The 101,692-nt window shown below is 64.0% G+C and carries 96 protein-coding genes and 3 tRNA genes (1 of these 99 only partly in view); 39 read left to right on the forward strand and 60 right to left on the reverse strand.

Annotation, left to right across the window (positions count from 1 at the left end; genetic code table 11):
- From VLT15_05235 to VLT15_05260, 6 genes are all read right to left on the reverse strand, one after another.
- On the reverse strand, positions 1–1,054 hold the 5' portion of the coding sequence (locus tag VLT15_05235) for an SMC family ATPase (GenBank protein ID HSR44622.1). Its footprint begins 1,331 nt before the window's first position; only the first 1,054 of its 2,385 coding nucleotides appear in the window; its start codon is at positions 1,052–1,054; the stop codon falls past the left edge of the window.
- Entirely contained in the window at positions 1,044–2,177 is a 1,134-nt protein-coding gene (locus VLT15_05240) for an exonuclease SbcCD subunit D (GenBank protein HSR44623.1), read from the reverse strand. Before VLT15_05240 ends, VLT15_05235 begins: the two co-directional genes overlap by 11 nt.
- A 103-nt stretch (positions 2,178–2,280) precedes the next feature.
- On the reverse strand, positions 2,281–2,967 hold the full coding sequence (locus VLT15_05245) for a fructosamine kinase family protein (GenBank protein ID HSR44624.1): 687 nt from the start codon (positions 2,965–2,967) through the stop codon (positions 2,281–2,283).
- A 41-nt stretch (positions 2,968–3,008) separates the two neighbouring features.
- Positions 3,009–3,473, reverse strand: coding sequence for a low molecular weight protein-tyrosine-phosphatase (locus VLT15_05250; protein ID HSR44625.1), 465 nt, complete (start codon positions 3,471–3,473; stop codon positions 3,009–3,011).
- Between the two features lie 87 nt (positions 3,474–3,560).
- Positions 3,561–4,730: a winged helix DNA-binding domain-containing protein gene (locus tag VLT15_05255; protein ID HSR44626.1), complete on the reverse strand. Its 1,170-nt coding sequence runs from the start codon at positions 4,728–4,730 to the stop codon at positions 3,561–3,563.
- 69 nt (positions 4,731–4,799) lie between these two features.
- Positions 4,800–6,479 (reverse strand): ATP-binding protein, encoded by a 1,680-nt coding sequence (locus tag VLT15_05260; GenBank protein ID HSR44627.1) that lies wholly within the window; start codon positions 6,477–6,479, stop codon positions 4,800–4,802.
- Between the two features lie 107 nt (positions 6,480–6,586).
- Here VLT15_05260 and VLT15_05265 point away from each other — a divergent pair, with 107 nt between their 5' ends.
- A complete protein-coding gene (locus tag VLT15_05265; protein ID HSR44628.1) occupies positions 6,587–7,411 on the forward strand; it encodes a CPBP family intramembrane glutamic endopeptidase in 825 nt (274 codons plus the stop codon).
- A complete protein-coding gene (locus VLT15_05270; GenBank protein HSR44629.1) occupies positions 7,411–8,109 on the forward strand; it encodes a hypothetical protein in 699 nt (232 codons plus the stop codon). Before VLT15_05265 ends, VLT15_05270 begins: the two co-directional genes overlap by 1 nt.
- Before the next feature lie 117 nt (positions 8,110–8,226).
- Here VLT15_05270 and VLT15_05275 read toward each other — a convergent pair whose 3' ends face one another.
- Entirely contained in the window at positions 8,227–10,140 is a 1,914-nt protein-coding gene (locus tag VLT15_05275) for a S9 family peptidase (protein HSR44630.1), read from the reverse strand.
- Between the two features lie 41 nt (positions 10,141–10,181).
- The gene (locus tag VLT15_05280) at positions 10,182–11,420 is read right to left on the reverse strand and encodes a PQQ-dependent sugar dehydrogenase (GenBank protein HSR44631.1); all 1,239 of its coding nucleotides are present in this window, start codon (positions 11,418–11,420) and stop codon (positions 10,182–10,184) included.
- Between the two features lie 115 nt (positions 11,421–11,535).
- On the opposite strand from VLT15_05280, the gene VLT15_05285 reads away from it, so the two are divergent.
- From VLT15_05285 to VLT15_05300, 4 genes are all read left to right on the forward strand, one after another.
- Complete coding sequence (locus VLT15_05285; protein ID HSR44632.1) at positions 11,536–12,810, forward strand: cystathionine gamma-synthase family protein; 1,275 nt, start codon at positions 11,536–11,538, stop codon at positions 12,808–12,810.
- Positions 12,811–12,889: 79 nt separating this feature from the next.
- Positions 12,890–15,064 carry an MFS transporter gene (locus tag VLT15_05290; GenBank protein ID HSR44633.1) on the forward strand — a complete coding sequence of 725 codons (2,175 nt, stop codon included), beginning with the start codon at positions 12,890–12,892 and terminating at the stop codon, positions 15,062–15,064.
- The gene (locus VLT15_05295; protein HSR44634.1) at positions 15,061–15,426 is read left to right on the forward strand and encodes a LapA family protein; all 366 of its coding nucleotides are present in this window, start codon (positions 15,061–15,063) and stop codon (positions 15,424–15,426) included. The genes VLT15_05290 and VLT15_05295 overlap by 4 nt, the downstream gene beginning before the upstream one ends.
- A gap of 10 nt (positions 15,427–15,436) precedes the next feature.
- A complete protein-coding gene (locus VLT15_05300; protein ID HSR44635.1) occupies positions 15,437–16,795 on the forward strand; it encodes an FAD-dependent oxidoreductase in 1,359 nt (452 codons plus the stop codon).
- Between the two features lie 54 nt (positions 16,796–16,849).
- Here the strand turns inward: VLT15_05300 and VLT15_05305 are convergent, their stop codons facing one another.
- The gene (locus VLT15_05305; protein ID HSR44636.1) at positions 16,850–17,626 is read right to left on the reverse strand and encodes an alpha/beta fold hydrolase; all 777 of its coding nucleotides are present in this window, start codon (positions 17,624–17,626) and stop codon (positions 16,850–16,852) included.
- 66 nt (positions 17,627–17,692) lie between these two features.
- Between VLT15_05305 and VLT15_05310 the strand changes: the two genes are divergently transcribed.
- Positions 17,693–18,520 (forward strand): lamin tail domain-containing protein, encoded by an 828-nt coding sequence (locus tag VLT15_05310; protein ID HSR44637.1) that lies wholly within the window; start codon positions 17,693–17,695, stop codon positions 18,518–18,520.
- Between the two features lie 83 nt (positions 18,521–18,603).
- On the forward strand, positions 18,604–18,906 hold the full coding sequence (locus tag VLT15_05315; protein ID HSR44638.1) for a YtxH domain-containing protein: 303 nt from the start codon (positions 18,604–18,606) through the stop codon (positions 18,904–18,906).
- 61 nt (positions 18,907–18,967) lie between these two features.
- Here VLT15_05315 and pruA read toward each other — a convergent pair whose 3' ends face one another.
- Positions 18,968–20,515: an L-glutamate gamma-semialdehyde dehydrogenase gene (pruA, locus tag VLT15_05320; GenBank protein ID HSR44639.1), complete on the reverse strand. Its 1,548-nt coding sequence runs from the start codon at positions 20,513–20,515 to the stop codon at positions 18,968–18,970.
- Positions 20,516–20,638: 123 nt separating this feature from the next.
- Here pruA and VLT15_05325 point away from each other — a divergent pair, with 123 nt between their 5' ends.
- On the forward strand, positions 20,639–21,301 hold the full coding sequence (locus VLT15_05325) for a hypothetical protein (protein HSR44640.1): 663 nt from the start codon (positions 20,639–20,641) through the stop codon (positions 21,299–21,301).
- Between the two features lie 34 nt (positions 21,302–21,335).
- On the opposite strand, the gene VLT15_05330 is transcribed toward VLT15_05325, so the two are convergent.
- Complete coding sequence (locus VLT15_05330; protein HSR44641.1) at positions 21,336–21,806, reverse strand: DUF4339 domain-containing protein; 471 nt, start codon at positions 21,804–21,806, stop codon at positions 21,336–21,338.
- A 5-nt stretch (positions 21,807–21,811) separates the two neighbouring features.
- Entirely contained in the window at positions 21,812–22,927 is a 1,116-nt protein-coding gene (gene serC / locus VLT15_05335) for a phosphoserine transaminase (GenBank protein HSR44642.1), read from the reverse strand.
- Between the two features lie 63 nt (positions 22,928–22,990).
- Between serC and VLT15_05340 the strand changes: the two genes are divergently transcribed.
- The 3 genes from VLT15_05340 (at position 22,991) to VLT15_05350 (ending at position 26,528) form a co-directional block, all read left to right on the forward strand.
- A complete protein-coding gene (locus tag VLT15_05340) occupies positions 22,991–24,184 on the forward strand; it encodes a pyridoxal phosphate-dependent aminotransferase (protein HSR44643.1) in 1,194 nt (397 codons plus the stop codon).
- A 20-nt stretch (positions 24,185–24,204) separates the two neighbouring features.
- On the forward strand, positions 24,205–25,287 hold the full coding sequence (locus VLT15_05345; protein HSR44644.1) for an alcohol dehydrogenase catalytic domain-containing protein: 1,083 nt from the start codon (positions 24,205–24,207) through the stop codon (positions 25,285–25,287).
- 98 nt (positions 25,288–25,385) lie between these two features.
- Positions 25,386–26,528: an MFS transporter gene (locus VLT15_05350; GenBank protein ID HSR44645.1), complete on the forward strand. Its 1,143-nt coding sequence runs from the start codon at positions 25,386–25,388 to the stop codon at positions 26,526–26,528.
- A gap of 54 nt (positions 26,529–26,582) precedes the next feature.
- Here VLT15_05350 and VLT15_05355 read toward each other — a convergent pair whose 3' ends face one another.
- The gene (locus VLT15_05355; protein ID HSR44646.1) at positions 26,583–27,521 is read right to left on the reverse strand and encodes an ADP-ribosylglycohydrolase family protein; all 939 of its coding nucleotides are present in this window, start codon (positions 27,519–27,521) and stop codon (positions 26,583–26,585) included.
- Positions 27,522–27,588: 67 nt separating this feature from the next.
- Here VLT15_05355 and VLT15_05360 point away from each other — a divergent pair, with 67 nt between their 5' ends.
- Positions 27,589–28,518, forward strand: a complete 930-nt coding sequence (locus VLT15_05360; protein HSR44647.1) for a diacylglycerol kinase family protein — start codon at positions 27,589–27,591, stop codon at positions 28,516–28,518.
- Positions 28,519–28,531: 13 nt separating this feature from the next.
- Here the strand turns inward: VLT15_05360 and VLT15_05365 are convergent, their stop codons facing one another.
- From VLT15_05365 to VLT15_05375, 3 genes are all read right to left on the reverse strand, one after another.
- Positions 28,532–29,392: a hypothetical protein gene (locus VLT15_05365; protein ID HSR44648.1), complete on the reverse strand. Its 861-nt coding sequence runs from the start codon at positions 29,390–29,392 to the stop codon at positions 28,532–28,534.
- Positions 29,393–29,471: 79 nt separating this feature from the next.
- Positions 29,472–31,058, reverse strand: coding sequence for a dynamin family protein (locus tag VLT15_05370; GenBank protein HSR44649.1), 1,587 nt, complete (start codon positions 31,056–31,058; stop codon positions 29,472–29,474).
- Positions 31,048–32,742, reverse strand: coding sequence for a hypothetical protein (locus VLT15_05375; protein ID HSR44650.1), 1,695 nt, complete (start codon positions 32,740–32,742; stop codon positions 31,048–31,050). The genes VLT15_05370 and VLT15_05375 overlap by 11 nt, the downstream gene beginning before the upstream one ends.
- Positions 32,743–32,803: 61 nt before the next feature.
- Between VLT15_05375 and VLT15_05380 the strand changes: the two genes are divergently transcribed.
- Positions 32,804–34,066, forward strand: coding sequence for a hypothetical protein (locus VLT15_05380; protein ID HSR44651.1), 1,263 nt, complete (start codon positions 32,804–32,806; stop codon positions 34,064–34,066).
- Position 34,067: 1 nt separating this feature from the next.
- Here the strand turns inward: VLT15_05380 and VLT15_05385 are convergent, their stop codons facing one another.
- Together VLT15_05385 and VLT15_05390 are read right to left on the reverse strand one after the other, a co-directional pair.
- Positions 34,068–35,345 carry a HAMP domain-containing sensor histidine kinase gene (locus tag VLT15_05385; protein HSR44652.1) on the reverse strand — a complete coding sequence of 426 codons (1,278 nt, stop codon included), beginning with the start codon at positions 35,343–35,345 and terminating at the stop codon, positions 34,068–34,070.
- Positions 35,345–36,025, reverse strand: coding sequence for a response regulator transcription factor (locus VLT15_05390; GenBank protein ID HSR44653.1), 681 nt, complete (start codon positions 36,023–36,025; stop codon positions 35,345–35,347). The genes VLT15_05385 and VLT15_05390 overlap by 1 nt, the downstream gene beginning before the upstream one ends.
- A 110-nt stretch (positions 36,026–36,135) precedes the next feature.
- Between VLT15_05390 and VLT15_05395 the strand changes: the two genes are divergently transcribed.
- Positions 36,136–36,735, forward strand: coding sequence for a hypothetical protein (locus VLT15_05395; protein HSR44654.1), 600 nt, complete (start codon positions 36,136–36,138; stop codon positions 36,733–36,735).
- Between the two features lie 40 nt (positions 36,736–36,775).
- On the opposite strand, the gene VLT15_05400 is transcribed toward VLT15_05395, so the two are convergent.
- Positions 36,776–37,546: a PD-(D/E)XK nuclease family protein gene (locus tag VLT15_05400; protein HSR44655.1), complete on the reverse strand. Its 771-nt coding sequence runs from the start codon at positions 37,544–37,546 to the stop codon at positions 36,776–36,778.
- 69 nt (positions 37,547–37,615) lie between these two features.
- On the opposite strand from VLT15_05400, the gene VLT15_05405 reads away from it, so the two are divergent.
- Positions 37,616–39,484: a VanW family protein gene (locus tag VLT15_05405; GenBank protein HSR44656.1), complete on the forward strand. Its 1,869-nt coding sequence runs from the start codon at positions 37,616–37,618 to the stop codon at positions 39,482–39,484.
- A gap of 18 nt (positions 39,485–39,502) precedes the next feature.
- Here VLT15_05405 and VLT15_05410 read toward each other — a convergent pair whose 3' ends face one another.
- The 3 genes from VLT15_05410 to VLT15_05420 form a co-directional block, all read right to left on the reverse strand.
- Positions 39,503–39,796 (reverse strand): hypothetical protein, encoded by a 294-nt coding sequence (locus tag VLT15_05410; GenBank protein HSR44657.1) that lies wholly within the window; start codon positions 39,794–39,796, stop codon positions 39,503–39,505.
- 35 nt (positions 39,797–39,831) lie between these two features.
- Positions 39,832–41,301, reverse strand: coding sequence for a pyruvate kinase (gene pyk / locus VLT15_05415; protein ID HSR44658.1), 1,470 nt, complete (start codon positions 41,299–41,301; stop codon positions 39,832–39,834).
- A gap of 85 nt (positions 41,302–41,386) precedes the next feature.
- The gene (locus VLT15_05420; protein ID HSR44659.1) at positions 41,387–41,665 is read right to left on the reverse strand and encodes a DUF427 domain-containing protein; all 279 of its coding nucleotides are present in this window, start codon (positions 41,663–41,665) and stop codon (positions 41,387–41,389) included.
- 105 nt (positions 41,666–41,770) lie between these two features.
- Here VLT15_05420 and cofC point away from each other — a divergent pair, with 105 nt between their 5' ends.
- Both cofC and VLT15_05430 read left to right on the forward strand, forming a co-directional pair.
- Positions 41,771–42,364 carry a 2-phospho-L-lactate guanylyltransferase gene (cofC, locus tag VLT15_05425; protein ID HSR44660.1) on the forward strand — a complete coding sequence of 198 codons (594 nt, stop codon included), beginning with the start codon at positions 41,771–41,773 and terminating at the stop codon, positions 42,362–42,364.
- 9 nt (positions 42,365–42,373) lie between these two features.
- The gene (locus VLT15_05430; protein HSR44661.1) at positions 42,374–43,132 is read left to right on the forward strand and encodes a PIG-L deacetylase family protein; all 759 of its coding nucleotides are present in this window, start codon (positions 42,374–42,376) and stop codon (positions 43,130–43,132) included.
- 3 nt (positions 43,133–43,135) lie between these two features.
- Here the strand turns inward: VLT15_05430 and ugpC are convergent, their stop codons facing one another.
- Entirely contained in the window at positions 43,136–44,344 is a 1,209-nt protein-coding gene (gene ugpC / locus VLT15_05435; protein HSR44662.1) for a sn-glycerol-3-phosphate ABC transporter ATP-binding protein UgpC, read from the reverse strand.
- A gap of 76 nt (positions 44,345–44,420) precedes the next feature.
- Between ugpC and VLT15_05440 the strand changes: the two genes are divergently transcribed.
- Positions 44,421–45,131 carry an SDR family NAD(P)-dependent oxidoreductase gene (locus VLT15_05440; GenBank protein HSR44663.1) on the forward strand — a complete coding sequence of 237 codons (711 nt, stop codon included), beginning with the start codon at positions 44,421–44,423 and terminating at the stop codon, positions 45,129–45,131.
- 182 nt (positions 45,132–45,313) lie between these two features.
- Here VLT15_05440 and VLT15_05445 read toward each other — a convergent pair.
- From VLT15_05445 to VLT15_05460, 4 genes are all read right to left on the reverse strand, one after another.
- Positions 45,314–45,386 (reverse strand) — tRNA-Glu (locus VLT15_05445).
- 23 nt (positions 45,387–45,409) lie between these two features.
- A tRNA-Gln gene (locus VLT15_05450) sits at positions 45,410–45,481 on the reverse strand.
- A 67-nt stretch (positions 45,482–45,548) separates the two neighbouring features.
- Complete coding sequence (locus VLT15_05455) at positions 45,549–45,845, reverse strand: hypothetical protein (protein ID HSR44664.1); 297 nt, start codon at positions 45,843–45,845, stop codon at positions 45,549–45,551.
- A 27-nt stretch (positions 45,846–45,872) separates the two neighbouring features.
- Positions 45,873–46,193, reverse strand: coding sequence for a hypothetical protein (locus tag VLT15_05460; GenBank protein ID HSR44665.1), 321 nt, complete (start codon positions 46,191–46,193; stop codon positions 45,873–45,875).
- A 32-nt stretch (positions 46,194–46,225) separates the two neighbouring features.
- Here VLT15_05460 and VLT15_05465 point away from each other — a divergent pair, with 32 nt between their 5' ends.
- Both VLT15_05465 and VLT15_05470 read left to right on the forward strand, forming a co-directional pair.
- Complete coding sequence (locus VLT15_05465; GenBank protein HSR44666.1) at positions 46,226–46,573, forward strand: hypothetical protein; 348 nt, start codon at positions 46,226–46,228, stop codon at positions 46,571–46,573.
- 27 nt (positions 46,574–46,600) lie between these two features.
- Complete coding sequence (locus tag VLT15_05470) at positions 46,601–46,894, forward strand: hypothetical protein (GenBank protein HSR44667.1); 294 nt, start codon at positions 46,601–46,603, stop codon at positions 46,892–46,894.
- A 27-nt stretch (positions 46,895–46,921) separates the two neighbouring features.
- Here the strand turns inward: VLT15_05470 and VLT15_05475 are convergent, their stop codons facing one another.
- Positions 46,922–47,509: a disulfide bond formation protein B gene (locus tag VLT15_05475; protein ID HSR44668.1), complete on the reverse strand. Its 588-nt coding sequence runs from the start codon at positions 47,507–47,509 to the stop codon at positions 46,922–46,924.
- Between the two features lie 71 nt (positions 47,510–47,580).
- On the opposite strand from VLT15_05475, the gene tdh reads away from it, so the two are divergent.
- Genes tdh through VLT15_05490 form a run of 3 tightly spaced genes read left to right on the forward strand, consistent with a single transcriptional unit; the run spans position 47,581 to position 52,194 of the window.
- The gene (gene tdh / locus VLT15_05480; GenBank protein ID HSR44669.1) at positions 47,581–48,639 is read left to right on the forward strand and encodes an L-threonine 3-dehydrogenase; all 1,059 of its coding nucleotides are present in this window, start codon (positions 47,581–47,583) and stop codon (positions 48,637–48,639) included.
- A gap of 2 nt (positions 48,640–48,641) precedes the next feature.
- The gene (locus tag VLT15_05485) at positions 48,642–49,829 is read left to right on the forward strand and encodes a glycine C-acetyltransferase (GenBank protein HSR44670.1); all 1,188 of its coding nucleotides are present in this window, start codon (positions 48,642–48,644) and stop codon (positions 49,827–49,829) included.
- 58 nt (positions 49,830–49,887) lie between these two features.
- Positions 49,888–52,194, forward strand: coding sequence for an NADP-dependent malic enzyme (locus tag VLT15_05490; GenBank protein ID HSR44671.1), 2,307 nt, complete (start codon positions 49,888–49,890; stop codon positions 52,192–52,194).
- Between the two features lie 91 nt (positions 52,195–52,285).
- Here VLT15_05490 and VLT15_05495 read toward each other — a convergent pair.
- The 7 genes from VLT15_05495 to VLT15_05525 all read right to left on the reverse strand — a co-directional run bounded on the left by VLT15_05495 (position 52,286) and on the right by VLT15_05525 (position 58,595).
- Positions 52,286–52,361 (reverse strand) — tRNA-Glu (locus tag VLT15_05495).
- 137 nt (positions 52,362–52,498) lie between these two features.
- Positions 52,499–53,935 (reverse strand): glutamate--tRNA ligase, encoded by a 1,437-nt coding sequence (gltX, locus tag VLT15_05500; GenBank protein ID HSR44672.1) that lies wholly within the window; start codon positions 53,933–53,935, stop codon positions 52,499–52,501.
- Entirely contained in the window at positions 53,932–54,693 is a 762-nt protein-coding gene (locus VLT15_05505) for a fumarylacetoacetate hydrolase family protein (protein ID HSR44673.1), read from the reverse strand. Before VLT15_05505 ends, gltX begins: the two co-directional genes overlap by 4 nt.
- The gene (locus VLT15_05510; GenBank protein ID HSR44674.1) at positions 54,690–55,235 is read right to left on the reverse strand and encodes a PaaI family thioesterase; all 546 of its coding nucleotides are present in this window, start codon (positions 55,233–55,235) and stop codon (positions 54,690–54,692) included. The genes VLT15_05505 and VLT15_05510 overlap by 4 nt, the downstream gene beginning before the upstream one ends.
- Positions 55,235–55,732 carry a hypothetical protein gene (locus VLT15_05515; protein HSR44675.1) on the reverse strand — a complete coding sequence of 166 codons (498 nt, stop codon included), beginning with the start codon at positions 55,730–55,732 and terminating at the stop codon, positions 55,235–55,237. Before VLT15_05515 ends, VLT15_05510 begins: the two co-directional genes overlap by 1 nt.
- 10 nt (positions 55,733–55,742) lie before the next feature.
- Entirely contained in the window at positions 55,743–56,657 is a 915-nt protein-coding gene (locus VLT15_05520) for a branched-chain amino acid transaminase (GenBank protein HSR44676.1), read from the reverse strand.
- Positions 56,658–56,675: 18 nt separating this feature from the next.
- On the reverse strand, positions 56,676–58,595 hold the full coding sequence (locus VLT15_05525; protein ID HSR44677.1) for a S9 family peptidase: 1,920 nt from the start codon (positions 58,593–58,595) through the stop codon (positions 56,676–56,678).
- 185 nt (positions 58,596–58,780) lie between these two features.
- Between VLT15_05525 and VLT15_05530 the strand changes: the two genes are divergently transcribed.
- Positions 58,781–59,227, forward strand: a complete 447-nt coding sequence (locus tag VLT15_05530; protein HSR44678.1) for a phosphatidylglycerophosphatase A — start codon at positions 58,781–58,783, stop codon at positions 59,225–59,227.
- A gap of 31 nt (positions 59,228–59,258) precedes the next feature.
- On the opposite strand, the gene serA is transcribed toward VLT15_05530, so the two are convergent.
- The gene (gene serA / locus VLT15_05535) at positions 59,259–60,845 is read right to left on the reverse strand and encodes a phosphoglycerate dehydrogenase (protein HSR44679.1); all 1,587 of its coding nucleotides are present in this window, start codon (positions 60,843–60,845) and stop codon (positions 59,259–59,261) included.
- A gap of 109 nt (positions 60,846–60,954) precedes the next feature.
- On the opposite strand from serA, the gene VLT15_05540 reads away from it, so the two are divergent.
- The 3 genes from VLT15_05540 to VLT15_05550 are packed head-to-tail and all read left to right on the forward strand — an operon-like array spanning position 60,955 to position 62,837.
- The gene (locus VLT15_05540) at positions 60,955–61,395 is read left to right on the forward strand and encodes a universal stress protein (protein HSR44680.1); all 441 of its coding nucleotides are present in this window, start codon (positions 60,955–60,957) and stop codon (positions 61,393–61,395) included.
- A complete protein-coding gene (locus VLT15_05545) occupies positions 61,396–62,193 on the forward strand; it encodes a thioesterase family protein (protein HSR44681.1) in 798 nt (265 codons plus the stop codon). It abuts the gene before it with no gap.
- Positions 62,194–62,228: 35 nt separating this feature from the next.
- On the forward strand, positions 62,229–62,837 hold the full coding sequence (locus tag VLT15_05550) for an NAD(P)H-dependent oxidoreductase (protein HSR44682.1): 609 nt from the start codon (positions 62,229–62,231) through the stop codon (positions 62,835–62,837).
- Between the two features lie 59 nt (positions 62,838–62,896).
- Here the strand turns inward: VLT15_05550 and VLT15_05555 are convergent, their stop codons facing one another.
- The 8 genes from VLT15_05555 to gatC form a co-directional block, all read right to left on the reverse strand.
- The gene (locus tag VLT15_05555; protein ID HSR44683.1) at positions 62,897–63,673 is read right to left on the reverse strand and encodes a substrate-binding domain-containing protein; all 777 of its coding nucleotides are present in this window, start codon (positions 63,671–63,673) and stop codon (positions 62,897–62,899) included.
- On the reverse strand, positions 63,670–64,659 hold the full coding sequence (locus tag VLT15_05560) for an ATP-binding cassette domain-containing protein (GenBank protein ID HSR44684.1): 990 nt from the start codon (positions 64,657–64,659) through the stop codon (positions 63,670–63,672). Before VLT15_05560 ends, VLT15_05555 begins: the two co-directional genes overlap by 4 nt.
- Positions 64,652–65,353, reverse strand: a complete 702-nt coding sequence (locus tag VLT15_05565; GenBank protein HSR44685.1) for an ABC transporter permease — start codon at positions 65,351–65,353, stop codon at positions 64,652–64,654. Before VLT15_05565 ends, VLT15_05560 begins: the two co-directional genes overlap by 8 nt.
- A gap of 9 nt (positions 65,354–65,362) precedes the next feature.
- Positions 65,363–65,500 (reverse strand): hypothetical protein, encoded by a 138-nt coding sequence (locus VLT15_05570; GenBank protein ID HSR44686.1) that lies wholly within the window; start codon positions 65,498–65,500, stop codon positions 65,363–65,365.
- Positions 65,501–65,660: 160 nt separating this feature from the next.
- Complete coding sequence (locus VLT15_05575; GenBank protein HSR44687.1) at positions 65,661–66,290, reverse strand: HAD family phosphatase; 630 nt, start codon at positions 66,288–66,290, stop codon at positions 65,661–65,663.
- Positions 66,287–67,735 (reverse strand): Asp-tRNA(Asn)/Glu-tRNA(Gln) amidotransferase subunit GatB, encoded by a 1,449-nt coding sequence (gatB, locus tag VLT15_05580; protein HSR44688.1) that lies wholly within the window; start codon positions 67,733–67,735, stop codon positions 66,287–66,289. The genes VLT15_05575 and gatB overlap by 4 nt, the downstream gene beginning before the upstream one ends.
- A complete protein-coding gene (gene gatA / locus VLT15_05585) occupies positions 67,732–69,195 on the reverse strand; it encodes an Asp-tRNA(Asn)/Glu-tRNA(Gln) amidotransferase subunit GatA (protein ID HSR44689.1) in 1,464 nt (487 codons plus the stop codon). Before gatA ends, gatB begins: the two co-directional genes overlap by 4 nt.
- Positions 69,192–69,482, reverse strand: coding sequence for an Asp-tRNA(Asn)/Glu-tRNA(Gln) amidotransferase subunit GatC (gene gatC, locus VLT15_05590; protein HSR44690.1), 291 nt, complete (start codon positions 69,480–69,482; stop codon positions 69,192–69,194). The genes gatA and gatC overlap by 4 nt, the downstream gene beginning before the upstream one ends.
- A gap of 83 nt (positions 69,483–69,565) precedes the next feature.
- Here gatC and VLT15_05595 point away from each other — a divergent pair, with 83 nt between their 5' ends.
- From VLT15_05595 to VLT15_05605, 3 genes are read left to right on the forward strand one after another with little or no spacing between them, the layout of a single operon-like run.
- Complete coding sequence (locus tag VLT15_05595) at positions 69,566–71,446, forward strand: alpha-amylase/4-alpha-glucanotransferase domain-containing protein (protein HSR44691.1); 1,881 nt, start codon at positions 69,566–69,568, stop codon at positions 71,444–71,446.
- A complete protein-coding gene (locus VLT15_05600) occupies positions 71,443–72,831 on the forward strand; it encodes a glycogen/starch synthase (GenBank protein ID HSR44692.1) in 1,389 nt (462 codons plus the stop codon). The genes VLT15_05595 and VLT15_05600 overlap by 4 nt, the downstream gene beginning before the upstream one ends.
- A gap of 13 nt (positions 72,832–72,844) precedes the next feature.
- A complete protein-coding gene (locus tag VLT15_05605; GenBank protein HSR44693.1) occupies positions 72,845–74,338 on the forward strand; it encodes a hypothetical protein in 1,494 nt (497 codons plus the stop codon).
- Positions 74,339–74,348: 10 nt separating this feature from the next.
- Here the strand turns inward: VLT15_05605 and dapE are convergent, their stop codons facing one another.
- Genes dapE through VLT15_05620 form a run of 3 tightly spaced genes read right to left on the reverse strand, consistent with a single transcriptional unit; the run spans position 74,349 to position 77,346 of the window.
- Positions 74,349–75,416 carry a succinyl-diaminopimelate desuccinylase gene (gene dapE / locus VLT15_05610; GenBank protein ID HSR44694.1) on the reverse strand — a complete coding sequence of 356 codons (1,068 nt, stop codon included), beginning with the start codon at positions 75,414–75,416 and terminating at the stop codon, positions 74,349–74,351.
- The gene (locus VLT15_05615) at positions 75,413–76,219 is read right to left on the reverse strand and encodes a 2,3,4,5-tetrahydropyridine-2,6-dicarboxylate N-succinyltransferase (GenBank protein ID HSR44695.1); all 807 of its coding nucleotides are present in this window, start codon (positions 76,217–76,219) and stop codon (positions 75,413–75,415) included. Before VLT15_05615 ends, dapE begins: the two co-directional genes overlap by 4 nt.
- Positions 76,201–77,346 (reverse strand): aminotransferase class I/II-fold pyridoxal phosphate-dependent enzyme, encoded by a 1,146-nt coding sequence (locus tag VLT15_05620; protein HSR44696.1) that lies wholly within the window; start codon positions 77,344–77,346, stop codon positions 76,201–76,203. Before VLT15_05620 ends, VLT15_05615 begins: the two co-directional genes overlap by 19 nt.
- A gap of 108 nt (positions 77,347–77,454) precedes the next feature.
- Between VLT15_05620 and VLT15_05625 the strand changes: the two genes are divergently transcribed.
- From VLT15_05625 to VLT15_05635, 3 genes are all read left to right on the forward strand, one after another.
- Positions 77,455–78,468 (forward strand): GTPase, encoded by a 1,014-nt coding sequence (locus tag VLT15_05625; GenBank protein ID HSR44697.1) that lies wholly within the window; start codon positions 77,455–77,457, stop codon positions 78,466–78,468.
- A 35-nt stretch (positions 78,469–78,503) separates the two neighbouring features.
- Positions 78,504–78,929, forward strand: coding sequence for a hypothetical protein (locus VLT15_05630; protein ID HSR44698.1), 426 nt, complete (start codon positions 78,504–78,506; stop codon positions 78,927–78,929).
- 132 nt (positions 78,930–79,061) lie between these two features.
- Positions 79,062–80,147: an alkaline phosphatase family protein gene (locus tag VLT15_05635; GenBank protein ID HSR44699.1), complete on the forward strand. Its 1,086-nt coding sequence runs from the start codon at positions 79,062–79,064 to the stop codon at positions 80,145–80,147.
- Here VLT15_05635 and VLT15_05640 read toward each other — a convergent pair.
- The 5 genes from VLT15_05640 to VLT15_05660 all read right to left on the reverse strand — a co-directional run bounded on the left by VLT15_05640 (position 80,138) and on the right by VLT15_05660 (position 86,093).
- The gene (locus VLT15_05640; protein HSR44700.1) at positions 80,138–80,833 is read right to left on the reverse strand and encodes a site-2 protease family protein; all 696 of its coding nucleotides are present in this window, start codon (positions 80,831–80,833) and stop codon (positions 80,138–80,140) included. The genes VLT15_05635 and VLT15_05640 overlap by 10 nt on opposite strands.
- Positions 80,834–80,853: 20 nt before the next feature.
- Positions 80,854–82,866, reverse strand: coding sequence for an NAD-dependent DNA ligase LigA (gene ligA, locus VLT15_05645; GenBank protein ID HSR44701.1), 2,013 nt, complete (start codon positions 82,864–82,866; stop codon positions 80,854–80,856).
- A complete protein-coding gene (locus tag VLT15_05650) occupies positions 82,863–83,792 on the reverse strand; it encodes a hypothetical protein (protein ID HSR44702.1) in 930 nt (309 codons plus the stop codon). The genes ligA and VLT15_05650 overlap by 4 nt, the downstream gene beginning before the upstream one ends.
- The gene (gene mnmA, locus VLT15_05655) at positions 83,789–84,847 is read right to left on the reverse strand and encodes a tRNA 2-thiouridine(34) synthase MnmA (GenBank protein HSR44703.1); all 1,059 of its coding nucleotides are present in this window, start codon (positions 84,845–84,847) and stop codon (positions 83,789–83,791) included. The genes VLT15_05650 and mnmA overlap by 4 nt, the downstream gene beginning before the upstream one ends.
- Positions 84,848–84,929: 82 nt before the next feature.
- Positions 84,930–86,093, reverse strand: coding sequence for a cysteine desulfurase family protein (locus VLT15_05660; GenBank protein ID HSR44704.1), 1,164 nt, complete (start codon positions 86,091–86,093; stop codon positions 84,930–84,932).
- Between the two features lie 69 nt (positions 86,094–86,162).
- Here VLT15_05660 and VLT15_05665 point away from each other — a divergent pair, with 69 nt between their 5' ends.
- A complete protein-coding gene (locus VLT15_05665; GenBank protein HSR44705.1) occupies positions 86,163–86,597 on the forward strand; it encodes an SRPBCC family protein in 435 nt (144 codons plus the stop codon).
- Here VLT15_05665 and VLT15_05670 read toward each other — a convergent pair.
- Positions 86,594–87,466 (reverse strand): neutral zinc metallopeptidase, encoded by an 873-nt coding sequence (locus VLT15_05670; protein ID HSR44706.1) that lies wholly within the window; start codon positions 87,464–87,466, stop codon positions 86,594–86,596. The genes VLT15_05665 and VLT15_05670 overlap by 4 nt on opposite strands.
- 123 nt (positions 87,467–87,589) lie before the next feature.
- On the opposite strand from VLT15_05670, the gene VLT15_05675 reads away from it, so the two are divergent.
- A complete protein-coding gene (locus VLT15_05675; protein ID HSR44707.1) occupies positions 87,590–89,248 on the forward strand; it encodes an MFS transporter in 1,659 nt (552 codons plus the stop codon).
- 5 nt (positions 89,249–89,253) lie between these two features.
- Here the strand turns inward: VLT15_05675 and VLT15_05680 are convergent, their stop codons facing one another.
- From VLT15_05680 to murA, 6 genes are all read right to left on the reverse strand, one after another.
- Positions 89,254–90,024, reverse strand: a complete 771-nt coding sequence (locus tag VLT15_05680) for an enoyl-CoA hydratase-related protein (GenBank protein ID HSR44708.1) — start codon at positions 90,022–90,024, stop codon at positions 89,254–89,256.
- 60 nt (positions 90,025–90,084) lie between these two features.
- On the reverse strand, positions 90,085–90,552 hold the full coding sequence (locus VLT15_05685) for a hypothetical protein (GenBank protein HSR44709.1): 468 nt from the start codon (positions 90,550–90,552) through the stop codon (positions 90,085–90,087).
- Positions 90,542–91,510 (reverse strand): methylmalonyl Co-A mutase-associated GTPase MeaB, encoded by a 969-nt coding sequence (gene meaB, locus VLT15_05690; protein ID HSR44710.1) that lies wholly within the window; start codon positions 91,508–91,510, stop codon positions 90,542–90,544. The genes VLT15_05685 and meaB overlap by 11 nt, the downstream gene beginning before the upstream one ends.
- A gap of 98 nt (positions 91,511–91,608) precedes the next feature.
- Entirely contained in the window at positions 91,609–91,887 is a 279-nt protein-coding gene (locus VLT15_05695; protein ID HSR44711.1) for a NifU family protein, read from the reverse strand.
- Between the two features lie 45 nt (positions 91,888–91,932).
- Positions 91,933–93,486, reverse strand: a complete 1,554-nt coding sequence (locus tag VLT15_05700) for a SpoIID/LytB domain-containing protein (protein HSR44712.1) — start codon at positions 93,484–93,486, stop codon at positions 91,933–91,935.
- Positions 93,479–94,735 (reverse strand): UDP-N-acetylglucosamine 1-carboxyvinyltransferase, encoded by a 1,257-nt coding sequence (gene murA, locus VLT15_05705; protein HSR44713.1) that lies wholly within the window; start codon positions 94,733–94,735, stop codon positions 93,479–93,481. Before murA ends, VLT15_05700 begins: the two co-directional genes overlap by 8 nt.
- Before the next feature lie 169 nt (positions 94,736–94,904).
- On the opposite strand from murA, the gene VLT15_05710 reads away from it, so the two are divergent.
- The 3 genes from VLT15_05710 (at position 94,905) to rpiB (ending at position 100,762) form a co-directional block, all read left to right on the forward strand.
- Positions 94,905–96,692: a glycoside hydrolase family 3 protein gene (locus VLT15_05710; protein HSR44714.1), complete on the forward strand. Its 1,788-nt coding sequence runs from the start codon at positions 94,905–94,907 to the stop codon at positions 96,690–96,692.
- Positions 96,592–100,212 (forward strand): hypothetical protein, encoded by a 3,621-nt coding sequence (locus VLT15_05715; GenBank protein ID HSR44715.1) that lies wholly within the window; start codon positions 96,592–96,594, stop codon positions 100,210–100,212. The genes VLT15_05710 and VLT15_05715 overlap by 101 nt, the downstream gene beginning before the upstream one ends.
- Positions 100,213–100,297: 85 nt before the next feature.
- Positions 100,298–100,762, forward strand: coding sequence for a ribose 5-phosphate isomerase B (gene rpiB, locus VLT15_05720; GenBank protein HSR44716.1), 465 nt, complete (start codon positions 100,298–100,300; stop codon positions 100,760–100,762).
- Between the two features lie 12 nt (positions 100,763–100,774).
- Here rpiB and VLT15_05725 read toward each other — a convergent pair.
- Positions 100,775–101,692, reverse strand: a 918-nt coding sequence (locus VLT15_05725; GenBank protein ID HSR44717.1) for a trypsin-like peptidase domain-containing protein, incomplete at its 5' end; no start/stop codon positions are given.

Genomic DNA, 101,692 nt, shown 5'->3' on the forward strand with positions numbered 1-101,692 from the left:
TGGCGAGCGCGGCATCGGAAGCGCCGGAAGCAGCTTTCGCCTGCTCGGCGGCGACACCGGCGGCCTTCTCCTGCTCGGAAGCGGCGGCCTCGGCCTCGATTTCTCCGGCGAGCCGGGCGTGCAGATCGAGGACTCGTGCGAGCACGGCGAGGTCCGGGATCTCCCCCGACTCCTTCTCCAACTCGATGCGCCGTCTTTCGGCGTCCACCGCGCCGGCTTGCGCGGCCTTCAACTGTGCGGCCGCTTGCTCCACGATTTTCGTGAGGTCGGCGAGGTCGGACGGCATTTCGATCGCCCGGAGCAGAGCCGCTTCACGCCGGAATCGCTCTGCATCCCGGGTCGCATCTGCAGCTGCGGTTCGTGCCTCCTCGAGGGTCGGCTCGGCGGCATCGATCTCCTCACGGACGGCAGCCAGGCCGTCCCGCCTCGATTCCGCCGTTCTCATTGCTTCCTCGGAGGCGAACCCGAGATCCTCCAACTGAACGGACAAGAGATCGATCGTGGTATCGGCCACCTTCTGACGATCGAGAGCGAGCTTCCTGACGATCTGGATACGGCCGAGATCGAGCAGCTCGCGCAGGAGTTCCTGTTTCTTCGCCGGGGTGTCTTGCAGAAATGCGGCGAACTCCCCCTGCGGGAGCACAACACATTTCGTGAAATGATCGAAGCCGAGTCCGACCAGCGCCTCGACCGCGTGCGTGACCTCGTCGGCGCCCATCACCGATTCAGGGCCGCCTTCCAGACGGGCTTCGGCGGTGGTCGCTCCGGTCTTCGTGCGCCTCACGACGCGCGCGGCCACATAATCGATTTCGCCGACGGAGAAATCGAAGCGCACCCTCGCCTCGGTCTTCCCGAGTGAGATGATGGGCTCCACCGCCGATTTCCCGAGCCGCGGCACCACCCCGTAGAGGGCGAACAGCAACGCGTCGACCAGGCTCGACTTCCCGCTGCCGGTCGGGCCGACAAATGCAAAGAGATCTGCACCGTCGAAATCGACGACGGTCTTGGTCCTGAAGGCGGTGAACCCCTCGACCTCGAGGCGTCTAGGCCTCATAGGTCTCCTCCAGCAGAGCGTCGAACAACGCCCCGAGCCTGCCGTCGTCGAGGTTCCTGTACTCGAGATACTCCCGGAAGAGTTCGGGAGCAGCCCTGCCCAGACGGGGCGCAACCCTGGGACGAGAACGACCCTCGGCCTGCGCCGCCAGAACCACGTCGACCGCGAACGGGAACAGGTCCCGTACTTCATCGGCCAGTCCCGCTCTGGCCGGTTCATCGAGTTCTATCTTCAGATACGCATCATCGGTAGTTCCGGCGAGAGACTCGATCTGCTCGAGGGTCCCGCGCAGCCGGATGAGCCGGCGCCCGGCCGCCAGCGGGACTTCCCGCACGGTGGCGGGTAGTCCCGGCTCGGCTTCCACGACCAGGACGCCTTTGGTGTCATCGACCTCGCCGAAGTCGAGCTGCATCGGTGATCCCGAATACCAGACAGGCGCTGCAGCAGGCACCTTCTGAAGCCTGTGAAGGTGCCCGAGAGCCACGTACGACAGCGAACCGGGAAACATCTGGGCGGCGATGGCGTAGGGGAAGACGTGGGCCGTCCGTTCGCCTCCGCCCATGACTCCGCCGTGCACGGTGAGGTGGGAACAGAAGATGTTGACCTGATCGGTGTGCATTTCATCTGTGAGCTTGGCGATGATTGCGCCGAGGCGCCCGGCGTACTTGCCGTCGTGCTGGTCGGGATCGAGCGCCATGAGGTCGTCGACATTGACGATGGCTCGCTGGCTGAGGAAAGGGAGAAGCGCCACCCGCGCGTCGAGATCCGGGAAACGGACGATCCCACCCTCGTCTGCCCGTTTCGGGAGCGCGACGACGGTCACCCTTCCCAGCTCGAGAAGAGGGGCGACGGCTTCGAGCCGTCTCGGATGGTCGTGGTTTCCGGCGACGACCACCACCGGAGCCACCTTGGCCAGATTCAGCAACGCCTCGTAGACGATCCGTTCCGATTCGGCGCTGGGAGCCGATACGTCGAACAGGTCCCCTGCCACCAGGACCAGGTCCACCGCCTCGTCTGCCGCCACTTCGGCGATGCCCGCCAGCACGGCCTTGTGCTCATCGGCACGGCTTCGCCCTCTTATCGTTCGACCGACATGCCAGTCGGAGGTGTGTAGGAACTTCACGCGGGCGATGGTACCGGGAGCCTGTGACTTTTCTTCCCGCAGCGCGCCGAGCGGCTGCCGGAGAGAACGGCCGGGCCGCAGGCGAGCAGGGAAGCCGGAAGCATCACCACCCCAGCCGATCGAGGCGGTCTTCGACCATCCGAACGTATCCCCCGCCGAAGAGCCGGACGTGCACCAGCAAGTGATGTAGTTGGAGAGCGGGCCGCCGCCGTTCCCATCCGTCTGTCAGGGGCCAGGCCTCCAGATATCCCTTCCACATAGCCTGCGGGATGCCGCCGAACACCGCCATGAACGCCAGCTCCACCTCCCTATCCGAGAACGACACGGCAGGATCGATGAGGAACGCCCCATCGACGATGTTCCCCGACCAGACATCGCCGTGCACGAGGCTCGGAGAGGGGGCATGCTCCTCCAAAAAAGCAGGCAGTGGACCATCGCACGCCGCTTCGAGCCGGATCCGCAGATGAGCAGGTATCGACGGATCGTCCAGATGAACCCGAACCCGGTTCGCAGCGAAGAACTCTCCCCAGGACGCCGTCCACGGATTCGGCTGCGGAAGCGACCCGATCACATTGTCGATCTCATATCCGAACGCCGGTGCCGACGTCCGGTGGACCCCGGCAAGGGTCGCGCCGAGTCCCTCCCAATCGGGCTGTCCCGTCACCCAGGCCATGACGAGCCCGGCCGAATCCGCTCTCAGAACCTCCGGAACAGGAGCCCCGGCCCTCGCCAGCCTCCGCAGACCGTCGGCTTCGACCCGGGCGTCGTAGTGCGTCTGTTTGACAGCCACCGGTCGGCCGTCCACGCTGGATCGGGTGACGGTCGCCCAGCTCAGCTGCTCAGCTCCTTGAGCCTCTCAACCAGACCGCGGGCCGCCGGGAGTATCACCTTGACCATTGCCCGGTAGTCCTCATCGGTTCCGTAATACGGGTCCGGAACCTCCCGGCCGCGCGAAGCCGGATCGAAATCGCGGAAGAGGTGGACCTTGGCGCGGGCACTCGACGAAGGTGCCAGTCGTCGCAGATCCTCGAAGTTGGCATGGTCCATCGCGACGATCAAGTCGAACTGTTCGAAGTCCTCGAGCCGAACCTGCCGCGCCGTCCCCCGGACGTCGAGACCCACCTCGGCCCCAGCCGCGATCGACCGGGGGTTCGGCCCATCGCCTATGTGATAATCGCCGGTGCCTGCCGAATCCACTTCGACCTGCAGACCCTCTTCAGCGGCGGCGGCCCGGATTGCGGCCTCCGCGGCGGGAGAGCGACAGATATTCCCGAGGCAGACGGTCAGGATTCGCATGGGACTGAGATTAGGGCGCGCCTGCAAAATGTTGCCGCGCAAGCGCACCGCCGGACGCGGATCCGAGAAAACCCGCCGGAGCTGCCGCTAGCCGAACAGCTCCTGCTCGAGTGGCGTTCGGAACCGTGGCTTGATCCGGTCGTCGCCGAGCCATTCGGACAGAGCAGCCGCCTCGGCCGCGAGCGCGGCGCGTGCCTCACTACCCACATCCCGGAGAAGCCGGAACGCGATCTCACCGCCGGGACGCTGCGCCCAGCCTCCCACGATCGACCCGTCGACCCACACCGTTGGTCCGGCGTTACCGTTGGAATCGAAGAGCAAAGCCGCCAGGTCGCCCAGGAACCACTCCCGCTCCTTCCAGCCCATCACCGACGGATCCAATCCGGGAAGCAGCACAACCGACGGGTCGTCCGACGACCCGGTCTCCAGATCGTCGGCAAGCACAACACCCGGGCCGTCGTCGAGCTCGACCTGCACGGTATCCAACCGGCTCAGCGCCGCACGCGTCTTGGACAGGGTCCACCCCGTCCACCAGCGCAGGTCGGTAATCGTTCCGGGACCATACGACATCAGCCATCTCCGCAGAAGCTCGGCCTCGGCCCACTCCGGGTCCAGCGCGGCGAGCCCGCCGTCGAGCCATACGTCGGTCTCCGCCCACCGGTACTGGCTCGACTTCCACGAACCGCGCGGGCGACCGCGCAGGATACGGCCCGTCGTCGCCAGCAGGAACAGGACCCTGGTGGAGACACCCACAATCCCACCCCAGGTCTTGCCCTCACCGAACATCAGCTTCTCACTCAACTCCGGCACGACGGCCGTCAACTCAACGGCCGTTGCCTCGCCGAACTCCCTCACGGCGGCGAGTGTGGCCTCCTCCACCCCTCTCAGCCACCGTTCACCGTCGGACGCCACACCCTGCTCTTCGAGCATTGCCACCAGACGACGCCGCTCGGCCGCCACCAGGTGACTCGTGCATGCGATCTGCATGGTCGAGGCCAGATCGACCGGCACTGCGAACAACGTCCGGCGCATGCCGAGCATGCGCACCAGCGAACGGCGCTCGTACAGCGCCTCTTCCATATCCGCGATGCGAAAATCGGCCAGGCGGGCGCGAGCCGAGAGAAACACCGTCACCGGGTCGCTGGAGTGCAACCCGACCAGATCCGCGGCGACCGTTTCGACGTCGGCGGCCGGGCCGGACAGATGATGGCGCTCCACCAGGCGCGCCCTGCGTTCGGGGGCGGAGAAACGTCTCATCGCTCCGGTGAGTCGCGTTTTCTCAGCAACGCAATGCCTCCTGAGTCACACACGGCATTGCCGAGAAACCTAGGACAGGCCTTCGAACGGATCGTCCGGCCGGTCTCCGGAAGGAGCCGGGCCCGCCTCACTGGCGCGAGTTGCCCACGACGGGAACGGGAACTCCAGCACGAGAGGAACCGGAATCTCCGGCTGGGTGACGAGCATCGTCCCCGGTTTGAGGATGGTGGCGCGCTGACGCTGGACTGAGGGCAGGAACCCGTACTCATCACGCGAGGCTTCTGCGGAATCAAGTCTTCCGACCACGCGGATCGAGGAGTTGGCGATGATTCGCCGCTCGACTTCAGACGCCGTTTGCTGGGCACCGATGAGAATCACCCCGAGCGAGCGCCCTCGCTCTGCGACGTCGAGCAGGATTTCTTTGATCGGACTCGACCCCTCGCGTGGTGCGTACTTGTTCAACTCATCGAGGACGATCAACAGCAGTTCCTCCGACTGCCCGGCTTTCTCCTTCTCGTCGAAGGCACCTCGCACCGTCACTCCGACGACGAATCGTTTCGCCCGGTCATGAAGATTGTGCAGATCGACGACCGTAACCTGGTTCTGCAGCGCAACGCGGTGCCGGCCGGGATTCGGGAGATCGGCCCGAATCAGATGCTCGATATGGCGAACCGCTCCCTGGAGGCGTCGAACGAAAGCGTTGATCGTTCCCGTGCCGATTGCAGGACCCGCCCACTGGTAGCGATCCTCCTCATCCTGCACGCGCAAGGTTATGAAGTCGACGAGATCCCGAAAAGACCGAAGAGTCGAGCCCTCGATGACGACTGCCCCGTCTTCGAGCCGGGAGGCGTGACGCAGCTGCGCCATGACGTTGTAGACGACCATGGTGTATTGCGAGCGGTCGTCTTCAGCGTCGGCAAAGAGGAAGGGAAGCAAATCGTCGTGACAAAACTCGGCGAGGCTCCAGTAGAAAGACGTGACTCCTTCGGTGCGAGCGTTGACGTCGGGAGCTCCGGTGGTGGAGCCGCGCCGCGGCGGGGCAAAGATGCCAACCGACCGGAAAGGCTGCGCCGGCAATCCCAGCGCCTGGTACCGATCGGCCTGCGTTTGATCAATCGCCAGATTGGGTCGATCGAGAAACAGGAGGTCCTCGCCCTTCACGTTGAATATGAGGGCTTTCGTGTTGACCGATCTCGACCCGAGGACGCCGGATTCGAAGAGTGAGTGCAGAAGGAACGTCGCATAGGTCGTCTTGGTGGCCACACCGGAGATCCCCGAGATATTGACGTGCGCCCCACGGCGACCGTCGACGAACTCGAGATTGGCATAGAGCGGTTCGTTGCTGCGCGACAAGCCGATGGGAAGCCGTTCACTCATCTTGTCGAAGAACAGCGCCTCATCGCGTTCGATGCCGCGCGCCCGGCGGACCTTCTGCCCGGGCCGAGGAGGGACGAAGATTTCCGGCTCGAAGCGGGTTGCCGTCACCTGAGCCGATTCAGATACCTCAGCCGGGAGAACGCCGTCTTCGATCAGAAAGACATCTGAATCGAAGCGCGCTCCCTCGTGACGGGCCCTCACCTGACCCACCATGCCGTATATCTTCACTTCCTCGTCGTCCGGCAGAGTGCGCTCCAGCGCGACCACATCGTCGAGTTGCATGTACTGACCGCTCGCGACGCTCACCCAGAACTCGAGGGGGGTGGCATCGTCGGTTCCAATGACTCGACCAACGAACTCGCTCTCGCTCACCACGATCCTTTCGGAAGAGTTGCAACGTACAACGTACAAGGTACAAGGTACGGAATCTCAATCGAGGGCTCAGCCGCAGGTCCACGTCTCACTACCCTTCCTCTTCCATGCAGATCACCACGACAACGATCGCACGTCGCCTCTGGGACACGTATATGACGGCCACCCGGAGGGAAACCGACGAAGCATCGAATGAATACCGTTCTGCGACTCCCCCGGAGTCGGCCGATCGCCGCGCCACCATTGTCTTGATCACCTCGGTGGTTGTGTTGCTCATCACCAACTTCGGGACCGACTGGAAATGGATCGCCGGAATCGGAGGATTCCTCGGTGCTGGCGGGGTGGAATCTCTCTTCACAACTGCCGATGCAGCACAGTTCAACCGGTTGGCCTGGTGGGCCGTCGTCCAGATCTCTGCGTACGTCGCACTCCCGCTGCTGGCCATTAGATACGGCCTGGGAGGGAAGCCGGTCGACTTCGGGGCAGGGGGCTCCCTCAAACACGCGGGGGTCTACATCGGCCTCCTGGCGGTCAGCATCCCCCTGATAGTCGCCGTCTCGTTCACCGACGGGTTCCAGGCCAAGTACCCGTTCTACGACCTGACCCCCGGACAACCTTTCTGGCCGTACCTCTGGATCTGGTGGGTGCTCTACGGTCTCCAGTTCGTTGCCCTCGAGTTCTTCTTTCGAGGTTTCATGGTCCACGGGTTGAAGCACCGTTTCGGGTACATGGCGGTGGTCATCATGGTGGTGCCGTACACGATGATCCATTTCCGCAAACCGCTCTTGGAGGCCATCGGCGCGATCTTCGGCGGAACGATCCTGGGAACGATGAGCCTGAAGACCAGATCGGTCTGGTGGGGCGCCGCACTGCACGTGACAATCGCCGGAACCATGGACGTTCTCTCCCTCGCTCACAAAGGGCTGATCTGATGAGGAGCACGGAAGCTGCCCTGGCGGGGGCCGGCGCGGCGATTCTCGGATGGATCGTCGGGTTACCTCTCGGGTTGGCGATACCGGCCGCGCTGGTCGCGGGAGCTAACGGATTGATTTCGGGATTGCGAGGCATCTACGCCTGGCGCACACCGAGCGGGTGGATCGGGTTCGTCCTCGACTCGACATGGGGGCTCGTCGGGACTGCGGCTTCCACCCTCATCCACGCACTGCAGGCCGCCATGCCATCGGGAAGGTATCGCGCCGATCTAAGTCTGAGGCGGGGCCGCCACGTGTACGAAGGCGGGTACCGGATCAGGTCCGGATTCGCATCGGCGATCGGGAACGTGATCACCAATGCAGACGGTGTCTCGGGACTGGACGGTACTGGCGGCCCGCGGAGACGCCTGCTCGTAGATCGTCACGAGATGCTGCATGTGTGGCAACAACGGTGGTTCGGCCCGCTGTTTCCGATCCTCTATGCGGCCTGGGCGGTCGTCGCCGGCCTGCTCGGACTGATGATCGGCCTCTCTACCCGGCGGTCGGTTTTCAAATCGGTCTTCACGCTGGCCTATTACGACAACCCATTCGAGTACTGGGCATACCGCCGGGATCGCTACTGGCCGCCCGCCGGAGCCGACCCGGTGCTCGCCTGGAGAGGTGGAGTGAAGGAGTCCCCCACCGACGACATTGTCTGACATTTCTCGGCAATGCCGGTGATCTCAGGCAACAACAGTATTGCCGAGAACTTACGATCCACTTTCTCAGCAATACTGTGCATCACCAGCAGTACTCACATTGCCGAGAAATCCGCGTCATCCGAAGTTTTCGATCCTCACCGGTGCGATCTCGCCCGCAGGTTCGAATCCGAAGAGTTGCCCGTAGAAAGACAACTCGGCTTCGCGTGTGGCGATGATCGTCTCGGCCTTGCCCAGAAAGTGATCCTCCCCCTCGATCAGGAGATACGAGTGAGGGAGGTTGTTCGAACGCATGGCATCGACAAAGACCTCCGCCTGGTCGGGCGTCACGATCGGGTCCTGAGCCCCCTGAATGATCAACACCGGGCAAGAAACCCGGTCTGCGAAATGGATCGGAGAACGATCGTGGGCAAGCCGGCGGGCCTCGGGCATCGGGCCGATCAGCGACTCGTCGTAGCGAGACTCGAACTTGTGCGTCGTCTCCATGAGCGCGGATATGTCGGCGACGCCGCAATAGGACGCTCCGGCGGTGAACACGTCGTGGAATGTGAGTGCGCAGAGGGTCACATAGCCCCCGGCGCTACCACCGCGAATAGCCAGACGGGCAGGATCCACCATGCCTTCGGCCGCCAGGAACCTGGCGGCATTGACGCAGTCGACAACGTCGGCATCACCCCAGCGGCCCTGGAGAGCGTTTCGATACTCCCTTCCGTATCCCGTTGAACCGCGGTAGTTCACGTCCATCACGGCAAACCCGCGGGTCGTCCAGAACTGCACGTGGAGGTTGAAGACCGCCCGGGTCTGTGACGTCGGCCCACCGTGCGACGACACGATCAAAGGGGGGAGCTCCCCATCGGGTGCCTCGTAGTCGGGGTTCGTCGGCGGGTAATAGAACCCATGAGCGACCGTGTCGTCGCTGGTCGGAAAGACGATCGGGCGGGGCCGGCTGATGTATCCCTCGTCCACGCCGGTGAGAGAAGCCCGCTTCACTACTTCGAACGATCCAGCCGGATCCACCGACAGAAGGGCCATGGGCTCGACGGCACCTCCCATCGTCGTCCAGATCCTTCCGCCGGCCACAGCCAGGAACGGACTCGATGCTTTTCTGTCATCGAGGTCGATCGGCCGGGCCTCGCCGTTCTCGATGATGACCAGCGACCACAGTCCGTCATCTGCCGCCTTGGCAACGACACGGCCGTCGGGAAGGAAGCCGTAGGTCCGGAATCCGAAGAGCCATGCCGGCTCGCCGAACTCGCGGTCGGCCCGATGGAGGGCCTCGAGCGAGTCACCTTCGACCCGGTAGAGATTCCACCAGCCCGACCGGTCGGACACGATGTGCAGAACCCCGTCCGGCGACCACTCGGGCTGGAAGAACGACTCGCCGGCTGATGGCAGGCGCCGCGCGTTCGAGAGCTCGTCGCCGTGCAGGTCGGCGGTCCACAGCTGAGTCTGATCCCAAGGCATGTTCGGGTGATCCCACGCCAGCCAGGCCAGTCGCGACCCGTCCGGGCTGACCCGCGGTGACGCATAGAAGTCGTGGCCCGTGACCAGCACGACCGGTTGCCCGGCCCCTTCCGAGTCCACGAGCACCAGTTCGTTGCGGGCCTCCCCCTCCGCTGTGTGATCTTCGCGCACCGTGATCAGACGGTCGCCGGAGAAGACCGTGTCCGCATACCGCCATGCGCGAGGTCCCGGAGGTTCCGGCGTGATCGGACGCGGCTCTCGACCGTCGAGCCTGTATATGCGCTGATCCTCGAATGAGGATGCGACGATTCTGCCGCGGTCGACCGCCAGGGAACTCCCGCCGTATTCATGGACGAGGGTCCTGGCATTGAATCCGGGGGCGATCTCGTCGATGCGGCCGTCCCGGCACCGCATCAGCGCAACGCGGCCGGACTCCGAAGCTCGAAACTCTCCCCAATAGACATCAACACCGTCGGAAGTCAGCTCCCAGAACGAAATCTGGCCGCCGGCCAGCATCGCGGGAGTGATCGGGGAGTTCCAGGCGCCGTAGGGAGCTGTAGCAGGCATGGGACAACCCTACCGGTCGGAAGACGGAAGGGGATCGACAGTCACCGGACCGGCACAACGAGGTAGACGGAATCGCCCGCCGTCACATAGAGCTCGCCGAATCCGTCGGTGCCGAAGGAAGTCACTCCGCCGATGGAACCGACGTCTGCCGTCCAGTCGGTCGGCTCGGTCACCTCGGAGCCATTCCAGGCAAAGCTGCGGAGCCATCCGCCGCAATAGTCCGAGTAGAAGTAGTGACCGTTCAACTCGGGGATCGCATCACCCCGGTAGACGTATCCGCCTGTGATCGAGCAGGCTCCTCCGTCGCCGTGGGCAACCTCCACGACCGGGAGCGTGATGCCGGTCGTGTCACACCCGGTCGGCGGTGAAAAGCAGTGGAGACCTTCGACGATCGGCCACCCGTAGTTCAATCCCGGTGCCGCGGCAGGAGCCACGTTGATCTCTTCGAAGGAGTTCTGGCCGACGTCGGCGACGTAGATCAGTTCACCGTCGAACGAGAACCGCCACGGATTGCGAAGACCGTACGACCACACCTCATCGAATGGATTCCCGGGTGCCGGCCCGAATGGATCGGTGGCGAACCTGAGGATCGCTCCGAACACGGTGTCGCTGCGCTGCCCGTGGCCGAAGGCATCGTTGCCCCGCCCACCGTCGCCGAGGGCCAGGTAGAGGTGTCCGTCCGGACCGAAGGAGAGCATGCCGCCGTTGTGGTTGGAAGCCGGTTGATCGGCCGTGAACAGTATCCGACCTGAGGATGGGTCGGCGCGGTTCGGGTCGGCGGAGAAGAGGTACGAGGCGAGCACGGTGTCTCCGCGGATGTCCGAGTAGTGAACGAAGAAGCGGTCTTCCACCGCCGGATCGAACGCGAGGCCCAGCAAACCTTGTTCACCTTCGTTGCGAACGAGATCGGCGATGTCGAGAAACGGCTCGTCGAGCACCGGCCCTCCCTCCGAAACCCAGATACGGCCCTCTTTCGAAACGACGAACAGTCGAGAGTCGCCGGTGGGCGCATCGACGAACACGGGGAAATCGAGATCACCGGCAATCTTCCGGTAGGCCAGACCAAGGAGCGGATCGAGCGTGACGGTCGTCGTCGTGGTCGTGCTGGTGACGGTGGTGGTGGTGGTCGTGGTGGTGGTGGTGGTGGACTGATCGGTCGCGACCGGGTTGGTCGACGGGGAGGTGGAGCTCGTGCCGGACGTGCTCGGAACGGAAACGGCCTCCTGGACGTTCCCGGAACAAGCGGCGAGCAGGATGATCCAGGCTATCCATCGACGCATTCTGTAAGGGTAACGACGCTTCGGAGCAAGGGACATTTCAGACGCACACTGGAGGCAAAACGGTGGGTTGAGCCGGTAGGCTGGTGGCCGAGCCATCGATCAGGAGCGTCGGTCTATGTGTGCGAAATGGGACGATTCGATCGAGGGGAGGCGGCTCCATCCAGAGAGCCTCATGATGAGCTACGGATACAATCCGGCGTGGTCTGAGGGGTCGCTCAAGAGCCCTATCTTCCAGACCTCCACCTTCGTATTCCAGACTGCCGAGGAGGGCAAAGCGTTCTTCGAGGTCGCCTACGGGTTGCGCGAGGCCAACGAGGGCGAGGGTATCGGGCTCATCTACAGTCGGCTCAACAACCCTGATCTGGAGATCCTCGAAGACAGGCTGTCGCTGTGGGATGGAGCCGAGTCTGCCGCGGCGTTCAAATCGGGTATGGCGGCGATAAGCACAACGCTCTGGGCCTACCTCCGTCCCGGTGACGTTCTCCTCTACAGCCGACCCATCTACGGCGGTACGGATCACCTTGCCAACTATGTACTCCCCGAGTTCGACATCACCCCGGTCGCCTTTGACTGTCGAGACACTGTCGAGTCGATCGAGGCGCGACTATCGAACGAGGCCCCGGGGAAGCGCCTCGGCCTGATCCTCATCGAGACCCCGGCCAACCCGACCAACGACCTGATCGACATAGCAATGGGAGCCGAACTCGCCTCCCGGCATTCGTCGGACGATCATCGTGTGCCGGTTGCGGTGGACAACACCTTCCTCGGACCGGTGTTTCAGCGGCCGCTCGATCATGGAGCCGACATCGTTCTCTACTCGGCGACCAAGTTCATCGGCGGGCACTCGGATCTGATTGCCGGCGCGGCTCTCGGGTCGGAGAAGATGATGGCGCCGGTCCGGGCAATGCGCACTTTCCTCGGAACGATGGTCGGCCCCTGGACCGGGTGGCTACTCCTCCGCAGTCTCGAGACCCTCCATCTGCGCATGAACCGCCAGGCCGAAAACGCCATACGGGTAGCTGCCTTCCTTCGAGAGCACCCGAAGGTCATCAATCTCCGCTACCTCGGCCACCTCGACGCAGGTCATCCGCAGTTCGACCTCTACAAGCGCCAGTGCCTCGGATCCGGTTCGATGATCTCCTTCGAAGTTCCCGGCGGCGAAGCCGGAGCGTTCCGCTTTCTCAATGCTCTCAAGATGGTCCATCTCGCCGTGTCGCTCGGCGGCACAGAGTCACTGGCGGAACACCCGGCCAGCATGACCCATGCAGACGTCGGGCGCGCGGAGAAGGACCGCTTGGGAGTCACCGAAGGTCTGGTACGGGTCTCGATCGGGGTGGAACACCCTGATGATCTGATCCTGGATCTCGGTCAAGCGTTGAATGCCGTATGAAGCAAGGGGTTGGCTCCAGGTTCCGGGAGGACCGGCGCCGGCGAAACCCAGCAACTCAGAACCGAAATGTTGAGGAACGATGAGCGCACGACCGATCGATGAGACGACCTACAGAAAGCGCATCCGTGCGTGGACGATGTACGACTGGGCGAACTCCGCGTTCGCCACGACGATCCTCGCAGCCGTGCTTCCCGCCTACTACAGCGAGGTTGCGGGGGCCAGTCTCCCGAGCGCGGCCGTCGCCACCGCCTACTGGACCACCACACTCAGCATCTCATTGATCATTGTCGCCCTCATCTCACCGATCCTCGGCACGATCGCAGATGTGATGCGCGGGAAGAAGAAACTCCTATCGATCTTCGTGGGAGTCGGTGTTCTCGGCACGGGACTGCTCGTGCTGGTCGGGACCGGCGACTGGCTCCTCGCCTCTGCGTTCTTCATCGTCGGCCGGGTCGGATTCGCGGCCGGCAACGTTTTCTACGACTCGCTGCTCCCGCACGTCGCGCGCGATCAAGACCAGGACGCGGTCTCGGCGCGCGGTTATGCCATCGGGTACCTGGGCGGCGGCCTCTTGCTCGCCGCCAACGTGGTCATGATCTTCGTACTCGGATCCGAGACGGGTGCTCGCCTGTCTTTCCTGTCTGTGGCGATCTGGTGGGCGGTCTTCTCCATTCCGATACTTCGCCGCGTACCGGAGCCACCCTCGGCCGGCGGCGACCTGCGCCCCGGCAGCACGATCATTCGTGCCAGCTTCTCGAGACTGGGCGACACCCTCCAGAACATCAGGCAATACAAGGAACTCTTCAAGTACCTGATTGCCTTTCTCATCTACAACGACGGCATCGGAACGATCATCGGGGTGGCGGTCATCTACGGCGCCGAACTCGGTTTCGGCACCACCGAATTGATCCTCGCCATTCTCCTGGTCCAGTTCGTCGGGATTCCGTTCAGTCTCATCTTCGGTCGGATACCGAAGGGCGACGATGCGAATCGCGCCACCTTCCTCGCCTTCATCGTCTTCAACATCGTCGCCTTGCCGCTGGTGGGTATCGTCGGTGCTCGAGCGTTGCCCTCAGACTCGGTCGGAGCGGCACCCGACGCCTACACCGCCTCCGGCTCATCGGTCGGTGAGGGCACGTACGGCATCACCGACGGGGCAGTCGAGTTGTCCGGCCGGTGGGACGTGGTCGGCACGGAAGCAGTCGCCGAGCAGACGACAGGTCTCAGCGATGCCGCAGGGGCGGTCACTCCGTACTTCCTGGTGACGGCCGTCGTGGGACTGGCGCTGGCCTGGGCGGTGGCGCGCCGCCGGCGGGCCGCCGGAGCGACGACACCCCCTTGGTCGGTGATCGGCGTCGCCACCGTTGGCCTCGTTGCCCTGCTGATCGCTGCCCTGGGACAGTTGATCGTGCTCACCGCCTCCGACCCTATTCCCTATGCCGCCACGGCCGACGAGGCGGCCGAAGCCTCCTTCGATTTCAACGGCCGGCAGGTCAAACTCACGCACCGTACCGGACCCGACCACGGCATCTGGTCTGTCGAGATCGATGGGCAGCCGCTCTTCGAAGATGACGAGTTGGTCGAGATCGATGCCGTCAACGAGACCCTTCGGTACGGTGTTCGCAGCACCATCGATGCCGGCTCCTCGGGCCTCCACACTCTGACCATACGGTCGACCGGGGGTACGGTCGCCATCGGGGAGTTCGAGGTCCTACCCCCCGTCAGGTCCAGCAATCTAGGGTTCATTCTCGGCAGCCTGCTGGTCGTCGAACTGGCAGGACTGGCGCTTGCCGTCCTCTTCGGCAAGCGACTATTCGGCGGCGTTGCAGACGCAATGACCACCAAGCGGGCGATCATCCTGGCGCTAATCGCCTACGCATTCATCGCCATCTGGGGATTCTTCCTCGATGCTGTGATCGAGTTCTGGTATCTCGCCTGGATGGTGGCGGTGGTTCAGGGAGGAAGTCAGGCGCTCAGCCGCAGCCTCTATTCATCGATGTCTCCAACCTCGGTGAGCGGCGAGTTCTTCGGGTTCTTTTCGGTGATGTCGAAGTTCTCGTCGATCCTCGGACCGGTGATCTTCGCCGGCGCGGTAGCCCTATTCGGCAACAGCCGGCCGGCAGTCCTGAGCCTCATCGTCTTCTTCATAGTGGGTATTGCCCTGCTTCAGCGAGTCGACGTCGATGAGGGGCGCAGGGTTGCAATGGAAGCCGACAGGCGCCTTTTGGGCGAAGACCGGGAGGACGGGCAGTGAGCAAGAACTCCGATGATTGGGACGACTTCGCAGTTGCCGGCGTGGGTCCGGTCTCCGAACCGGCCTCGGAGCCACCGCGCCAGGTTCACGACGACGGGACCGGAGTCCGCTGGAGCCTGATCGCGAGTCTCGTGCTCGTTGCCGCGCTCGCCGTGCTGGCCGCGCAGAACACTCAACGGGTTACCCTCAACTTTCTGGGCTGGGACGGCAGAGCCCCTTTGATTGCCATCATCCTCGGCACCGCAGTTGTGGCGGTACTCTTCGATGAGGCAGTCGGTTTCATTTGGCGGCGCCGGCGCCGCAAGACCCTGGCCGAACGGAGGGAACTCGAGCGCCTCCGCGCCGAGCGCCTCTCAGATTGAGTAGAGCAACATGCCTGAACGACTGGTAGTCGTCGGGGGAGATGCAGCGGGGATGTCCGCAGCCAGCCAGGCTCGACGTCGCCGCAGACCCGATGAACTCGAGATCATCGTGCTGGAGAAAGGCGGCTACGTCAGCTATTCGGCCTGCGGTGAGCCGTACTACGTGTCGGGTGATGTCGAGGACTTCGAGGACCTCAAGGTTCGGACTCCCGAACAGTTCTGGAAGGTCTCGATCGACGCCCGCCTTCATCACGAGGCCACCGCCATCGACACGGACGCAGGAAAGGTGACCTTCCGGGGGCCTGCCGGTGAGGAGACGATCGGATACGACCACCTCCTGTACGCCACGGGATCCGAGTCGTTGCGCCCCCCGATCGAGGGCGTCGACCTCGAAGGTGTGTACGAGTTGCGAACCCTCGATGACGCAAAGACGCTGCGGGCGGTGGCAACCGGCGGTGCTCGCAAGGCAGTAGTCGTCGGCGGCGGATACATAGGACTCGAGGTAGCCGAAGCCCTCAACACTCTCGGGTTGGAGACCACGATCGTCACGATGATGCCGACCGTGTTGGAGCGAACCTTCGACCCGGACATGGGGGCCAGGGTCGGTGACCGCCTGCAGGAGATGGGCATCGAGTTGATCACCGGGCACAAGGTCGAGTGCCTCGAAGGTCGCGACGGAAAGGTCGTCGGGGCGGGCTGTTTCGACCGGAGCATTCAGGCAGACCTGGTTGTTCTGGCTCTCGGAAGCCGGCCTGCCACCAGAATCGCCGCCGAGGCGGGCATTCCCCTCGGGGCATCGGGGGGCGTCACCGTGGACGACCATCAACGCACATCAGTGGACGGCGTGTGGTCCGCCGGAGACTGTGCTGATGCGTTCCACCGTATCAGCGGATCACCGGTCAACGTTCATCTGGGTACGGTCGCCAACAAGGCCGGCCGAGTGGCAGGGATCAACCTCGGTGGGGGCGACGCCACCTTCCCGGGGATCCTCGGGACTGCGATAACCAAGGTGCACGATTTCGAGATCGCCCGTACCGGCCTGACCGAATTCGAAGCCGGGTCGGCCGGGTTCGACTGCGTTGCGGCGGAGGTCGGTAGCAGCACCGCCGCCCACTACTGGCCCGGTTCTTCTCCGATGCGAATCAAGATGGTTGCTGAGAGAGGGACCACCAGGCTCCTCGGAGCCCAGATCATCGGCGGGCCGGGTGCGGGGAAACGCATCGACACGGTTGCGAGCGCGTTGTGGAGTGGAATGACGGCGTCGGATCTGGCAATGGTCGATCTGGCCTACTCACCGCCCTTCTCGGGCGTGTGGGACCCGGTGAATATAGCGGCGCGGAAGGTGGCCGCGACAGCCGCAAAGGGTTAGCGGCAATCGGCCCCGAGGATCTGATTTCGCGCCTCGGAACCCAGAACCCAAAACCTAGAGCCCAGAACTTCCCCCCGCCTTCCAGAACTCTCGCAGCGCCTCCACCACCGCAGACGGACGCTCCAGGGGCGGAACGTGTCCGGCGCCGGGAACCTCGACGAAGCTGGCCCCGGGCACAGCACCGGCCATCCTGCGAGCCCCCTCCGGCGGAGTCAACTCGTCTTCGCTGCCCACCAGTACCAGGACCGGAACGGCGATCGACCCGAGGAGGGCCGTTCGGTCGGGTCGGTACGCCATCGCGTGCAGGGCGGCCGCGACACCGGAGCGCGGGGAATCCTCCGCCATGGTGCGTATGCGTCTCTTCACCCAGGGGGCTGCGGCGGCGGATGGCAATCCTTCGGCCAGCCTGTCCGCCAACCCCCCGACTCCGGAGGCCTCGACCTCCTGGATGAGCGCCATCCTCCCGGCACGCCCCTCCTCTGTGTCGGCCTCAGAGCGCGTATCCATCAGAGCAAGTGATCGAACCGTCTGCGGATGGCGTTCGTAGAGAGCCAACTGCACGTAGCCGCCCATCGACAATCCGACTACGTCTGCTGCTTCTCCGAGTTCCGCGATGAGCGAAGCCACCCGATCTGCAATTTCGTCAATCGAAGAGGCACCGTCCATCGAAGATGCGCCACAACCGGGCAGGTCGACCGCAACACACCGTCTCAAGCCGCCCAGGTGGGCAACTACCTGATCCCAGAGCCGATGGTCCATCGGGAAGCCGTGCAGAAACACGGCGAGCGGCCCGTTGCCGGTCGAGCGATACGAAAGTGAATCTGTTGACATGAGCCGAGCGTAGCCTCGAAGAACCAAACGGGCGACGCCGGCCGGCGCCACCAATACAATGACCCGGTGTTCCGCAGTCTCCTCGTGGCCCTGATTCTGCTCGGTGCCGCGTGCTCGGAATCCGTCGACGCGGAAGCAGGTAGCGCAGCGTCGGCCGGGCCTCCGGACGGAATACCGGCGCTGGTCGTAGAAGTCGTCGACGGGGACAGCCTGGTCGCCCGGATCGACGGTGCCCGGCACAGAATCCGTTTGATCGGTATCAACGCACCGGAAACCGACGAGTGCTTCGGGCCGGAGGCCCGGGAACAACTCGAGTTTCTGACTCTGAATCAGACGGTAACACTCGTGGAGGACGCCGAACCGCTGGATCAGTACGGGAGGTTGCTGCGGTACCTGTACAGGGGGGACACGCTGGTCAACCTGGAACTCGTGGCGGACGGGTTTGCGATGTCACGCCCCTACGAGCCGAACACGTCACTCCTTTCCGACCTCGACCGGGCCCAGGATCTTGCCATTGCGACCGGAAAGGGAATGTGGGCAGTTGCGGCGTGCACGGTGACGAGCGAACTCAGAATCGATTCGATCCGTGCAGATGCATCCGGACGCGACGACGAGAACCTCAACGACGAATGGATCGAGATCGCGAATACCGGCCGGAGGCCGGTCTCGCTCACCGGGTGGTCGATCCGCGACGCTGGGTCCACGCACCGGTACTCATTCCCGTCCGACTTCACGATCGGCGGCTCAACCACCGTCCGGATCTCCACCGGCTGCGGAACCGACGGAAGGGACCACCTCTACTGGTGCGCCTCGGGGCCCGTTTGGAACAACTCCGGCGATGTGGGTTTCCTCGTCGACCCGGAAGGCAGAATCGCCGGCCGCCTCGAATACTGACCGGGCGCCACAGCGCCGTACCCGGTGTGGTTCAATAGGGCTGTTCAATCACTCAAAGAGGAAGGCCCCAGAAAATGAGCTTCATGGAAACTCTCAAAGGCTGGTTCGGCAAGGCCAAGGAAACTGCCGGCGAGGCGATGGACAAGGTCGAGGATCTCGGCGAGAAGGCCGCGCCCGTGGTCGGCAAGGCCAAGGAAGCAGCGGGCGAAGCCTTCGAGAAGGCCAAGGATCTCGCCGGTGAGATCAAAGACAAGGTCGAGGACAAGATCGATGACATGCGCGGCGAGGGCGACGAACCCGCCGGTGCCGTGGAAGAGGCTGCCGAAGGCGCCGCCGACTCAGCAGAGGCCAAGGTCGACGAGGTCAAGGACCAACTCGACGGCTGACCTGCCTCCGGCATTCGACGCAGTTCGAGGGTGCACCTCCGGGTGCACCCTCGATGCAATTTCACCAGCGCTCGGCGACGGTCTTCATCTCCATGAACAGTCGTAGATAGTCGGGGCCGCCTGCCTTGGCATTGGAACCGGACATGTTGAAACCGCCGAACGGCTGAACCGCCACCAAAGCTCCCGTGATCTTCCGGTTTATGTAGAGGTTGCCGACGTGGAAGTTGCGGCGGGCGTACTCGATACGATCGCGTCGCCTGGTGAACACGCCGCCGGTCAGGCCGTATTCAGTTCCGTTGGCGATTTCGACGGCATGTTCGAAGTCGCGTGACCGGATCACGGACAGGACCGGCCCGAAGATCTCGAACTGGGCGAGCCGATGTTCCGGATCGACATCGGCGAAGATCGTCGGTTCGATGTAGTAGCCACCGTCCAACTCGACCGCCGACCCTCCCAGAACGAGCCTGGCTTCTTGCCTTCCCTTCTCGATCTCCTCGAGAACCGTCCGATGCTGGCCTCCGCTGATGACGGCGGTTACCTGATTGTTCTCCGTTGCAGGACCGATAGAGAGTTCGGAGGCGTATCGCACAACCTTGTCGAGAACCTCGTCGTGCACCTCGTCGACGACTATCAGCCGGGAACAGGCAGAGCACTTCTGACCCTGGAACCCGAAGGCGCCTGCTACCGCGGCGCGGGCCGCCGCCTCGAGGTCTGCCGTCTCGTCGACGACCTGCGCATCTTTTCCACCCATCTCCATATAGGCACGTTTGAGCCAAATCTGGCCGGGATTCACCTTCGAGGACCGCTCGGCGATGCGCAGGCCCACTTCCTTGGATCCGGTGAAGTTGATGAAGCGGGTGCGCGGGTGGTCGACCAGCGTGTCCCCGACCAGACTGCCGGCGCCCGGCAGGAAGTTGATGACTCCGGCCGGAAACCCTGCTTCCTCCACGGCCGTCATGAACTGTGCGGCAATGACCGGAGTCGTCGAGGCGGGCTTGACCACCACTGCGTTGCCGGCGGCAACGGGACCGATGGTCATCCCTGCCAGTATCGCCAGCGGGAAGTTCCACGGCGGGATGATCACCCCCACGCCGAGCGGAATCAGATGTGACTCGTTCTCCTCATTGGGAAAGGAGGAGACCGCCACCGGCCGGGCGAGTGCCAGGGCCTGCCGGGCGTAGTAGTCGACGAAGTCGATGGCTTCGGCAACGTCGGCCTCAGCTTCGGAGTAGTTCTTCGAAGCCTCGAGAGTCTGCCATGCCGAGAACTCCAGCTTGCGCCTCCGCAGGATGGCCGCCAGCTTCATCACGGTTCTGGCGCGGGCTTCTGCAGTCATCGCCGACCATTCGGCGAACCCCTTCCAAGCTGCCTCGATCGCTCGTCCTGCGAGCTCCGGCGTCGCAGCCGCCACAGTACCCACGACCTCCGAAGGCTTGGCGGGGTTGACGCTCTCGATGCGATCGTCGGTATCGACAGCCTCACCGCCGATGATCAACGGGTAATGGCCGCCGAGCTCCGCGCGCACACCCTCGATGGCGGCGCGGTAGGCGGCGGCATTCTCATCGATGGAGAAATCGCTGTACGGCTCATTGGCGAACGGTTCGAACACTTCGGCAACCTCCGGGATCTGCGTCGCTGTGAGCCTATTCGATGTCGAGCGGCGCGTCACCATCGTGAGGACTAGGTTGACGCGCGGAGGTGCCATGCACATCGCGAGCCTGGAAGCAACTTCATGAATGGGCCTCTCGAGCTCCTCAGGGATGCCGCTCAAGACGAGTGGTCCGACCCCGTCGACACGACACTCCGCGCTGCTGAAGGCCTGCTCGAGCTCGTTGAGAAGGACTGGATGGAAACCGGTCTCGAAGCCGCCCGGATGCTCCGAACCCGCCGACCCGATCAACCGCTTCTGCTCGCCATCACCGAACGCGCCCTCGATCCGGATCCGAACAGGGTACGGAGGGCGCTGCAGCTGGCCATCGCGGAACTCGAGGATGAGACATGGAGCTCGGATCTCGGCCTGCGTGTCGCCCACTACGAGTCGATGGGTGTCACCTCGCTCGGGAAGTCGACTCTCTCGGTACTGGAAGCCGCCTCGCAGCTCGGCAACTCGCGAGCTCAGTTGTTCACGGACCGGCGCGCGATATCGAAAGGTCTCGGGTATCTCAACTTCCCGATTTCCGTTGCACCTCCCGAGGAAGCGATGGTGCTGCTCGCTCCGGGCGTGGCCAGCACTAAGTCGCGGTTCTGGACGACGTCCCGGATCGCCGACTCTGCCCTCAAGGCAAAGGCCGCCGGCCGTACCATCATCGTGATCGTCCATCCGCTGGCAGAGCTGTCACCGCTCAACCGTTCGGTGTTTCGCCCACACCGCCTGCTCATCGATGTGGGGATCTAGTCGCGAGTTGTGAGTTGCGAGTTGCGAGTTGCGGTCAGCGGAGGGCGGCGGCTGTGATCGCCCAGACCAATACAGCGGTGAAGACCGTACCCATCGTGATGCCGAAGACGGCCTGCGGGGTTCCACCCAACCGGCGGCCGACGCGAGCCTCCGATCCGAGTATCTCGCGCAGTGCCGTCACGCCGGCCGCCACCGCCAGCGGGGCCGGCAGCAACAGGACGCTGAGCCAACCCAGGTTGGCGGCAACGCCGGCCCAACGGGAACGCCCGGCGGGCAGGTCGGCAAATCGATCCGGTGACGGTGGAACATGGCCTTGCGGAGCCGGACGTGCCAGCCCTTCGAAAGCATCCACCTCGCCCAACGGCGTCCAGGCCGCCATACCGTCGGTCCAGACGAATGACTCCGTGAAGAGGTGCCCGGCGGAAGCCAAACGGCGAACGACCGGTTCTGCGACCGGCCCCACGGGGCCACTACCGACGAGGTAGAACCAGGTTCGCTCCGTCATGACGATCAGGAGTCGAGAGCCGAGACGACGTAGCCGATCGAAGCGATCAACGCCTCGATGTCTTCGATGGGGATCGAAGGCCACATGCCGATCCGTAGCTGATTCCGACCGAGTTTGCGGTACGGCTCCACATCGACAATGCCGTTCGAGCGCAGGATCGCGGCCAACGCGAGCGCGTCGACCCCAACGAAATCGATGGTTGCCGTGACCGGTGACCTCTCCGCCGGCTCGGCCACGAAGGGATCGGCATACGGAACCGATTCGGCCCATCCGTACACGGCAGCTGCGTTCTCCACGGCTCGACCGGCGGACCAGGCCAGCCCGCCTCGCTCGATCATCCACTCAATCTGCCCGGCCAGGAGGAACAGGGTGGCGAGAGCCGGGGTGTTCACGGTCTGATCCTTGCGAGAATTGTCGATTGCGGCCGGCAGGTCGAGGAAAGGGGGCGCATAACGGCCGGAATCATCGATCGACTCGGCCCTGCGGAGCGCGGCAGGGGACATCAGTGCCACCCACAGACCGCCCTCCGAACCAAAGGCCTTCTGCGGCGAGAAGTAATAGACGTCGAACTCCCCCGCTTCGACCGGCATCGCCCCCGCGGCAGAAGTGGCGTCGACCACGACGATCCCCGGCGCGTCCGGCCGCCCGACCGGCATCATCACACCCGTAGTCGTCTCGTTGTGAGTTAAGGCATACGTGTCAACCGATGGGTCTGGAGCGACCTGCGGATGGGTGCCCGGAGGCGACTCGACGATGAGGGGGTCTCGCAGATGTGGGGCCCTCGCCACCGAGGCCGCGAACTTGCCCGAGAACTCGCCGAACACGAGGTGCTCGCTGCGCTCTTCAATCAGCCCGAACACCGCGACATCCCAAAAAGCAGTGGCACCACCGACACCCAGCACTACCTCGTAACCGTCGGGAAGCGAATAGAGCGAACGCAGGCCGGACCGGATGCGACCGACGACGTCCTTGACGGCCGGGCGCCTGTGGCTCGTGCCGAGATAGCCGGACCCGACGCTGAGGAGGGATTCGAGTGCCTCGCTCCGGACCTTCGCAGGCCCCGATCCGAACCGTCCGTCGGCCGGCAGGAGGTCTTGAGGTATCTCGATTTGGCCGGGCATCGTCACCACTATTCTTCGATTCAGCGACATCACAGTCGATTGAAGCAACGAAAGCGAATTCGCATGCACCGCATCTCAGATCGCATCGGTTCGATCGCCGAATCGGCAACGATGGCCGTTACCGCCAAAGCGAAAGTGCTCAAGGCGCAAGGTATCGACGTGATCGGATTCGGCGCAGGAGAACCGGATTTCCCAACTCCGGAGCACATCGTGGAGGCCGCGGTCGTTGCCTGCCGCGACCCCAAGATGCACAAGTACGGCCCGGCCGCCGGTATGCCGGAACTCCGGGAAGCGGTGGCAGCCAAGACGCTGCGGGATTCCGGTTATGAAGCCTCTCCGGGAAACGTCCTGATCACCAACGGCGGCAAGCACGCCGTCTTCGCGGCGCTTGCCACAATCGTCGACCCGGGCGACGAAGTGTTGCTCCCGGCTCCCTACTGGGTCACCTATCCGGAGGCGATTGGTCTGGCCGGTGGTGTGCCGATCGTCCTGGCCACCGACGATTCAACCGGTTTCCAGGTGACCGTAGATCAACTCGAAGCCGCCAGGACGGAGCACACCAAGGCTTTGATCTTCGTATCCCCGTCCAACCCGACCGGGGCCGTCTATCCCCCGGAGGAGATAGCAGCCATCGGGCGGTGGGCGGCCGAGCATGACGTGTGGGTGATCACGGACGAGATCTACGAGCACCTGGTCTACGGTGAGACCGCCTTCTCATCCATGGCGGGGCTGGTCCCGGAGCTACAGGATCGCTGCATCATCGTCAACGGTGTGGCAAAGACCTATGCCATGACCGGATGGCGGGTCGGCTGGATGGTGGGGCCCCCGGACGTCATAAAGGCCGCAGCCAACCTTCAGTCCCACTCGACCTCAAACGTCGCCAACGTTTCACAAGCCGCGGCACTGGCCGCATTGACCGGACCGGTGGAACCGGTCGAGGAGATGCGAAAGGCGTTCGACCGCCGGCGCCGGAAGATGTACTCGATGCTGAGCGGCATAAACGGGGTAGAAGTGCTCGAACCGCAGGGGGCTTTCTACGCTTTCCCGTCGTTCGAGGCACTGCTCGGCAACGACATCGGCGGGCATCGTCCGACCTCGACCCTGGAACTCGCCGGGCTGATACTCGAGGAAGCCCACGTGGCGATCGTTCCCGGCGAGGCGTTCGGTGCCCCCGGGTTCTCCCGCCTTTCGTACGCCCTCGGCGATTCCGACCTGGAGAGAGGGGTCGGCCGGCTCGCCGATTTCCTGGCTATGTGACGCCGGTACACTTCCCGACCATGCTGACGGGCACAACTGCCAGAGCGATGTTGCTGGTCGGTCCCGGCCGGCTCACCCCGACTCGACTTCCGATGGGAAGGATCGAAACCGGCGGCTGGCTGGCCGTCGAGTCGACCGGTATCTCCGGCGTCGAGGTTCACGCATGGAACGGAACCAATCGCAGGCTGGACTACCCATTGATCCCCGGACATGAGATCGTCGGGCGCGTCGCAGAGGCGGCGGACGATTCGATTCCGTTTCCGGTCGGCACCAGGGTCGTTCTCGAGACTTCCATACGATGCGGTGCCTGTCGCAGGTGTACCAACGGTGTTTCGAGCTGCACTTTCCGCCGCCCGATCAACGCATACGGCCACCTTTCGTCGAAGGAGCCACCGGCGTTGTGGGGAGGCCTCGCCGAGTACGTGTACCTGGATCCCGGCGCCCGACTCCATGCCCTCTCAGACGACATACCGGCAGAGGTCGGAACGTTTGCCCATGCGCTCGCAGCCGGGTTCACCTGGGCGGTCGAACTTCCCCAGCTGCAGTTCAGCGAGAACGTGCTCATCCTCGGCCCGGGGCCGCGCGGCCTTTCCGCTTTGATCGCAGCTAAGGCCGCAGGTGCCGGATGGGTGGGTGTCGCCGGCCTACCTCACGATACCGATCGGCTCAAGATGGCCTCCGATCTCGGCGCCGACATGGTGGTGGACATCGAGTCGGGAGATGTGGGCAGCGCCGTGGCCAACTCGCTCGGAGCTCGTCCCGACATCGTTGTCGACGTCACCAGCGACGACCCGGAGGCGATCTTCATGGGCCTCGACCTGGTGCGCGCCGGGGGCCGGGTCGTGCTGGCATCGACAAAGGGAACCAATGCAATCCATCAGCTCTTCTCAGACATCGTGGTGGTGAAGGAACTGACAGTACGGGGTGCATTCGGAGCGAGCTCGGCCGGCTACCACTGGGCGACCCGCCATTTGGCGACCGACGACAGAATCGACCAGATCGTGACCCATGAGTTCCCACTGGCCGAGGCCGGTCGGGCGATGCAGGCGGCCGGAGGTGTGCTGGGTCGGGACGAGCTCCTGGCGGTGGCGGTGACCTTCTGACGTCTCCCGCCGCCGCTTGGATTCCGCGCCGCTCGAGTATTGCTGCCTGGGCCACCTACGACCTGGCCAACACGATCTTTGCGCTCGGAGTACAGGGCTTGTACTTCGCGACCTGGGTGACCGACGTTCAGGACCGGCCGGACGAGGTGCTCTCCTATACGATCGCGGCAGCCATGCTGGTTGTGATCCTCGCCAACCCCTGGATCGGTGCCAGAACCGACCACGCTCCACGCAGGATCCCCTACCTGGCGGTGACGACAGCCGTGGCGGTGGGCGCTACGGCGCTGCTGGGCTCGTTGTCGGTCGGCTGGTCGCTGGCTCTGTACGGCCTCGCCCTCATCGGATTCAACCTGGGGTCGGTGGTCTACGACGCCATACTCCCGGACGTTTCCACACCACAGAATCGAGGCCGCATATCGGGGATCGGAATCGGGGTCGGTTACTTCGGATCTTTCGTCGGAGTGATCATCGGAAGAACCGTGCTGGACGCTCTCGGCCTCGGATATCCGGCGCTCTTCCGGACCCTGGCAGCAGCGTTCCTGCTCTTCGCCGTTCCGACCTTCCTGTTCGTCCGAGAACGACCGCGCTCTGCTCCGGCCGATCCACCACCTTCGTGGCGTACCGCCTTCAGACAACTGGCCGTTTCCTGGCGACGGGCATCCCAGCATCCCGGTCTGACACGGTTCCTGGTCGGACGCTTCCTCTACTCGGACGCGATCAACACCATGATCGGCGGGTTTCTGGCCGTTTTCGTCATCGATGAGATCGGCTTCGAGCGTGATGAGATGGAGATACTGCTCGGTGGAGCGATCGTCGGGGCAATGATCGGAGGATTCGGAGGCGGCCGGCTGGTGGACCGGCTCGGACCCCGGCGCGTGCTGCACGGCGCGCTGTACATGTGGATGATCGGCATGGGTCTGGGCATCGTCGCCGCGGAAGCCGATGTGCCGGAACTCGGCTGGTCGCTGGGCATCCTCGGGGGCATTGCCCTCGGCACCACATGGGCAAGCGACCGCGTGTACATGGTTCGCCTGTCTCCGGCCGAATCGATCGGCGAGTTCTACGGCCTGTACGGCATGGTCGGGCGTTTCGCCACCGTCCTCGGACCCTTGACCTGGGGTCTCATCGTCGACAGGCTGCACCTCGGCCGCAGCGCCGCCGTGGGTACCCTGATCGCATTCCTCGTCGCCGCCAGGCTGGTGCTGCACAAGGTCGTAGTGCCGGAGGAGAGCAAGGCCTAGCGATTGAAACCGCTCAACTGCCGCGCACCCGCGCAGGCAGATGGCGGAGGTCTCTCATCCGTATCCGCCGGGCGGGCCGTGCGACAACCGGTCCTCCACTTCAAAGAGATCGGGAAGGTCGTCGACTCGCTTGTTGTGATCCGCCAGGCGCCTGCCCGTCTCGGCGAACCAGGTGTCGTTGGCTACCGAAGAAGGCCACTGCACCAGTCCGACTCTTGCTCCGACCATCGCCGAAACGACGATGTCTATATCTCGTCTCCTGAGCAGGGCAACTTCGGGAATCAGCGAGAAAGGATCCTGGCGAAGAGGTGCGCCGACCGCGATGGCGGCTACCACCGCCTGGAGGGTCTCGCGTTCCGGTTGAACCAGCTCGACGATAACGCTCGGATCCTCACCCACCCGCGACGAGACATACTTCAACGTGTCGAGCAGAAGCGTCGCATCGCCGTCGAATGCGGGATCTCCGTCAACCCGGTCCTTCGCCATCTGCCCGACCTCCCAGGCTCCGGCGACCAGATCACGACCGTACTGGCCGTGGGAGATACCTGCGATGGTGCCCGCCAGAATCGCGGCGGCGACCGCCGAAGGGCGATCGGTGTGGGTCGAACTCGCCGCTCGCACCGAGTCTGCAACCAATTCCATGGGATGATTCCGGTGCCAGACGCCGATCGAAACGGCACGCGTAGCCACATCCATGCCGCCGTGAGGTCCGCTTCCGAGTCCTTTGAGTCCTTCCTGCTCCAGGTAGCTGTGTAGCCAGAGTGGGGCACCACGAACCCGGGAACGGCCCGATCTCCCACCGGTCAGACGACTCAGAGCCTCCCGGATTCGGACCTGCTCGACGGCGCCGTGGCGGAGTATCTCGTACGCCACGACCATCGCCAGCTGGGTGTGATGCCCGTAGGCGGCGCCGGAACCCTGATCACCCGCCGCCAGACCCAGCAGAACCCCTGCTCCGGAATCGCGGCTGATGTTTGTGCTCAATGCGTTCATTCCGCCGGACATCCTAACGACGGACATCGGGTGTCCCGCCCACCGGACGAACGAGTACTCTCAAGACGTGAAGAGACTTCTCCTCGTGGCTAATCCGGCAGCTTCAGGTTTTACCGGTGGGTTGTTCAGGACCATCACATCGATGCTGGCGGATTCCTATGAGATCGAGCCTTCCTGGCCCGTGAGTCCCGAGGAAGTCCGTCTCGTATCGGCGAAAGCCGCCGCCGATGGGTTCGACGTGGTTGTCGGATTCGGCGGTGACGGCGTCGTCCACCATGTGGCAAACGGGCTCACAGGCACCGAGACTTCCCTGGGGATCATTCCGGCCGGAACCACCAACGTTCTCGCGCGAATTCTCGACATCCCGAATCGGCCCAGAAAGGCAGCCGAACTGTTGATCGGAGACGTCCACAGGATCTTCGCACCCATGGCACGTGTCGAACTCGGCGACCCGCCGGCCACATCTCATGCCACCTTTGGAACCGGCATCGGGTATGACGCCGAGGTCGTGGAACGGTCGGAGGCACAGCCGTACAGGAAGTACTGGTTCGGTTCAGTTCACTATGCGAGAAGTGCGGTCTCCGCGCTGCTGGGCGACTACCGGAGGAGGAAACCGCACCTACACGTCACAGACGGTGTGCGTAGCCTCGCGGCGGTCACGGTACTGGCACAGGTGCACGCCCCTTACACGTATTTCGGCCAGATGCCGCTCGGAGCGCCTGCGAGTAATGGCCTGACGGTGATCGTCTTCGAAGGGCTGCCATTGCGCCGAGCGCCGTCGATCTTGATGCGGGCGCTTCGAAACGGCCGGTTGGACAAGGTGCGGGGTGTTCACGTGTGGCGGGACGTCCAACAGATCACCGTCGAGGCCGACCCGGAAGAAGCGGCTCAGGCCGATGGGGAGATGCTCGGCCGATCTGGGCACATCGTGATCACGGCCGAACCGGCGGCTTTGAACGTCATAGTCCCGAGACCCGAATCCACCGGTACCTCCTGAGATCTCCCGGCACCTAGTCCGTCAGTTCCTCGGCCACCGCCAGCGCCCCTGCGTAGCGGGTCACTTCCCCTACGTCCCAGACTCCGATCTCCGTTACCACACCGGAGAAGACATCGAGAGCAATCACTTCGCTCAGATCCTCACGACCTCGCCGTTGGAGAGAGGCACTGAAGAGCGCCTCGGGAAGGATCTTGTTCGTCGCGGCCATCAGATAGAACGGCACGCCGATTGCCTTGGCTGCTCCGGCCAGCACCGCCGTTCCGACCTTGTTTATCACCTGGGCCGGCCCGATCGCGTCCGCGCCCGCCAACACAACGTCCATCCCGGGCAACACCTCGATAGCGACATCGTCATCTATGAGCTCCACATCGAACCCACCGAGGCGCAGTTCCGCCGCCATCTCCATACCCTCTCCCACCGGCATGGCCCGAGTGCAGACCACGTCGAAATCCATGTGGGTTCTCGCCATCTCGAGCACCGTACGAACGGTGCTCGAGGCCGAGTGAATGAGAACGGTTCCATCCGGAGGGATCACCGACAAACCTGCCTCGGCGATGCCGCGCCAGCTCTCGCGGATGCGACGTTCGAGATCGGAAACTGCCGCGGCCACTGCGCCGGGGCCGCCATCCACGCTGAGATAGACCGCATTTCGGAGATTGGTCACGGGAGCCATCGCTTGCTGGTTGGCAGACAGCAGATCGACTGCATCTAGCACCGCCGCCGGGAAATCCCCAGGTGTGACGTTGGAGACCGTCTTCAGCAAGTTCCCGACCGCCCTGGCGGCGTCGGCGCCGACCGTCGCAGCGCTCCCCACCTGGTCGTGCGCGGCGGCAACGACATGACGCCATGCGGGCCAGTCACGCCATTCCGTCACAACGCCTCCTCCACACTCACTCCGCCGGAAAGCTTAGCCAGCGAGCCCTCCGCCGACTCCCGAGCAGGCCCGCCGCCCTCTACAGATTCTCTTCCAGTGCTGCGGTGATGATTCCGAGCTCCGTCAAAGCTCCGGCAACTTCCGCCCGGGTCCTCATTCGCGTCCGGATGGAACTCCCTACTCCTCGATCAAGCCTCGACCGGACGGCGGCCCGGAGGGCGTCGACATGTCGGCGAAGGGCACGACGCCCGGCGCGGTGACCGGCGCGAACAACCGCAGCCCGAAGGAGCATTCCCAGTACCAGTGAGCCCGCCGCGAGGAGGAACGGACGGACGTCGCCCCCCGGCCGGAGCGACTCCGGATCGGCCCACAGCCAGATGACCCCTGCCAGAACGGCGCCCGCCAGGAACCACTGAAGAAAACCGATCGTGCGCCACCACCAGCTCGGCGCGCCGATGCGGAACTCCCCGACCTCGCGCGAAGCCGCCTCCACGATTCGACCGATTTCCTGCTCGACGGCCTCGGGTACCACTTCCCCACGGAGAGCCCGCCCGAACGACCCGCCTATCTCAAAGGACAGATCGGCCACCAGCTCGTTCACGGACGAGACCGCCTGCGTCAGCTGCGCAGAGGCATCCAACCGGACGTCGTCTTCCGGACGGGTGCCGCCCGCCGCACGGGCGAACCGGGTGGATCTATACCATCGAGCGAGGGCGGCAATGGGCCCTCCGCCGCTGCCGAGAGCCGCCTGCCGGCCGGCTTCGCGCGCCGAAGCATCGTCCGCAAGCACAGGGTCTACCAGTATCCCGGCGACACGGTTCGCGGTTGCGTCCCAACGATCGTCGTACGATGTTCCCGCCCCCACGCCGACCCCGGTCGAACGGGCGATTCCGTCTCGCGCCTCACGGAGGTCGGCGATCAGCTTCGTCATCACCACTTGTTTTGCTTCGAGCCTGCCGTGCAGGTCGCGGCTCAAGCGGGCGATACCGATCGGCGGCCCCTCGGCGGGATCGGCGGCGGTAGCGAGGAGTTGCGCGTTCTCGATTCCGTCCAGCGCGAGTGTCCGCCGGAGATCGTCGACCACCTGGTTCTCCTCGGCCGGACTCAGCCGGTCGATCTGGTTGAGGACGAAGATGAACTGCTTCGAGTAGCGGCTGAGTGGCTGCAACAGATCACGGTGCAGCAGACGGTCGTTGTATTTCTCAGGATCGAGGACCCAGATCACAGCATCCACCCTGGGGAGCAGGTACTCAACGACCTCCCGATGTGATCGGACCACGCTGTCTGTATCGGGCAGGTCGAGAATCGCGATGTCCCCGAACGAGTCGTGCCCGATCCTGTCATCGATGGCGAGATCGTCCAGCAGCCGGATGAGGCCGGGTTCGGCGTTGGCCGGGATCCAGGCGAGGGGTCGCTCGGTGGTCGGGCGCACCACGCCCGTGGCGGCGATTTCCTCGCCTGCCAGGGCGTTCAGGAGGCTCGATTTGCCCGATCCGGTACCGCCCACCAGCGCGACGACGACCGACCGACCCAGGAATCCGATCCTGGCGCGGATGTCTTTCGCGGCCTGGGCGTGCGGTGTCAGAAGCTCAGGCTCGACGATCTCCGTTGCTCTGCCCACGGCGAGATCGAGGAGGTCGAGAGCGGCGGTTATGTCATACGCCATCCCATGCCTCCACCCGGCGGACCACCCGGTCGTGCGCGGAACTCAAGGATCCCGGTTCCGGCAACTCGTCGGTGTGGTCGTCGAGGAGCTTCCCGAACCTCGCTCCGTCGTCTGCCAGCACCACGCCGACCGTGTGACTCAGCCGGAGCCTCGCTGTTTCGACGAGCGAGCGGGCGGCAGCCGAACCGAACAGGTGCTCGAGCAGTTTCTGTTGTGCAGCAGCCGCTCCGGCCGCCACCCCGACCTCGGCACCCGTCAGACCACCGGTCTGCAGGAACACACCGAGAATCACCGCCACTGCAACACTGTTCACGCCGTAGGAGGCCACCTGCGCGGTCCGCTTCTTGGATGCGCCTGCTTCGGATATCAACTCGGATAGGTCTGTCAGCCAATTGTCCACCGCCCCGGCCGCGGCCTCCGCAGTCGTATCGGCGTGTCTCCAGAGTGACCTGCCACTGAGTAGCGCAGCCCCGGCCGGATCCAGCTCCCAGGCCGATGCCGCGGCCGCGGCGGCCAGGTCGGCGCGACGGATCAGCACCTCGCGCAACTCCATGCCGGTATCCGTCCGGACCCGCGTAGCGGACTGGGTGCCACCGAACACCCGCCTGGCCCACGAGGAAAGTCGAGAAAATCCTTCGGAGACTGCCTTCGTGAGCTCGCCGGTGCCCAGAAACTCCTGCCATCGCTCGATCACTTCGGCCCGGATCAGTTCTCCGGAATCCAGGGATCCGGACACCTCTCCGACCTGACGTTCATATGCGGCAGCGGCAACACGGCGGAGGGCGCCGGCCTCGGTGAGTTCTTCAGAGACCGCCCGTTCGAGTGCAGCCGTTCGTACGGCGAGATCGCCGACGGCTCCGCGTATCGAGGCCTCGAGCACCGCGGCACGGCCCGAATCGCTCGCCATCTCCTCCAGCCGGGCGAGGACGTCTCCCACCGCTTTCTCGGGCAGGGCGCCGGTCGTCCGGTCGACGAGTTGCTCGGTGATCTCGAAGAAGTGCCGCTCGAGGGGGAAACCTCTCTCCTCCAGGAGCCGCCGGTAGTCGCCGATCAGAACGTCGGAAAGGGGTGGAGTACGGTTGGCGATGAACAGCACCGGTACCGAGCGCGCCCGCGCCTTGTCCAGGAACTCCCATGGAACGGCATCGGCGTAGCGTTGCGCCGAGGTCACGAACAGGATGACATCACCTACGGCCAACAGATCGTCTGCCATCCGGCGGTGGTCCTCAACAACCGAGTCGAAGTCCGGGGCGTCGATGACCGTGAGGCCGCGTGGGAGCGAATCATTGCCTTCAACCACTCGAATCGGCTGCTGCCGGCGTCCGTATCCCGAGAGAAACTCCTCCCGGTAGCGATCGACATTCGCTCCGTGGGCCCACACGACGGGCATGGTCGTGGTGGGGCGAAGCGCTCCGGCATCGCTGATCGGGAGTTGGGCGAGGCTGTTGAGGATGGTGGACTTGCCGCTTCCGGTTGAGCCGATCAACACCGCGACGAGGGGGGCATCGAGGTCACCGAGTCTGGGGAGGAGGTATTCGTTGATGCCCCAGGCGGTCTCCCGCCTCAGAGCGTTGCGAGCCGTTCGAGCGTTGCCGGGGAGCTTGAAAGTCATGCCGTCGACCAACTCCGCCAGCGCGTGCAGCGCGGCACGAAGATCGGCGGCTCGGGCGATCGGTGCGGGCATCCGGAGATTGTCCCACACCCAAATGCGCGTTTCTGTCACCCTTGCCGGATACATTGAACACATGGCACTGATACGGGTCGAAGGAGACACAGTCACTATCGAGGAGTTCGAGGTGACCGACCCCGGTCTGGCGCAGTTGCTGACGGCTCAGCCGGAGGACATGCGAGCGGAGGTCCTCACCAGGGCAATAACCGTCGGAGTGAGAGGGCTCTTGTCGATGGGTCTAGGCATCGACCTCTCGGAGATCGATGATCGAGTCAGGCGTTCCATTCTCGAAGCCACAGCCGAAGCCCGCCGGGAGGTGGAGACGGTACTCACGGCCGCCGGCCAAGCATTCGAAGCACAGCTGTCCCCAGAGCATCGCAGTTCGACGGTTGCCAGGACTCTCAGCGAGTTCACGGCCTGGCGCGACGACTTCCTGGCGCGCATGGATCCGGCCGATGCCGACAGCAACACGGCCGTCTTCTTGAACCAACTCGCGGCGCTGGTGGGCCCCGCAGGTGAGCTCCAGAGGCGCCTCGAGGAGGCGCTGGACCCGACCGTCGACACGTCGGCGTTCGCCCAACTCGGCCGGTCGATCGAGGATCGAATAGCCGAGTTGCGGGACGCGGTCATGCACCAGCGGGGCCGGGCCGAAGAGGCCGAGGTCGGCACTCAGAAGGGGTTCGATTTCGAAGAGTCCGTTGAGAACTGGCTTCGAGCAGCGGTCGCCGGATTCGGCGGATGCGTGGTCGAGCGCACGGGCAGAACGCCCGGCGAGCTCAGCGCCGACGCATTGGTCGGCGACTTCGTCGTCACCCTTGCCGACGGAGCACGGATCGTCGTAGAAGCCAAGAACACGGCGCGAATCAACCTGGCAGGGAAGGACGGCATTCTCGACGAACTGGACCGGGCAATCGTGAACCGGTCGGCGGATTTCTCTGTTTGCGTCTCCGCACGCGAGGCTTTCCCGAGAGAGGTCGGTCAGTTCGGTGTTTACGGGCACCGTCTGCTGGTAGTCGATCAAGGAGACGGTGCAATGACCTCCGTCGCGGTTCGTTGGGCGATCTCCGCGATGGCCGCCGAGCGTCGGACTCGCGGAGAAATCGACCACGGATTGTTCGAAGACAGGCTGCAGCGCATACGTCAGCTGGCCCAGCTGATGTCGGGCAGCCGGCGGTCGCTGACCGACATCACGACATCGGTGGAAAGCGTGCGCGGCACACTCGAGCAGTTGCGAACAGAGCTTCTGGCGGTCGTGGCCGATCTCGATCGAGAAGTGACGAGGGTCGGCCGGCCGGCGGAGGTAGTGAACCTCCGTCCGGCGGTCGGTTCTGAGGGTTGATTCAATCCGCCAGCGGCAACTCGGCGGTCACAACACTGCCGCCATCCGATCGAATGGACAGCTTCCCACCCGCGTCTGCCACAGTGCGTCGCACGATGTCCAACCCCAGGCCGGTGGAATCACTCCCCGACCAGCCCCGTTCGAGCGCCTCTTCGCCGAATCCCTCTCCCTGATCTGAGATCGTGAGCCGAACAAGCCCGGAGTCGTCGGCCACTACCACATCGAAGCCGATCCCTGCCGGCGTGTGTGCCAGGACGTTCGCCAACAACGCATCCACAGCCGCGCCGAAGTCCACCGCTGCTCCCGCGACCATCCTTGGACCGTCCGGAACACTGAGCGACCACCGTCGTTGCTGTTCATCGGCCAGGGCGCCCCAGAACTGTGCACGATCGGTCACCACCGCGACGAGATCGGATATCACTCCCCCACCCTGCCGCATCGGACGCCGGGCCTCCCTGATCACGTAGTCCACCGTGCGCTCGAGTTCCCCGACATCCTCCCTGAGCCGCTCGGCAATCGCCCCGTCCTCGACCGCGTCGATATCGAGCCGAACGGCCGTCAGCGGAGTCCTGAGCCGGTGCGACAGGTCGGCGACCGCCTCCCGCTCCACTGCGAGAAGTCCACCTATTCTCCCGGAGAGCCGGTTGAACGCCCTGCCGACTTCCTGCACCTCGCGCGGCCCCGACACCTCGACCTGTGCGTTGAGGTCACCTTCCGCCATGCGGTGAGCCACGTCGGCGAGTTCTCTCACGGGGACCGTTATCGATCGTGCAAGCCGATCCGAAACGAGAACTGCGATGCCGACGAGCGTGACACCCAGCAACCCGAGAATGAGGCGGGCCGACGCCACGTTCTCGGTGAGCAGAGCTTCGGGAACGAAGATCCGGACGAGTGTCGTCCGCCCTCCGCCCTCGCTGATCGGAACGAACAGAGCCTCCCCGCCTTCCATTTCGAAGCGGGTCGTCGCCTGTTTTGCGCGTGCGGATTCGACCAGCGAGTCGATCGGCACCGGCGCGCCGGCGACCGAATCGTCGAAGAAGATCACAGAGGTGAGCCGGCCGTCGAATGAGGGCTCGCTGGACAGGAGCCCCGAGACCTGGCTCCTGTCGTCCGGCACCAGGAGAGCGACTGCACTGGCGAAGAACTGTGCGTCACGCTCGGCGTTGTTCATGGCGCGGTCGTGGGCCAGTTGGCCGACGAGGCCTGCGAGCGGGATCAGGAATGCAAGCGCCACCATCGAAGTGATCGCCGCAGATACGAGAACGAGCCGCCGGCGCATCAGTCCGGGACGACGAGCTTGACGCCGACACCCCGCACCGTGTGCAGATAGCGGGCCTCGGCGGCGTTCTCGCCCAGCTTCTTGCGCAGCCAGGACAAGTGCACGTCGACCGTCTTGTCACCACCCCCGTACGGTTGCCGCCACACCTCCGCCAGCAGTTCCCTCTTCGAAACCACGTCACCCACGTGATCTGCGAGATAGGCGAGAAGGTCGAACTCCTTGCGCGTCAGCTCGATCGGCTCACCGGCGAGAGTGACCTCCCGCGCTCGTCCGTCGATGACCAGGTCACCCACCACGACGCTGGCACCGGATCCGCTCTGGTCGGTGCGGCGCAGTACGGCGCGCAATCTCGCGTCGATCTGCTCCCCGGAGAAGGGCTTGACCACATAATCGTCTGCCCCGGCGTCGAGCACCTTGATTATCTCCGTTTCCTCATCGCGGGCCGTCGCAACGATGACCGGCACCTGGGAGACGGCGCGAATCAACTTGAGGATCTCGACACCATCCAGATCGGGAAGTCCGAGATCGAGGATCACCACATCGGGAGCGTTGGCGATGACGTACTCGAGTCCTTCCATACCCGTTGCCAGGCTGTCGACGTCGTGCCCGCGGGAAGCCAGAGCTCGTGCGAGCGATTCACGGATCCGGACATCGTCTTCGATCAAGAGCACAGACGGCATCCGGACACGATACCCACAAGGTCGGCGTCAGCACGACGGCGCGGGGCGTTTTGCCATTCTTTAACCGGCCGTTAGGACTGGTAATACGGTCGAAATGCAAGGATGTATGTATGAAATCGCGCTTGATAGCCGCATGGGTTCTCGCCACGGCCGTTGCCGTGACTCTCGCCTATCAGGCCGTCGGCCTGGTCCAGACTCAGGTCACCGAACAGGCTCCGGTGCTGGCCGCCGTCGAAGAGACCCCCAGCACTATCAAAGCAGGCGACCTCCCTTCGGTGCCCCCGACCGTCACCGTCCCCGAGGATGTCGAAGATCGCGTCGACGCTCCGCCCACCAGCCAGTCCGGGGACACACTCGGCGAGACGACCGGCGACTCGACCTCCATCCCGGCGACGACCGTGCCGACACCTTCCACCTCATCGACCGTGCCCGCCGGCAGCCCGACAACCAGCACTCCGTCGACGGTGCCCGAGCAGCAAGCCGACTTCATCATCCTCTCGGACGGAGGCACGGTCACGGTCACATGCTCGGGAGATGTCATCGGCTTCCAGTCGTCGCTTGCCAGCCCGGGTTTCCAGACAGACATCAGGTCGGAGGGTCCGCAAGAGGTCGACGTTCGTTTCAAGGACGTCGACAAGGACCACAGCTTCGAGATCAAGGCAACCTGCGACGACGGGGAAGTTCGCCCCGAGGTGCACGAAGACGACTGACGCCGCCGTTGCACCGTGCGCCGTTCGACCACCGCAGAAGTCAGCCTGCGACGTCGACCGCAGCTGCACCTTCCCGGCATCCGTCCAGCACCGGGCAGTAGCTGCACCACGGGCCGCCGCGCCGCTCCATCTCAGAACCCTCGTGCCAGGATCGGCGGAGCGAGCTGATCATGTTCGAAACCCGCCGGGCGGTGACCTGCACTCCGGTTCTGGTGGGAACCTCACAAAACCGCTCCCCTGTCGCCACCGAGATGGCTTCGACCATCCCGGGCAGTTCGCCCTTCTCCAGGGCCCACAACATCGCGTAGAAACCGAGCTGCAGCTCAACCTCTCCCAGTACTCCGGTCTTCCAGTCGACCAGCTTGGCTCCGGAGTCCTCATTGAAGACCGCGTCGACCCGCCCGACGAGAGTCACCCCGGCAGAGGGTTCGACCACGAACGAGACTTCGGAAGCCTCATAACCCTCGTCCGGCAGTCGTTTGAATCGCTCATAGAGCAGCCCTACCTCTTCGATAACGCGAGCGAGGGCGCTGGGTTTGAGACCCAGGGCTGCAACCTTGTAATTGAGGTTCGAGGAACCGATCTCCTCCCGGCAGACCTGTTCGAACCCTGCAGGGGGAATCTCGCCCCCGTCGAGGTGTCGGGCAAACACCCGGTGGGCGAGACCACCGCTGAACGAAGCCCTGGTGTCCGGGCCGTAGACCCCCCGGTAATGGGCGGCAGCGCGCTCGGGACATTCACAGAACGACACGAACGATGAAGCACTCACCCGTATGTCCTCGCCGGGTTCCACAGCCGGGAAATCGATCACGGTGCTGATGGTATCGACGACCGGGGACGAAATCGCTGCAACTACACTTGCTGGCCTCCGGGGGTTTTCGTGACATCCTCATTTCGCCGCTTGCTGATCATCGCCGCCGTGTCTGCGACAGGGCTGTTCCTCTTCGTTGTTACTGCCTTCGGCGTGGACAGATTCGTGCATTCCGGAGAGGCCCTTCGAAACGTCACGGTGGCGGGCGTCGACCTGTCGGGTCTCGATGAAGACGGCGCAGTCCGGGCCCTCTCCGAATATGAAGGTCTCCTCCTGGACCAGACCGCGCCGTTCACGGTCGCCGGAGTCACCGTGGATCTCGACCCTGCTTCGGTCGGATTCGATCTGAACGAGGCGGCAGCAGTCCGGGCTGCCATGGAGACCGGACGCACAGGAAGTGTCTTCAGTCAGTTCGGATGGTGGCTGCGACACCTGTCGGCGACGGTCGAGTTGCCGATCGAGGGAGGGATCGATGATGCTGCGCTCGATCAGGTTCTCGCCGATTGGGACACGACGCTCATCGCCGAACTGCCCTACCCCGGTGATGTGATCCTCATCGACGGGATACCGGTGGCCGACTATCCGACTGCCGGTACCGTTCTCGATCGAGAACAGTCCGCCGGGGTGATCGTTGCCTCACTTCTCTCGACTCCGCGGGAAACGCAGCCGCTGCCGACCGTCCACGTTGACGCCCCGCTCACCGGCACCGACATCGACGCCGCTGCGGCACTTGCCGCACGGATGCTGTCCGCCGGAGTCACCTTGAGACGAGACAACCCGCCCGTCGAGGTCGTCTTCAGCACGTCCGACCTGGCCGAAGCATTCGAGACGGAGTTTGTGTCGGAGCCGCGCCCCGCGCTGCTGGTCCGCTTCTCGGCCGAGAAGGTCGCCGTGATACTCGAACCGCTGCGAGCACAGCTGGAGGTTCCTCCCGTCGACGCGACATTCGAGTTCGGAGAAGACGACAGCATCACCGTCGTACCGGGTCGATCGGGAACGATCATCGATCCGGCACTCGCGGCAACAGCCCTGGAAGAGGCGGCGATGACCGTCAGCCGCATCGGGGTCATGCCCTTCGAAGACGGTGCCGAACCGCAAGTCACCACCGAATACCTCGAATCGCTCGGGATCACAGGCCTCGTCTCGAAAGCGAGTACCAACCATCCCTGTTGTCAGCTGCGGGTCGACAACATCCATCTCTTCGCCGACATCGTGGACGGCGCGATCGTGCTGCCCGGCGAAACATTCTCCCTGAACGAACACGTCGGGCAACGCACGACCGATCGTGGATTCAAACCTGCTCCAACCATCATCGGCGGAAAGATCGTGGATACCGTCGGCGGCGGTGTCAGCCAGTTCGCAACCACCTTCTACAACGCGGTGTTCTGGGGCGGCTACGAAGACGTTACCCATACCCCGCACAGCTATTACTTCTCCCGGTATCCGGAAGGCATAGAGGCGACGATCTCGTGGCCGCTCCCGAATCTCGTATTCCGCAACGACACCGCAGCAGCCGTGCTCATCAAGACCGAATACGACGACACGACCATCACGGTGAAGTTCTACGGGGACAGCGGCGGTCGCAAAGTCGAGGGAAGCACGTCCGGACGATTCGACTTCACAGAGCCACCCACCGAATACATAGCCAACGACGAACTCGTGCCGGAAGAAGAGCTCGTCAACGTCGAAGGCCGGGAAGGCTGGTCTGTGACCGTCACGCGGGTAATCACCGAGTCAGATGGAACGGTGCGGGAGGAATCCTGGTTGGTCCGGTACAAGGCCCAGCCCCGGGAGATCGAGGTGCACTCGTGCATGATCCCGGAAGAAGAGGAGGGCTACACAGGCGAAGAGTGCCCGATACCGGAAACGACCACCACCTCGGAACCGCCGCCGACAACTTCGACCACCGGCCTCACCACTACCACCACGGTCCCCTAGCGGACGTCGCCGGAATCGCTAGTAGAACAAGAAGAAGTCGCTGATGAGCCTTCCGGCTTCGGTGATCGACTCCTCGTCCCAACCGCCCCGTCGTTCGATCGTTACGACGTTCGAGGTGATGTACACGCTCTGCACTGCACCGTCGCCCGACAGGATGGCCCTGGCGACACCGGCCGGATAGGTTGTCCGTCCTTCCGTCTCATCCAGGGACCGATAGCGCTCGCCGTCCTGACCGCTCAGCGTGCGGTCGGTGTCGAACACGGCTACGTCGCCGATGGTCGTAGAACTCGCAATCTCGATCTTCTGGCCCAAACGAATGCTCCTCGGAAAGGTGGGGCAGTCTAACGCTAACGTTCCCGGCGTCTATGCCGATCGCCGATCACGTGCAGCTTCATGAGGTTGGTCGACGCCTGCTGGTTCGGCGGAGTTCCCGCCACGACGACGACGCCCTCCCCCTCTTCGCACAAACCGGACCGTTCGAGGCGTTTCTCCGCCCAGGCGATCATCAGGTCGGTGGAGTCGCGACGATCGGATGCCATCGGAGTCACGCCCCACATCAACGCCATCCGCGACAGTGTCGCCGGCTCGGGCGAGAAGGCGATGATCCGGGCGTGGGGCCTGTACTTGCTGAGCAACAAGGCGGTATTGCCGGATTCTGTGAAGGCCGCGATCGTCTTGATCTTGAGGTTGGCGGCCGTGTCGACGGCCGCTTTGGCGGTCGCGCTGGGAAAAGTCGGCTGGCTTTCGAGGAATGCTATGTCGACGACGCCCTCCGACTCGCGCAAGCCGGCCTCCACCTCGCGACAAATCGCATCCATCATCTGAACTGCGCGCACCGGATAGCGTCCGACGGCGGTCTCGGCCGAGAGCATCACCGCGTCGGTGCCACCGATTATCGCCGATGCCACATCTGTCACCTCTGCGCGCGTCGGTCGAGGTGACTCGGTCATCGATTCGAGCATCTCGGTAGCGGTGATCGAGATGATTCCGGCCCTGTTGGCGCGCCGGAGGATGTCCTGCTGAATCAACGGGACCCTCTGCAAAGGGAGTTGCACTCCGAGGTCACCCCTGGCGACCAGCGCTCCGTCGGCTGCTTTCAGGATCTCGTCGAGATTGGACAGAGCAGCTGCCAGTTCGATCTTGGCGATGATCGGAGTGCCGGGTTCGACCAGGGAGGCCACCTCGGCGACATCAGCAGCAGAGCGGACGAAAGAGGCCGCTACGAAGTCGACACCCAGTTCGCGCCCGAAGAGAAGATCTGCACGATCCTTTTCGGTGACCGCCGGCACCTGGAGCTGCGTGTCGGGGAAGGCAACACCCTTCTGACCGAACAGAACGCCACCCTCGATCACCCGGGACCGCAGCCCGTCCGGCATTCGCTCGACGACCTCGAGGCGAATCAATCCGTCGGCCAGCAGCACCGGTTCACCGACCTCCACGTCGTTGAGCAGGTACGGGTAGTCGATCGGGATAGTCCCCGGAGTCGCCTCCTTGTCGGCTGAGACCAAGACGACTTCGGATCCGGTCGGGAGATCACACGATCCGCCGGGAAAGCTGCCGACACGCAGTTTGGGTCCCTGTATGTCCTGCAAGATGGCAACGGGGCGGCTGTGCTCGGCGGCGGCGGCCCTCACCCACTCGACGAATCTCCGGTGATTCTCGTGGTTTCCGTGCGAGAAGTTGAGCCGGGCCACATTCATCCCGGCTCCTACCAGTGCCGAGATCGCTTCGCCCGAGGCTACGGCGGGCCCGAGCGTTGCAATGATCTTGGTCTGGCGTATGGGACTGATCTCTTCCGGGCTCGCGCTGGTGGTCATTGCTCTCCTTCTCACTGTGAAGCGTAGGGCAGGACCGCACAAAGACGGCATCGGGGCGCGGCAGCTTACCTGCCACTCCCTGAGTTCAGGCTTGGACCGAGACGCCCCTCCAGAAGGCGACGGAGTCGCGGATTGGGCCGGCCGCCGGCTTCGGATCCGGGTAGAACCATGCAGCTCGGGGGTTCACCCGTCCGTCCACAATCAAGTCGTAGTAGCTCGCCGTGCCTTCCCACGAAGTATGCACGTCCGACTTACGAAAGTACTCCAGGTTGAGCGACCCGGGAGGGAAGTATTGATTGCCTTCCACAGTGATCGTCATTTCGCTCTCCGCCGGTACTGCACCGTTCCACGAGGCCCCGGCCATCGATGATCCTCCCGTCGGGTTCGGAACCAGCCAACACCGGGGGCGGCCCGAATAGTCCCGACCTGCATGAACGGCGACGACCCGGTTCGCTCTAGCCTCCGGGTCATGGAGATTGCGGCAGTTCCCCTCAAACAGTTCGACCTCGCCAAGGCGAGGATGGCTGTGGGCTTCGATGCGACGCAGCGAGAGAAGCTGGGCCGGGCCGTCGCGGCTCATACGCTGGATGTGGTAGCAGGGGCCCTGGGTGCAGTATGGGTCGTCACGAGCGACGCGGCGGTGGCCGATTGGGCCGGAGAGCGCGGTGCCCGGATCATCCTCGAACGGCGGACCGGCCTCAATGCTGCGGCGAGTCGGGTAATCGAACTCGCCGGAGCGGGACGATGGATGATTCTGCATTCCGATCTCCCGCTGCTCACGTCCGAGGACGTGAGCTCAGCCTGGAACGGAGTACCCCGGGACGGGTTTCTGCTGGCTCCGTCGCGCGACGGAGGCACCAGCGTCTTCGCAGGGGAAGCGCCCGCCCCGTCGCTTGCCTACGGCCCCGGCTCTTTTCATCGTCATCTCGCCGGTGTCCGGCGATACCCGGTGCAAGTCATCACCAGGACCGGCTTCCTCCTCGACGTCGATGCTCCCTCGGACTACGCGGCGGCAGCCCGCCATCCGCGCGGATCCTGGCTCGACAGGGCAATCGGCCGGTAGGCTCCCGGCATGAGAAGCGGTATCCATCCCGACGCCCGTGATGATCATCGACCCGAAGGCATCCCGGCGCGAGCCCTGACCATCGGTGCCCACCCCGACGACGCCGAGTTCGGAGCGGGAGGAACCCTGGCGGGCTGGGCCGCCGCCGGGTGCGAGATCACCATGCTCGTCGTTACCGACGGTTCGAAAGGTTCCTGGAATCCCGATACCGACCACCGGACACTCGTCGATCAGCGCCGCGACGAACAACACGCCGCCGCGGCAGCTCTGGGAGCGACCACCTCGATAATGCTCGGCCACACCGACGGCGAACTCGAATACTCGATGGCACTGCGACGAGAGATGTGCCTGTGGGTCAGGAGAATCCGGCCCGACGTCGTGCTGACACACGACCCCTGGCAGAGATATCAGCTGCACCCGGATCACCGCATCACCGGAATCGCCGCCATCGACGGGGTCGTGGCGGCGCGCGACCATTTGTTTTTTCCCGATCAACTCGTCGATGGCGTAGAGAAACACCGGCCCGATTGGATCTATCTGTGGGGCGCGGACGAAGCAGACCATTGGATAGACATCGCCGACACATTCGACATCAAGCTCGAGGCACTGCTCGCCCACTCGTCCCAGGGGACGACCACTATGGGGGATGCGCACAGGGGACGGGCGGAACGAGAAGCATTCAGGTCCCGCATGGAGGCCCGGGCTCGCCGGCTGGCACAGCCTGCCGGACTCGACCTCGCCGAGTCGTTCAAGGTGTTGAGCCCGTAGGACCTACCAGATGGCGGAGCCGGTCTCCTTGTCGAAGAAGTGGAGTTTCGTCGTATCGACGAGCAACTCGGCCCGCTCGCCCGTCTTCGGGGCGAAATCGGGGTTGATGCGCGCCGTGAATGCGGTGGTGTGGCCGAGGGTCGAAGCATCTGCGCCTTGATCTGCAAGCAGTTCCTGAATGTCGGGTGTGATCACCGGCGGGAGCGGTTGCTCGAAATGGATGAATGCTTCGGAGCCCAACTGCTCCACGAGATCGACGTTCACCGTCATCACGCGTTGAGCGTCGAACTCACCCGTCACCGCGGCCTTCGCCTCGAAACCCTCGGGACGCAAGCCGACCACGATCTCCTTGCCGGAATAGCCGGCCAAACCAGGACGGGCATCGAGGGTCGATCGGTCGACCCGTAGTTTCGTGTCGGCCCATGTCACATAGGTCGAATCGCCGTCCGCCACCACGGTCCCGAGGACGAAGTTCATCGAAGGCGATCCGATGAAACCTGCCACGAAGAGGTTGTCCGGACGATCGTAAAGAGTGCGAGGGGTATCGACCTGCATCAAGTTCGGGATCTCTTTGCCGGAGATGGACTTGAGCACTGCGACACGGTCGCCCATCGTCATCGCTTCGACCTGATCGTGGGTCACGTACAGGGTCGTCGTCTTCAGCCGGCTGTGGAGAATCCCCAACTCGGAACGCATCTGCACACGCAATTTGGCATCGAGGTTGGAGAGCGGCTCATCCATTAGAAAGGCGGCCGGCTCACGGACAATCGCTCGACCCATCGCCACCCGCTGCCGTTGACCTCCGGACAGAGCTTTGGGTTTGCGGTCCAGAAACTCGGTTATCTCGAGAATCGCAGCAGCCTCTCCAACCCGCCGGTTGATTTCCTCTTTGGGCATCTTGCGCAGCTTGAGACCGAACGCCATGTTGTCGAACACACTCATGTGCGGATAGAGCGCGTAGTTCTGAAAGACCATCGCGATATTGCGGTCTTTGGGCGGCACCTCGTTGACCACCTGATCACCGATGGTGATCTCACCTTCGGTGATGTCTTCGAGACCGGCGACCATTCTCAACAACGTCGATTTGCCGCAGCCGGAGGGACCCACCAGAACAACGAACTCACCGTCCCCGATCTCGAGATCAACGTCGTATATGGCACGTGTCCCACCCGGATAGACCTTGCCCACCGACCTCATTGTGATGGCAGCCATTGGTGCCTCCTCGTTGCTCGTGATGACCCGCTCGAATGTACCACAGAGCGCCTATGCTTGCCGCCAAGGAGGTTCGATGACCGATCAGCGTGTTGCAGTGCTAACGGGGGGAACCGGCGGTTTGGGAACGGCTCTCGCCAGACGCCTTGCTGCCCAGGGCCACCGCCTGGCCGTTACCTATGTGCGCCCCGAGGAGTCAACGGCTTTCGAGTCGGTCCTGGACCTCGATGAGGAGCAACTGCTCCTGAGGCGCGTCGACGCCTCGAACCCGGAAGAGATGGAAGCTTTCCTCAACGAAGCCAAAGAGCGTTTCGGGTCGGTCGACATCGTCTGCTCACTCGTCGGCGGTTGGGCGGGTGGACGCGACATCGAAGAGACATCGGACGTCCGGTTCGAACGAATGCTCGACCTCAATCTGGTGTCGGCCTTCAACACCCTGCGCGCATCCATACCTCATCTGCGCTCTTCCGAAGCCGGTCGCGTGGTCCTCGTGGGAAGTCGCGCCGCGATCGACACCCCGGCCGGTCAGGCAGCCTTCAACGTGGCCAAAGCCGGCGTGGTGGCTTTGGCGAAGTCGGCGTCGGTGGAACTCGACGACACAAACATCACCGTCAACGTCGTCATGCCCTCCGTCATCGACACTCCCGCCACCCGCGAGGCCCTGCCTTTTGCCGACTACGTCCACTGGCCGACTCCCGACGAGATCGCCAAGGTGATCGAGTTCCTGGTATCGCCCGAGTCGGAAGTGGTCTCGGGCGGCGTGATCCCCGTGTACGGGAAGACCTGACAGTCCGCCGCCGAGACTCCGTTCGTCCTTACACAGGCCGGGCTTTCTCCGGCCACGCTCCCCGAAACAGCCCCGACCAGGCGTGCCGGCTCACGCCGGCACAATGCAGAACACTCCATGCTCTGCGATCCGTTCAAACCAAACCAACAAGAAACCCGCCCACAGGGCGGGTTTCTTGTCGGCAGCCCCGACCAGATTCGAACTGGCGTTACCGGCTTGAGAGGCCGGCGTCCTAGGCCGCTAGACGACGGGGCCGTTATTGCCCGTTACCGGGCTCGCTCGGGGGGAAGGACTCGAACCCTCAATGACAGGACCAGAACCTGCTGTGTTGCCAATTACACCACCCCCGAATGGGCGCGCTGGCCCGACGGGCGGACGGCATCATACCGCACCGCATGTTGAATCCTGCAAGCGAGCTCAGGCGCCGGCCGCCAGTGCCACGAGTTCCTCGAACTGCTCAACGGTAATGCCGCTGGCGACCCGTTGAACGACCACGTTGTCGCTACCCACGACGACCCACGCAGGGACATTTGGCATTCCCAGCGCAGAATGAATCGAATCGGTCCGATCGTCCACGATCACCGGCGGTGTCCACCCTTCCCGCTCGAACCAGGCGCCGGGCGGATAGTTGACCCTGGAAGGCTCGACGAGGATCGACGTCGAGTAGAGGTCGACTTCTGTCGGCAGACCGTTTTCATCGAAGTACCGCTGCAAGTCCGAGACCTCGGACTGGCAGACGGGTCACCAATGCGCCAGGTTGAGAATCAGCTTGGGTCTACCGTCGGCGGAGATCGCGATGGGATTGCCGTCGAAATCAGCACCCTCGATCGTCGGAAGTGCGAGACCTATCGCAGCATCCGGAGCACCGGGAACGAACGCCGGCAACTCCTCGCCCCGCACCGTGACATCACCGTAGACCGAGGCCTCGTCCGTGCTCAGCATCGTGGCAACAACCGCGAGCAGAGCGAAAGCCCCAACCGCACCCAGGACCAGCGGCAGCATGCTCTGCTTGCGCTTGCGCGACTTGTACTTCGCCATCAGTTCCTCGTTTCGCACAGTCACACGTACAATCTGCCCGCATACATTAGGGGAACATGACGGACCAGAACACCTCAAGAACTCGATCTCTGCTCATCTTCGGAGTTGCAGGCGCTCTAGTGCTGCTGCTCGGGGTAGCCGCCGTGCTGCTGACGGGCTCCGAAGACCCCGGGATCGTGTCCGACGGCGGACCCGGAGAAGATGCCACCGCGGTGGCATCTATCAGTGAGACCCGCCCGGTGACGGTCGTCGGGAGTGGCCTTGTGCCGATGCCCGAGCAGGGCGCGGACACGGCCCTCGGCTTGCCGATGCCGGAGTTGACCGGTCAGTCGTTCGACGGAACACCGGTGGAGATCAAGAACGACGGCAGACCGAAGATCATCATCTTCCTAACCCACTGGTGACCGCACTGCCGGTCCGAGGTCTCGGACTTGCAGAGTTACTGGTCCAGCAACGAACTGCCGACAGATATCGATATCGTCAGCGTCTCGGGCAGCAATAGGCCCACCGAAACCGGGTACCCACCCAGCGAATGGCTCGCCGATTGGCCGATTCCAGTGCTGGTCGACGATGAGAACGGAACGGCGATGAAGAGTTACGGTCTCGTCTACTTCCCGTTCTCCGTCATCGTCGACGGATCCGGCAAGGTCGTTACCCGCCATGTCGGAGCGTTGACGGGTGCAGACCTCGAAAACGCATTCGGTTTCTTGCGAGGTGCGGGCTGAGGCACCCGGGTTCTGCGCCGTGGGTTTCTAATCGATACCGGGAACCGGCGAACCCGATTCTTCTGCCGGCTCCCGCGCCTCCGTGCCCGCGACGTAGAGCAGCACGAAGATCAGCGCGAATCCGACCAGCGACATGAACGGGAACGAGATGAACCCGAACTGCCAGATGTAGCGCTCGGTGCACGAAGCATCGACCCCGCAGAAACCCGACTCGAGGCCGGGCCTCAACTGCAGCACGTACTGATACAGGGCGATAACCGCACCGACAACCACCAGGGGGTATGAGTAGCGGCGAACCCCAAGGTCCTTGCGATACGCGGCGATCGCCAGGATGATCGCCAGCGGATACATGGCGATCCGCTGATACCAGCACAAATCGCACGGGGCGAAGTCGGCCACCTCCGAGTAATAGAGGCTCCCAGCCATGGAAACCGCCGCGACGAACGAACCCAGCCACAGAGCGGCCGGCGACACGAGTTCAATGGCGGAGTCTCGGAAACGGGCCACAGCCGGCGACCAGCGCGCCGCAAGCATTACCACAAGCACACCTATCACACCGGCCATCGCGGCGAGCGTGAGAAGGGCGAAGAACTTGGAAACGGTTTCGATACTCATTCCGGTCATTCTTCCACAGCCCCGGGCCCGGGATGACATCCGACCTCTGCAGGTCAGTTAGCCTGAGATCGATGCGAGCGGTCGTCAAAACTTCATCCGGTCCTGGACTTGACATGATCGATATGCCGATGCCGGAACTCGGACCGGATGAGGTTCTCCTTCAGGTAAAGGCCACGTCCATCTGCGGCACCGACCTGCACATTCGCAACTGGGACCCCTGGGCTCAAACACACGTTGTTCCCCCCATCGTCGTCGGACACGAGATGTGCGGAGTCGTTGTCGACAAGGGCCCGAAGGCGGACGGGCCGGAGATCGGGCAACTCGTTTCAGTCGAATCGCACGTCGTGTGCAATCGCTGTGCGTTCTGCCGCACAGGCAAGGGCCATCTCTGCGAGAACACGAAGATCCTCGGAGTCGGCAGGGACGGTGTCTACGCCGAGTTCGTTGCGGTTCCCGCGGTGAACGCCTGGCCGGATCCGCCCGACATGCCCTATTCAATCGCTTCGCTTCAGGAGAACTTCGGTAACGCCGTGCACACCGCCTCGGTTCCGCTGGTGTCGGGCCGGAAGGTGCTGGTCACCGGTTGCGGGCCGGTGGGCGTGATGGCGGTTGCCGTTGCACGCGCACTTGGAGCGCGACTGATCATTGCTAGCGACGTGAGCGACTACCGGCTCGGAATGGCGAAGCAAATGGGTGCCGATATCACGGTCAATCCGAGCAAAGAGAATGTGATCGACACGATCATGGACGTAAGCGAAGGTGAGGGCATCGATGTCCTGCTCGAGATGTCGGGCGCGCCTTCGGCAATCAACGAGGGATTCTCTTCTCTCAAATCCGGCGGCGAGGCTGCGTTGCTCGGCCTGACCTCTGCGCCACTCGAGCTGAACCTGGACGACCACGTCATCTTCAAAGGCGCCAGCGTCTACGGCATAGTGGGACGCCGGCTTTGGATAGATTGGTATCAGATGAGGGGACTACTGCGATCGGGCGCAGTCGATCTATCGCCCGTCGTCACTCACCGGTTTGCCCTCGATGACTTCGATCGAGCTTTCGAGACTATGGCTTCCGGTGAGTGCGGCAAGGTCATCATGTTCCCGGACCCCGACGACGCCGACGGACCTCTGGAGTGACGGTGGACAAGGTCGAATACCTGCGTGAGCAACTCGTCGAGTTGGAAACGGCGGGACTCAAGAATCAGATCCGCCACATCGACGGACCACAGGGGGCGTGGATCGAAGTCGACGGCCGGAGAGTCCTGAACTTCTGCTCGAACAACTACCTCGGCCTGGCCGACGATGAGAGACTGATCGCCGCCGCCAAGGCAGCTCTCGACCGGTACGGCATCGGTCCGGGTGCTGTTCGCACCATCGCGGGCACGATGACCATCCACGACGAGCTCGAACGAAAGCTCGCCGACTTCAAAGGCGTTGAGGCCGCCATCTCCTTCCAGGCCGGGTTCGTCGCCAATGCAGGCGCCATACCGGCGCTGGTGGACGCAGGCGACGTAATCGTGACCGACGAGCTGAACCATGCATCGATAATCGACGGGGTGCGACTGGCCAAGGCGAGCAGGAAGATCTACAGACACGCGGATGTCGGCGATCTGGACGCCCAGCTCGCGGCAGCCAGGGCGGAGGGAGCGAGGAGAATCCTCGTCATCACCGACGGCGTGTTCTCGATGGACGGCGACGTTGCCCCTCTCGACGAAATCGTGGATACAGCCGATCACTATGAGGCGATGGTGATGGTCGACGACGCCCACGGCGAAGGCGTGCTCGGCCGCGGAGGCAGGGGCATCGTCGATCACTTCGGACTCGGCGGGCGGGTCGAAGTGGAGGTTGGAACGATGTCGAAGGCGTTCGGAGTCGTCGGAGGCTATGTCGCCGGGCCTCAACCGGTCGTCGACTGGCTCCGCCAGCGCGCTCGCCCGTTTCTCTTCTCATCGGCGGCTACTCCACCCGACGTCGCCGCCTGTATCGCGTCGGTGGAGATCCTCTCCGCATCGACGGAGCTGGTCGATCGCCTCTGGATGAATGCCCGTCGCTTTCGTGAGGGTATGCAGAGCCTGGGATTCGATACGGGTTTCACGCAGACGCCGATCACACCGGTGATGCTGGGCGATGAGAAGGTTGCCCGAGAGTTGTCACAGCGCCTATTCGAGGTTCACCGGGTGTTCGCACAGGCAATCGCCTATCCGACCGTGCCGATGGGAAAAGCCCGTATCCGGGTGATGATATCCGCAGCACATGACGGCGATGACCTGGATCACGGACTCGAAGCTTTCGCCGCGGCCGGCAGGGAGATGGGGATAATCGAATAACGCGTAACGCGACTCGCCGGCGGGGGATCGAAAGGCCACTGAAGCAAGGAAGTGCAGAATGAGCGACGGTAAAGGATTCAGCGAAGCCCTCGACTACCACTCACGGGGCCGGCCGGGCAAGATCGAAGTCCGCCCGACGAAACCAACGGCCACTCAAGCCGACCTGAGCCTCGCCTATACCCCGGGCGTAGCGGAGCCCTGCCTGGCGATCCATGAGGACCCGGCCAACGCGTTCGAGTACACGAACAAAGGCAACCTGGTGGCCGTCGTCAGCAACGGGTCGGCCGTACTGGGTCTCGGGAACATCGGCCCGCTGGCCGGCAAGCCGGTGATGGAAGGCAAGGGCGTCCTGTTCAAGCGATTCGCCGACATCGACGTGTTCGACCTGGAGATCGCGGCCGAGGATCCCGACGACATCGTGCGATTCTGCGAGATGCTCGAACCGACGGTCGGAGGTATCAACCTCGAAGACATCAAGGCCCCCGAGTGCTTCTACATCGAAGAGACCCTGCGTGAGCGCCTCGACATCCCGGTGTTCCATGATGACCAGCACGGCACGGCGATCATCGCCGGAGCCGGGTTCCTCAACGCCCTCGACATCACCGGACGCTCGATCGAGGAGACCACGGTCGTTTTCAACGGGGCCGGCGCGGCCGGAATCGCCTGTGCTCGATTCTTCAAGGAACTCGGCGTCAAACACGAGAACATACTCCTGTGCGACTCGCGGGGGGTCGTATACCAGGGCCGCGACGAGAAACCCACCAAAGAGAAGGCCGAGTTCGCCCAGGTCACCGACAAGCGGACCTTGGCGGATGCCCTGGCAGGTGCAGACACCTTCGTCGGAGTGTCGGTCGCAGATGCCGTGACACAAGACATGGTGCGGTCGATGGCCGACCAGCCGATCATCTTCGCCCTGGCCAACCCGAACCCGGAAATCACCTACGACGCGGCCAGGGAAGCACGGCCGGATGCCATCGTCGCGACCGGACGAAGCGACTTCCCGAATCAGGTCAACAACGTGCTCGGATTCCCGTTCATCTTTCGCGGGGCGCTCGACGTACGCGCCTCGGGGGTATCGGAGAAGATGAAGGTCGCCGCCGCGCATGCCTTGGCCGACCTGGCCAGAGAACCGGTGAGCGAGGTCGTCCTCAAGGCGTACAGCCTCGATCACCTCACGTTCGGTCCGGACTACATCATTCCCAAACCGTTCGACCCGCGCGTTCTCTGGTATGTGGCGCCGGCGGTGGCTGCAACTGCCTGTGAGGAAGGACTCGCCAAGGCGCCGTGCGAAGACATGGAACAGTACGCCGAGGAGTTGCGTTCCAAGTTCCAATCCACCTACGGCCTGATGCAAACGATCACGGTCAAGGCGAAAGAACGCGCGATGCGAGTCGTCTACCCCCAGGGTGCCGACCCTCGCATCATTCGGGCGGCCCGCCGGGTCGCCGATGACGGCATAGCCACACCCACGATCCTGGGGAACCTGGTTGCCATCGAGAAAACCGCCGCCGAGTTGGAGATTCCGCTCGAAGGGATCGACTTGCTCGACCCGCGCAGCGCGGATGAGCACCGCGCCCGTTACGCGCAGCGCCTCTTCGAAACACGACAACGGAAGGGCATGGCGCTGGACGACGCTACCAAAGCGATCTTCGAGCCCAACCTCTTCGCGGCGATGATGCTCAAGATGGACGATTCCGACGCGATGCTCGGGGGTCTGACTACCTACTACGCGGACACGCTCCGCCCGGCGCTCCAGGTGCTGCCGCTGGAACACGGCCGCAGCATCGTCAGCGCGCTCTACATCGTCATGATCAAAGGCAGGCCGTACTTCTTCGCGGATTGCGCCGTGAACATCCACCCGACGGCCGAGCAACTCGCCGAGATCGCTTTGTCGGCGGCCGCCACCGCCCTCCACGATTTCGATGTTTCGCCCCGGGTTGCGATGGTCAGCTACTCGAACTTCGGTAGTGCGGGCGGAGAGGAGCCCGAACGAGTCCGGAAGGCGGTGCGCATCTGCAACGAGAAAGCACCGGACCTGCCGCTCGACGGCGAGATGCATGCGGACACTGCGGTCAGGGCAGACCTCCTGGCGCGCAGGCACCCGTTCAACAAGCTCGGTGGCCCGGCCAACGTGCTCGTCTTCCCGGATCTGGCCGCCGCCAACGCCGCGTATCAACTGCTCCACCATCTTGCCGATGCCCAGGTGATCGGACCCATCCTCACCGGCGTCTCGAAATCGGTGCACGTGGTACAACGCGATGCCGAGGTGGGCGACATCGTCAACCTCACCGCAATCGCGGTGCTCGATGCTCAGCGCAAGAGCCGCAACTCTGCTTTGGCCGCGGAGATAGAAAGGAGTTTCTGAGCGGCAACCGGTCTCACACAACCGGCCGCGGCCGGTCAGACCGGCGACCCGGCAGTACGACGAGGCCCCCACGTTGGTGGGGGCCTCGTTCTGGCAGCCCCGACGGGATTCGAACCCGCGTTACCGGCTTGAAAGGCCAGCGTCCTAGGCCGCTGGACGACGGGGCCGGGTGTGCGGCTAGATCTTAGGCGAAGAAGCGCGGCTCGAAATCGGGGTGGACGGCTCTTCCCCCGGAAAGACGGGAGCCGGAGCCGCGAGCGACATCGGAGCCTCTCCAGTTTCCGCAATCGGTCGAGCCCTGCGCCTACATCTCCGGTTCTTCCCCCAGGAGACTCAATGCACGCGAGAGGCGGCGCAGCGTGCTCCCCCTGCCCAGTGCCGCCATAGACTCAAACAGCGGGGGCGACACTTGCGACCCGGTGACGGCCACCCGCAGAGGCTGCCAGCCCTTGCGAGGATTGAGTTCGGTCTCTTCCAGAACTGCACGCAAGGCCGCCTCGATAGCCGCAACCGTCCAATCTCCGAGGTCCGTCAAGTGCCGGATCGCAGCCGACAGCGCCAATGCGGATGTCTCACCGCTCATCACCTTTGACCACGACTGCTCATCGAAGTCGACATCATCGACGAACAGGAACCGGCTCATCTCCCCTACCTCGGTGATGAGCCTAACTCGTTCCTGGAGGAGCGGCGACATCTCGCGAAACAGCGACCATTCGCTCTCGCTGGGCGGGTGTCCGAGCTCGGCTTCGACCAGCGGCCTGGCTCGCTGCGCGAAATCCTCGGCCGGAATGGCGCGGATGTACTCGCCGTTCATCCATTGCAGCTTGTCGACATCGAAGACCGCCGGATTCTTGGACACTCCGTCGAGATCGAACCGCTCGACCGCCTGGCTCACGGAAAAGATCGTGGTCTCGGAGTCGTACGACCACCCGAGGAGGCTCAGGTAGTTGAACATCGCCTCGGGCAGGTAACCGCCGGCACGATAAGCCTTGAGAGACGTGTCACCATGACGTTTCGACAGTTTCTTCCCGTCCGGTCCGAAAAGCAGCGGCAGATGTGCATACGTAGCCGGATCGGCGCCCATCGCCCGGGTCAGGAGAATGTGTTTCGGGGTCGAAGAGAGGAGGTCTTCTCCCCTGATCACATGGCTGATCTCGTAGTCGACATCATCGACGACGGACGCGAGGTGGTAGGTCGGAGTGCCGTTCGACCGAAGGATCACGAAGTCATCGACGACCCCCGCCTCGAAACGCATTTCGTCGCGCACCAGGTCCAGGAACTGGATCGGTGCGTTCTGTGGAACCGAGAAGCGAACAACACCTGAGGTGGCTTCGGATTCGGGACGACGAATGTAGACGTTGGGGTGTTTGCCTTCTTTCTGCGCCTTGTTGCGGAGTTCGTCGAGGAGTTCGGGCGGACGGTCGTCGTAGTAGGCGTGGCCGGCACCGATCAAGTCATCGACTACTGCGCGATACCGATCGAACCGATCCGACTGGCGGTAGCTGCCGTGCGGTCCTCCAGCGTCAACACCTTCGTCCCAATCGAGGCCCAGCCACCGCAATCCGGTCTTGATGTCGTCCTCGTATTGCTGCTCGCTCCTATCGACGTCTGTGTCATCGATTCGCAGCAAGAACTTGCCGTTGTGATGGCGAGCGAACAGCCAGTTGAACAGGGCCGAACGGACGTTGCCGACGTGCAGGAACCCCGTCGGCGAGGGAGCAATCCGAACTCGGACGGTCATGCTCTCACCACCGGATTGGTGAGCACCCCGATCGACTCGACTTCGACCTCAACCACATCTCCATCGACGATCGGTCCCACCCCCGACGGCGTCCCGGTGAGAATCACATCACCCGGCAGCAGCGTCATGACCCTCGATACATACTCGATCAGCTCCGCGACCCCGAAAACCATGTCGGTCGTCGGCCCGGATTGCCTGATTTCACCGTTGACGCGACAGATGACTTCGGCACCCTCGAGCGGATCGAATTCGGTCTCGATGGCCGGCCCGAGCGGGCAGAACGTGTCGTAACCCTTGCCCCTGGTCCATTGGCCGTCCGCACGCTGGATGTCACGCGCCGTCACGTCGTTGGCCGCCGTGTACCCGAGAATGACGGAGGCGGCATCCTCGGCAGCTATGTTCCGCGCCACGCTGCCGATGACCACGGCCACTTCTGCCTCGTGATGGACTTCCTTCGAGTCCGGCGGGATGACGATCGGCGCTCCGGGGCCGATGACAGATGTCGCAGGTTTCAGAAAGAGAATCGGTGCATCGGGGATGCCGGATCCCATTTCGGCGGCGTGGTCGGCATAGTTCCTGCCGACCGCAACCACCTTCGTCGGAAAGACCGGCGCGAGGAGTTGAACCGAGTCGAAGGGCGCAACGACCTCCGTCGACTCCCACTCGAACAGCGGAGAACCCCTGTACAAACGGATGCCTTCGGGTTCGACTGCCCCGTAGACGATGCCCTCGTCGTTTCGCACACGTACGATTCTCATGGGTAGTACTCGTCTCTCTCGTACCTGGAGAGCTTGGCAGCGTGCCCCGGGTCCATGTATTTCATCGTGTCCGCGAAGTGCTCCGCCATCACCGGCAAGAACAGCGCCTTCGCTTCTACATAGCGTTTGCCTTGTTCGTCCTCACCGACCGCCTCTGCCCACATCTTGCGGCCCTCCTGATCCGACAACCAGGCTTGCCCGCGCAACGTGACGCCGAGGGGGATCGGCCTGAGGAAATTAGTCTCCAGCCTGGCCGTCACGGCCGGCCGCTGATGCGCCATCATGACAAATCCCATCAGATCGTCAAAGAAAGCGGAGACCGCACCGCCGTGAACCAGACCCGGTCCTCCCTGAAATCGGGGAGCGAACCGGATCTCGGCCTCTACGCGATCATCGACGAACCGGGGGCGCAAGCCGAGCCCTTCGCGGTTGTCGGGGCCGCAACCGAAGCACCAGGGAAGATGCATGGTCGGAACTTGCAGGAGCGCCTCGCGATCGGGCACGGGGAGCACGGTCCCCGTGATGTAACGATACGGTTCCATCAGGCGGCTTGTTCGACTATTCCACGGCGTATCTCGTCGAGGGACCGATGCAAGAACTCCCGGTCGATATCGTCGAGGACCGACCGGCCCGGCACGACTTCATGAGGAACCTTGCCGAGCCAGGTCGACCGCCGACGGGCCAGAAGCTCCTGTGTTTCGGCGGGCATTCCTTCGGTACGCAATCCGAGAACGATCAGCGCGGCCTCAACGTCATCCGGAACGGGACCGCGCCCGAACACCGAAGCGCGGACGGAGGCGATCGTGGCTACCACGCTGTTCAGCGCGTTCGACGAACGATCGAAATCAGCCTGCTCGACGAGTTTGACCACCCACCCCGTATCGGGGCTGGGATTGCCGAAAACGCCTCCGGTCGGCATGTCGTCCGGCGAGGTGATCTCTCCGGGCCGGTTCGGTCTCCATCCGCGGGCGGCACCGGGTTCGGGCGAGGGCCGGGGAGAACGGTCGGCGTCGAGTTCGATATTGGGCTGTTGACCCATTTGTGGTCTCCTAGACGAAATCAAGCCAGTTCAGGTACGCGTCGAGTTTGCCGGTAACCGCCTGCCGGAACAAGTCCTGGGCGCGCAGAGTGATCGGGCCCGGGTGCCCGTTCCCGACTTGTCGATGGTCGACCGACCGGATGGGAGTCACCTCTGCGGCGGTCCCGGTCAAGAACATCTCGTCTGCGTAGTAGAGGTCGCTACGCGATAGCGAGGCTTCCTTGACTTCGATGCCGTCATCTGAAAGAAGTCGCATAATCGAACGCCTGGTGATCCCGTCCAGAATCCCTGCCGTCACAGGCGGAGTCAGGACGGCGCCGTCGCGAACCAGGAACAGGTTCTCACCGCTGCCCTCGGCAACGAGTCCGTCGGTGTTCAACATGATCGCCTCGTCGAAACCGGCGCGCAGAGCTTCGAGCTTCGCCTGCACCGAGTTCAAGTATCCGCCCGTTCCCTTGGCGTTTGCGATCAGCGTGGACTCGGAGAAGCGCCTCCAGGAGGAAACACCCACGGTGATACCGTTCTTGACCCCTTCGTCGCCGAGGTACGCACCCCACTGCCAGGCGGCGATGACCGTAACCGTGGAACAGGTCCTCGGATCCAGGCTCAGCGAACCCGTTCCGAGCGACACCAGCGGCCTTATGTATGCCGAGGGAAGAGCGTTGACCCCCACCAACTCCCTTGTCGCCTCGACCAGTTGTCCAACCGACCATTGGAGTGGAATGCCGTAGGCGCCCGCCGACCGATGAAGCCGTTCCATGTGCTCGGTCAGGCGGAACACACCGGGGCCGCCGGCCGTCTCGTAGGCGCGGATCCCTTCAAACACCCCGGTGCCGTAGTGGAGTCCGTGACTGAGCGCATGCACTTGCGCGTCATCCCAAGCCACCATCTCCCCGTCCATCCATATGAACCGCGATTTCTCCATCGGCCTATCTTCGCAGGTCTATCCGGCGGAGGTCAGTTTGCGCCCGTGCCAGTCGAGGATCGCATCGAATCTCTCCTGCCGGTGTTTCGGCTTGCCGGAGCGGGACAACTCGTGGCCCTCACCGGGGAAGCGAAGGAACTCGGTTTCGACTTCCTGGCGTTTCAGGATCATGAAAAGCTGCTCCGCCTGCTCGATCGGACAGCGGAAGTCGTTCTCGGAGTGGAGGATGAGTGTCGGAGTCTGGATCTGGTCTGCAACCGCCAGCGGGCTCTTCTGCCAGAGAATGTCGGGATCCTCGACGAGATCGACTCCCGCGTAGGACTTCGGGAACGTGGCACCGATATCGGACGTCCCTGCGAACGATGTGAACGAGAGCAGCGCTCGCTCCACCACTGCGGAGGCGTAACGATGGTCCCTGGCGATCAACCAGGCGGTGAGAAACCCGCCGTAGGAACCCCCCATCACACCGATCCGCTCCGGGTCGAGGCGCGGGTACCTGCGGAGGGCCTCCTCGATCGTGCTGGTGACGTCCTCCACATCGACAACCCCCCACCCGTCTCCCACAACGGCCCTGACATGATCGAGGCCGCGACCCGTGGATCCTCGTGGGTTGCAGGCAACAACCGCGTACCCGGCGCCTGCATACACCTGAAACTCGTCGAAGAAACCCCATCCGTACTGGCTGGCGGGACCGCCGTGGATGTTCAGGAGCACCGGGACGCGCTCCTCCCCCGGCGGCACGTAGGCCCATGCATCTACTTCGATACCACCGGAGACGACCTGGAAGTGCTCGGGGTCGACCATCGGCACCAGCGCACGGAACTCGGCGTTCAGGTCGGTCAGGCAACGCTCCTCGCCGTCTTCCCAGAGATAGACCTCACCCGGATCGGTTGGGCTGCTGATGATCATGGCGAGGCGCCGACCGGAGCCGTCGACGGTCAAGCCCTTGACCGCTCGGTCGCCGTCGACGAGATGGTCGACCGCCCCATTTTCATGGACTCTGACGACACCGACACGCCCGGCGTCCTCGATTACCGAGAAGAACGAGGTGCCGTGCCATTGAGGGCCGCGCGGGGCCACGCCGAGAGTCATCGAGTAGACGTTACGGTCGAGGTGACCGGTCAGATCCACGGGTTCGGAATCGAATCTCCAGACGGAGATCAAGTGCGGCCAGCTGCCGGGAACCGGATCACCGACTGCATGGAGCCTTCCGTCCGGCCTGAAGGTCGGAAAGGCCCAAGAACCTCGATCGGCGATTCTCCTCAGCTCTCCGGTCTTGACATCGACCTCGAACAGGTCGGAGCCGTCCTCGAACGCTCGGCGCGGAGATCTATCGGTGTAGAAGGCGACGGCAGAGCCATCGGGCCGCCAGGCAATGAACCGTTCATCATGCTCGCCCTCGGTCAAACAGCGTGGCCCGGTGTCTCCATCGGCACCGACCAACCAGACGTGCCGTCTGCGATCGTGTGTCCAACCCATGTTGTCGAATCGAAACGGCACATCGGTCAGCCGGCGAGGCTTGCGGGCGCGCTCTTCGTCGCTCAGATCTGCCCACTCACCGACATACGTGACCCCGACTACCGCAAGTGCGGAACCATCGGGGGACCACTCCAACTCCTCACATCCCAGAGGAATTTCGGTGAGTGTCCTGCCCTCGCCGCCCCCGGCCGGCATGACTGCCGCCTGTGGTCGCTGTTCAGCGGTCTCTCCGCCGCGCAGAAACGCCAGGTACTCACCGTCGGGAGACCAGCGCGGATTGGAATCGGAGGGACCGTGCGTGAACGGTCGGGCCGATTCTCCATCCCAGATCCAGATCGATCGGTTGTAGCGATCCTGCTCGAAAGAGGGGCGGGACACCACGAACGCAACCCGAGTGCCGTCCGGACTGATTTGCGGGTCCGAAGGAACGGCGAGCCGGGCGAGATCAGAAGCCTGCATGATGTCCTTTCGAGTTTCTGCATCCGGGAATCTAGTGGCAGGCGGGGGCGGAGCCGATCTGTGTAGTCCGGCGCTGCCGGTCTGCAGCTTTGCCCGGCCGCAGCCGGACCGATTGATTGCACTTGGCGGGGCGATGCGCGCACACGGTCCCAGGCCGCCGACTGATGGCGATTAGCCTCCCGCCCATGCCACGACTAATCGCCTCATGGTTCGGATCCGGTCTGCTATTGCGGGCAATGCGTGGTTCCGACACAGGATCCGGCACCGTCGGCGCCGCATTGGCGCTGGTGATGTCCGTCGGTCTCGGTCTGATGGGATGGTGGGTCCAGGCGCTGGCTGCGGTCACCGTGGCGGCAGTGTCGGTCTGGGCTGCCGGCCATTTCACCGAAGAGGGCGATCCGGCCTGGGTGGTCGTGGACGAAGCCGCAGGCATGTTCCTTGCCACCATCGGGCTGATCGGTTGGTCCGCGGCCGTCGCCTTCGTCGTCTTTCGCATCGCCGACATCTTCAAGCAAACCCCCGGCGTCGGTGTAGCGGAGCGATTCCACGGCGGCTGGGGGGTCACGGCGGACGACCTGGTCGCCGGCCTCTACGGGCTGGCTGCGGGATGGGCCTTCCAGATACTCGCGTAGCAAGTGGAACGACCGGCGGCTACATGCGTCGCTAGATGGGGAGTTCCACCTGCTGCGCCTCTTCGACACCTTCGAGCGCTCTGAGCCCAGCCATCTGCTCTTCATCGAGTGCCTTGTCGAGGCTGAGGCCCATCATCGCCGCGCTACCCGTCTCGGGTGACTGGCCGACTGCCATGTTGGCGATGTTTACGTGAATGTCGCCCAGATAGGTACCGACCCGTCCGATCACGCCCGGCACGTCCGAGTTGCGGATCAGCAACATGTGGCGAGACATCAGCAGCTCGACGTCGTGTCCGAAGATCGATACCAGGTGCGGACCTTTTCGCCCCATCGTCCCCGCGATCGACACCGCCCGGCCGGCAACGACACCTGAGAGGCGCAGCAACGAAACGAACTCATCGGATTCCGTCGATGCCTCTTCCTCCACTGCCAGGCCGCTCTCGGCAGCCAGGGATTCGACGTTCACGAACGAGACGGGTGCCGAGCTGATGACGTTGAACGCACCTTTCAGCGCCGACATCCGCAACGGCCTGATCGGGAACCCTGCGATCCGGCCCTCGGTTCGCACCACCAGGCGGTCGGGAAGACCGTGGGCAACCCGACAGAAGATCGCCCCCAGGTACTCGGCGACACCGAGAAACTCGCGGGTCTCGTCCGCCACGTTCCGACCGAGATCCACGTTGACGGCGGAGAGGACGAGTTCGCCCCGCAAGGCGGCGCCTACCGCATCCGCCACATCTACCCCTGCTTTGTCCTGCGCTTCGACCGTCGACGCCCCCAGATGGGGAGTCAGGACGATCTCGGGGACGTCCCGCAAAGGGCTGTCGGCCAGAGGTTCCCGGTGGAACACGTCCAGACCGGCGCCCGCCACCTTGCCGGACAGCACGGCGTCCACCAGGGCCTGCTCGTCGACGATGCCACCGCGCGAGGTGTTGATGATTCGCACACCGTCTTTCATCTTGGCGATGCTCTCGCTCCCGATCAGCCCGAGGGTCTGCTTGTTCAGCGGAAGATGGACGGTGATGAAGTCGGCCTCCGCCAACAAATCGTCCAGGTGCCCGGCGACTTCGACGCCGAGCCGGCGACCGCGTTCCGACGAAACATACGGATCGAAGGCGATGATGCGCATACCGAACGACAGTGCCCGTTGGGCAACAAGCGACCCGATCCGGCCGAGACCGACCACACCGAGTATCTTGCCGTGCAGTTCGATGCCCTGGTACTTCTCCCGATCCCAGCGGCCCGCCCGCATGCTGGCATCTGCCGGCGCCACGTTGCGAGCCTGGGCGAGCAGCAGTGCCATCGTGTGCTCTGCGGCGCTGATTATGTTGGCCTGAGGAGCGTTCACCACCAGGATTCCGGCGGCCGTCGCAGCTCGCAGATCGATGTTGTCGACCCCCACCCCGGCTCGGCCCACCACACGGAGGATCGGAGCAGCTCGAATCAACTCGGCATCGACATTCGTTTCCGACCTGACTATCAAACCGTTGGCGTCTGCCACGCTCTCCAGCAAGTCGGCCCGGGAAACCCCGGCCGCCACGTGCACGTCACAGTGCTCACCGAGAGCATCGATTCCGGTCTGCGAGATGGTCTCGGCAATCACAACTTTGGGCCGCATGGGCTCCACCTCCTGCACGGACATTCTTGCCCCGCAGTGCGACGCATACCAAACCCGCCGATCGAGGCCGGCACGACGTAGAGTGATAGAGGTAGATAGGAGGTCGAAGATGGTCTGGGCACCGAATGTGATCGTAGCCGCGGTCGATGGTTCGGACCGCAGCATCGAAGCCACCCGCCTGGCAGCAGAAATCGCCAGACGCAACGGATCCAAGCTGCACATCATCACAGTGGTGCGCCCACCTGAGGGCTGGTGGGGCATCGGTGGAGCGCCACCGCCCGCCAGAGCATTGTCGGAATCGTTGGTCGAAGCACAGAAAGAGGTTCTCGACCGCACCATCGCCGAAGTCGACCTCCAGGGTATCGACTACCAGGTGAGCGAGGAACTGGGCGATCCGGCCGGAGCAATCGTGCACTTCTGCGACGAGGTGGACGCCGACCTGCTCGTCATCGGCCGGCGCGGCGCCGGGTTGATAGAGCGCTTCGTCATGGGATCCGTTGCCGACCGACTCGTCCATTACTCCAACTGTCCTGTGGTAGTGGTCCCCTAGGTGACGTTCGAGTTCGATCGCGATACGGCGGTGACGTCGCTGGGCGACGGCGCCTGGTCGGCCGTTATTTCGCCCGGGTGGAACATTGGAACCATCCCCAACGGCGGCTATCTCTCTGCGCTCGCTCTGGCGGCGGTCGGCCGGGAGCTGCCTCATCCCGATCCGCTGACGGTCACGAGCCATTACCTCGGGCGCGTCGGTTCGGGAGCGCCGGCCACCGTCGAGGTAGAAGTCCTGAGGCGCGGCCGGACCCTGTCGACCGCCTCCGCACGATTGCTCCAGGATGGTCGCGAGAGACTCAGAATGCTGGCCACTTTCGGAGACCTCGATGCTTCGGAGGGACCCACCTTCGTGACCGCGGCACCTCCTCCCATGCCGCCTCCGGACGCCTGCGTTCGAAACGAAGACGGCCCGGCAGCACTCGAGCTTCACAACCGCCTGGACGCCCGGCTCGAGCCGAGCGTTGCCGGCGGAGCAGTCGGCGAACCCGTGGGGCGTCCCGAGATCGGAGGATGGATTCGTTTCGCAGATGGACGCCCGCCCGACCTCCTTTCGCTTGCCCTGTTCGCCGATGCCTTCCCCCCTACTGTTCTCAACCTCGATCGGTATGGCTGGGTCCCTACAATCGAACTAACGATCCACTTTCGTGCGAAGCCGGCACCTGGTTGGCTGCGTGCATGGTTCGTCTCCCGCTTCCTGGTCGAGAGTCATGTCGAGGAAGACGGCGAAATCTGGGATTCAGAGGGAAACCTGGTCGCGTTGAGCCGACAACTGGCGCGCATACTCCCGAGGAGCTGAGCCGGCCGCCGCCCGCGCGCTATTAGTGTGCCGGCGTGCCTCGGGAAATCATCATTGCCGGAATCGTCGGGAGCCTGCGGGAGGACAGCAAGACTCGAGTTGCAGTAATGGCCGCTCTGGAGGGAGCTGCGGAGTCGGGGGCGGAAACCCGGCTCGTGGACCTGCGTGAATACGATCTCCCGTTCTGCAACGAAGACGACACGAACTCTCCGCCCGATGTTGTCCGCCTCCGCGCGGATGTGGGAACGGCACATGGGCTGATCATCGGCACCCCCGAATATCACGGCGGATACAGCGGCCTCTTGAAGAACGCCATCGACCTGATGGGATTCGACGAGTTCGAAGGCAAGATCGTCGGACTGGTCGGTGTGTCGGGCGGCTCGACGGGAGCGTCCCATGCCCTCCAGGGTCTGCGTGCGATCGGCCGGGCACTTCACGCGTGGGTGATCCCCCAGCAGGCCGCCGTTCCGGATGCTTCGACCGCCCTCGCCGCCGATTCTCCGACCCGTACTCGCCACCTCGAACGCCTTCGTGATATTGGAGTTCAGGTCGCCCGCTTCGCAGCTCTGCACAATTCCCCAGAAGCAGCCGCGTTCCTTCGTGCCTGGGAGGAAGCACCCAGCAACCCCGGCGCCGGGACTTGAGCCCGTCCGTTCTCGCCCAGGGATCGACGTCGGTTGCCGGGCGATTGGGGGAGGCTCGATCAACCGGCGGGCTCGTAGACGACACGATCGAAGAGCTCGAGGTTCACCCGTCTGATTGCTTCCCGGCCGTCCGGCCCGAGTAGCCAGTCGAGAAACAGCTCGCCCGCCGCCCGTACCGGCGAGGTCGCCACCACGATGAGGTGATACGGATTCTGCGGGAGGTCGCTGACCTCGACCGGTTCGAGGGAGAGGGAACCCGAGGCTGCCAGGAACGTCCCCAACTCGCTCAGCGTGTACGCCTTCCGCTGGTCGGCGACCTGCAGAGTCAGGCCCATCCCCTGCCCGGTTTCGAGATACCAAGGTTGTCCGTCCGGCTCGATACCGGCCGCCGCCCACAGAAGGCGCTCCACCTCGTAGGTTCCGCTTCCATCGGCGCGACTCACGAACGGAGACCCACTTGCGGCCAGAGCACCGAGCACGTCCGAGGCGGCTCCGAAAGGAGCCTCACCCGGCGGGCCGACCAACACGAACGTACTGGACAGAACCAGCTCGTAGCGAGCCGCCAGACCATCTTCGACGAACTCCGCTTCCAGTTCCGGGGCATGGACGATCATCACATCAGCGGCGCCGCGCCTCCCCAGTTCGAGGACCTGGGCGGTAGCCTCCCCGACAACACTCAGGTCGATGTCGGGATGCTGGGTTTCGAAGATTCTTGCGGCTGCATCGAGCAGGCCGCTGTCGACCAGAGTGGTCCCGGCGGCGACTATCACGCGCTCATCCCCGCCGCCGGAACAGGCCGCCAGCACCAGGAACAGGGCCGCCAGAAACCGCTTCATCTCAGATTGACTCTCACTGCGGTCGCTTTCACCGTCAAAGTGACGTCGGCCCCGGGCCCGAGCTGAAGCACCTCTTGTGAACCGGGCGTGACCAGAGCGACGACCCGGCTGCCTGCGTCGATGACAACCTCCACCAACCTGCCGAGATCACGGAACTCGGTCACCGTGCCGATCCACCGGTTGCGTGCACTGCCCGCCGCTCCGTCACGGCCCCGGAACAGGGTCACAGCTTCCGCCCCGAACACGGCCCGCGCGGTTCGTCCCGGCTCAACGTCGCCGACCCCCCAGATGGTCATTTCCCCTGCTCGCAGTGAGGCCAACGGGCCGTCGGTGTCTACGGCCTCGCCGTCGATGACGTTGCCGATGCCGACGGCTGCGGCGACCTCGTCGCCGGCCGGAAGCGAGAACACCTCGCCCACCGGTCCCTCCTGCAGCACTCGCCCGCCGACCAGCACCGCCATCCGATTGCCGAGGAAGGCTGCTTCCTGTCGATCGTGGGTGATGATCACCGCCCCCCTGTCGCCGATCTCGCCGATTATCAGAGCGGCAACTTCAAATCGGTCTCGCTCGTCCTGCGCCGACAGGGGCTCGTCGAGCAACACCCAGGGCCGGCGTCTCGCCAGGACCCTGGCAATGGTCAGGCGCTGCGCTTCGCCACCGCTCAGCGAGGAAGCTTCGAACCCAAGAAGGTCGCCCACGCCGATCCGATCGGCCAAATGGCGAGCCCGCACTGCCTCTTCGGCCGTCAGGCCCAAACCCATGTTGAACCCGGCACTTCCCCGAAACAGATACGGATGCTGCGGCAGGTAGGTCGAGTCGAGGGCGGGACCTCCGGGGAGTGTCCCGGCCATGAGCCGGAGCAGCGTCGACTTCCCCGAACCATTGGGTCCAAAGACGACCAATCGATCGCCCTGCCGCACCTCGAGGCCCTCGACTGACACAACGGAGCCGTCCGCCGGATAACGGAGGTCCAGCTTCTCATGCACGGCGCGCCTCCCTGATCTGCATCCAGGTGAGGAATCCGTTGACGACGGCCGCCAGCAGGATCAATACCGCGGCGAGAGCCAGTGCTTCTCCGAAGTTGGCCTGGCGGGTCTCCTGGACGATCGCAGTCGTGAGAACTCGCGTCTCTCCGACAATATTGCCACCGACGACCAGCACTGCCCCCACCTCGGAAGAGACACGGCCGAAGGCGGCGGCCACGGCAGCCAGAACGCCGGGCCAGACCTCCACGAGGACGACGCGCCCGCGCTGCCACCCGGGCAGGGACAGCGCAGCCAGTTGCTCGGAAGCCGACGGCGGGAGTCCCTTTATCGCACCGGCGGTAACGCCCGCCGCGATGGGAATTGCCAGCAGCGTCTGCGCGGCCACCATCGCAGTGGGGGTGAACAGCAGATCGAGTCCGCCCAGGGGTCCGGTATCCCAGATCACCAAGAGCAGTGCCAGGCCGGCCACAACCGGCGGCATGCCCATGCCGATATTCACCGCGATCAACCACGCGGTTCGAACCCGGGTCCGACCCAAACCGATCCACGCGCCGAGCGGGACACCGATGGTCACACCCATCGCCGTCGCGAGCAGCGACACGATCAGGGTCAGCCCGATTACTCGCCGGAGTTCGACTCCGAAACCGGCAAGCGAGCTCAGCGCGTCGCCGACGACCTCAAAGAGGAAGTCCATACGATCCGATCAAGACTGGAAATAGAAGTACCAGGCAGCGACGCCGACGATCCCGGCATAGAGCGCCAGCTTGAAGAGCTTCTTGAAGATCCACCACCCGACGAGAGCAGCCGCCGCGATGCCGATGTACAGCGAGAGGTTTTCCATGCGGGGAGGTTAGCGCCACCCGGGCCGAGAGCGCGAGAAGCAAGCAGGAGACATCAGGCAGCAGCAGCCGAGGCCCCATGGGGCTCCACCCGGGAGCCACTCGACCAATGCCCGACTCGGCTCACCGCCTACGGCCCGGTGCCCATCGCCTGTCGGCACCCTACATGAGCGCGGCAGGGGTGAGCCGGGGGACGATCAGGTCTGCCTCGCCCAACTGGTCGGGGGCGTACCCGCCCCGCAACACCGCTACCACCCTCATTCCGGCGGCCTTTCCGGCGGATATCCCGGCGGGAGCGTCCTCCACCGCCACGCATTCGCCGGGCTCAACACCGAGTCCGGCCGCGGCAGCCAGATAGATGTCGGGCGCCGGTTTGCCGTTCACCACCTCATCACCGGCGACTACAACGTCGAAGAAGCGGTCCAATCCGGTCGACCGCAACGACAGATCGAGTCGCTCCCTCGGACTGCTCGATGCCACCGCGATCGAGCGACCCTGCGCGTGGAGGACCTCCAGCGTGTCTGCGGCATCCTCGAATGCCTCCAGGTACTGCTCGAACAGCGTGCGCACACGATCGGCCAGAAGCGGCCAGAACTCCTCATAGGGAGGCAGGTCGCCCCGCCCGGAGAAGTGGCGGAAGGCGTCCTGTTCGGTCCGGCCCGAAAGGAAAGCAACCTCTTCATCGAGTATCTCTATGCCGTGCGGGGCGAGCGCCTCCCGCCAGGCCGACCAGGCGAGCTCCTCGGAATCCACCAGCACGCCGTCACAGTCGAAGATGATCGGGCGGCTCATCGGGCCGCCCGCTCTCGCAGGATCTCGTTGACGACCTTCGGGTCGGCTTTACCCCCGGTGGCGCGCATGACTTGCCCCACCAGGAACCCGAACGGCTTCATGTCGCCTCCACGCAGCTTCTCCAGAGCATCCGGATTCGACGCCAGCACGCCGTCGACCGCAGACTCGATGGCACCGGTGTCCGACATCTGGATGAGGTCTCTGTCGGCCGCCACTTCCTCCGGCGATCCATCGCCCTCGAGCACACCGGCCAGTACCTCCTTGGCGGCTGATGACGACAGCCTTCCCTCGGTCAACATTCCCGTCATCTGCACCAGGTGAGCGGCGGTCAGGGCAGTCCGGTCGATCGTTGTCTCCTGTTTGCGCAGGTAGGCGGTCGTTTCACCGGTCAACCAGTTGGCAACCTGTTTCGGATCGGCACCGTTGTGGACGGCTTCCTCGAAGAGGGCTCCCAATCCCATCTCCCCCGACACCAGCACGGACGCCGCGTGCGAGTCCAGCCCGGACTCGATGTACCTGGCGATACGCTGATGGGGCAGCTCGGGCAGTGTGGCGCGTATCTGCTCGCGCCTCTCCTCCGAGATGACGATTGGAACCAGGTCGGGCTCGGCGAAGTAGCGGTAGTCCGAGGAAACTTCCTTCGAACGCATACTCTGAGTGACCCCGGCCGCTTCATCCCAGTGGCGTGTCTCCTGGGGAACTTCCCGACCGGATTCGAGTACTTCGGTCTGGCGATCGATCTCATAGGCCAGAGCCCGTTCGAGCGATCGGAAAGAGTTCATGTTCTTCACCTCGACCTTCGCTCCCAGCTCCTCTTCGCCGGCCGGTTTGATCGAAACGTTGGCGTCGAACCTCATGGAGCCTTCCTCGAGCTTCGCATCGGAGACGCCGAGGCTCTCCACCAGAGAACGCAGCTGCTGGGCATAGGCGCGAGCTTGTGCAGGGCTGTGGATATCGGGTTCGCTGACGATCTCGACCAACGGCACCCCTGCTCGATTGAAGTCGAGCAAAGTCGCCTCGGCGGAGTGAATGCGGCCCCCTCCACCCACGTGGATGCTCTTGCCGGTGTCCTCTTCCTGGTGCACGCGGTTGATCGCCACCCGGGCCGTCTCACCGTCCAGATCGACGTCGAGATACCCTGCGGTGCAAACCGGGAGGTCGTACTGCGAGATCTGGTAGTTCTTCGGCAGATCCGCGTAGAAGTAGTTCTTCCGATGGAAGATGCTCTCCGGCGCAATCGTGCAGTTCAGTGCGAGGCCGATCCGCACGATCCACTCGATTGCCTGCTCGTTCGGGACCGGCAGCGCTCCCGGCAAAGCCAGGCAAACCGGGCAGATGTTCGTGTTGGGGGCTGCGCCGAAATCGGCACGACACCCGCAGAACATCTTCGAGTCGGTCTTCAGTTCGACATGGACCTCGATCCCGATCACCGGTTCCCAACTCATGCCCATGCCTCCAGCATCGGGGGGCGATGTTCGAAGCCGGCCAACTGCTCCACGGTGTGAGCAACACGGAACATGACGGCCTCGCCCAGGGCCGGCGCCATGATCTGGAATCCGATCGGCAAGCCGTCCCCGTCCCGACCGACCGGCACCGAGATCGCAGGATCGCCGGCCAAGTTGGATGGGATCGTACAGACATCGGACAAGTACATCGAGAGCGGGTCCTGGGTCTTGGAACCGATCTCAAAAGCCGTGGTGGGGGTGGTCGGCGACACCAGAGCATCGACCCGGCGGTAGGCGGACTCGAAGTCACGGATGACCAGAGTTCGGACCTTCTGCGCCTGGCCGTAGAAGGCGTCGTAGTAGCCGGCCGACAACGCGTAGGTGCCGAGCAGAATCCGGCGTATGACCTCCTGACCGAACCCGTCGGCCCTGGTTGCCGTCATCATCTCTTCGACCGTTGCGCCGTCGTGGCGCGACCCGTATCGGACACCGTCGAACCGGGCGAGGTTGGCCGAGCACTCGGCCGGGGCGATGAGGTAGTAGGCACTCAGCGAAGTCTCCATCGACGGCAGCGAGACCTCGACTATCTCGGCACCAGCCTCACTCAACAGATCGACGGTACGGCGGAAGGCAGCCTCCACATCCGCGTCGAAACCCTCACCGCTCAACTCGCGCACGACGCCGATTCGCAGCCCTCCCACACCACCGTCGAGTCCCGTCCGAAAGTCCGGCAGGTCACCCCGATAGGAAGTCGCATCCAGCGGATCGTGGCCGGCCAACGACTCGAGCGCGGTCACAGAATCCTCCACCGTCCTGGTGAAAGGACCGATCTGATCGAGTGATGAGGCAAAGGCGATCAGCCCGTACCGGCTCACCAGGCCGTAAGTTGGCTTCATTCCGACCACACCGCACAGGGCCGCCGGTTGCCGGATCGAGCCGCCTGTGTCGGATCCCAGTCCGACGATCGCAGACCCGGCCGCCACCGCGATTGCCGAACCCCCCGACGATCCTCCGGGAACCCGATCGGTGTGCCAGGGGTTGCGGCTCGAACCGAACGCGGAGTTCTCGGTGGATGAGCCCATCGCGAACTCGTCCATGTTGGTCTTGCCGACGATCACCGCGTTCTGTTCCTTGAGCCTCGCCACGGCTGTGGCATCGTAGGGCGGGACGTAGCCTGCGAGAATTTGTGACGCAGCGGTCGTCTCGATGCCCCGGGTCACCATGTTGTCTTTGACGGCTACCGGAATGCCCTGCAGAGGCCCGGCATCGCGACCCGCCGCGAACTCTGCGTCGGCGGCGTCGGCCGCCCGGCGGGCACCATCGTGATCCAGCGTCAGAAAGGCATGGAGTTCGGCCTCGGTCTTCGCTGCTCTGTCCAGTGCGGCATCGGTCAACTCGCGGGCCGAGACCGACCCGTCGCGAAGGGCCGTCCGGGCCCCTGAGAGCGTGTATTCGCTCATTGCGTCTCCAGGTGGGGCGGAACCCGGAAGTAGCCGTCCTCGTGCTCCGGGGCCTGCTCGAGGACCTCGGTCCGGTCCAGGGACGGCCGGACTTCGTCCCTCCGAAAGGCGTTCACCATCGACAGGGGATGCGCGGTCGGCTTGACACCTTGGGTATCGATTTCCTGAACGCGCGCGGCATGATCGAGGATCACGGCAAGCTGGGCCTGGTAGTGGGACAACTCTTCGTCGCTCAACCCGAGTCGGGCAAGCCGCGCAACATGGGCTATGTCAATATCGATGGGCATCCACTGAGTGTAGGGGCGTTGCCGGCACGGTCGTAGGCTCCGGGTCACCCGGCTAGCTTTGGCTACGAGAGAGGAGCGAGACCGTGCAGCTCATATTCGCAGTTCACTGCCACCAGCCGTTCGGACAGCTGGAAACCGTTCTCGATCAAGCTATCGATCGTGCCTACCTGCCCTTCCTCGACGTCCTTCAACGCCACCCGGGCATCTCGGTCAACGTGCACTATTCGGGAACGCTTCTCGAACAACTCGAGACAAGTGGACCCCGTTTGCTCGAGGTTCTCACCGGGTCGGGTGAGCAAATCGAATGGATGGGCGGAGCGATGTATGAACCGATCCTTCCGGCGATTCCTCCGCGTGATCGGATCGAACACCTGAAACGGATGCGCAGTGCAATCAACGAGCGCTTCTCCCAAGATCCAGTCACAGCCTGGGTTCCCGAGCGGGTCTGGGAGCCGTCCCTGGTCGAGACCTTCGCTGAATCCGGCTACGACGCGATACCGCTCGACGACGTCCACTTCGAACGAGCAGGCCTCGAGCACCTCGACCGCAACTATCTGGTCCACTACCTCGACCGGCTCATAACCGCATATCCGATCTCCGTCGATCTTCGGTACGCCGCCCCCCGGGAAGATCCCGAGACACTGGTTGAGAGCCTGCGTCACCTTCATGAGGCAAACCCCGACGCGGTCGCGGTGCTGGTCGACGACGGCGAGAAGTACGGGCTGTGGCCGGGCGGCAGTCAACGGGCGTACGGCCCGGACGGCTGGCTCGATCGATTCTTCACCGCCGCGGAAGCCGCCGACTGGGTCGATCTGACCACTTTCGAACGGCACCTGGCCGACCACCCGGCGACCGAGCGAACTTCGCTGCCTCCCGGTTCCTATCAGGAGATGACCGACTGGTCCGACGGGCGCTGGGAGCACTTCCTGGATCGGTACCCGGAAGCCGACGTCCTCTACCGCAAGATGTTGAACGCATCCAAGCGGGCAAGCCGCGACAAAGCACCAGCCGAGGCGCTCACAGAGGTGCTGCGCGGACAGGGCAACGACTCCTACTGGCACGGAGTGTTCGGGGGGCTGTACCTGCCACACCTGCGTGCCGAGACACACCGACGGTTGCTTGCCTCCAGGATGGCAGTCGACGAGGCGAAGAGGTCGGGTCGATCGTGGGCGAAACTCGAAGTTCTCGACTGGGACGCCGACGGACGCGACGAAATCCACGTCGAGCTGCCCGACCAGTCGTGGGTGCTCGACCTCGACGACGGCGCACTCGCCTACTACGACGACAAGCCCTCGATGTGGATGGTCCCGGACGTAGTGGCGGCCCGTGCCGTGGGTTACGACACCGATCAAAGTCCGGTCAGGACTCATCGGTGGATGACGACCAGGACACTCCCCCTCGATGCCTCACCCGGTTCCCTGGCGTCGATGGATCCCGACCAGCTCTCCCAGTACCCCCTCGAAACAGGAGAGTTCGAAAAGGGCAAAGGCTGGGTCAGTGTCGGTTCGACTTCCCACCACGGACGGGTCCGCCGGTTGCTGCGCGCAGAGAACCGCTCGTTCGACATCACCTATGAGATCGACGACCTCCCGGAGTGTCGATTCGGCCCTGAGTTCCCGATCGCCGTGTGGCGAGAAGCAGGATCCCTGCGGGTCGACGGCGGTGCTTGGCAGGCTATCGACAAGCCGAAGGCCGTTTCGGGCCATCGATTCAGATTCCGCCACGAGCACAGGATGAGGGAGATCCTGATCGCTCTCCGCCAGCCCGGTGAGTTGTTCGTCCTCCCCCTCACGACCACTATTCGCAACGAAACAGGAGAAGAAGACTTGCAACAGGGAATACTGTTGTGGCCCCATTGGATACGTCCGAGGTCGGGGCTCTATCGACTGACGGTCGAGGTTCTCGATGTGGCTCAAGAGCCGCCGGTCGAACCACCAACCGCCCTCGAGGCCGGTCTGGAATGAGAATCCTGCTCGCCGCGTCCGAATTCTCGCCGCTGGTCCGGACCGGTGGTCTTGGTGAAGCAGTCGCCGGCATTGCCGGAGCTCTGGCCGCAGCCGGGCACGATGTGTCTGTGGCGCTCCCCCGTTATCGCCACCTGACGGCCCTCGGGGTCGAAGGCGAACCGGCCGGTCCGGCCCGTGCAACCTACCGGCACGAGGCCGGCGGTATCGAAGTGATCCTCGTAGATGATCCTTCTGCTTTCGACCGCGCCGGCATCTATGGCGACTCCCACGGCGAAGGTTACGAAGACCAGTGGCTGCGCTTCGGCGGTTTCTCGGCTGCGGTGCGAGCCATCTCCCACGATTACGACCTGGTCCACCTGCACGATGCCCACGCCGGCCCGGCAGCCCTCGACAACCCGACTCCAACGGTATTCACCATTCACAACTCGGCCTACGGCATCTTCGGCCCTCTGGTGGAGACCGCAGCCGTGGTTGGAGTCGATGTCCGCCACACGGCGCCCGGGGCCGATCTGGAGTGGTGGGGCCAGGCCAACTTCTTGAAGGCCGGAATCGCCGCCTCCGACCGGGTAACGACGGTGAGCCCTTCCTTCGCCAGGCAGCTGACAGAGGACGCCTCCATCTCCGGAGGCCTCGACGGAGTCCTCCGCTCGCTCCCCCATCCGGTGGCCGGGATCGTCAACGGTCTCAATCCGGACGAGTGGAACCCCCGAACCGACACCGCCGTGACAGCCCCGTTCACGCCAAACCGGCCGTACCCGCGCAAAGCCACTCGCCAGGCCCTCCTGGCCGAAGCAGGGCTGGCCGACGGAATCGTGTTCGGCAATGTGGGCCGCATGGCAGAGCAGAAGGGCCTTCACCTGCTCGACCCGGCAATCGACCTGCTGGTCGGTGAGGGTCTGCGCCTCGTGCTGGTGGGAGACGGCGAATTGAACCCGATGGTCGACGGCTGGGTAGAACGTCATCCTCATGCGATCTGGCACGCCCCTTACGAGGAACGACTGTCCAGAGTTGTCTCGGCCGGGGCGGATTTCTACTTGATGCCTTCGCGTTTCGAACCGTGCGGGATCGGCCAGATATACGCGATGCGCTACGGAGCGCCGCCGGTTGTGCGCCTCACAGGAGGCTTGAACGACACCGTCATCGACCTCGACGAGAGCCCGGCCGACGCCACAGGATTCGGGTTCCGCGATTTCAGGCACGAGGAGCTGATCAAGACGGTTCGCAGGGCAATGCGGATCTTCAGGCAGTCGAGAGGCGAATACCGGAGACTGCAGCGCAACGGCATGCTGACCGACTTCTCCTGGGGAGCGGCGGCGCAGCACTACCTGGTCGCCTACGAACAGGCGATGCTCTACCGTCGGGAACGATCGAGCGGCGGATGACGTATTTCAGGTCATGAGGAAGGTCGCGTTCTACATAGCCATCGTCGTCGCCGCGAGCGCTTGCTCAACCGGTGGAACGACGACCACGGTTCGGTCCACCACCACCGATACTCGACCACCGTCACAGACGACGACCACAACCCCGCAGACCACATCGACAACGCCCGCGGTTCGATTGGATGTGTCCTTGATAGTTTCGCGCCTCGGAGGAGTGACCCTGCTCGATGACGGACCGACGCGGGACCTTCCCGGCGACGCCGACTATGCGATTGCGGTCGCTTTCGACGACCTCTCCGGGGGCCTCGTCTACCAGTACCAGACCACTCCCGAGCAGTTCCCACCGCACAGCGTGCTCCGCATCGCCGCCGGTGGTTCGACACCCGAGGTGGTTCTCTTCGCGGATCCGGGCCGGGAGATCCGACTGCTGGACGTCGAAGAGGTCGACGGCCGAACGACTCTGCTGTTCCTCGAAGGAGCAGAGGGAACGGAGTCTGACACGCTCCTCATAGCCGATATCGCCGGTGGCGCCCCGAAGCCGATCGTGCACACCGATGCGAGCGCCGCTCCGGGTGCCGCCGGGGTGAACCCGACGGTCATTCTGGGAGGCTCGCTATCCGGCAACTCCGCGGCGGTCGTGTGGGGGTACGGAGATCTCGAGACGCAGTGCAGCTACGTCGAGGTCGTGAGCTTCGAGGGTGCCACGGTCTTCGGACCGATCCCCGACCTGTGCGGAGAACGGGATCTGACTCATGCGGCGCTCTCGGCGGACGGATCGCAGCTGGCCTATGCCGGCGACGGCGCGGTCGGGATCGTCGATGTCACCTCCGGGGAGATCCTCGGTGAGTGGCAGACGGCATCGGTCGCCGGACTCGACTTCGATGGAACGACCGCGCTGGTGACCGGAGTCGGCGAGTACTCGGCGATATCGCCTTCCGATCCCTCGGCGGCACCTCGGCCGCTGCCGCCGAACGCCACGCATGTGATAGCCGGCAGAGGCCCGATCGACATCGCCGACGGGACCTTTCTCGGCGGCGTGCGGACACTGTCGGCCAACTGCTCGGCGGCAGGAATGCCGAGGATTCCGGAACGTCAGGGAGGCCTGCCGGAAGTCGTAGCCGCGCGGCGGGATGGCATCGTGGCAGCCGCCGCCTCTTGCGACGTCGACTCCCTGACGGCGCTAGGCGGAGACACGGTGGCGTTCAGTTTCGGTGGAGATCCGGACGCAGGGCGTTTCTGGAGGTGGAGCGAACAGGAGGGATACGGTCCGCTCGCCCGCATAGTCGATGTGCTCGCGCTTCCGTTCGTCATCCAAGATTCGCCGGGAGGCCGGATCTACACGTGGCCGTCTGCGTTTCAGGAGTTTCCGACCGAAGACGACTGGCAAGCCCTCTCCGGCGTCTTCAACGAGGAGGACATCGATCTGTTCAAGGAGTACGGGGCATACATCGGGATGCGCGTTGGTATCACGGAAGACGGGACGTGGCTGTTCGCGATAGAAGGCGACTGATCCGGAGGTTCTAAGTTCCAGTTCCTAGGTTCTGAGTCAGGAATCTCTTCAGGTTCTCGAACGCAACGGTCAGGTTGGCGATCGGGACGTGCTCGCTCACCTGGTGGGCTTGGGCGACGATTCCCGGACCGTAGTTGACTGCCGGCACGCCGTACTCGGCAAGGCGCGCAACGTCCGTCCAGCCCTGTTTGGCGGCCCGTTCGGCTCTGGTGACCTCAATGAGCCGGTCCAGGTAGCGATTGTCTTCCGGTACCGGCGCGGCCGGCGCACGATCGACTATCTCGACTTCGTCCGCGGCCAGGGCGAGCAGTCGCAGACGGCCCACCGCCTCTTCGACGCTGAACACGGGCGGGAATCGATAGTTGAGATTGAGGGAGAAGGACGGGGGGAGGATGTTGTTGGCGATTCCGCCCGACGCTTTCGTCACCGAGAAGACCTCCCGGTATTCGAGACCGTCGATATCGAACAACTCCGGCGGGCGGCCGTGGAGTTCCGCCAGCCAGGCCCCCGCCTTGGTTATGGCATTCTCACCGAGCCAGGGTCGTGCGCTGTGAGCGGACTTGCCGATGAACCTCACCGTGGCGTTGATCGCTCCATTGCACCCGATTTCGATTCGCAGATCGGTTGGCTCCATCACGACGCCGAACTCGGCGCCTCTCAGCCACGGAATCGCCTGGAGCACCTGTTCGAGATGGTTTCCGACGGCCGGGCCTTCCTCGCCGTCGTAGAACACCCCGACAACGTCGAAGGGACCGTTCGTGACCTCCGGGTCCTCCAACAGGTGGACCATCACCGCCAAGCCCGACTTCATGTCGGACGTCCCGAGACCGTAGAGCATCCCGTCCCGCACAAAAGCGGGAGGTTGGCCCTGCGCAGGGACAGTGTCGATGTGGCCGACGAGGAGCACCAAGGGTTTTCCGGTCGAACGTCCGATGACGACGCTGTTGCCCAGCCGAACGACCGAGTCTCCGTCGTAGCGAGCCGAGAGACGATCGACGATGGAAGAGCAGATGGCTGCTTCGTTGCCGAGTTCCGACGGTGTGTCCACCAGCCACACCAGCGTTTCGAGGATGCTCATACCGTCAACCCGAAGGTGCGCAGAGCTTCGTTCAGCGAGGTCCGATCGTCCGTTGCCTCGGACCGATGACCGATGATGTAGGCGCACTGAAGATCGACGACCCCGGCCGGGAACTCCTTTGGCCGCGTGCCGGGCACCACCACCGATCGAGCGGGCACCCGCCCTTTGTAGGTCACGGGCTCGCGGCCGGTCACATCGATGATCGGAATCGTCGCCGTGATCGTTGTATTGGCGCCGAGAACGGCACCCTCTTCGATGATGGCTCCCTCGGTGACGATGCATCGACTGCCTATGAAGGCCCCGTCTTCGACGATCACCGGTCGGGCGTTGGGTGGTTCCAGGACGCCACCTATGCCGACACCGCCGGAGAGATGCACGTCTCTGCCGATTTGGGCGCATGAGCCGACCGTTGCCCACGTGTCGACCATCGTCCCGGCTCCCACCCGGGCGCCGATGTTCACGTACCCGGGCATCACGACTACGCCGGGCTCGCAGAATGCTCCGTAGCGGACGGTCCCGGGTGGAACCACACGCACCCCGAAAGCCGCCAGGTTCTTCTTGGTCGGGATCTTGTCGTGATACTCGAAGGGCCCCGCCTCCATGGTCGTCAGTTCCCGGATCCGGAAATACAACAGGATGGCTTCCTTGACCCACTCGTGAACGATCCATTCACCGTCGGTCTTCTCGGCCACGCGCAACTCCCCGCGATCGAGTGCTCCGATCGTCCGCTCGATTGCCTGGCGCGCCTCGGCGAGGCGGTCGAGATCGGCGTATACGGCTTCTATCAGTTCCCGGTCAGACACGTTGTCAGCACCTCCACCGCGTGTTCGGACTCCTCGAGCGTAGGAACCAGCGCCAGCCGGATGAAACCTTCACCTCCAGCGCCGAATGCGCGCCCGGGCGAGACGAGCACCCCTCCCCGGAGCAGTCGTTCCGCGACGGCCACGTCGTCACCGACACTCACCCAAAGATACAAACCGGCGCGCGACGCCACCACCTCGTGACCGAGCTGCTCGAACGCGGCCCGCAGGACGGCCCGTTTGCGGGCGAAGATCCCCCGCCGTTCGGCCACATGATCGTCGTCGGCCCAGGCTGCGATCGCCGCGCCCTGTACGAACTCGGGGGAAGCGGTCCCGGTAGACGTACGCAGAGCCCGCAGAGCTGCGATCGCAGTTGCATCTCCCACGATCGCGGCCGACCGGTAGCCGGTCATTCCCGATCGTTTGGAGAGGCTCAGATACGAGAGGACACCTTCAAGGCTGTCGTCTGCAACCTGCAGAACCGATGGTGGAAGGACGTCCTCGTAGACATCCACATAACACTCGTCTGCCATGAACCAGGTGTTCGTGCTGCGCGCTTTCTGATACATCGCCTCGATATCGGCGCGCGATGCCAGCGCGCCGGTGGGATTGTGGGGGTAGTTGGTCCAAACGATGGCGGCGCTATCCCACACCGGGTCGGGAATCTGATCAGGGCGCAGAACGAAATCGCCCGAGAGGGTCACGGCGTGGCCTCTGGCTCCGGCGAGGAGGGCCCCGCGCTCGTAGATCGGATAGCCCGGCGTTGCCCAGATCACCGCGTCGCCGGCCGACCGGTCGACGAAGGCGAGCGGAGTCGAGAAGATCGCTTCCTTGGAACCGGCCGTGGGCAGAACATTGCGATCCGGATCGACGCGGACCCCGAACCTGCGTTGCACGTAGTCGGCAACGGCCCGGCGCAGTTCGGGGAGTCCGCTGGTGGTCGGATACTGAGAAACGGCCGGTACGGAGCCCTTGAGAGCCTCGGGGATGAATCCGGGTGTCGGTTCGCGGGGATCCCCGACCGAGAAGTCGATGAGAGGGCGGCCTTCGGCTCGCATCGAGCGGGCCTTCTCCTGGAGCTCCGCGATGGGGTAGGAACCGAGACGATCGAGCACAGGATTCGTATGCATGCGGGCAACGGTAGTCGCCGTCGCCGCTTGCGTAGGTAGGCTCAGACCCGTGCAGAGGAACGGCGAATACCCGAGAGGCGGAGCGGACTTGCAGAGAAGGGGGCGGCGATGCCGGCCAACCTGACCCCCGCCTACAAATCGGCGGAATCCGCCTACAAGAAGGCACGTGACCCCAAGGAGCGGCTGGAGTTGCTTCGGGAGATGCTGCGCCTGATACCGAAGCACAAAGGGACCGACCATCTGCAGGCAGACATCAAATCAAAGATCAAAGAGGTCACAGAGTCGCTCACCGGACCGAAGAAAGGTGGCTCGAGAGGCGGACCCCCGACCTCGTTCAGACCGGAGGGCGCCGGACAGATAGCGCTGGTGGGACCCCCGAACACGGGCAAATCCACTCTGCATGCTCGTCTGACCGGATCGCAGACCGAGACCGGGCCGTACCCTTTCACCACGCAGTTCCCCCAGCCGGGAATGATGCCGCACCTCGACATCGCCTTCCAGCTGATTGACCTACCGCCGATATCCGACCAGCACCCCATATCCTGGATCGGCAATACCCTCCAATCGGCAAACGGGTGCCTGCTCGTGGTGGATCTGGGTCACCCCGAATGCGTGGAAGAGGTCCTCACGGTTCTCGAGATCCTCTCCGCCAAGAAGGTCGTACTGACCGAACGATGGCCGTCCGATGGAGGAACCGTCGGAGATCCGGACGATCCTTTCACCTTTCACCTGCCGACGCTCCTCATCGGCACGAAGGCGGATCGGAGCAGCGACCCGGAGGCCGACCTCGAGGTCTTCGAGGAACTGACCGGTTGCAGGTTTCCCTATCTGGCCATCTCAATAGAACGTGAGCAGGGACTAGACGCGATCGGATCCGCCCTCTTTGACCGGCTCGAGGTGGTGCGGGTGTATTCGAAAGCACCGGGCAAGCCGCCCGACATGGACAAACCGTTCACGCTCCGCAAAGGGCAGACGGTTGAGCAACTCGCCGAGCTGGTGCACCGGGACTTTGCGACGGGCCTCCAGTTTGCGCGTGTTTGGGGCGCCACCAGCTTCGACGGCCAGCACGTCGGACGCGATCACCTCCTCGTCGATGGTGACGTGATCGAACTCCACATGTAGCCGGTTGGCCGGGAAGCACCGTACAATCGCCCAACGTGGGACTTGATCGCCGGATTGTGGGTTTGCTGATTACGGCCGCGCTGGTCGTCGCGGCGCTGGCCATTTCGTACGGCAGGGTCGATCCGGATTCGGTCGAGACGAACGCGGATGGTGTGGTCGAGAACGTTGAACCGGCACCCGGCGACCTCGTACCCCGCCAGTCGATGATCGAGGTCGACCTTCGATCCGGTTATCGAGCCGAGTTGTGGGTTCTGGTCAACCCCTCGGCCGGCACATGGCAACGGATACCGGACTCCGAGCTGTCGTTCATCGAGGGAACCGGTGTATACACCTGGGCTCCAGGAGCCGGACGGATCGTGGAGGAGTGGACGTCGGGCGAACACACCCTCCGGATAGTCTGGGACACCGTCACCGGCTTGCCCGACGTCGGCGAGTATGAATGGACGTTCCGCACCTACTGACGAAGTTTCTCAGCAATACTGTGGCTCCACAGGCACAACAGCATTGCCGAGAAACTCCACGTACTTTTCTCAGCAATACTGATGTTGTGGGAGGACAACAGCATTGCTGAGAAACCAGATAGCCTCCAGGGCATGCGTGCTCCCGATTACTCCGGAGGAGGCCTGGTCAATCTGGCCGCCGAACTCGAGTTCCGGCTGCGCGGCGACAACCTAGCGCCGCGCCTCTATCCGGACCTCGCCGCCACCATTCCCGACGCGGCCACCTACGTGGTGACGCTATTCGACGGCCTCGGTGACCTCCAGCTTTCTCACCCGAACGCAGCCGAACTCCGTCGATACAGAAAGGCTGCGCTGGACGCCGCCTTCTCCACTCAGACGACCGTCAATCTGGCGACTCTGGCGACCGCTACTCCCCCATCGGTTCACGGACTGGTGGCCTATCTGCTTCGCATGTCTGACCGCGTCGTCAACACCATCTGGTGGTTCGACCTCGACGGCTCACCCGTGAACACCGATTTCACTGCGTTTCTGCCTGGCCCCAACCTGCCCGAGCGGCTGGCGGGTGACGGTATCGAGACCTTTGTGATCCAGCCGGACGGTTACCAGGGATCTCCGCTTTCCGAGGTTCTCTTTCGCACGGGAACGGCCCTCTCCTATCAGAACGACGAAGAGGCGATACCCCTGGCCCTCGAGGCAGCCTCCGAACCGGGACGCTTCGTGTTTCTCTACCTCCCCCATGTCGACGCGGCCGGACACGCCGAAGGCCAGGACTCCGACTCGTACTCGGCGATGATGAAACTGGTTGCTGCCGGCTGGGCCGAACTCGCTGCCGCACTTCCCGATCACGCCGTTGCGATCGGGACTGCCGATCACGGTCACGTCGACGTGCCGCCGGAGGGCAAGTTGCATCTCACTCCACCCGAAGGGGTCATTCTCCACGGCGACTCACGTTGTGTGTGGGTCGCCGGCGACCTGGAGACGGCCCGGCGCATGGCGGCCGACCTGCCGGTCAAGTGGGTCGATCGGACCGAGATGACCGGTTGGTGGGGTCCGGAGCCCGTCACCGGCCCGGCCGCCGCCCGGTTGCCGGGGGCGGCCATGCTGGCCGAACACGAGGTGGCCCTCCACTATCCCGGCAACGATGTCGAACTGGTCGGTTACCACGGCGGCATCACGCCGCAGGAACTACACGTCCCGCTGCTGGTCGCTCAACCCTGAGCGCGGGCCGCCGAGAACTCCTGGAAAGCGAACAGCAGAAAGATGATGGGAGCGAACAAATAGCCGCGGTCGTAGAACCACCAGGCTGCCGCGATCGCGACTATCAGCCCGATGAGTGCGGCATGGAAACGCCCGCGACCTGGCAAGACTTTCTCCAGGACCGAAGCCAGCATGTGCGACCCGTCCAGTCCGCCGATCGGCAGCCAGTTCAGCAGCCCCCAAACGACGCTGATCCAGATGAACGTCCCCAAGAAGAACGACGACCAGTGCTCCAGCAAGAGCGAATCCCCCAGATACACGGTGAAGGGAGACTCGACAACGAGGGCGGTTATCTCTCCGAACAATCCGGCCCTCACCAGCCCGAATACGCCCAGCGCGAAAGCAACCTCCAACCCTGATCCGGCGGCCGCCACCAGGAAACGCTTGGCGAGAGACCGATTCATCCACGGCGCGCTCCAGAAGGTCGTCCCGCCGATGCCGTGGATCATCACCTTGTCCACCGTTCCTCCGAGCAGCCTGGCCGTGAACGCATGCCCGAGTTCGTGAATCAGGACCGAGAGAAACGCAGCCGCCATCCACAGAGTGACTCCGATTCCACCGAACCCGGCGTCGAGCACGAAGAGGGCGAGAATCAGGAATGTTGCGTGGATATGAAGCGTGAAACCGAACAGACGGGTTTTCAACATGCGACCGGCAGCCTAGAGCCTCAGGCGTTGAAGGCTGCCGGACCCGCGGCGAGTAGACGCTCGAACGACTCCTCGTCGATGACCGGGATGCCCAGCTCGGCAGCTTTCGTCATCTTCGCACCCCCCGGTGATTCACCCGCAACGACCGCAGTGGTCTTATTCGACACCGAACCGGTCACCTTGCCACCTCGTTCCTCGACGGCAGCCTTCGATTCGTCCCTTGAATAGGCGGCGAGGGTCCCGGTGATGACGAGTGTGACACCGGCGAGGAGATCACCGACCTTCACGTCAGGTTCCTCATCGGCGAGCCGGACACGGCCATCACGGAGCTTCTCAATCAGCGGAGCGGTATCGGGCGCAACTGCCCAGGCACGAACCGAAGCTGCAATCGTCGGTCCGACACCGTCGATGCCGGCGATCTCCTCTTCCGATGCACTCAGAATCGCGTCGACACTCCGGAACTCGCGCGCCAGTGCGCGGGCGACCGTCCCTCCGACATGCCGGATTCCGAGCCCGATCAGCAGACGGTGAACCGGTCGGTTCCGCGCCTGATCGATTCCCTCCATCAGCTTCGAAACCGAGAGATCGCCCCAGCCCTCGCGACCGAGCAAAGCGGCCGGATCGAGGAAGAAGATGTCGGCGGGGTCCGTGATCAAACCTTCAGAGATCAAAAGGTCGATGGTCTTGTATCCCATTCCTTCGATATCCATTCCGCTGCGACCGACGAAGTGCGCCAGCCACTCACGCAAGCGGCTCGGGCACTCCAGGCCGCCCGTGCAGCGCGCCACCTTTTCGCCGTCAGGAAGCACGATGGGGTTGCCGCAGAATGGGCAATTGTCCGGCATGCGCCAGACGACCTCATCTCCCGTGCGGCTCGAGACCACCGGACCCACCACCTCCGGGATAACCTCGCCGGCGCGCCGGACGATGACCTTGTCGCCTATCCGGACGTCCTTGCGGTGGACCTCGTCCTCATTGTGGAGAGTTGCGTTGGTGACGGTCACCCCTCCAACGAACACGGGATCGAGAACTGCGTAGGGGGTCACCCGACCGGTCCGCCCGACGCCGATCTCGATGCCGAGCAGCGTCGTGATCTGCTCTTCAGGCGGGAACTTGTAGGCGATCGCCCAGCGGGGCGCTTTTGCCGTGAACCCGAGCGCCCGCTGCTCGGTCAACCGGTCCACCTTGATCACGACACCGTCTGTCTGGTAGTCGAGCTTGTGGCGGGCTTCGTCGATCCCGGCGATGTAGGTTTCCACGGCGCCGAGATCTTCGACGGCTGCCGAAGCCGGGTTCGTCCGCAGGCCTAGCGAGGCCAGATACTCCATCGTCTCCCAGTGGCGCTCGAACTCTGGCCCACCTTCGACGAAACCGAGCTGATAGACCCAGATCGAGAGGTCCCGCGAGGCCGTAACGGCCGGGTCCTTCTGTCGGACCGAGCCGGCCGCGGCGTTGCGCGGGTTGGCAAAGACCTTCTGACCTGCCTCGAGCTGCGCGGCGTTGAGCGCGTCGAACGCGCTGATCGGAAAGTAGATCTCACCGCGAGCTTCGAGAACCGCCGGTGCGTCACCAAACAGGCGCAGCGGCACAGCTTCGATGGCCCGCACGTTGGCGGTGATGTCCTCACCAGTGGTTCCGTCTCCCCGGGTGGCAGCACGCACGAGTGCTCCGTTCTCGTAGGTGAGGGACACGGCCAGGCCGTCGATCTTCAACTCGCAGACATATCCGGTCGGGGACATGCCGAGCTGCCGTTTCGACCGGTCGTCCCAGGCTTCCAGTTCTCCAGTCGACTCGACGTTGTCGAGCGAGAACATCGGCTCGCGGTGGGTTACCGGGGCAAAGAGGTCCGATGGAGAGGCTCCTACCCGCTGCGTAGGGGAATCCGGAGTGATCAGCTCGGGATGCTCCTCCTCGAGCGCGATGAGCGCGCGCAGCAGATCGTCGTACTCCGCATCGCTGATCTCGGGGGAATCGAGAACGTAGTACCGGTGGGCGTGATACCGGATCTGATCACGCAACTGCTCGATCTTCACATGGTCCATAGTTCGGCCAACTCCCCTGCAACTGAATGAACGGTACGGGCCACGATCTCTGCCTGCCCTTCGGTGAGCCCGGCCAGACCGCACGAAGGCGTATACAGAGCCTGCGAAGTCAGAGCCACCATGTCTGCTCCCCCCATGACCAGCGTCCCGATCGCCCGCTGGAGCCGTGAGACGAGATCACGCGGAGGCGAGCCCATGGCGGCCGGCGCCACGCCCCACATGATTCTCGTGCCGCTGCTCACGGCAGCTGCAATCGACTCGCGGTCCTCTTCGAACTGGGGGCCGAGCGCATCGATGTCCCACGAGATCCACGCCGGATTCAAGGAGGAGACCAGACTCCAATCGGTCGGACCGCAGCAATGGATTCCCGGGCGCACAGGCAGGTTGCTCATCACGTGCTCGAGCAGATCGCGCGCCGATTCAACCCCGATCGGGAAGGATCGTCCACCGAGGCCCGACAAGGCCGGCTCGTCCAGAATGAGGATGATCTCTGTGTTCGGGAGTCGGTTTCGAATGTCTTCGAGATGAGCAGCGATCCGCGCAGTGAGCTCGATCTTCAGACGTGCAAGCAGGTCGTCTCCGGCAGGATGCCCGGCGGCGAGCAAACCGATCGCCAAAGTAACTGGTCCGGTGGCTTGAGTCTTCACCGTTTCGGTGTCGGACGGCAGCATTCGGAGCAGCGTGCCGGCGCCGACAAGGGCTTCCGTCCGATCATCTGCTTCCGAGCCGTAGGCGAGCCCGAGCTCGGAATTCGCCGTGCCGCAGCCGCAGAGACCCGCACCCCACTGCGGAAGCATCCGCTCGGCCTGGCTCCGGTTGGGGAGTTGGGGCAGATAGGGAACGTCGGTCGTGCCGAGCACAAACAGGGCCGCCTCAAAGGGATCCACGTGCGGCAGGCTTCCGATCCCCGTGATCATGTCGCCACGATCGTCCCGCCACCGACCACCTCATCTCCACGGTAGAACACGGCGGCCTGCCCGGGGGCGATGGCTGCCTGCGGTTGCGCGAACTCGACGGTGGCACCGCCGGGAGTAGCCACCACCGTTCCGGCTACCGCCTGGGTCTTGTAGCGAACCTTGATGTCGAAGAGCCCGGCGGGCGGTGGCACACCGGCGACCCATCCGACGGATTCGACGGTGAAGCCTGCCGTCTCCAGATCCTCTTTGCGACCGAGCGTTATCGTGGCGGTCGACGGCTCGATATCGACCACGTAGCGCGGTTCGCCGAGCGCGACGCCCAGCCCCTTCCTCTGCCCGATCGTGAAGTCGATCACCCCGGCGTGGGTTCCGAGTTGCCGGCCGTCGGTATCCACGATCACGCCGGGCTGCACGGCTTCCACTGCCCGGCCCCGGAGGAAGTCGCGGTAGTTGCCGTCCCCTACGAAACAGATGTCCTGACTGTCGGGTTTGGCGGCCGTCCGCAAACCGAGTCGCTCCGCGAAGAGGCGCGTCTCGGCCTTGGTCTGTTCCCCGACCGGGAATCGCACCCGCTCGAGTTCCGCCTGTCCCAGCATGTAGAGAACGTAGGACTGGTCCTTGCCGGGATCGACTCCCTTCAGGAGATGCCAGCCTGATTCATCCTGACGGGTGCGGGCGTAGTGTCCGGTCACGAGTACGTCGCAGTCGAACTGAGCGGCTTGCTCGAGGAATCGAGAGAACTTCACTTCCCGGTTGCATTCGATACACGGATTCGGGGTGAGCCCGCTGAAGTAGTCACCGATGAAGCGGTCGACGACGCCGGACATGAACTCCTCTGTGTAGTCGAGCACGTAATACGGGATATCGAGCTGGGCTGCCACCCTCCTGGCATCCTCGCTGTCGCTCACGGTGCAGCACCCGGCGGTCGGCGCCTCCCCGTTGGGGCCGGCCCACAGCTTGAGGGTGGCTCCGATGACTTCGTGTCCCTGCTCGACCATCATGGCCGCCGCGACCGATGAGTCGACGCCGCCGCTCATGGCGACCATCACCCGCATCGTGGCGCTCCCTGATCGTTTTCGCGCGACATTGTGCACCTATGAGGGCCGAATGTCGCGCGAGAACGGTTGTTTGTGGTGGTCATCTGAGAGTCTCCACCGCATCGGCGACCAGCGCGGCGGCCGAATCACCGTCTTCCGGTCTGGTGGTCCAGCCGAAGGAGAACCGGAGGCATTCACGAGCCCGCCGATCGTCGAACCCCATGGCGGCCAGAACGTGTGAAATCGTCGCGGCACCAGATTGACAGGACGATCCGGTCGCCACGGCGAGCCCCCGTTGATCGAGTCGGACCAGAAGCGTCTCGTTGCGGACACCGGGGATCCTCAGGTGAGAGTGCTGGACAAGCCGGCCGTCGAGCGGTGCGTTGACCTCGAGCTCGGGGATCCTCCGCCGGAGCCCTTCTTCGAAGGACTGCCGGGCCGCCCCGACATCCGCATTGAACCGCGGGCGGTCAGCGGCAGTCAGTTCCATCGCAGTTGCCAGCCCGACCGCTCCCATGACGTTGTGCGTGCCGGACCGCCGGCCGAGTTCCTGGCCTCCTCCGTGCAGCACCGGTTTGAGTCCCACACCCGATCTGACATACAGCAGGCCGGCGCCTTTCGGACCTCCGAACTTGTGTGCTGCCAGCGAGAGCATGTCCACACCGAGATCATCGACTTTGAGTTCCTGTGAAATGAACGACTGAACGGCGTCTGTGTGAAGTAACACGGAGCTTCGTCTCGTCCGCACGGCCTCTGAGACTCTCCGGATCGGTTGAACTACACCGGTCTCGTTGTTCGCCGCCATCACCGAGACGATCGCCGTGTCCTCGTCGACGGCCGCCGCCACCTCCTCGGGGTCAACGACGCCCATGACATCGACGCCGACGATTCGAACCGGACAACCGAGCTCCGCCAGGAACGCTGCCGTCTCGAGAACGGCCTCGTGTTCGACGGCGGTCGTCACGATGCCGCCGCGCCCGCCACCGGCGAGTGCCGCCCCCTGGACGGCCAGATTGTCGGATTCCGTCCCGCCGCCGGTGAACACGATCTCCAGAGGCTGCGCCCCGAGCACGGCGGCGACGCGCTCACGTGCCTCCTCCAGGGCGTTCTTGGCCGACCTGGCCGCCGCGTGGCTCCCCGATGCGTTGCCGTAGATGGTTCCGGCATATGGCGACATCGCTTCCCAGACTTCGGGACGCATCGGCGTTGTGGCGGCATGATCGAGATAGAGCATTACCCAACGATTGTGCCACGAGTCGACCACTTCACGCCCGTCGATGCCGCGGCAAGAGAAGTGCGCCGCCTATCCACCCCGGTTGCCTAGCCTGTGGCCATGGCCGCCATCACAGTCTCGATCGATATCGCAGCAACCATCGACCAGGTGTGGAGGCACGCGTCGGACCTCGGCTCCCATGCCGAGTGGATGACCGATGCCGAGACGATCGAGTTTCGGACGGAGCAGCGATCGGGTGTCGGGACGCAGATGGAAGTCTTGACGCGAGTCGGACCGCTGCACACCACGGATCTCATGGAAGTGACCGAGTGGGTCGACCGGAGGACCATCGGCGTCAGACATGAAGGGCTGGTAACCGGCGAGGGCAAGTTCTCCCTCGAAGCCACCGCTACCGGCACCCGTTTCACCTGGTCGGAGCAGTTGTCGTTCCCCTGGTATCTAGGAGGAGCGATCGTCGGGCAGTTAGCGAGCCCCATCCTGAGATGGGTATGGCGGCGCAACCTCGAGAGCCTGCGCAACCGGATCGAGTCCTAGAGGTCGACGCTGAAGGTATCGCAAGCGTTCGGATCACCGGACTCGTAGCCGGTGGTGAACCAGCCGACCCGCTGATCGGAAGATCCGTGAGTCCAAGATTCCGGCGCTACACCGCCCTGAATTGCCTCCTGGATGCGATCGTCTCCGACTGAGGCCGCCGCGTCGAGCCCTTCCTCGATGTCCCCCGGCTGCAGGACACCGTCCCGCTGATAGATAGAGTTGGCCCACACCCCGGCGAGACAATCGGCTTGCAGTTCGATCCGAACCGAGAGGTCGTTGGCGTCGTCCGGATGCTGCTGCTGCATCTGCTGCACGTCGGAGGTGATCCCGAGCAAGTTCTGCACATGATGAGCAACCTCATGCGCAATCACATAGGCCTCGGCGAAGTCCCCTCCTCGAGCGCCGAACCTCGCCTGCAACTCTGCAAAGAAGTCCAAGTCGATATAGACCGTCTGGTCCGGAGGGCAGTAGTGCGGACCGACCTGCGCATCGGCTCCGCCACAAGCAGAACTGGTCGATCCACTGAAGAGTACGAGATCGGCAGGTACGTAGGCTGTGCCGGAACCGGCGAACAGGTCGTTCCACAAAGTCTCTGTCGAGCCCAGCACCGCTTCGACGAACTCACGCTCCTCAACGCTTTCAGGATCCGACGGGACCGTTCCCACCTCCTGTGGATCTGCGGCCGGCGCCTGCAGTCCCTCGAGCATCGGTGCGAGTTGACTCAGATCGGCTCCGCCTCCACACATGCCGAGGACGACGGCCAGAACCGCCACTATCCCTGCGCCGCCTCCGCCGATCGTCGTTCGACGCGACGGCATGCCACGCCGGTCTTGGACGTTCGGACTTCTTTCGAGCCTGCGCCAGCGCATCGCTCCGCCCTTTCCAGATCGTGAACGGGAAGAGCATAATCAGGTGACCGAGCGGTCGATCAGAACCACTACACTTCGCCGGTAGGTTCTCGACTCTATGTCGGAATCTGCAAGAGGTGACGGATGGCATCGGACCGAAGGCGATGGTTTGGGCTGGCAATGCTGAGCCTCGGCGTTGCGCTCATCATCATGGACGCAACGATCGTGAACGTGGCCATTCCGTCGATCATTCGCGACCTCGGCATTCAACTGGTCGACGCCGAGTGGATAACAACCATCTATTCACTCGTCTTTGCCGCTTTGCTGATCACCGTCGGCCGGATCGGCGACCAGTACGGGCGCAAACACCTCTTCCATGCCGGTCTGGCCATATTCATGCTGGCGTCGCTCCTCGCCGGGCGGGCCCCGAGCGGAATCGCCCTCGTCGGGGCACGCTCCCTGCAAGGAGTCGGCGCGGCGATGATCCTCCCCTCAACTCTGTCGATAGTGAACGCAACGTTCCGAGGACGCGACCGGGCGATCGCCTTCGGGGTGTGGGGCTCGGTCATCGGAGGAATGGCAGCCATCGGCCCGCTGGTCGGAGGCTGGTTGACGACCGATTTCTCGTGGCGCTGGGCGTTCTACATCAACATCCCGATCGGGATCTTCGTCCTGATCGGATCAACTCTCTGGATCAACGACAGCCGGGACGACACCGTCCAGCGTGGCTTCGATCCCGGGGGGATCGTCACCGTCTCGCTCGGGCTTCTCGGCCTGATATTCGGCCTCATCGAAGGGTCGCGCTACGGATGGTGGACGCCCACCAAACCCTTCTCGATCGGATCATGGAGCTGGCCCACCGAAAGCGTCTCCCCCGTCGTACCGGCGCTCGCAATCGCGCTGGTCGGGGTGGCTCTGTTCGTCTCCATAGAGAAGCGCCGCACGGCGGCCGGCAAAGCAGTCCTGTTCAAGCTCGAGCTGTTTCGATTGTCCAGCTTCTCGAACGGCAACGTGACCGCCGCCATCCTGAGCCTCGGCGAGCTCGGCTTGATCTTCATTCTCCCGCTGTTCCTCCAGGCGGTTCTCGGCTATACGGCTCTCCGTACCGGGGTGCTGTTCGCCGCCCTGGCCGCCGGAGCCTTCGTGGGTGGACCATCAGCGGCCGCCCTGGCCCACCGTTTCGGCCCAAGGAGGGTCGTGACGACGGGAATGGGCATCGAGGCGTTGTCCATCGCCACATTGGCGATCCTCATTTCTCCGACCGTGCGCGGATGGAGCCTTGCGCCGGTTCTGTTTATCTACGGGATCGGAGTCGGGCTGGCGACGGCGCAGCTGACGAGCGTGATCCTCGGTGAAGTCCCGCCAGCCGACTCCGGCCAGGCGTCTGGGATGCAGAGCACCTTCCGCCAGGTCGGATCGGCGCTGGGCATCGCTCTCATCGGGACACTTCTGGCGGTCAATCTGGGCACACTGACCGAAGACGAACTCGGCAGCGTCGCCTTCTTGCCGGAGATCGCTCGGTCCGGGATCGCCGACGCAGTGAGCGCCTCTGCGGGACAGCTGCTCCCTGCCTTGCGCGCAGGATCCTTCCCGGTCGTCGGTGACATGCCGCCAATGGAGTTCGAGGCCGGAACCCTGGACCCGGTCATCACGGCAATAGAGAACGCATTCGCACAGTCGGCGTCGCGCGCCGCGTTCACCGCCTCGCTATTCGTTCTGTTTGGATTCCTGTTGAGCTTCCGAATTCCCGAACTGGACTTCGACGCCGAAGATCGGGCGCTGCCCGAGAGCGATTCCGGCTAGAACGATCAGCGCCCCTGGAACTCTGCCTTCCGCTTCTCGATGAAGGCTGCGACGCCCTCTTTGGCGTCTTCCGTCCAGAAGCAATCCTCGAACGCCTGGGCCTCGACCTCCATCGCCTCGTCGATCGGCTTGCCCCAACCCTCGTTCATGGCTCTGCGCGCCGCGCCGAGGGCCACGGTGGGACCGCTCGCGTACTTCTCTGCCTCCGCCATGGTCGCCTGCAGCAGGTGGTCGACCGGGAACACCTTGTCTGCCAGACCGATGGCAAGCGCTTCCTCCGCACCGATGTGGCGCCCCGAGTAGTTGAGTTCCTTGGCCTTCTGGAATCCCACGATTCGGGGAAGTCGCTGAGTCCCACCGGCTCCCGGAATGATGCCGAGCTTGATCTCGGGCTGACCAACCGACGCATCCTCGGACAAGTACCGGAAGTCGGCGCCCATGGCCAGTTCGAGGCCACCGCCGAGCGCATAGCCGTGCACGGCCGCGAAAGTCGGCTTGGCGAGTCGCTCGAGGGCGCGAACGGCTCCGGCCAGCACGGTCGCAAGTCCGTCACGGTCCGACTCTCCGTCGTATGCCTTCTGGAAGCCCTTGATGTCGGCTCCTGCTGCGAAGTGCGGCTGGCCGGTCACAACCACCACTCGCACCGCTGGATCGGCCGCAAGTTGAAAGGCTTCCAGCAACTCGGTGGACAGTTGCGCGGACAGGGCGTTTACCGGAGGGCGGTTCAGCCGGACCAGCGCCAGGCCGTTCGTGACGGAATACTCGACCAACTCCACAACCAGACTCCTTGCTCGCTGGCTTCCCAGGCTACCGATCGAAAGGAGCCGTTTGACCGGTCAGGAGCCTTCGAGCCATTCCCGGGCGACGTGGGTCGTCTCGATTCGATCGTCTTCCTCCAGTTCGGCCCCGGTAGCCAGGTAGTCCGCCACGAGTCCATCGATCTTCGCCGCCACGCCTTGTGCCAAAGCCGTCAGTTTCTCGAGGAGACGGTTTCTCTCCGCCGCGTCGAGGTCCACGTCCCAGTCGGCCGCCCATCCGGTGCCGTCGACGGATCTCCACAGGGTCACGACCGGACCTTCCTCTGCATAGACGGTCACAGGAGATCCTCCCACCGGCGAATCCAGCGTGACGACCGCGTCGAGCTGCGCCCACAGCGAGTCGCGCTCATCCCAGTCGAGGTTGACCAGGAGACCGGCTTCGATCAGATCGTCTGGTGCGAGCTCATAGGGCAGGTGGTAATAGTGGCGGCGCAGTTGCACTGCTAGTTGGGCCAGCGCCGTACCGGTTTTCGCTTCAATGTCCACGATTGTTCTCCTCTGCAAGGTCGGCCACGATCCGGCGCGCCGCCGTCCATGGGTCGATCGCTCTGGACGTGATCTCCTCCAGGAGCGCCGTGAGCGTACGACGTCCTGCGGAAGCCTCCGCACGGGCGGTGAACTCGTCGATCATCGCCCGCCGGAACTCCAGTTCGAGCCGGTGCCGGCGGGTGACGGCCAGTTCGCCGGTGGACTCCAGGTGCCCCCTGTGCTCGAGGATCGCCCGCCAGGTCTCGTCGACCCCCTCGCCGGACGTGGCGACGCTCGGAATTACCGGCGGTTCCCAGGTTCGATCCCCACCAAGTTCGAGCATCTGCCTCAGGTCTCGCATGGTGTCGCTAACACCCGGCCGATCGGCTTTGTTGATCACGAAGACGTTTCCGATCTCGAGTAGGCCGGCCTTGTTCGCCTGGACGCTGTCCCCCCAACCGGGGTTGACGACGACGATCGTCGTATCGGCACTCTCGACGATCTCGACCTCTGCTTGCCCGACGCCGACCGTTTCGACGATCACAAAGGGGAACCCGGCGCCGTCGAGGACGCTGACGATGCGAGGGGTGGCGGCGGCCACCCCACCGAGATGGCCGCGACTGCCCATCGAGCGGATGTAGACGCCCGGGTCGCCGGCGTGATCCTGCATGCGGATACGGTCGCCGAGGATCGCTCCACCGGTGAAAGGACTGGACGGGTCGACCGCCAGCACGGCAACTTCGAGGCCTGAGGCCCGGATCAGAGTGATCAACCGGTCGGTCAGCGTGCTCTTTCCCGCACCGGGTGCACCTGTGAGGCCGATCACGTAGGCATTACCGCCCCGGGCAAACAAGGCTGCCAGCAGGTCGGGGGCAGATTGGTGACCGTCCTCGACCCGGGTGATCGTTCGCGCGAGTGCACGGCGGTCGCCGCCGAGGGCAGCCTCGATGAGTTCTTGGGGAGTGGTCCAAGCCATGAAGGCCAGGATATCGGTAGGGCGCCCGACTTCTAAGTCATGACCCGGCGGGACTTGTCACCGTTGCAATGACGAACCTAGAACCTAGAACCTAGAACCTAGGAAGCATTCACTATTTCGACGCCGGGTACGCGGTCGGTGAGGATGCGCTCGATTCCGGCTTTGAGGGTCATGGTCGAGAGAGGGCAGCCGCCGCACGCACCGACCATTTGCAGGTTGACCGTTCCGCCTTCGACTCCGAGCAGCACCAAATCCCCACCGTCTGCCTGCAGGGCGGGGCGGATGTACTCGAGGGTTGCCTCGAGAGTGGGCATGTCGATCACGGCCTCGGGGGACGGGGTCGGATCGCCGTGCTGCTGTTCAGTGTCTTCCATCATGTGCTTTCACCTCGGCCGGCACAGTGTAGAAACACCGCCGGACTATCAGGGCAACATCTGCAAAGTGGAGAACACGGAATCCCTCCCCTCAGCCGAGCGCGCCTCCATCATGACCCGATAGATCCCGGCCGGCGCTACTCGATTGCGCATGATTCCATCCCACACCGAGACCACCGTGCCGGCGTCGCGCACTCTCCACTCGGTCGTCCCGACCACTTCGGCTCCCCTGAAGACCACGACGCGCACCTCCGCCGGAGCCGACAACGTACCGGTGAAGGTGACCGCCCGGCCGGCGAACGCAGTCGAAGGCTCAAGCCCTGCAAGAGTCGGAGGCAGGCCGATTCCTTCGGGCGGGTTGGCGGCGATCCGGCGCCCGGCGGTTTCGAACAACCACGACCCGAGCACCTCCTCGGCCACGGGCCGGCCGTCTGCAATCACGGTGAACGGGCCGTCTGCCGAAATCACCAGATCGGCGGACCCCCACGCCAGTCCGACCACTATCTGATCCGGGAGAATCGACGAAACCTGCGGCTCGAGCCCTGTGTAGTAGTGAGAAAGGATCTCGTCGTAGGTGGCACCTGCCTCAGCCATGGCCCTTGCCCCGTACTGACTCATGCCTACCAGGTGGCCCCATCCATTCCCGCGAACAACCCATTCGAGGCCCAGCCATGTGGCGTCCGGCTCGAAGGAGGGAAAGACGATCTCGAAATCAACCGCGAAGGTCGGCGAGAGGATGGTCTGCGGGAAGTTGCGGCCGTCCGGGCGCGGGCCCGGGAAGCGGTCCGGATACAGTCGGGGCGCCCAACGATTGACGGCCGATCGGAACTCCCAGGTCGTGAGTTGTGCTTTCGAGCTGCCCTCGACATCCACCAGCCACGGTCCGTCACCATCTTCGGTCCGGATGACCCTGATGTTCTGGAAGCTTCCTTCGATGAGACCGGCGGCCTTGAGAACCTCCCTCAACTGGAAGACGTCGAATCGGACTTCCCACTCGACGAACGGCGACCGTTCGTCGGGGCTCGGTACCGCCTGGAGATAAGGAATCGAATCTCCTCCGAAGACGTCCTCGACCGAGCGGGTCCGACCACCGGAAGTGCTGCTGTAGAGAGCCTGAGCCGGCACGCCGTTGCTGAGGAGCATCTCGGCTTCCGTCGACCTCACGGCCTCCGCCCATCTCTCTCCTTCCGGGCCTTCCACCTGGCCGACCCCCCCGTAGACCTGGCACTGATCACTGGCGCAGATGTCGAATCCGTAGGTGGAACCGGCGCCGACTCTCCCCCTTCGCAACGTCCAGGCGAGGTAGGTACGTGCTGCAACGGCCTGTGCCTTCAAAGACTCGGAGTGCCAGCTGAACGGAACCTCCTGGATTCCGAGCAAGTAGTCCTCGGGCTCAACGAGTTCGGTCAACACCAAACCATCGCCGGCTCCGCGCACCTCCAGGATGCCCGCGTAGCGCCCGTCCCTCCACTGGAGAACGGTTCCTTCGGATGGCACGATGACCACAGAGTCGTATACGGACGGCGGGTCCTCCTGGGACATGGCCGGAGTCGCCGGCACGAGCAGAGCCGCCGTCAGTACGGCTACAGCGAACTCACGCACTGCGCCGCTCGATGACCGCACCGAGAGAGGCCAATCGGTCGACGAACCCTTCGTATCCACGGTCGATGTGCTGGATGTCGGAGACGATTGTGTCTCCATCGGCCCGCAAGCCGGCCAGCACCAGCGCGGCTCCGGCCCGAATGTCCGGAGCCAGGACGGGGCATCCGGACAAACGCTCGGAACCTCGAATCACCGCGTGCTGCCACTCTGTAGTCACGTCCGCACCCATGCGCATGAGCTCGCCGAGGTAGCGGAAACGGGCGTCGTAGAGGTTCTCGGTCACGACCGAAGTACCGTCGCCGAAAGCGAGCAATGCGACCATCTGTGGTTGCATATCGGTGGCGAAACCGGGAAACGGGAGGGTGGCGAAGTCGATTGGACGCGGCCGGTCGGGCCCCTCGACTTCGAACCAGTCGTCACCCCGTTTGACCGCGCAGCCGGCCTCGGCGAGCTTCTTCAGTTCCATGCGCAGGTGATCGGGGAGGCAGTGCTCGACCCGGACCCGGCCACGGCTTATCGCTCCCGCAATCGCGTAGGTTCCGGCCTCGAGGCGGTCCGGCACAACGGGATGATCCACCGGATGAAGCTCACCCACACCTCTGATGACCATCCGCGAGGTCCCTGCGCCGGAGATCTCCGCTCCCATCGCGCTGAGCTGTGCGACGAGATCCTGGACTTCCGGCTCTCTGGCCGGATTACCGAGCACCGTTTCGCCTCTTGCCAGAACCGCGGCCAGGAGTATGTTCTCGGTGGCTCCGACGGACGGAAACTCGAGGTCGATCTCTGCACCGGTCAATCCGTTGGGGGCTCGGCCGACAACCGTCCCGTGCTCGAGTTCGAACTCTGCTCCGAGAGCACGAAGGCCTGCCAGGTGCATGTCGATCGGCCGTGCCCCGAGGTCATCACCCCCTGGGAATGCCACGCTGGCGGTCCCGTTGCGTGCGAGCAGTGGTCCTAGAACGATGATCGATGCCCGCATCTGGCGAACCAGCTCGAGTGGCGCTTCCGGACGCAGGTCGTCGGGAATCTCAACCACGAGGTCGTGGCCGTCCGGCTTGCACTCCGCGCCTATGTGGTCGAGAACCCTTCCCATCAGCTCGACGTCGAGGATCCCCGGTACGTTCGTCAAACGGTGACTTCCCGGAGCGAGAAGCATCGCGACCATCTGTTTGAGCACCGCGTTCTTCGCTCCGAGCACGGGAACGGAGCCCTCGAGGCGCGTTCCCCCCGTTACGACGATCTGGTCCATACGGGATTGTACGTCCGAACCGCCTCGACGGCACCCACCCGCGGACACGGCCGGGGTGAGGCCCGACTCGGACGGCCCGACCCGTTGAACCGGTCGCAGCCGGGCTACTCTGCAGCCTCCTGTCCGGAAACGCCGGACGGAGCCCGCCCTTCCTGATTATCGAGAACCCATGAAGATCTCCGACGAACGTGCGATCGAGCAGCTCATCCGGGAAATGACTCCGGCCGAGAAGATCGGCCAGATGACCCAGGTCTCCGCTAAGAGCATCTCGCCTGCTGAGACGGCCGACTACTTCATCGGCTCCATCCTCAGTGGCGGCAACGACAACCCGGCTCCGAACACACCTTCGAGGTGGGCAGACATGGTCGGCTCGTTCCTGGAGGCAGCAGCCGGCACCCGGCTCGGCATCCCGCTCGTCTACGGTGTCGACGCCGTCCACGGCCACGGCAACGTAGGCGGCGCCACCGTCTTTCCTCACAACATCGGACTGGGGTCGGCAGGAGACGAGGACCTCGTCCGACGGATCGGCCAGACCACGGCCACCGAGATGCTGGCGACGGGAATCCATTGGACTTTCGCGCCGACGATTGCAGTACCTCAGGACATCCGATGGGGCAGAACCTACGAAGGCTACGGCCGCGACCCGGAGCTGGTGTCCAGACTCGGAGCGGCGCTGGTGGACGGCCTTCAGAATCCCCCGAAGACGGGATTCGGCGTGCTCGCCTGCGCCAAACACTTCGTCGGCGACGGTGCAACCTCATGGGGCACGGTGGTGCGCGGCGAGATGCCCAACTGGTGGGACGATTGGGGTGGGAACTGGCAGATCGACCAGGGAGATGCACGGACCTCCGAGGTCGACCTCCGATCGGCGCATCTCTTGCCCTATGCAGCCGCGGTCGAGGCGGGAGCAATGACCGTCATGGCGTCGTACAGCTCCTGGAACGGTATCAAGCTTCACGCCCACCGCCGCCTGCTCACGGAAGTCTTGAAAGGAGAGCTCGGCTTCTCCGGCTTCGTGGTGTCGGATTGGATGGGCGTCGACCAGGTGGCGACAGATTATGAAGACGCCGTTGTCACCGCGGTCAACGCCGGGGTCGACATGGTGATGGTCCCAATCGACTACCGCCGCTTCATCGACGTCATGATTCGAGCAACATCCACGGGCCGGATTCCCCTGCAACGCCTCGACGAGGCGGTGCGACGGATCCTCCGCACCAAGTCCTTCGCGCAACTCGCCGATCCGGACGAGCAACCCCCTCCCCTGAGCGTCGTGGGCTCAGCGGAGCACCGCTCTCTGGCGGCGGAGGCCGTCCGGCGCAGCGCCGTCCTGCTCAAGAATGACGGCGCGCTACCGCTTCCTGCTTCGGTTCGATCCATCGAAATAGCAGGGCAGGCGGCCGACGACATAGGCCTCCAGTGCGGAGGCTGGACCGTGGGTTGGCAAGGTGGCACGGGTCGCACCACCGCAGGCACCACACTGCTAGACGGACTGCGAGCCACGGCTCCCTTGGACATCGCGTACGACCCGATGGGGTGGTTTCCGGAGAGCGGTCACAGCGATGTCGGTATCGTTTGTATCGCCGAGCCGCCCTACGCCGAAGGGCCGGGAGATTGCGCCGAGCCCACGGCGAGCAACGAGGACCGGGCCGTATTCACGCGAATGCGGGAACGCAGCAAAGTCCTGATTCTCGTGGTCTATTCGGGCCGGCCGCTGGTCATTCCCGATCTCATCGCCCGCGCCGACGCCGTCGTCGCTGCCTGGCTACCCGGAACCGAAGGTGGTGCTCTGGGAGAGTTGCTGGCTGGTGTCCATCCGTTCGCGGCACGAACATCACAGCCGTGGCCGAGTTCATTCGATGCCCTCGCAGAACCAGGCGTTTCCCCGCTATTCGCGCAAGGTCACGGGCTCAGCCTTTCAGGAGCAGCCGCTCACCGAGGATCCGGATCGGGACAATGACATCAGTCGATCGACACAGGGGCCTCAGCGAATGACTCGGTCACCGGCCGGTGCCGCCGAACAGCCGTCGGGCGAAGGTCTCGTCGAAATCGGTGGAGCCGGTTACTACGCCGTTCCGGACGTCGACCAGATTCCGCCTTTTCTGATGAGCGTGGTCAGCGACGGTGACCGCTGGATGTTCATTTCGAGCACCGGAGGCCTGACCGCCGGACGGGTCGATGCCTCCGATGCCTTGTTCCGATACGAGACGGATGATCGTTTGCACGACGCGGCCGGCGTCGTCGGGCCGGTGACTGCGATCCGAGTTGTCGGCGAAGGCGGTAGCCGATTGTGGAGTCCATTCGGCCGGAAGTCGCATCCGGATGTCCGCCGATTCCTCTACAAATCGGTTGTCGGGGATTCGATCATCTTCGAGGAGATCCATCACGGCCTCCAGCTGAGATTCCGTTACCGCTGGGCGAGCAGCGACCGGTTCGGCTTCGTTCGCACGGCCACACTCGTCAACGAAGCCACCCGCTCCATTCGAGTTGAGTTGATGGACGGGTTGCTGAACGTCCTCCCCCACGGGCTCGACCCGAAGTTCTACGCCGGCATGAGCAATCTCACGAACGCCTACAAGCGGAGTGAGCTCATAGACACGGACGGTCGCCTCGCCGTCTTCTCGCTCGAATCACAGGTCGTCGATCGTCCCGAACCGGCGGAGTCGCTCCGCTGCTCTACCGTCTGGTCGATCGGCCTCAACCATGCCTCGGTGACGGTCACCCCCGATGCCCTGGCGGGATTCGAGGCAGATCACCCGAATGAACCCGTCCGATTGCTCACAGGGCGACCCGGTTCGTATCTGCTGCACACGACCATCGAGCTGGACCGGCGGGAGGAGAAGTCGTGGCACATAGTGGCCGACGTCGCCAGGGATCAGATCGACGTCGCCGAACTGCGGCACCTGCTCGACGAGGAGGACGAACTCGAAGCCGGAATCGAGGCTTCGCTGCGAGGGACTGCCAAGGCGCTCGTCGACATCATGGCTCCTGCCGACGCGCAGCAGCGGACCGGCGATCGCGTCGCAACTGCCCACCATTTCTCCAACGTGACGTACAACGTCATGCGCGGGGGGATCCCACTCTCCGGGTACCGGATCGCCGCGGGCGATTTCGCGAAGTTCGCACGGGACCGGAACCGCCTGGTGGCGGATCGTCACCAGGCCTGGATCGAGTCGCTTCCGGACACAATCGAGCGGAACGTCCTGCTGGATCGGATCAGGCGGACGGGCGACGCACACCTCATGCGGCTCGGTCTCGAGTACTTGCCGTTCAGCTTCTCTCGCCGTCACGGTGACCCGAGCAGACCATGGAACGCTTTTTCCATTCGCGTGCGCGATGAAGTAGGCCGGCCGATCATGTACTACGAGGGGAACTGGCGTGACATCTTCCAGAACTGGGAGGCGTTGTGCGCCGTTTTCCCCGGGTACCTTCCCGGCGTGATATCCGTTTTCGTCAACGCGTCGACGCCCGACGGATTCAACCCCTATCGCATCACTCGTGACGGCTTCGACTGGGAGGTCCCGAACCCGGACGATCCGTGGAGCAACATCGGATACTGGGGCGACCATCAGATCGTGTACCTGCTCCGTCTGCTCGATGCCGCCGACAGGTTCCTGCCCGGTGAAGTGAACCGGATGCTCGGAGAGAGGTTGTTCACATACGCCGACGTCCCCTACCGGATCGCTCCGTACGAGGATCTGGTGCGCGACCCGAAGTCGACGATCGGCTACGACGACTCCGCCGCGGCGAGCTCCTCGAGTCACGTCGACCGGGTAGGTAGCGACGGGAAACTACTCCGGGGCAGGGACGGCGAGCCGTATCTCGTGACCCTGGTCGAGAAACTGCTGGTAGCGGCGCTCGCCAAGCTGTCCAACTACGTGCCCGGCGGCGGTATCTGGATGAACACGCAGCGGCCTGAATGGAACGATGCGAACAACGCTCTGGTCGGGTTCGGCCTTTCGATGGTGACGCTCAGCCATCTACGCAGCTACCTCGAGCACATGAGGTCGCTCTTCCGCCGGGCCAACATCGAAGAGGTTGCGATATCCCGCGAGGTAGCCGCCTGGTTCTCGGCGGTCTCCGCGGCTTTCGACGAGGCGCCTGCCGAGACCACCGACCGATCCCGTCAGGCGCTCATGGACGAACTCGGTCGCGCGTTCTCCCGATACCGGCTCAGGATCTACGAATCGGGGTTCTCAGGGGCCACTCCGGTCGCCCTCGAGGCTCTCGTCGGGCTGTGCGATCGCGCGATCGGCCATCTCGACCACACGATCCGGGGGAGTCGCCGCCCAGATGGCCTCTACCACTCGTACAACCTGATCCGCTTCGCCCCGGACGGGTCGGGAGTCTCCGTCGAGCACATGCACGAAATGCTCGAAGGCCAGGTGGCGGTTCTCGAATCGGGAGTCCTGACCTTCGAGGAGCGAGCCGATTTGATCGATGCGCTGTACTCCAGCGCCATGTACAGGGCCGACCAGCGGAGTTTCATGCTCTACCCGGCCGGGGCGCTTCCATCCTTCCTCGACAAGAACGTGGTGCCGGCCGAATCCGTCACGGCCAATCCTCTGCTCGAGGCACTGCTCGAGGCCGGCGACGGTTCGGTGGTGGCCGTCGATGCCGACGGCCGCTTCCGCTTCAACGCCGGCTTCGCCAACCGGGCCGATCTCGAAGAGCGGCTCGATCGCCTCACCGATGATCCGCACTGGAGCAGCCTCGTAGCCGCACAGCGTGAGAACACCCTGGATGCCTATGAGAAGGTCTTCCGCCACCATGCCTACACCGGCCGCTCCGGATCGATGTACGGCTATGAAGGAATCGGATCCATCTATTGGCACATGGTCGCCAAGCTGCTCGTCGCCGTCCAGGCGTCCGCATTCGAGGCGGCAACCGGCGGTGCGCCTGCGGCGACGGTCGAGCGACTGACGGACGCCTATCGGCGGGTCCGGTCGGGACTCGGGTTCAACAAGACCGCCCGGGAGTTCGGTGCCGTCCCCATCGACCCTTACTCGCACACGCCCGCTCATGCCGGGGCACAGCAACCCGGCATGACCGGACTGGTCAAGGAAGAGCTGCTCACTCGCAATGCGGAAGTCGGCGTCCGTGTTGTGAACGGCGAGATCCGGTTCGACCCCTTGTTGCTGAGGACGCATGAGCTGCTGGGACATCCGGAGCAATGGAGCGTGTACGACCTTGCTCTCGAGCCATCGGTCGTGGATCTCCATGAGGGTTCTCTGGGCGTGACGATCTGTGGGGTTCCCGTCGTCGTGTCGGTGACACGAGCAGACCCACACGTCGAGGTGGTCTTTGCCGATGGGAGGACGGAACGGCAATCCGACCTGGGCGTGAACGGGGAGAACAGTGCCAAGGTCTTCAACCGCTCAGGCGAGATCACGCGAATCCACGCATTTCTGCCCGGCGGGCAAGCCCAACCCGGAACTCACGGCGACCCGGCCTCCCCTGCGGGATCCCGCGGGCGGTAGCCCGACCCGAACGGCCGGCGGATCGTACGTCCGGGTCCGCTCGCCGACGTGACTACGCTGTCATCGGCCTCGAGAAGGATTGAGTGTGCGGGTAGGAATCGGCGCGGATCATGCGGGCTACGGGCTGAAAGAGACCCTGGCGCGCACCCTTGCAGAAAAGGGCGTGGCAGTTACGGACTTCGGTACTCACTCCGAGGATCCCGTGGACTATCCCGACTACGCGGCGGCGGTCGGGCGGGCCGTGCGTGATGGCCGCATCGAACGGGGAATCGTCGTGTGCGGCTCCGGGGCGGGAGCGGCCATCGCCGCCAACAAAGTCCGCGGGGTTCGTGCAGCCCAGGGGACCGACACCTACACGGCACACCAATGTGTGGAGCACGACGACGTCAACGTGCTGTGCCTGGGCAGCCGGGTCACCGGCATCGCGCTGGCCCTCGAAATAGTCGATGCCTTTCTGGGCGCCGCGTTCACCAGGGAAGAACGTCACGTCCGCCGCCTGAACAAGGTGTTGACTCTGGAAGACGAGGAATCCGGAACACCCCGTAACTGAACGGCCTGCCGGTCAGAGCGTGCCGAGGATGGCCGAGATCTCCATCTTGGCTCCGGCCCTCTCGATCTCCAGTTGGACCGGGTCCCCTCCTCCCAGGCGTCGCAGAGCGGCGATCAACTCCTCCATTGTGTCTACGCCGATCCCTTGCACCGCGGTGATGACGTCGCCGGTTCGCAGTCCTGCCGAATCGGCGGCCGATCCGGGCTCGATCGCCTCGACCACAACGCCGGTCGGCCGCCACCCACCGTCCGACATCTCAATGAAATCGGTCGATCCGTTGATGCCCAGCAAGCCGTTTGCAGCCGCGCCTTCGGCGAGAATGTCGGCGACGACTCTCTCAACGATCTCGATGGGCGTCGCGAAACCGATCCCCTCGATACCTACCGCGCTGACGCCGACGGCCGTGGTGATGCCTATCAGGCGCCCGTCCTCATCGACCAGCGCCCCGCCGCTCGATCCCTGCGTTATCGGGGCGTCGGTCTGGAGCATTCCGTAGAGGATCGAAGTTGAGCTCGTCCGCACTTCCCGCCCGAAGGCCGACAGCACTCCGACGGTCAACGAAGGACCACCGTTGAGGCCCAGGGGGCTGCCGACCGCGATCGCAGTGTCGCCGACGTTCATTCCGTCGGTGGATCCGAAGTCGACGGCGGTGAGGTCGCCGGCGTCGATATCCAGCACTGCGAGATCCGTGACGGGATCCGTTCCCACCAGGGTCGCTTCGTAGATCCGTCCGTCGGACAGAACGACGCGCAGCGAGTCGGCATCACCGGCGACATGGTCGTTGGTGACGATGTGGCCCGACTCGTCGATGATCACTCCCGATCCGGACCCCTGGGTGATGACGCCCCCGGCCGTCTGGGCACCGATCTGCACCGTGACGACCGCCGGAACGACCGCTTCACCGACCGCGGCGGGCGAGAGAGTGTCTCC

This window comes from Acidimicrobiia bacterium, assembly GCA_035471805.1.
In the GTDB taxonomy this organism is placed as follows: Bacteria; Actinomycetota; Acidimicrobiia; order Spongiisociales; family JAHEDJ01; genus JAHEDJ01.

What these genes read in the sequence shown, in the direction of transcription:
- VLT15_05250 (HSR44625.1), bottom strand. Translation starts at nt 3,473, where the DNA reads ATGCGAATCCTGACCGTCTGCCTCGGGAATATCTGTCGCTCTCCCGCC.
- VLT15_05255 (HSR44626.1), bottom strand. Translation starts at nt 4,730, where the DNA reads ATGAGACGTTTCTCCGCCCCCGAACGCAGGGCGCGCCTGGTGGAGCGC.
- VLT15_05265 (HSR44628.1), top strand. Translation starts at nt 6,587, where the DNA reads ATGCAGATCACCACGACAACGATCGCACGTCGCCTCTGGGACACGTAT.
- VLT15_05270 (HSR44629.1), top strand. Translation starts at nt 7,411, where the DNA reads ATGAGGAGCACGGAAGCTGCCCTGGCGGGGGCCGGCGCGGCGATTCTC.
- VLT15_05275 (HSR44630.1), bottom strand. Translation starts at nt 10,140, where the DNA reads ATGCCTGCTACAGCTCCCTACGGCGCCTGGAACTCCCCGATCACTCCC.
- VLT15_05280 (HSR44631.1), bottom strand. Translation starts at nt 11,420, where the DNA reads ATGCGTCGATGGATAGCCTGGATCATCCTGCTCGCCGCTTGTTCCGGG.
- VLT15_05285 (HSR44632.1), top strand. Translation starts at nt 11,536, where the DNA reads ATGTGTGCGAAATGGGACGATTCGATCGAGGGGAGGCGGCTCCATCCA.
- VLT15_05290 (HSR44633.1), top strand. Translation starts at nt 12,890, where the DNA reads ATGAGCGCACGACCGATCGATGAGACGACCTACAGAAAGCGCATCCGT.
- VLT15_05300 (HSR44635.1), top strand. Translation starts at nt 15,437, where the DNA reads ATGCCTGAACGACTGGTAGTCGTCGGGGGAGATGCAGCGGGGATGTCC.
- VLT15_05305 (HSR44636.1), bottom strand. Translation starts at nt 17,626, where the DNA reads ATGTCAACAGATTCACTTTCGTATCGCTCGACCGGCAACGGGCCGCTC.
- VLT15_05315 (HSR44638.1), top strand. Translation starts at nt 18,604, where the DNA reads ATGGAAACTCTCAAAGGCTGGTTCGGCAAGGCCAAGGAAACTGCCGGC.
- VLT15_05325 (HSR44640.1), top strand. Translation starts at nt 20,639, where the DNA reads ATGAATGGGCCTCTCGAGCTCCTCAGGGATGCCGCTCAAGACGAGTGG.
- VLT15_05330 (HSR44641.1), bottom strand. Translation starts at nt 21,806, where the DNA reads ATGACGGAGCGAACCTGGTTCTACCTCGTCGGTAGTGGCCCCGTGGGG.
- serC (HSR44642.1), bottom strand. Translation starts at nt 22,927, where the DNA reads ATGCCCGGCCAAATCGAGATACCTCAAGACCTCCTGCCGGCCGACGGA.
- VLT15_05340 (HSR44643.1), top strand. Translation starts at nt 22,991, where the DNA reads ATGCACCGCATCTCAGATCGCATCGGTTCGATCGCCGAATCGGCAACG.
- VLT15_05345 (HSR44644.1), top strand. Translation starts at nt 24,205, where the DNA reads ATGCTGACGGGCACAACTGCCAGAGCGATGTTGCTGGTCGGTCCCGGC.
- VLT15_05355 (HSR44646.1), bottom strand. Translation starts at nt 27,521, where the DNA reads ATGAACGCATTGAGCACAAACATCAGCCGCGATTCCGGAGCAGGGGTT.
- VLT15_05370 (HSR44649.1), bottom strand. Translation starts at nt 31,058, where the DNA reads ATGGCGTATGACATAACCGCCGCTCTCGACCTCCTCGATCTCGCCGTG.
- VLT15_05375 (HSR44650.1), bottom strand. Translation starts at nt 32,742, where the DNA reads ATGCCCGCACCGATCGCCCGAGCCGCCGATCTTCGTGCCGCGCTGCAC.
- VLT15_05380 (HSR44651.1), top strand. Translation starts at nt 32,804, where the DNA reads ATGGCACTGATACGGGTCGAAGGAGACACAGTCACTATCGAGGAGTTC.
- VLT15_05385 (HSR44652.1), bottom strand. Translation starts at nt 35,345, where the DNA reads ATGCGCCGGCGGCTCGTTCTCGTATCTGCGGCGATCACTTCGATGGTG.
- VLT15_05390 (HSR44653.1), bottom strand. Translation starts at nt 36,025, where the DNA reads ATGCCGTCTGTGCTCTTGATCGAAGACGATGTCCGGATCCGTGAATCG.
- VLT15_05395 (HSR44654.1), top strand. Translation starts at nt 36,136, where the DNA reads ATGAAATCGCGCTTGATAGCCGCATGGGTTCTCGCCACGGCCGTTGCC.
- pyk (HSR44658.1), bottom strand. Translation starts at nt 41,301, where the DNA reads ATGACCACCAGCGCGAGCCCGGAAGAGATCAGTCCCATACGCCAGACC.
- VLT15_05420 (HSR44659.1), bottom strand. Translation starts at nt 41,665, where the DNA reads ATGGCCGGGGCCTCGTGGAACGGTGCAGTACCGGCGGAGAGCGAAATG.
- cofC (HSR44660.1), top strand. Translation starts at nt 41,771, where the DNA reads ATGGAGATTGCGGCAGTTCCCCTCAAACAGTTCGACCTCGCCAAGGCG.
- VLT15_05430 (HSR44661.1), top strand. Translation starts at nt 42,374, where the DNA reads ATGAGAAGCGGTATCCATCCCGACGCCCGTGATGATCATCGACCCGAA.
- ugpC (HSR44662.1), bottom strand. Translation starts at nt 44,344, where the DNA reads ATGGCTGCCATCACAATGAGGTCGGTGGGCAAGGTCTATCCGGGTGGG.
- VLT15_05440 (HSR44663.1), top strand. Translation starts at nt 44,421, where the DNA reads ATGACCGATCAGCGTGTTGCAGTGCTAACGGGGGGAACCGGCGGTTTG.
- VLT15_05465 (HSR44666.1), top strand. Translation starts at nt 46,226, where the DNA reads ATGACGGACCAGAACACCTCAAGAACTCGATCTCTGCTCATCTTCGGA.
- VLT15_05475 (HSR44668.1), bottom strand. Translation starts at nt 47,509, where the DNA reads ATGAGTATCGAAACCGTTTCCAAGTTCTTCGCCCTTCTCACGCTCGCC.
- tdh (HSR44669.1), top strand. Translation starts at nt 47,581, where the DNA reads ATGCGAGCGGTCGTCAAAACTTCATCCGGTCCTGGACTTGACATGATC.
- VLT15_05490 (HSR44671.1), top strand. Translation starts at nt 49,888, where the DNA reads ATGAGCGACGGTAAAGGATTCAGCGAAGCCCTCGACTACCACTCACGG.
- gltX (HSR44672.1), bottom strand. Translation starts at nt 53,935, where the DNA reads ATGACCGTCCGAGTTCGGATTGCTCCCTCGCCGACGGGGTTCCTGCAC.
- VLT15_05505 (HSR44673.1), bottom strand. Translation starts at nt 54,693, where the DNA reads ATGAGAATCGTACGTGTGCGAAACGACGAGGGCATCGTCTACGGGGCA.
- VLT15_05510 (HSR44674.1), bottom strand. Translation starts at nt 55,235, where the DNA reads ATGGAACCGTATCGTTACATCACGGGGACCGTGCTCCCCGTGCCCGAT.
- VLT15_05515 (HSR44675.1), bottom strand. Translation starts at nt 55,732, where the DNA reads ATGGGTCAACAGCCCAATATCGAACTCGACGCCGACCGTTCTCCCCGG.
- VLT15_05520 (HSR44676.1), bottom strand. Translation starts at nt 56,657, where the DNA reads ATGGAGAAATCGCGGTTCATATGGATGGACGGGGAGATGGTGGCTTGG.
- VLT15_05525 (HSR44677.1), bottom strand. Translation starts at nt 58,595, where the DNA reads ATGCAGGCTTCTGATCTCGCCCGGCTCGCCGTTCCTTCGGACCCGCAA.
- VLT15_05530 (HSR44678.1), top strand. Translation starts at nt 58,781, where the DNA reads ATGCCACGACTAATCGCCTCATGGTTCGGATCCGGTCTGCTATTGCGG.
- serA (HSR44679.1), bottom strand. Translation starts at nt 60,845, where the DNA reads ATGCGGCCCAAAGTTGTGATTGCCGAGACCATCTCGCAGACCGGAATC.
- VLT15_05540 (HSR44680.1), top strand. Translation starts at nt 60,955, where the DNA reads ATGGTCTGGGCACCGAATGTGATCGTAGCCGCGGTCGATGGTTCGGAC.
- VLT15_05555 (HSR44683.1), bottom strand. Translation starts at nt 63,673, where the DNA reads ATGAAGCGGTTTCTGGCGGCCCTGTTCCTGGTGCTGGCGGCCTGTTCC.
- VLT15_05565 (HSR44685.1), bottom strand. Translation starts at nt 65,353, where the DNA reads ATGGACTTCCTCTTTGAGGTCGTCGGCGACGCGCTGAGCTCGCTTGCC.
- VLT15_05570 (HSR44686.1), bottom strand. Translation starts at nt 65,500, where the DNA reads ATGGAAAACCTCTCGCTGTACATCGGCATCGCGGCGGCTGCTCTCGTC.
- VLT15_05575 (HSR44687.1), bottom strand. Translation starts at nt 66,290, where the DNA reads ATGAGCCGCCCGATCATCTTCGACTGTGACGGCGTGCTGGTGGATTCC.
- gatB (HSR44688.1), bottom strand. Translation starts at nt 67,735, where the DNA reads ATGAGTTGGGAACCGGTGATCGGGATCGAGGTCCATGTCGAACTGAAG.
- gatA (HSR44689.1), bottom strand. Translation starts at nt 69,195, where the DNA reads ATGAGCGAATACACGCTCTCAGGGGCCCGGACGGCCCTTCGCGACGGG.
- gatC (HSR44690.1), bottom strand. Translation starts at nt 69,482, where the DNA reads ATGCCCATCGATATTGACATAGCCCATGTTGCGCGGCTTGCCCGACTC.
- VLT15_05600 (HSR44692.1), top strand. Translation starts at nt 71,443, where the DNA reads ATGAGAATCCTGCTCGCCGCGTCCGAATTCTCGCCGCTGGTCCGGACC.
- VLT15_05605 (HSR44693.1), top strand. Translation starts at nt 72,845, where the DNA reads ATGAGGAAGGTCGCGTTCTACATAGCCATCGTCGTCGCCGCGAGCGCT.
- dapE (HSR44694.1), bottom strand. Translation starts at nt 75,416, where the DNA reads ATGAGCATCCTCGAAACGCTGGTGTGGCTGGTGGACACACCGTCGGAA.
- VLT15_05620 (HSR44696.1), bottom strand. Translation starts at nt 77,346, where the DNA reads ATGCATACGAATCCTGTGCTCGATCGTCTCGGTTCCTACCCCATCGCG.
- VLT15_05625 (HSR44697.1), top strand. Translation starts at nt 77,455, where the DNA reads ATGCCGGCCAACCTGACCCCCGCCTACAAATCGGCGGAATCCGCCTAC.
- VLT15_05635 (HSR44699.1), top strand. Translation starts at nt 79,062, where the DNA reads ATGCGTGCTCCCGATTACTCCGGAGGAGGCCTGGTCAATCTGGCCGCC.
- VLT15_05640 (HSR44700.1), bottom strand. Translation starts at nt 80,833, where the DNA reads ATGTTGAAAACCCGTCTGTTCGGTTTCACGCTTCATATCCACGCAACA.
- VLT15_05650 (HSR44702.1), bottom strand. Translation starts at nt 83,792, where the DNA reads ATGATCACGGGGATCGGAAGCCTGCCGCACGTGGATCCCTTTGAGGCG.
- mnmA (HSR44703.1), bottom strand. Translation starts at nt 84,847, where the DNA reads ATGCGGGTGATGGTCGCCATGAGCGGCGGCGTCGACTCATCGGTCGCG.
- VLT15_05665 (HSR44705.1), top strand. Translation starts at nt 86,163, where the DNA reads ATGGCCGCCATCACAGTCTCGATCGATATCGCAGCAACCATCGACCAG.
- VLT15_05670 (HSR44706.1), bottom strand. Translation starts at nt 87,466, where the DNA reads ATGCGCTGGCGCAGGCTCGAAAGAAGTCCGAACGTCCAAGACCGGCGT.
- VLT15_05675 (HSR44707.1), top strand. Translation starts at nt 87,590, where the DNA reads ATGGCATCGGACCGAAGGCGATGGTTTGGGCTGGCAATGCTGAGCCTC.
- meaB (HSR44710.1), bottom strand. Translation starts at nt 91,510, where the DNA reads ATGGCTTGGACCACTCCCCAAGAACTCATCGAGGCTGCCCTCGGCGGC.
- VLT15_05695 (HSR44711.1), bottom strand. Translation starts at nt 91,887, where the DNA reads ATGATGGAAGACACTGAACAGCAGCACGGCGATCCGACCCCGTCCCCC.
- murA (HSR44713.1), bottom strand. Translation starts at nt 94,735, where the DNA reads ATGGACCAGATCGTCGTAACGGGGGGAACGCGCCTCGAGGGCTCCGTT.
- VLT15_05710 (HSR44714.1), top strand. Translation starts at nt 94,905, where the DNA reads ATGAAGATCTCCGACGAACGTGCGATCGAGCAGCTCATCCGGGAAATG.
- VLT15_05715 (HSR44715.1), top strand. Translation starts at nt 96,592, where the DNA reads ATGCCCTCGCAGAACCAGGCGTTTCCCCGCTATTCGCGCAAGGTCACG.